The 112199-nt window shown below is 69.0% G+C and carries 108 protein-coding genes and 3 tRNA genes (2 of these 111 only partly in view); 59 read left to right on the top strand and 52 right to left on the bottom strand.

Features of this window, described 5'->3' with window-relative positions; translation table 11 throughout:
• From recF to BLW00_RS05560, 7 genes are all read left to right on the top strand, one after another.
• Nucleotides 1-180, top strand: partial view of a DNA replication/repair protein RecF gene (gene recF, locus BLW00_RS05590; protein ID WP_092550317.1) — the final stretch only. It extends 990 nt beyond the left edge of the window; only the last 180 of its 1170 coding nucleotides appear in the window; its start codon lies beyond the left edge, outside the window; it ends in the stop codon at nucleotides 178-180.
• On the top strand, nucleotides 173-667 hold the full coding sequence (locus BLW00_RS05585; protein ID WP_092550315.1) for a DUF721 domain-containing protein: 495 nt from the start codon (nucleotides 173-175) through the stop codon (nucleotides 665-667). The genes recF and BLW00_RS05585 overlap by 8 nt, the downstream gene beginning before the upstream one ends.
• A gap of 135 nt (nucleotides 668-802) precedes the next feature.
• Nucleotides 803-2776, top strand: a complete 1974-nt coding sequence (gene gyrB / locus BLW00_RS05580; RefSeq protein ID WP_092550312.1) for a DNA topoisomerase (ATP-hydrolyzing) subunit B — start codon at nucleotides 803-805, stop codon at nucleotides 2774-2776.
• Nucleotides 2777-2839: 63 nt separating this feature from the next.
• Nucleotides 2840-5419: a DNA gyrase subunit A gene (gene gyrA / locus BLW00_RS05575; RefSeq protein ID WP_092550309.1), complete on the top strand. Its 2580-nt coding sequence runs from the start codon at nucleotides 2840-2842 to the stop codon at nucleotides 5417-5419.
• Nucleotides 5412-5819, top strand: coding sequence for a DUF3566 domain-containing protein (locus BLW00_RS05570; RefSeq protein ID WP_092550306.1), 408 nt, complete (start codon nucleotides 5412-5414; stop codon nucleotides 5817-5819). The genes gyrA and BLW00_RS05570 overlap by 8 nt, the downstream gene beginning before the upstream one ends.
• Before the next feature lie 56 nt (nucleotides 5820-5875).
• Nucleotides 5876-5949 (top strand) — tRNA-Ile (locus tag BLW00_RS05565).
• A gap of 59 nt (nucleotides 5950-6008) precedes the next feature.
• Nucleotides 6009-6081: transfer RNA gene (locus tag BLW00_RS05560), tRNA-Ala, on the top strand.
• Nucleotides 6082-6143: 62 nt separating this feature from the next.
• Here the strand turns inward: BLW00_RS05560 and BLW00_RS05555 are convergent.
• On the bottom strand, nucleotides 6144-6698 hold the full coding sequence (locus BLW00_RS05555; RefSeq protein ID WP_092550303.1) for a hypothetical protein: 555 nt from the start codon (nucleotides 6696-6698) through the stop codon (nucleotides 6144-6146).
• Between the two features lie 143 nt (nucleotides 6699-6841).
• On the opposite strand from BLW00_RS05555, the gene BLW00_RS05550 reads away from it, so the two are divergent.
• Both BLW00_RS05550 and BLW00_RS05545 read left to right on the top strand, forming a co-directional pair.
• Nucleotides 6842-7381, top strand: coding sequence for a peptidylprolyl isomerase (locus BLW00_RS05550; RefSeq protein WP_092550300.1), 540 nt, complete (start codon nucleotides 6842-6844; stop codon nucleotides 7379-7381).
• Between the two features lie 24 nt (nucleotides 7382-7405).
• The gene (locus BLW00_RS05545; RefSeq protein ID WP_092550297.1) at nucleotides 7406-8254 is read left to right on the top strand and encodes a rhomboid family intramembrane serine protease; all 849 of its coding nucleotides are present in this window, start codon (nucleotides 7406-7408) and stop codon (nucleotides 8252-8254) included.
• A 155-nt stretch (nucleotides 8255-8409) separates the two neighbouring features.
• On the opposite strand, the gene BLW00_RS05540 is transcribed toward BLW00_RS05545, so the two are convergent.
• Nucleotides 8410-8679 carry a cell division protein CrgA gene (locus BLW00_RS05540; protein WP_092550294.1) on the bottom strand — a complete coding sequence of 90 codons (270 nt, stop codon included), beginning with the start codon at nucleotides 8677-8679 and terminating at the stop codon, nucleotides 8410-8412.
• 103 nt (nucleotides 8680-8782) lie between these two features.
• On the opposite strand from BLW00_RS05540, the gene BLW00_RS05535 reads away from it, so the two are divergent.
• From BLW00_RS05535 to BLW00_RS05530, 3 genes are read left to right on the top strand one after another with little or no spacing between them, the layout of a single operon-like run.
• Complete coding sequence (locus BLW00_RS05535; RefSeq protein WP_092550291.1) at nucleotides 8783-9595, top strand: class E sortase; 813 nt, start codon at nucleotides 8783-8785, stop codon at nucleotides 9593-9595.
• A 3-nt stretch (nucleotides 9596-9598) separates the two neighbouring features.
• The gene (locus tag BLW00_RS22850; RefSeq protein WP_022896811.1) at nucleotides 9599-9760 is read left to right on the top strand and encodes a hypothetical protein; all 162 of its coding nucleotides are present in this window, start codon (nucleotides 9599-9601) and stop codon (nucleotides 9758-9760) included.
• Nucleotides 9757-10395 (top strand): anthranilate synthase component II, encoded by a 639-nt coding sequence (locus BLW00_RS05530; RefSeq protein WP_092550288.1) that lies wholly within the window; start codon nucleotides 9757-9759, stop codon nucleotides 10393-10395. Before BLW00_RS22850 ends, BLW00_RS05530 begins: the two co-directional genes overlap by 4 nt.
• A gap of 9 nt (nucleotides 10396-10404) precedes the next feature.
• Here BLW00_RS05530 and pknB read toward each other — a convergent pair whose 3' ends face one another.
• The 7 genes from pknB to BLW00_RS05495 all read right to left on the bottom strand — a co-directional run bounded on the left by pknB (nucleotide 10405) and on the right by BLW00_RS05495 (nucleotide 19599).
• Nucleotides 10405-12105 (bottom strand): Stk1 family PASTA domain-containing Ser/Thr kinase, encoded by a 1701-nt coding sequence (gene pknB / locus BLW00_RS05525; RefSeq protein WP_281242381.1) that lies wholly within the window; start codon nucleotides 12103-12105, stop codon nucleotides 10405-10407.
• A gap of 76 nt (nucleotides 12106-12181) precedes the next feature.
• Nucleotides 12182-13966, bottom strand: a complete 1785-nt coding sequence (locus BLW00_RS05520; protein ID WP_092550286.1) for a protein kinase domain-containing protein — start codon at nucleotides 13964-13966, stop codon at nucleotides 12182-12184.
• On the bottom strand, nucleotides 13963-15414 hold the full coding sequence (locus BLW00_RS05515) for a peptidoglycan D,D-transpeptidase FtsI family protein (RefSeq protein ID WP_092550283.1): 1452 nt from the start codon (nucleotides 15412-15414) through the stop codon (nucleotides 13963-13965). Before BLW00_RS05515 ends, BLW00_RS05520 begins: the two co-directional genes overlap by 4 nt.
• A gap of 4 nt (nucleotides 15415-15418) precedes the next feature.
• On the bottom strand, nucleotides 15419-16831 hold the full coding sequence (locus BLW00_RS05510) for an FtsW/RodA/SpoVE family cell cycle protein (protein ID WP_092550280.1): 1413 nt from the start codon (nucleotides 16829-16831) through the stop codon (nucleotides 15419-15421).
• Nucleotides 16828-18174, bottom strand: a complete 1347-nt coding sequence (locus BLW00_RS05505; RefSeq protein WP_092550277.1) for a PP2C family protein-serine/threonine phosphatase — start codon at nucleotides 18172-18174, stop codon at nucleotides 16828-16830. Before BLW00_RS05505 ends, BLW00_RS05510 begins: the two co-directional genes overlap by 4 nt.
• Before the next feature lie 3 nt (nucleotides 18175-18177).
• On the bottom strand, nucleotides 18178-18795 hold the full coding sequence (locus BLW00_RS05500; protein ID WP_092550274.1) for an FHA domain-containing protein FhaB/FipA: 618 nt from the start codon (nucleotides 18793-18795) through the stop codon (nucleotides 18178-18180).
• A 9-nt stretch (nucleotides 18796-18804) separates the two neighbouring features.
• The gene (locus BLW00_RS05495) at nucleotides 18805-19599 is read right to left on the bottom strand and encodes an FhaA domain-containing protein (protein ID WP_092550271.1); all 795 of its coding nucleotides are present in this window, start codon (nucleotides 19597-19599) and stop codon (nucleotides 18805-18807) included.
• A 236-nt stretch (nucleotides 19600-19835) separates the two neighbouring features.
• On the opposite strand from BLW00_RS05495, the gene BLW00_RS05490 reads away from it, so the two are divergent.
• Together BLW00_RS05490 and BLW00_RS05485 are read left to right on the top strand one after the other, a co-directional pair.
• Nucleotides 19836-19919 (top strand) — tRNA-Leu (locus BLW00_RS05490).
• Between the two features lie 154 nt (nucleotides 19920-20073).
• Nucleotides 20074-21198, top strand: a complete 1125-nt coding sequence (locus BLW00_RS05485) for a hypothetical protein (RefSeq protein ID WP_139256635.1) — start codon at nucleotides 20074-20076, stop codon at nucleotides 21196-21198.
• On the opposite strand, the gene BLW00_RS05480 is transcribed toward BLW00_RS05485, so the two are convergent.
• Together BLW00_RS05480 and BLW00_RS05475 are read right to left on the bottom strand one after the other, a co-directional pair.
• Nucleotides 21188-21841 carry a hypothetical protein gene (locus BLW00_RS05480; protein WP_092550265.1) on the bottom strand — a complete coding sequence of 218 codons (654 nt, stop codon included), beginning with the start codon at nucleotides 21839-21841 and terminating at the stop codon, nucleotides 21188-21190. The genes BLW00_RS05485 and BLW00_RS05480 overlap by 11 nt on opposite strands.
• 23 nt (nucleotides 21842-21864) lie before the next feature.
• The gene (locus BLW00_RS05475) at nucleotides 21865-22410 is read right to left on the bottom strand and encodes a MerR family transcriptional regulator (RefSeq protein WP_092550262.1); all 546 of its coding nucleotides are present in this window, start codon (nucleotides 22408-22410) and stop codon (nucleotides 21865-21867) included.
• Nucleotides 22411-22523: 113 nt separating this feature from the next.
• Here BLW00_RS05475 and BLW00_RS24405 point away from each other — a divergent pair, with 113 nt between their 5' ends.
• Nucleotides 22524-22778: a DUF1653 domain-containing protein gene (locus BLW00_RS24405; protein ID WP_092550257.1), complete on the top strand. Its 255-nt coding sequence runs from the start codon at nucleotides 22524-22526 to the stop codon at nucleotides 22776-22778.
• A 12-nt stretch (nucleotides 22779-22790) separates the two neighbouring features.
• Here BLW00_RS24405 and dcd read toward each other — a convergent pair whose 3' ends face one another.
• On the bottom strand, nucleotides 22791-23828 hold the full coding sequence (gene dcd, locus BLW00_RS05465; RefSeq protein WP_175494148.1) for a dCTP deaminase: 1038 nt from the start codon (nucleotides 23826-23828) through the stop codon (nucleotides 22791-22793).
• A gap of 386 nt (nucleotides 23829-24214) precedes the next feature.
• Nucleotides 24215-25507 carry a hypothetical protein gene (locus tag BLW00_RS05455; RefSeq protein ID WP_092550248.1) on the bottom strand — a complete coding sequence of 431 codons (1293 nt, stop codon included), beginning with the start codon at nucleotides 25505-25507 and terminating at the stop codon, nucleotides 24215-24217.
• A gap of 203 nt (nucleotides 25508-25710) precedes the next feature.
• On the opposite strand from BLW00_RS05455, the gene BLW00_RS05450 reads away from it, so the two are divergent.
• The gene (locus tag BLW00_RS05450) at nucleotides 25711-26784 is read left to right on the top strand and encodes a hypothetical protein (RefSeq protein WP_092550245.1); all 1074 of its coding nucleotides are present in this window, start codon (nucleotides 25711-25713) and stop codon (nucleotides 26782-26784) included.
• A gap of 14 nt (nucleotides 26785-26798) precedes the next feature.
• Here the strand turns inward: BLW00_RS05450 and BLW00_RS05445 are convergent, their stop codons facing one another.
• Entirely contained in the window at nucleotides 26799-27470 is a 672-nt protein-coding gene (locus tag BLW00_RS05445) for an HAD hydrolase-like protein (RefSeq protein WP_245741291.1), read from the bottom strand.
• A 59-nt stretch (nucleotides 27471-27529) separates the two neighbouring features.
• On the opposite strand from BLW00_RS05445, the gene BLW00_RS05440 reads away from it, so the two are divergent.
• The gene (locus tag BLW00_RS05440) at nucleotides 27530-28702 is read left to right on the top strand and encodes an SLC13 family permease (RefSeq protein WP_245741290.1); all 1173 of its coding nucleotides are present in this window, start codon (nucleotides 27530-27532) and stop codon (nucleotides 28700-28702) included.
• Nucleotides 28703-28723: 21 nt separating this feature from the next.
• On the opposite strand, the gene BLW00_RS05435 is transcribed toward BLW00_RS05440, so the two are convergent.
• The 3 genes from BLW00_RS05435 to BLW00_RS05425 are packed head-to-tail and all read right to left on the bottom strand — an operon-like array spanning nucleotide 28724 to nucleotide 31307.
• The gene (locus BLW00_RS05435; protein ID WP_092550240.1) at nucleotides 28724-29125 is read right to left on the bottom strand and encodes an SseB family protein; all 402 of its coding nucleotides are present in this window, start codon (nucleotides 29123-29125) and stop codon (nucleotides 28724-28726) included.
• A 9-nt stretch (nucleotides 29126-29134) separates the two neighbouring features.
• The gene (gene nucS, locus BLW00_RS05430; RefSeq protein WP_092550237.1) at nucleotides 29135-29830 is read right to left on the bottom strand and encodes an endonuclease NucS; all 696 of its coding nucleotides are present in this window, start codon (nucleotides 29828-29830) and stop codon (nucleotides 29135-29137) included.
• 40 nt (nucleotides 29831-29870) lie between these two features.
• Nucleotides 29871-31307, bottom strand: coding sequence for an MFS transporter (locus tag BLW00_RS05425; RefSeq protein WP_281242380.1), 1437 nt, complete (start codon nucleotides 31305-31307; stop codon nucleotides 29871-29873).
• Between BLW00_RS05425 and BLW00_RS05420 the strand changes: the two genes are divergently transcribed.
• The 3 genes from BLW00_RS05420 to BLW00_RS05410 all read left to right on the top strand — a co-directional run bounded on the left by BLW00_RS05420 (nucleotide 31237) and on the right by BLW00_RS05410 (nucleotide 34858).
• A complete protein-coding gene (locus BLW00_RS05420) occupies nucleotides 31237-32325 on the top strand; it encodes a LacI family DNA-binding transcriptional regulator (protein WP_092550231.1) in 1089 nt (362 codons plus the stop codon). The two genes, BLW00_RS05425 and BLW00_RS05420, sit on opposite strands and share 71 nt — an antisense overlap.
• Nucleotides 32326-32434: 109 nt before the next feature.
• Nucleotides 32435-34063, top strand: a complete 1629-nt coding sequence (locus tag BLW00_RS05415) for an MFS transporter (protein ID WP_092550228.1) — start codon at nucleotides 32435-32437, stop codon at nucleotides 34061-34063.
• A gap of 21 nt (nucleotides 34064-34084) precedes the next feature.
• The gene (locus BLW00_RS05410) at nucleotides 34085-34858 is read left to right on the top strand and encodes an MBL fold metallo-hydrolase (protein ID WP_092550225.1); all 774 of its coding nucleotides are present in this window, start codon (nucleotides 34085-34087) and stop codon (nucleotides 34856-34858) included.
• Nucleotides 34859-34945: 87 nt separating this feature from the next.
• Here BLW00_RS05410 and BLW00_RS05405 read toward each other — a convergent pair whose 3' ends face one another.
• On the bottom strand, nucleotides 34946-36265 hold the full coding sequence (locus tag BLW00_RS05405) for an MATE family efflux transporter (RefSeq protein ID WP_245741289.1): 1320 nt from the start codon (nucleotides 36263-36265) through the stop codon (nucleotides 34946-34948).
• A 181-nt stretch (nucleotides 36266-36446) separates the two neighbouring features.
• On the opposite strand from BLW00_RS05405, the gene BLW00_RS05400 reads away from it, so the two are divergent.
• The 5 genes from BLW00_RS05400 to BLW00_RS05380 all read left to right on the top strand — a co-directional run bounded on the left by BLW00_RS05400 (nucleotide 36447) and on the right by BLW00_RS05380 (nucleotide 41742).
• A complete protein-coding gene (locus BLW00_RS05400; RefSeq protein WP_092550222.1) occupies nucleotides 36447-36875 on the top strand; it encodes a DUF6325 family protein in 429 nt (142 codons plus the stop codon).
• Between the two features lie 72 nt (nucleotides 36876-36947).
• Nucleotides 36948-37292 carry an SHOCT domain-containing protein gene (locus BLW00_RS05395; protein WP_322788329.1) on the top strand — a complete coding sequence of 115 codons (345 nt, stop codon included), beginning with the start codon at nucleotides 36948-36950 and terminating at the stop codon, nucleotides 37290-37292.
• Between the two features lie 150 nt (nucleotides 37293-37442).
• Nucleotides 37443-38537 carry an ABC transporter ATP-binding protein gene (locus tag BLW00_RS05390; RefSeq protein WP_092550216.1) on the top strand — a complete coding sequence of 365 codons (1095 nt, stop codon included), beginning with the start codon at nucleotides 37443-37445 and terminating at the stop codon, nucleotides 38535-38537.
• A gap of 102 nt (nucleotides 38538-38639) precedes the next feature.
• Nucleotides 38640-40652: a M13 family metallopeptidase gene (locus tag BLW00_RS05385; protein ID WP_092550213.1), complete on the top strand. Its 2013-nt coding sequence runs from the start codon at nucleotides 38640-38642 to the stop codon at nucleotides 40650-40652.
• Nucleotides 40653-40728: 76 nt separating this feature from the next.
• Nucleotides 40729-41742 carry a serine hydrolase gene (locus BLW00_RS05380; RefSeq protein WP_245741283.1) on the top strand — a complete coding sequence of 338 codons (1014 nt, stop codon included), beginning with the start codon at nucleotides 40729-40731 and terminating at the stop codon, nucleotides 41740-41742.
• Nucleotides 41743-41767: 25 nt separating this feature from the next.
• Here the strand turns inward: BLW00_RS05380 and BLW00_RS05375 are convergent, their stop codons facing one another.
• Nucleotides 41768-42733: a LysR family transcriptional regulator gene (locus BLW00_RS05375; protein WP_092550210.1), complete on the bottom strand. Its 966-nt coding sequence runs from the start codon at nucleotides 42731-42733 to the stop codon at nucleotides 41768-41770.
• 81 nt (nucleotides 42734-42814) lie between these two features.
• Here BLW00_RS05375 and BLW00_RS05370 point away from each other — a divergent pair, with 81 nt between their 5' ends.
• Together BLW00_RS05370 and BLW00_RS05365 are read left to right on the top strand one after the other, a co-directional pair.
• Nucleotides 42815-43903 (top strand): aminotransferase class V-fold PLP-dependent enzyme, encoded by a 1089-nt coding sequence (locus BLW00_RS05370; RefSeq protein WP_092550207.1) that lies wholly within the window; start codon nucleotides 42815-42817, stop codon nucleotides 43901-43903.
• 44 nt (nucleotides 43904-43947) lie between these two features.
• Entirely contained in the window at nucleotides 43948-45561 is a 1614-nt protein-coding gene (locus BLW00_RS05365) for a Na+/H+ antiporter (RefSeq protein WP_092550204.1), read from the top strand.
• 148 nt (nucleotides 45562-45709) lie between these two features.
• Here BLW00_RS05365 and BLW00_RS05360 read toward each other — a convergent pair whose 3' ends face one another.
• Both BLW00_RS05360 and BLW00_RS05355 read right to left on the bottom strand, forming a co-directional pair.
• Nucleotides 45710-46159 (bottom strand): NUDIX hydrolase, encoded by a 450-nt coding sequence (locus BLW00_RS05360; protein WP_092550201.1) that lies wholly within the window; start codon nucleotides 46157-46159, stop codon nucleotides 45710-45712.
• Between the two features lie 313 nt (nucleotides 46160-46472).
• The gene (locus BLW00_RS05355) at nucleotides 46473-47816 is read right to left on the bottom strand and encodes a glutamyl-tRNA reductase (RefSeq protein WP_092550198.1); all 1344 of its coding nucleotides are present in this window, start codon (nucleotides 47814-47816) and stop codon (nucleotides 46473-46475) included.
• 75 nt (nucleotides 47817-47891) lie between these two features.
• On the opposite strand from BLW00_RS05355, the gene hemE reads away from it, so the two are divergent.
• The 9 genes from hemE to BLW00_RS05310 all read left to right on the top strand — a co-directional run bounded on the left by hemE (nucleotide 47892) and on the right by BLW00_RS05310 (nucleotide 55717).
• Nucleotides 47892-48962: a uroporphyrinogen decarboxylase gene (gene hemE, locus BLW00_RS05350; protein WP_092550195.1), complete on the top strand. Its 1071-nt coding sequence runs from the start codon at nucleotides 47892-47894 to the stop codon at nucleotides 48960-48962.
• 3 nt (nucleotides 48963-48965) lie between these two features.
• A complete protein-coding gene (locus BLW00_RS23350) occupies nucleotides 48966-50738 on the top strand; it encodes a protoporphyrinogen/coproporphyrinogen oxidase (protein ID WP_175494147.1) in 1773 nt (590 codons plus the stop codon).
• A 103-nt stretch (nucleotides 50739-50841) separates the two neighbouring features.
• Entirely contained in the window at nucleotides 50842-51261 is a 420-nt protein-coding gene (locus BLW00_RS05340) for a hypothetical protein (protein ID WP_092550192.1), read from the top strand.
• 19 nt (nucleotides 51262-51280) lie between these two features.
• The gene (locus tag BLW00_RS05335) at nucleotides 51281-51688 is read left to right on the top strand and encodes a phage holin family protein (protein ID WP_092550189.1); all 408 of its coding nucleotides are present in this window, start codon (nucleotides 51281-51283) and stop codon (nucleotides 51686-51688) included.
• Nucleotides 51685-51966, top strand: coding sequence for a DUF3618 domain-containing protein (locus tag BLW00_RS05330; RefSeq protein WP_092550186.1), 282 nt, complete (start codon nucleotides 51685-51687; stop codon nucleotides 51964-51966). Before BLW00_RS05335 ends, BLW00_RS05330 begins: the two co-directional genes overlap by 4 nt.
• Before the next feature lie 64 nt (nucleotides 51967-52030).
• A complete protein-coding gene (gene hemQ / locus BLW00_RS05325) occupies nucleotides 52031-52777 on the top strand; it encodes a hydrogen peroxide-dependent heme synthase (RefSeq protein ID WP_092550183.1) in 747 nt (248 codons plus the stop codon).
• Nucleotides 52774-53949, top strand: coding sequence for a ferrochelatase (locus BLW00_RS05320; protein ID WP_245741281.1), 1176 nt, complete (start codon nucleotides 52774-52776; stop codon nucleotides 53947-53949). Before hemQ ends, BLW00_RS05320 begins: the two co-directional genes overlap by 4 nt.
• On the top strand, nucleotides 53946-54926 hold the full coding sequence (hemC, locus tag BLW00_RS05315; RefSeq protein ID WP_092550179.1) for a hydroxymethylbilane synthase: 981 nt from the start codon (nucleotides 53946-53948) through the stop codon (nucleotides 54924-54926). The genes BLW00_RS05320 and hemC overlap by 4 nt, the downstream gene beginning before the upstream one ends.
• Entirely contained in the window at nucleotides 54923-55717 is a 795-nt protein-coding gene (locus BLW00_RS05310; RefSeq protein ID WP_092550177.1) for a uroporphyrinogen-III synthase, read from the top strand. The genes hemC and BLW00_RS05310 overlap by 4 nt, the downstream gene beginning before the upstream one ends.
• A 44-nt stretch (nucleotides 55718-55761) precedes the next feature.
• Here the strand turns inward: BLW00_RS05310 and BLW00_RS05305 are convergent, their stop codons facing one another.
• Genes BLW00_RS05305 through BLW00_RS05295 form a run of 3 tightly spaced genes read right to left on the bottom strand, consistent with a single transcriptional unit; the run spans nucleotide 55762 to nucleotide 57251 of the window.
• Nucleotides 55762-56394 carry an alpha-ketoglutarate-dependent dioxygenase AlkB gene (locus tag BLW00_RS05305; RefSeq protein WP_092550174.1) on the bottom strand — a complete coding sequence of 211 codons (633 nt, stop codon included), beginning with the start codon at nucleotides 56392-56394 and terminating at the stop codon, nucleotides 55762-55764.
• Nucleotides 56395-56427: 33 nt separating this feature from the next.
• Nucleotides 56428-56658, bottom strand: coding sequence for a hypothetical protein (locus tag BLW00_RS05300; protein ID WP_092550171.1), 231 nt, complete (start codon nucleotides 56656-56658; stop codon nucleotides 56428-56430).
• 44 nt (nucleotides 56659-56702) lie between these two features.
• Nucleotides 56703-57251: a TetR/AcrR family transcriptional regulator gene (locus BLW00_RS05295; protein WP_092550168.1), complete on the bottom strand. Its 549-nt coding sequence runs from the start codon at nucleotides 57249-57251 to the stop codon at nucleotides 56703-56705.
• A 96-nt stretch (nucleotides 57252-57347) separates the two neighbouring features.
• Between BLW00_RS05295 and BLW00_RS05290 the strand changes: the two genes are divergently transcribed.
• The 4 genes from BLW00_RS05290 to BLW00_RS05275 all read left to right on the top strand — a co-directional run bounded on the left by BLW00_RS05290 (nucleotide 57348) and on the right by BLW00_RS05275 (nucleotide 61607).
• Nucleotides 57348-58598: an MFS transporter gene (locus tag BLW00_RS05290; RefSeq protein WP_092550165.1), complete on the top strand. Its 1251-nt coding sequence runs from the start codon at nucleotides 57348-57350 to the stop codon at nucleotides 58596-58598.
• Nucleotides 58599-58693: 95 nt separating this feature from the next.
• Nucleotides 58694-59689: a porphobilinogen synthase gene (gene hemB / locus BLW00_RS05285; RefSeq protein ID WP_092550162.1), complete on the top strand. Its 996-nt coding sequence runs from the start codon at nucleotides 58694-58696 to the stop codon at nucleotides 59687-59689.
• A complete protein-coding gene (gene hemL, locus BLW00_RS05280) occupies nucleotides 59689-61140 on the top strand; it encodes a glutamate-1-semialdehyde 2,1-aminomutase (RefSeq protein ID WP_092550159.1) in 1452 nt (483 codons plus the stop codon). Before hemB ends, hemL begins: the two co-directional genes overlap by 1 nt.
• A gap of 92 nt (nucleotides 61141-61232) precedes the next feature.
• The gene (locus BLW00_RS05275) at nucleotides 61233-61607 is read left to right on the top strand and encodes a hypothetical protein (RefSeq protein ID WP_092550156.1); all 375 of its coding nucleotides are present in this window, start codon (nucleotides 61233-61235) and stop codon (nucleotides 61605-61607) included.
• Nucleotides 61608-61637: 30 nt separating this feature from the next.
• Here BLW00_RS05275 and BLW00_RS05270 read toward each other — a convergent pair whose 3' ends face one another.
• From BLW00_RS05270 to BLW00_RS05260, 3 genes are read right to left on the bottom strand one after another with little or no spacing between them, the layout of a single operon-like run.
• Nucleotides 61638-62633 (bottom strand): MDR family oxidoreductase, encoded by a 996-nt coding sequence (locus BLW00_RS05270; RefSeq protein ID WP_092550153.1) that lies wholly within the window; start codon nucleotides 62631-62633, stop codon nucleotides 61638-61640.
• Between the two features lie 45 nt (nucleotides 62634-62678).
• Nucleotides 62679-63482: an ABC transporter permease gene (locus BLW00_RS05265; RefSeq protein ID WP_092550150.1), complete on the bottom strand. Its 804-nt coding sequence runs from the start codon at nucleotides 63480-63482 to the stop codon at nucleotides 62679-62681.
• Nucleotides 63479-64381 carry an ATP-binding cassette domain-containing protein gene (locus tag BLW00_RS05260; RefSeq protein WP_092550147.1) on the bottom strand — a complete coding sequence of 301 codons (903 nt, stop codon included), beginning with the start codon at nucleotides 64379-64381 and terminating at the stop codon, nucleotides 63479-63481. The genes BLW00_RS05265 and BLW00_RS05260 overlap by 4 nt, the downstream gene beginning before the upstream one ends.
• Nucleotides 64382-64514: 133 nt before the next feature.
• Here BLW00_RS05260 and BLW00_RS05255 point away from each other — a divergent pair, with 133 nt between their 5' ends.
• Complete coding sequence (locus tag BLW00_RS05255; RefSeq protein WP_092550144.1) at nucleotides 64515-66044, top strand: LssY C-terminal domain-containing protein; 1530 nt, start codon at nucleotides 64515-64517, stop codon at nucleotides 66042-66044.
• Between the two features lie 27 nt (nucleotides 66045-66071).
• On the opposite strand, the gene BLW00_RS05250 is transcribed toward BLW00_RS05255, so the two are convergent.
• On the bottom strand, nucleotides 66072-66884 hold the full coding sequence (locus tag BLW00_RS05250) for an isocitrate lyase/PEP mutase family protein (protein WP_092550141.1): 813 nt from the start codon (nucleotides 66882-66884) through the stop codon (nucleotides 66072-66074).
• 49 nt (nucleotides 66885-66933) lie between these two features.
• A complete protein-coding gene (gene trhO / locus BLW00_RS05245; protein ID WP_092550138.1) occupies nucleotides 66934-67863 on the bottom strand; it encodes an oxygen-dependent tRNA uridine(34) hydroxylase TrhO in 930 nt (309 codons plus the stop codon).
• Nucleotides 67864-67975: 112 nt separating this feature from the next.
• Between trhO and BLW00_RS05240 the strand changes: the two genes are divergently transcribed.
• Entirely contained in the window at nucleotides 67976-68524 is a 549-nt protein-coding gene (locus tag BLW00_RS05240; protein WP_175494146.1) for an acyl-CoA thioesterase, read from the top strand.
• A 34-nt stretch (nucleotides 68525-68558) separates the two neighbouring features.
• Here BLW00_RS05240 and BLW00_RS05235 read toward each other — a convergent pair whose 3' ends face one another.
• The 4 genes from BLW00_RS05235 to BLW00_RS05220 all read right to left on the bottom strand — a co-directional run bounded on the left by BLW00_RS05235 (nucleotide 68559) and on the right by BLW00_RS05220 (nucleotide 73208).
• Nucleotides 68559-69398, bottom strand: coding sequence for a siderophore-interacting protein (locus BLW00_RS05235; RefSeq protein ID WP_092550135.1), 840 nt, complete (start codon nucleotides 69396-69398; stop codon nucleotides 68559-68561).
• Nucleotides 69399-69594: 196 nt separating this feature from the next.
• Nucleotides 69595-70731, bottom strand: coding sequence for a Gfo/Idh/MocA family protein (locus BLW00_RS05230; RefSeq protein WP_092550132.1), 1137 nt, complete (start codon nucleotides 70729-70731; stop codon nucleotides 69595-69597).
• Nucleotides 70728-71531: a ThuA domain-containing protein gene (locus BLW00_RS05225; protein WP_092550129.1), complete on the bottom strand. Its 804-nt coding sequence runs from the start codon at nucleotides 71529-71531 to the stop codon at nucleotides 70728-70730. The genes BLW00_RS05230 and BLW00_RS05225 overlap by 4 nt, the downstream gene beginning before the upstream one ends.
• A 75-nt stretch (nucleotides 71532-71606) precedes the next feature.
• Complete coding sequence (locus tag BLW00_RS05220) at nucleotides 71607-73208, bottom strand: phytoene desaturase family protein (RefSeq protein ID WP_092550126.1); 1602 nt, start codon at nucleotides 73206-73208, stop codon at nucleotides 71607-71609.
• 43 nt (nucleotides 73209-73251) lie between these two features.
• Between BLW00_RS05220 and BLW00_RS05215 the strand changes: the two genes are divergently transcribed.
• Nucleotides 73252-76770: a bifunctional proline dehydrogenase/L-glutamate gamma-semialdehyde dehydrogenase gene (locus BLW00_RS05215; protein ID WP_092550123.1), complete on the top strand. Its 3519-nt coding sequence runs from the start codon at nucleotides 73252-73254 to the stop codon at nucleotides 76768-76770.
• Nucleotides 76771-76792: 22 nt separating this feature from the next.
• On the opposite strand, the gene BLW00_RS05210 is transcribed toward BLW00_RS05215, so the two are convergent.
• Nucleotides 76793-77185 (bottom strand): GntR family transcriptional regulator, encoded by a 393-nt coding sequence (locus BLW00_RS05210; RefSeq protein WP_245741278.1) that lies wholly within the window; start codon nucleotides 77183-77185, stop codon nucleotides 76793-76795.
• A 4-nt stretch (nucleotides 77186-77189) separates the two neighbouring features.
• Nucleotides 77190-77618, bottom strand: coding sequence for an Lrp/AsnC family transcriptional regulator (locus BLW00_RS05205; RefSeq protein ID WP_092550120.1), 429 nt, complete (start codon nucleotides 77616-77618; stop codon nucleotides 77190-77192).
• Nucleotides 77619-77819: 201 nt separating this feature from the next.
• Between BLW00_RS05205 and ddaH the strand changes: the two genes are divergently transcribed.
• The 3 genes from ddaH to BLW00_RS24200 all read left to right on the top strand — a co-directional run bounded on the left by ddaH (nucleotide 77820) and on the right by BLW00_RS24200 (nucleotide 82310).
• Complete coding sequence (ddaH, locus tag BLW00_RS05200; protein ID WP_175494145.1) at nucleotides 77820-78710, top strand: dimethylargininase; 891 nt, start codon at nucleotides 77820-77822, stop codon at nucleotides 78708-78710.
• Nucleotides 78707-79999, top strand: coding sequence for an ornithine--oxo-acid transaminase (gene rocD / locus BLW00_RS05195; protein WP_092550118.1), 1293 nt, complete (start codon nucleotides 78707-78709; stop codon nucleotides 79997-79999). The genes ddaH and rocD overlap by 4 nt, the downstream gene beginning before the upstream one ends.
• Nucleotides 80000-80204: 205 nt before the next feature.
• The gene (locus BLW00_RS24200) at nucleotides 80205-82310 is read left to right on the top strand and encodes a sigma-70 family RNA polymerase sigma factor (RefSeq protein WP_217634296.1); all 2106 of its coding nucleotides are present in this window, start codon (nucleotides 80205-80207) and stop codon (nucleotides 82308-82310) included.
• Nucleotides 82311-82326: 16 nt separating this feature from the next.
• Here the strand turns inward: BLW00_RS24200 and BLW00_RS05185 are convergent, their stop codons facing one another.
• Nucleotides 82327-83088 (bottom strand): hypothetical protein, encoded by a 762-nt coding sequence (locus BLW00_RS05185; RefSeq protein ID WP_139256633.1) that lies wholly within the window; start codon nucleotides 83086-83088, stop codon nucleotides 82327-82329.
• Between the two features lie 48 nt (nucleotides 83089-83136).
• Nucleotides 83137-83727 carry an ATP-dependent Clp protease proteolytic subunit gene (locus tag BLW00_RS05180; protein ID WP_092550109.1) on the bottom strand — a complete coding sequence of 197 codons (591 nt, stop codon included), beginning with the start codon at nucleotides 83725-83727 and terminating at the stop codon, nucleotides 83137-83139.
• Between the two features lie 207 nt (nucleotides 83728-83934).
• Between BLW00_RS05180 and BLW00_RS05175 the strand changes: the two genes are divergently transcribed.
• Nucleotides 83935-84309, top strand: a complete 375-nt coding sequence (locus BLW00_RS05175; RefSeq protein WP_092550107.1) for a helix-turn-helix domain-containing protein — start codon at nucleotides 83935-83937, stop codon at nucleotides 84307-84309.
• 127 nt (nucleotides 84310-84436) lie between these two features.
• Nucleotides 84437-85114, top strand: a complete 678-nt coding sequence (locus BLW00_RS05170; RefSeq protein WP_092550104.1) for a GntR family transcriptional regulator — start codon at nucleotides 84437-84439, stop codon at nucleotides 85112-85114.
• 22 nt (nucleotides 85115-85136) lie between these two features.
• Here the strand turns inward: BLW00_RS05170 and BLW00_RS05165 are convergent, their stop codons facing one another.
• Nucleotides 85137-86000, bottom strand: coding sequence for a DUF3097 domain-containing protein (locus tag BLW00_RS05165; RefSeq protein WP_092550101.1), 864 nt, complete (start codon nucleotides 85998-86000; stop codon nucleotides 85137-85139).
• Nucleotides 86001-86073: 73 nt separating this feature from the next.
• The gene (locus BLW00_RS24400) at nucleotides 86074-86415 is read right to left on the bottom strand and encodes a DivIVA domain-containing protein (RefSeq protein WP_092550098.1); all 342 of its coding nucleotides are present in this window, start codon (nucleotides 86413-86415) and stop codon (nucleotides 86074-86076) included.
• Nucleotides 86416-86532: 117 nt separating this feature from the next.
• On the opposite strand from BLW00_RS24400, the gene BLW00_RS05155 reads away from it, so the two are divergent.
• Nucleotides 86533-87474, top strand: a complete 942-nt coding sequence (locus BLW00_RS05155) for a carbohydrate kinase family protein (RefSeq protein WP_092550095.1) — start codon at nucleotides 86533-86535, stop codon at nucleotides 87472-87474.
• A 451-nt stretch (nucleotides 87475-87925) separates the two neighbouring features.
• On the opposite strand, the gene BLW00_RS05150 is transcribed toward BLW00_RS05155, so the two are convergent.
• Together BLW00_RS05150 and BLW00_RS05145 are read right to left on the bottom strand one after the other, a co-directional pair.
• A complete protein-coding gene (locus BLW00_RS05150) occupies nucleotides 87926-89350 on the bottom strand; it encodes an alpha-hydroxy acid oxidase (RefSeq protein ID WP_092550092.1) in 1425 nt (474 codons plus the stop codon).
• 49 nt (nucleotides 89351-89399) lie between these two features.
• Entirely contained in the window at nucleotides 89400-90143 is a 744-nt protein-coding gene (locus BLW00_RS05145) for a FadR/GntR family transcriptional regulator (RefSeq protein ID WP_245741273.1), read from the bottom strand.
• Between the two features lie 141 nt (nucleotides 90144-90284).
• Here BLW00_RS05145 and BLW00_RS05140 point away from each other — a divergent pair, with 141 nt between their 5' ends.
• Nucleotides 90285-90788 carry a DUF1707 SHOCT-like domain-containing protein gene (locus BLW00_RS05140; RefSeq protein ID WP_092550089.1) on the top strand — a complete coding sequence of 168 codons (504 nt, stop codon included), beginning with the start codon at nucleotides 90285-90287 and terminating at the stop codon, nucleotides 90786-90788.
• Here BLW00_RS05140 and BLW00_RS05135 read toward each other — a convergent pair whose 3' ends face one another.
• The 6 genes from BLW00_RS05135 to BLW00_RS05110 all read right to left on the bottom strand — a co-directional run bounded on the left by BLW00_RS05135 (nucleotide 90789) and on the right by BLW00_RS05110 (nucleotide 97863).
• Nucleotides 90789-91472, bottom strand: coding sequence for an endonuclease/exonuclease/phosphatase family protein (locus BLW00_RS05135; RefSeq protein WP_092550086.1), 684 nt, complete (start codon nucleotides 91470-91472; stop codon nucleotides 90789-90791).
• A 100-nt stretch (nucleotides 91473-91572) separates the two neighbouring features.
• Entirely contained in the window at nucleotides 91573-92631 is a 1059-nt protein-coding gene (locus tag BLW00_RS05130; RefSeq protein WP_139256632.1) for a helix-turn-helix domain-containing protein, read from the bottom strand.
• 125 nt (nucleotides 92632-92756) lie between these two features.
• Nucleotides 92757-94184 (bottom strand): rhamnulokinase, encoded by a 1428-nt coding sequence (locus tag BLW00_RS05125; RefSeq protein WP_092550080.1) that lies wholly within the window; start codon nucleotides 94182-94184, stop codon nucleotides 92757-92759.
• Between the two features lie 9 nt (nucleotides 94185-94193).
• Nucleotides 94194-96230, bottom strand: a complete 2037-nt coding sequence (locus BLW00_RS05120) for a bifunctional aldolase/short-chain dehydrogenase (RefSeq protein WP_092550077.1) — start codon at nucleotides 96228-96230, stop codon at nucleotides 94194-94196.
• A 179-nt stretch (nucleotides 96231-96409) separates the two neighbouring features.
• Nucleotides 96410-97153, bottom strand: coding sequence for a DeoR/GlpR family DNA-binding transcription regulator (locus BLW00_RS05115; RefSeq protein ID WP_092550074.1), 744 nt, complete (start codon nucleotides 97151-97153; stop codon nucleotides 96410-96412).
• Nucleotides 97150-97863, bottom strand: a complete 714-nt coding sequence (locus tag BLW00_RS05110) for a GntR family transcriptional regulator (RefSeq protein WP_092550070.1) — start codon at nucleotides 97861-97863, stop codon at nucleotides 97150-97152. The genes BLW00_RS05115 and BLW00_RS05110 overlap by 4 nt, the downstream gene beginning before the upstream one ends.
• 99 nt (nucleotides 97864-97962) lie before the next feature.
• On the opposite strand from BLW00_RS05110, the gene BLW00_RS05105 reads away from it, so the two are divergent.
• From BLW00_RS05105 to BLW00_RS05095, 3 genes are all read left to right on the top strand, one after another.
• Nucleotides 97963-99072, top strand: a complete 1110-nt coding sequence (locus BLW00_RS05105) for a DUF1989 domain-containing protein (RefSeq protein WP_092550067.1) — start codon at nucleotides 97963-97965, stop codon at nucleotides 99070-99072.
• Nucleotides 99065-99688, top strand: coding sequence for a flavin reductase family protein (locus tag BLW00_RS05100; RefSeq protein ID WP_217634295.1), 624 nt, complete (start codon nucleotides 99065-99067; stop codon nucleotides 99686-99688). Before BLW00_RS05105 ends, BLW00_RS05100 begins: the two co-directional genes overlap by 8 nt.
• A 94-nt stretch (nucleotides 99689-99782) precedes the next feature.
• Nucleotides 99783-100967, top strand: a complete 1185-nt coding sequence (locus tag BLW00_RS05095) for a nitrate ABC transporter substrate-binding protein (protein ID WP_092550064.1) — start codon at nucleotides 99783-99785, stop codon at nucleotides 100965-100967.
• Here the strand turns inward: BLW00_RS05095 and BLW00_RS05090 are convergent, their stop codons facing one another.
• The 3 genes from BLW00_RS05090 to BLW00_RS05080 all read right to left on the bottom strand — a co-directional run bounded on the left by BLW00_RS05090 (nucleotide 100968) and on the right by BLW00_RS05080 (nucleotide 103666).
• The gene (locus BLW00_RS05090; protein WP_245741404.1) at nucleotides 100968-101912 is read right to left on the bottom strand and encodes an EamA family transporter; all 945 of its coding nucleotides are present in this window, start codon (nucleotides 101910-101912) and stop codon (nucleotides 100968-100970) included.
• Nucleotides 101913-102112: 200 nt separating this feature from the next.
• Nucleotides 102113-103279, bottom strand: coding sequence for an L-rhamnose isomerase (rhaI, locus tag BLW00_RS05085; protein WP_092550058.1), 1167 nt, complete (start codon nucleotides 103277-103279; stop codon nucleotides 102113-102115).
• Nucleotides 103280-103318: 39 nt separating this feature from the next.
• The gene (locus tag BLW00_RS05080; protein WP_092550055.1) at nucleotides 103319-103666 is read right to left on the bottom strand and encodes an L-rhamnose mutarotase; all 348 of its coding nucleotides are present in this window, start codon (nucleotides 103664-103666) and stop codon (nucleotides 103319-103321) included.
• 170 nt (nucleotides 103667-103836) lie between these two features.
• Between BLW00_RS05080 and BLW00_RS05075 the strand changes: the two genes are divergently transcribed.
• From BLW00_RS05075 to BLW00_RS05060, 4 genes are read left to right on the top strand one after another with little or no spacing between them, the layout of a single operon-like run.
• A complete protein-coding gene (locus BLW00_RS05075; protein ID WP_092550052.1) occupies nucleotides 103837-104847 on the top strand; it encodes a LacI family DNA-binding transcriptional regulator in 1011 nt (336 codons plus the stop codon).
• A gap of 59 nt (nucleotides 104848-104906) precedes the next feature.
• Nucleotides 104907-106589, top strand: a complete 1683-nt coding sequence (locus BLW00_RS05070; RefSeq protein WP_092550049.1) for a circularly permuted type 2 ATP-grasp protein — start codon at nucleotides 104907-104909, stop codon at nucleotides 106587-106589.
• A gap of 5 nt (nucleotides 106590-106594) precedes the next feature.
• Nucleotides 106595-107527, top strand: a complete 933-nt coding sequence (locus tag BLW00_RS05065; RefSeq protein ID WP_092552001.1) for an alpha-E domain-containing protein — start codon at nucleotides 106595-106597, stop codon at nucleotides 107525-107527.
• Nucleotides 107524-108369 (top strand): transglutaminase family protein, encoded by an 846-nt coding sequence (locus BLW00_RS05060; protein ID WP_092550046.1) that lies wholly within the window; start codon nucleotides 107524-107526, stop codon nucleotides 108367-108369. Before BLW00_RS05065 ends, BLW00_RS05060 begins: the two co-directional genes overlap by 4 nt.
• 64 nt (nucleotides 108370-108433) lie before the next feature.
• Here BLW00_RS05060 and BLW00_RS05055 read toward each other — a convergent pair whose 3' ends face one another.
• Nucleotides 108434-109495: a cell wall-binding repeat-containing protein gene (locus tag BLW00_RS05055; RefSeq protein WP_092550043.1), complete on the bottom strand. Its 1062-nt coding sequence runs from the start codon at nucleotides 109493-109495 to the stop codon at nucleotides 108434-108436.
• Nucleotides 109496-109661: 166 nt separating this feature from the next.
• Here BLW00_RS05055 and BLW00_RS05050 point away from each other — a divergent pair, with 166 nt between their 5' ends.
• Both BLW00_RS05050 and BLW00_RS05045 read left to right on the top strand, forming a co-directional pair.
• Nucleotides 109662-110555, top strand: coding sequence for an alpha/beta hydrolase (locus BLW00_RS05050; protein ID WP_092550040.1), 894 nt, complete (start codon nucleotides 109662-109664; stop codon nucleotides 110553-110555).
• Nucleotides 110556-111875: an alpha/beta hydrolase-fold protein gene (locus BLW00_RS05045; RefSeq protein ID WP_092550037.1), complete on the top strand. Its 1320-nt coding sequence runs from the start codon at nucleotides 110556-110558 to the stop codon at nucleotides 111873-111875.
• A gap of 72 nt (nucleotides 111876-111947) precedes the next feature.
• Here BLW00_RS05045 and BLW00_RS05040 read toward each other — a convergent pair whose 3' ends face one another.
• A protein-coding gene (locus BLW00_RS05040) for a glycoside hydrolase family 65 protein (RefSeq protein ID WP_092550034.1) crosses the window boundary here: on the bottom strand, nucleotides 111948-112199 show its final stretch. 2280 nt of this gene lie beyond the right edge of the window; 252 of the gene's 2532 nt are visible here — the last part of the coding sequence; its start codon lies beyond the right edge, outside the window; the stop codon is at nucleotides 111948-111950.

Raw genomic sequence — 112199 nt, 5'->3', positions numbered from 1 at the left:
ATCCTCGACGACGTGTTCGCCGAACTCGACCAGCGCCGCCGCGGCAGGCTGGCGGATGCGGTCAAGGGCTACGAGCAGGTGCTCATCACGGCAGCCGTCTTTGAGGATGTGCCGGAAGAGCTCACCGCCCATACCGTGCGGATCTCGGCCGGGACTATCGTGGACGCATCCGATGACTGAATCACAGAACGTCTACCTCCGCCTGAAGGCCGCGTTCGGGGATCCGAGTTCCCGAGCGGCCACCTGGCGTGCCAAGAAGACGCGCGCGCGGGATCGCGACGGCGACGGCACGAGCATCCCGTACGGCCGAGGCCGGGATCCGCACGGCCTCGGCGACGTGATGTCGACGCTGTCGAGCGAACTCGGCTGGACGTCGTCGCTGGCCAAATCGGACCTGCTGCTGGCCTGGACCGAGATCGCCGGGCCCGAGACGGCCGAGCACAGCCGGCCGATCGGCATCACCGACTCGGTGCTCACCGTGCAGTGCGACTCGACGGCGTGGGCCACGCAGCTGCGGCACATGCGTGTGCTCATCATGACCACGATCGCCCAGCGCTACCCTGACGCGGGCATCGAGTCGATCCGCTTCGAAGCGCCCCACGCGCCTTCCTGGAAACGCGGCTCCAGATCGATTCCAGGGCGCGGTCCTCGCGATACCTACGGCTGACAGGGCAAATGTGGTCATCCGGGGAGAAATGATCGCTCAGAGCGGCATATAGCGGACGTTTCACACCCTTCGTTTGATAGAATTAAGGGTCGCCTGCCCGGCCGTTGGGCGCGGCACTGAGGAGCCCATTTCTATATGTCTGAATCGGACAAGGTCCACCCTGACAACGAGTACGGCGCGGACCAAATCCAGGTTCTTGAAGGTCTCGAGGCGGTGCGGAAGCGCCCCGGCATGTACATCGGTTCGACAGGCCCCCGAGGTCTGCACCACCTTGTGTACGAGATCGTCGACAACTCCGTCGACGAGGCTCTCGCCGGGTATGCGACGCACATCGAGGTCGTCATGCGCAAAGACGGCGGAATCCGCGTCGACGACAACGGTCGCGGCATCCCCGTCGACATCCACCCGGTGGAGAAGAAGTCGACCGTCGAGGTCGTGCTGACGATCCTGCATGCCGGTGGCAAGTTCGGCGGCGGCGGATACGCTGTCTCGGGTGGTCTGCACGGCGTCGGCAGCTCGGTCGTCAACGCTCTCTCCAGCGAGCTCGACGTCGAGGTGCGCCGTCAGGGCAACGTCTACCGGCAGAGCTACAAGATCGGTGTTCCGCAGGCTCCGCTCGAGATGGGTGAATCGACCACCGAGACCGGCACGCGCATCACCTTCTGGCCGAGCAAGGAGATCTTCGAGACCGTCGAGTTCGACTACGAGACCCTCCGCGCCCGGTTCCAGCAGATGGCCTTCCTCAACAAGGGCCTCGCCATCACCTTGACCGACGAACGTGGTGGAGACGACGGGACCGACGAGGACGTCGTGGTCACCTATCTCTACGAGAACGGTCTGAAGGACTACGTCGAGTACCTCAACCGCTCGAAGAAGGCCGACCTCGTGAACGAGGAGATCATCTCCTTCGAGCAGGAGGACACCGAGCGCAAGATCGCCCTCGAGGTGGCGATGCAGTGGACCACCGGATACACCGAGAGCGTCCACACCTACGCCAACACGATCAACACGCACGAGGGCGGCACCCACGAAGAGGGGTTCCGCGCTGCGCTCACCACGCTCGTCAACAAGTACGCCCGTGAGAAGGGCATCATCAAGGAGAAGGACGACAACCTCTCCGGCGACGACGTGCGTGAGGGTCTCACCGCGGTGATCTCGATCAAGCTCGCCGAGCCGCAATTCGAGGGCCAGACGAAGACGAAGCTCGGCAACACCGAGGCGAAGGCGTTCGTGCAGCGGGTCGTCGGCACCGAGCTGACCGACTGGTTCGACCGCAACCCGGTGCAGGCACGCGACATCATCCGCAAGGCGATCCAGGCCTCGCAGGCTCGACTGGCTGCCCGCAAGGCGCGCGAGCAGACCCGCCGCAAGGGCCTGCTCGAGGGCGGCGGGATGCCCGGCAAGCTGAAGGACTGCTCGAGCCGAGACCCTGCCAAGAGCGAGATCTTCATCGTGGAGGGCGACTCGGCCGGTGGCTCCGCCATCCAGGGTCGCAACCCCGAGACGCAGGCGATCCTGCCGCTGCGTGGCAAGATCCTCAACGTCGAGAAGGCGCGGCTCGACCGCGCGCTCGGCAACAACGAGGTGCAGGCGATGATCACCGCGTTCGGCGCGGGGATCGGCGAGGACTTCAACCCCGACAAGGCTCGGTATCACAAGATCGTCTTGATGGCCGATGCGGATGTCGACGGCCAGCACATCACGACGCTGCTGCTCACTCTGGTGTTCCGTTACATGCGCCCCCTGATCGAGCTCGGATACGTCTACCTCGCGATGCCGCCGCTCTACCGCCTCAAGTGGACGAACGCGCCCCATGAATACGTCTACTCCGATGCCGAGCGCGACGCGCTGCTGATCGACGGCCAGGCCGCCGGCAAGCGCATCCCGAAGGAGAACGGCATCCAGCGCTACAAGGGTCTGGGTGAGATGGACTACCGCGAGCTGTGGGACACCACGATGGATCCCGACACCCGCACCCTCCGCCAGATCACACTCGATGACGCCGCGGCCGCCGACGAGATCTTCTCCACCCTGATGGGCGAAGACGTGGAATCACGGCGCAACTTCATCCAGAAGAACGCCAAAGACGTCCGCTTCCTCGACATCTGATCCGCTGGAACGGATGCCGACGGCATCCGCCCCACCGAGCGACCACGCGAAATTGAGACCTAAATGACAGACGAATCCACTCCTGGCTCGGCCGACCAGAACGGGGCCGGGCAGGCCCCCGACGCGTTCGGCGCCACTACCGACCGCATCGAGCAGGTCGATCTCCAGCTGGAGATGCAGCGCTCCTACCTCGACTACGCCATGAGCGTGATCGTGGGCCGGGCGCTGCCCGACGTGCGCGACGGCCTGAAGCCCGTGCACCGCCGCGTGATCTACGCGATGTACGACGGGGGTTACCGGCCCGACCGCGCATTCTCGAAGTCAGCCCGCGTGGTCGGCGAGGTCATGGGTCAGTTCCACCCGCACGGTGACGCGTCGATCTACGACACGCTCGTGCGTCTCATCCAGCCGTGGAGCCTCCGCTATCCGCTGGCGCTCGGTCAGGGCAACTTCGGCTCCCCGGGCAACGACGGCGCCGCCGCCCCGCGGTACACCGAGACGAAGATGGCTCCGCTGGCGCTCGAGATGGTGCGCGACATCCAGGAAGAGACCGTCGACTTCCAGGACAACTACGACGGCCGCACCCTCGAGCCGGTCGTGCTGCCGTCGCGATTCCCCAACCTCTTGGTGAACGGCTCCGTGGGCATCGCGGTCGGCATGGCCACCAACATCCCGCCGCACAACCTGCGGGAGGTCGCCGCCGGTGCCATCTGGTATCTCGAGAACCCCGAGGCCGACCGCGAAGAGCTGCTCGAGGCCCTGATGCAGCGGATCAAGGGCCCCGACTTCCCGACCGGCGCCCAGATCCTGGGCGTCAAGGGCATCCACGACGCCTACCGCACCGGCCGCGGATCCATCACGATGCGCGCCGTGGTCAGCGTCGAGGAGCTGCAGGGTCGCACCTGCCTCGTCGTCACCGAGTTGCCCTACCAGGTGAACCCCGACAACCTCGCCATCAAGATCGCCGAACTGGTGAAAGACGGCAAGCTCGCCGGCATCGCCGACATCCGCGACGAGACCTCGGGCCGCACCGGCCAGCGTCTCGTCATCGTGCTGAAGCGCGACGCGGTGGCCAAGGTGGTGCTCAACAACCTCTACAAGCACACCCCGCTGCAGGACAACTTCGGCGCCAACATGCTGGCGATCGTCGACGGCATCCCGCGCACACTCCCGCTCGACGGCTTCATCACCGAGTGGGTCGCCCACCAGATCACCGTCATCGTGCGGCGCACCCAGTTCCGGCTGCGCGAGGCCGAGGCCCGCATGCACATCCTGCGCGGCTACCTCAAGGCGCTCGAGGCTCTCGACGAGGTGATCGCGCTGATCCGTCGCTCGCCGACGGTGGAGCAGGCCCGCGACGGGCTGATGGAGCTCCTCACGATCGACGAGCTGCAGGCCCGCGCGATCCTCGAGCTCCAGCTGCGCCGTCTGGCCGCGCTCGAGCGGCAGAAGATCCAGGACGAGGCCGACGAACTCCAGGTGAAGATCGACGAGTACAACGTCATCCTCGCCAGCCCGGCTCGCCAGCGCGAGATCATCATCGCGGAGCTCACCGAGATCGTCGACAAGTTCGGCGACGACCGGCGCACCGAGATCATGTTCGGCTTCGACGGCGACATGAATGTCGAAGACCTCATCCCCGAAGAGGAGATGGTGGTCACCGTCACCCGTGGTGGTTATGTCAAGCGCACCCGCAGCGACAACTACCGCAGCCAGCACCGCGGTGGCAAGGGCGTGAAGGGGGCGCAGCTGCGGGCTGACGACGTGGTGGAGCACTTCTTCGTCACCACCACGCACCACTGGCTGCTGTTCTTCACCAACACCGGTCGTGTCTACCGCGCGAAGGCCTACGAGCTGCAGGAGGCGGGGCGGGATGCGAAGGGCCAGCACGTCGCGAACCTCCTCGCCCTCGCACCCGACGAGCAGATCACGCAGATCCTCGACATCCGCGACTACCAGGCCGCCCAGTTCTTGGTGCTCGCCACCAAGGGCGGTCTGCTGAAGAAGACCTCACTCACGGAGTACGACACCAACCGCTCGGGCGGCATCATCGCGATCAACCTGCGCGAGGGCGACGAGCTCGTCTCCGCGCTGCTGGTCGACGAGGACTCCGACCTGTTGCTGGTGTCGAAGAAGGGCATGTCGATCCGCTTCACGGCCTCGGACGAGGCGCTCCGGCCCATGGGTCGCGCCACCTCCGGTGTGATCGGCATGAAGTTCCGCGGCGGCGACGAGCTGCAGGGCGCATCCGTGGTCTCCGACGAAGGATTCGTGTTCATCGTGACCGAGGGCGGCTACGCCAAGCGGACCTCGGTCGACGAATACCGGGTGCAGGGCCGTGGTGGCCTGGGCATCAAGGTGGCGAAACTCGCCGAGGCGCGAGGCGACCTGATCGGGTCGCTCATCGTCGGCGAGGACGACGAGGTCCTTGTGGTTCTTGCCAGCGGCAAGGTGGTACGCTCTGCCGTGGCCGAAGTTCCGGCTAAGGGACGCGACACGATGGGCGTTGTCTTCGCCCGCTTCGCGGACGACGATCGCATCATCGCAGTGGCCAAGAACACGGAACGCAACCTGGTAGCCGAGCTCGACGAGAGCGGCGAGGCCGAGGCTGCGCCTGGAGAGGATGTAACGACGGATGAGTAATCTTGGCGACAAATTCGCGAAGAAAACGGCAAGAGTCGCCACGACGAAGCAGGTTCGGCTGAAGCTGGTCTACATCGACTTCTGGTCGGTGCTGAAGATCTCCTTCCTCCTCGCGATCATCCTCGGGATCATCATCATCGTGGCGTCGTTCCTGGTCTGGTCGGTGCTCAACCAGACCGGTGTGTTCGACTCGATCAACACACTGCTGAAAGACATCGCAGGGGCCAGCAACTTCGACCTGTTCGACTTCGCCTCGCTGCCGCAGGTGATGGGTTTCTCGGTGGTCGTCGCGATCTTGAATGTGATCGTCATCACCGCTCTCGGTGCGATCGGAGCGGCGCTGTACAACCTCGCCGTGCGGATCACCGGTGGTGTGATGCTCGGCTTCACCAACAAGTAGGCCGGATTCGTCCGACCGGGCCTTTGTAGGGTAATCTCTACTCTGGTCAAAAAAACGGGGCTATAGCTCAGGCGGTTAGAGCGCTTCGCTGATAACGAAGAGGTCCGAGGTTCAAGTCCTCGTAGCCCCACGAGAGATCCACAAGAAATCTCCCGGTGATCCGGCGCAGTTCACTGCAGGATCTCTTGGGGGGCCTTAGCTCAGTTGGTAGAGCGCCTGCTTTGCAAGCAGGATGTCGGGAGTTCGATTCTCCCAGGCTCCACGCGACTGCAACAAAAAACCCCGCACCGTGAGGTGCGGGGTTTTTGTGTTCCTGTCGAGTCGTCAGCTCTCGGGGTTCGACTCGGGGGCCGGGTCTTCGTCGGCGATCCAGAGTTCGTCGTCGGCCCGGAAGGTCTGCCAGAGCGCGTAGCCGAGACCCGCCACCGTGACGGCACCGAGGGTGACGAGGAGCACGACACCGACCTTCGAGCCACCGGACTGCTTGGGCGCGGCCTTCTGGATGTTCTTGGCGGCTTTCGCGGCTTTCTTGCCGGCCTTCTGCACGAACTCGGGGTTGCGTGCCAGCTGCAGCACGGCGGCGGCCGAACCGACGGTGCCCGCGAGAGCCGGGATGACATCCGAGGCGAAGCGGTCTTTGGCGGTCTGACCCGCGACCTTGGCAGCGGCGACGTTCCGACTGATGGCCGGGGCCACGGTGCCGACGGCGGCGCTCACCCGCGGGCGCACCTCCTCATCGGCGAGGAAGCTCGCCTGCTTGCCGGCCTCCCGCAGGATGGCGTTGGCGCGGTCGAGAACGGCCTGCTGGTCGACCCACAGGTCTTCTGCCGTTCCCTTCAGGCGCGTGAGCGCTTTGCGGCGCTTGCGGGAAAGACTCATAAGAAACCTCCATCGGCGAGAGCACGGTCATTGTCATCTTGCCACGCAATGCTGTGCCGCAGTAGTTCGAGGCACTGATCATCCACTTCGCATACCCTGGACCTTCACTGGAAGGACGCTGCCGTGGGCTTAGAATTGAGCCCATGCCCGCACACACGCACGTCGCTACCCTCAACACCAATCACGGCCCGATCGTGGTCAACCTGTACGGCCACCACGCTCCGAAGACCGTCAAGAACTTCGTCGGCCTCGCCTCGGGCGAGATCGAATGGACCGACCCGAAGACCGGCCAGCCCACCAACGCACCGCTCTACAACGGCATCGTCTTCCACCGCATCATCCCCGGCTTCATGATCCAGGGCGGCGACCCGCTCGGCAACGGCACCGGCGGCCCCGGCTTCAAGTTCGACGACGAGATCAGCCCCGAGCTCGACTTCACCCAGCCCTACATCCTCGCGATGGCCAACGCCGGCATCCAGGGCGGCAAGGGCACGAACGGCTCGCAGTTCTTCATCACCGTCGGCCCGACCACGTGGCTCCAGGGCAAGCACACCATCTTCGGCGAAGTGGCCGACGACGCCTCCAAGCGCATCGTCGACAAGCTCGCCGGCGTGGCGACCGACGCCTACGACCGCCCGCTCGACGAGGTCGTGCTCGAGAGCGTGACCGTCGAGGCGGTCTAGCTCCACCCCGCTCGGCCTCGCGCGATGACGACCGCTCCGGACACGCCGGACAACTACTGTTACCGGCATCCGGGACGGCAGAGCTTCGTGCTCTGTCAGCGCTGCGGGCGCACCATCTGTCCGGAGTGTCAGGTGCAGGCGGCCGTCGGCGTGCACTGCGTCGAGTGCGCCGCTCAGGATCGTCGTGAGGCTCCGCGCGTGCGGCGCGGTCGCCCGGCGTTCCTCCGCAACCTGACCGGCTCGGGTGCCCCGGTGGTCACCTACGTGCTGATCGCCGTGTGCTTGGTGGTGTTCGGCCTGCAGCAGATTCCCGGACTCGGCGTCATGCGGGCCCTGCAATTCGCGCCGGCCTACGTTCTTCCCATCCCGGGCGCGCCCTTCGAGCCGTGGCGGATGCTCACCTCGGTGTTCACGCACGGCTCGATCCTGCACGTGTTGTTGAACATGTACACCCTGTTCATCTTCGGCAGCGTGCTCGAGCGGATGCTCGGGAAGTGGCGGTATCTCGCTCTCTTCCTGATCTCCGGTCTCGGTGGTTCGGTCGGGGTCGTGCTGCTCGCCGATCCGCTCACGGCGGTGGTGGGCGCATCCGGAGCCATCTTCGGTTTGATGGGCGCGTTCTTCATCATCAACCGGCACCTGGGCGGCAACAGTGTGCAGCTCCTGGTGCTGGTGGCGATCAACCTCGCCTACGGCTTCTTCGTGCCGGGCATCTCCTGGCAGGCCCACGTCGGTGGACTGGTGGCGGGCGCGCTTGCCGCGCTGATCTTCGTGCGCACGCGGCCGATCCGGATGCGGAACGTGCAGATCCTGCTGCTCGCTGCACTCGCGGTGGCGCTGGTGGGCATCACGGTCGCCAAAGCTCTGGTCTGACGGTTCGTCGACGCTCAGGCCGGACGGATCCGTGCGGCCGACGGCACGTCATCCCCCGAATCCACAGAGTTATCCACAGCTGTGGACTTATCCACAGCTGTTTCCACATTGGGGATAATTACATCAATGTAATTAGCGTGTTCGAGGTGTGTTTTCTAGCGCCACCGTGTGGTCATGATGAAGCCGATGAAGGCGATGCCGAAGCCGACGAGGATGTTCCAGCTGCCGAGCGCGGGAACCGGGAAGACGCCCTGGCTGACGTAGAACACGATGATCCAGAGCAGACCCACGATCATGAACCCGAACATCACCGGCTTGAACCACACCGGATTCGGGGTCTTCGCGGAGGACTCGTCGCCGGAGGAGCGCTGAACGTCTCTCGAGCGGCGGGTGACGTCCTTCGTGGGTGCTTTGTCTCGGGCCATGCCGACGATTCTAACGGGCTTTCATCGGGCGTTCTCCACCGGTTTTCCACAGGTCGACGCACTCGGGGTCGCAGCACAGCTTCCGCCTCTTAGGATTGTCGCTATGAGTGAGCTCCCCGACTCGGCGCCCGACGGTGACGAACCGCCCCTCCGGCGCCCCCGGAAGCAGAAGCGCAGCGTCTTCTCCCGGGTGGTCGGAATCGCCGGAGAACTGCTCATCACGGCCGGTGTCCTCGTGCTCCTCTTTCTCGGCTGGCAGTTCTCGATCAACGGCATCATGCTCAACAACCAGCAGGCCTCCGACGCGAACAACCTCTCGCAGACCTGGGCGGGCGACGGGTCGAACTCCGCGACCCCTTCCCCGACCACGAGCCCCGCGGCCGACGCCGCGACCTTCCGGTACGGCGAGCCCCCGGTTCTCGCCGCGCCCGCGACGACCGAGCAGTTCGCGGTGATGTACGTGCCGCGCTTCGGCGCCGATTTCAAGAAGACCATCGCCGAAGGCGTCGATCCGCGTTCCGTGCTCAACAACGGCGGCGCCGGGCACTATCCGGGCACGCAGATGCCCGGAGCCGTGGGCAACTTCGCGGTGGCCGCGCACCGCGACGGCTGGGGCAGCCCGTTCCTGAAGATCAACGAGCTCCAGGTGGGCGACCCGATCTACGTCGAGACGCAAGACGGCTGGTACACCTACACCTTCCGCAGCCTCGAATACGTGACACCCTACGGCGTCGGAGTGATCGACCCCGTGCCGCAGGTCGAGGGCGCGACACCGACCGATCGACTGATCACGCTGACCAGCTGCAACCCGCTCTACATCGCATCGGAGCGCATCATCGCCTATGGCGTGCTGACCGACTGGCAGCCGCGCTCGGCGGGAGCGCCCGCCGAGATCGCCGGAATCGTGGGGGCCTAGACCATGTACGCAGCTCTCTGGCGCATCCTGCCCGGCCCGGTGTGGGTGCGCATCCTCATCCTCGTGGTGCTGGCCGCCATCGTGCTCGCGGTGCTGGCATTCTGGGTCTTCCCGTGGATCGACGATTTGACCGCGCCGGTTCAGGATGTGACGGTAGACCAATGACGCGCGTTCTGGTGATCGACAACTACGACAGCTTCGTCTACACGCTGAACGGCTACCTCCAGCAGCTGGGCGCGGAGACCACGGTGGTGCGCAACGACGCCTTCGAGGCGTCCGACGCGGCAGCCACGATCGCGGAGTACGACGCGGTGCTTCTCTCCCCCGGCCCCGGCAAGCCCGCGGATGCCGGCGTCTCGATCCCGGTCGTGTTCGCGGCGCTCGAGTCGAACACCCCGCTGCTCGGTGTGTGTCTCGGCCACCAGGCGATCGCCGAGGCCCTCGGCGCCACCGTCACGAACGCCGAAGAGCTGATGCATGGCAAGACCTCGGTCATCCACCACGACGACAGCGCCTTCTACGACGGTGTGCCCGACGGCTTCACCGCCACGCGGTACCACTCGCTCGCCGTGGTCGACGGCACCGTGCCCGAGAGTCTCGTGGTGACCTCGCGCACCGAGGGCGGCGTCATCATGGGAGTACGCCACGTGACGGCGCCGATCTATGGGGTGCAGTTCCACCCGGAGTCCGTGCTGACCGAGGGCGGCTACAAGATGCTCGGCAACTGGCTGGCCACCGCCGGCCTGGAGGATGCACCGGCGAAGGCGGCCGAGCTGAACCCGCTGCTGAGGGCTGTGTAGCCTCTCCCGCTACGCGCCGGTGCAGTAGCGGATGGTGATCTCCGACTTCTGCAGCGCGTCGCCCGGAGCGATGGACTGGGTGGACACGGGATTCGACGGGGCGCTCTTGCACCCCGGATCCTGCTCCACCTTCACGTCGAGGAGCAGCTGAGTGAGGGAGCTGCTCGCGACGTCGATCGGCTGGCCGGCGACATCCGGAACCGTCACCATCCCGGTCGAGACGAAGATGTTGATCGTATCGCCGGCGTGCGCCTGGGTTCCGGAGGCAGGATCGCTGCGGATCACGACGTCGGCCGGCACGTCGGCGGAATTCTCCTTGTTGGTCTGGCCCACCACGAACTTCGCCGCGGTGATGGCGTTCGCAGCATCCGTCGCGCTCATGTTCTGCAGGTTCGGCACGGCGATCGCCTCCTTGCCCTGCGAGACGTTGACGCTGACCACGGTTCCCGGGCTCACGATGGTGCCCGTTCCGGGATCGGTGTCGACCACCTGGCCGGCCGGAATCGTGTCGCTGTAGACGTCGAACCGTGCCGTGACCAGGTCGAGCTGCTGCAGCGTGGCATCCGCCGCCTCATAGGTCTGGCCGGTGACGGTCGGGATCTCGCGCGACGCGGAGGGCAGCTCATCGGTGGGCTGCAGGGTGAGCACCCAGAACACGATGGCCACCAGGATGACGGCCACCGAGGCGATGCCCGCCCAGATCCACACCACAGGAGGCCTCGACTGCGTGCGCACCGCGTACTCGTCGTCGCCGGCGAGCTGCGTGAGCGCAGCTTCGGTGCCCTGGGCGAGGCTCGGTGGAGCGCCGAACAGCGAGGACTGGAAGTCGTCGGCCGGGAGGCGCTTCGAGGGGATTCGGCCGGCACCGGCGATCTCGAGGTCGGTGCGGAACTCCACGGCGCTCTGGAATCGGGCGAAGCGGTCTTTGGCGAGTGCGTGCAGCACCACCTGGTCGATCGCGGGCGACACCATCGGGTTGATGCTCGACGGCGCGACCGGCATCTCGCTCACGTGCTGATAGGCCACGGCCACCGGGGTCTCGCCTTTGAACGGCGGCTCCCCGGTGAGCATCTCGAACAGCACCACACCGGTGGAATACAGGTCGGTGCGGGCGTCGACCGATTCGCCGCGTGCCTGCTCGGGGGAGAAGTACTGCGCGGTGCCGAGGATCGCGGTGGTCTGTGCGACGGTGGCCGACGAGTCGGAGATCGCCCGCGCGATGCCGAAGTCCATCACCTTCACCTGGCCGCCGTGGGTGATCATCACGTTGCCGGGTTTGATGTCGCGGTGCACGACGCCCGCGCGGTGCGAGTACTCCAGGGCGGTGAGGATGCCCTCGGTGATGCGGATGGCCTCGGCCGAGTCGACCGGGCCCTCGCGGATCACGTCTTTGAGGAGCTTGCCTTCGACGAACTCCATGACGATGAACGGCACGACGCCTTCGAAGCCGCCCGGCTCCGCCACACGCTCTTCGCCGGCGTCGAACACCCGCACGATGGTGGGGTGCGCCATCCGTGACGCCGCCTGCGCCTCCTGACGGAAACGGGTGCGGAACACCGGATCGCCGGCGAGCGATGACTTGAGCAGCTTGATCGCGACCTGGCGGCCGAGCCGCTCGTCGCGGCCCGAGTACACGTTCGACATCCCGCCGCGGCCGATCAGTTCGCCCAGGCGATACCGCCCGGCGAGAAGACGGTTGTCGTCGGTCACTGTTGTTGCTCCTGGATCGATGTCGGGAAAGGTCTCTGGTCGCTCGGGTGCGGGTGGAGGGGAGGAGGAAGGTGGATCAGTTGCCGTTGCCGGGGCCGCTGTTGCCGCCCTCGGCGCCATTGGTGGGCGGCGTGACGATGTTCAGCTGCGTGGTCATGCCCGAGGAGAAGCCCGATGCCGTGCCCGAACAGGTGACGCTGTACTTCACGTCGACCTTGTCGCCTGCGGCGCCGGTGACCGTGAGGGTCGCCGTGGTTCCCGTGATGCCGGTGGGCACCGTCGCGTTGGTGGCCTCGAGGGTGTAGCCGTCGAGCGTGGTGCCGGAGGGGCAGCTGTACGACGACCATTGCACGTCGAAGGTGCCGCCGGCCGGAACCGCGTTGTCTTCGCTCACCGTGGGCTTGGTCGTTCCGGTGAACTGCACCGGGGTCGTCGGCGCAGTGGGCGTGATGACGGCAGTGTAGACCGTGAGGTCGATCGTCGTGCCCTTCGGTACGTTGCCGACCGGCGTGGCCTGGTAGACCACGTCGACCTTATCGGCCGCGGGTGCGGCGTTTCCCGGCACCCTATTCGCGCTGAGACCCTTGTCGGAGAGGATCTGGGCCGCTTCGTCGAAGGTCTTGCCCTTGAGGTCGGCCTCGCTGATCGCGACGGTCGTCGGAGTGGGCGTCGGGGTGGGGGTCGTCGGCGGTGGCGTGGTCTGCGTCGGTGTCGGTGCGCTGCTGCTCGGGGTCGCCGGCGCACTGTTGCCGTTGGCCTGCACGACGAGCGCGACGATGGTGCCGATCAGCACGAGACCCAGGATGATGATCAGCACGATGAGCGGCCACGTCCAGGGGCTGCGCTTCTTCGGCTCCTCCGCGGCATCCGTCGACGGCGGAGTGGCCGGGGGAACCAGACCGTTGCCGTTCGCGCCGTTCGGGGTGGAGAGAACAGTGGTGGCCTGCGTGGCGCCGGGAGCCGGCATCAAGCGCGTTGCCATGGTGGGGGGCAACGGTTCGCTGCCGAGTACGGCCGGAACCGCGGCCGCGGCGGAGGCGATGTCGCCCCGGCGCAGCGCCATTGCGGCGCGCGCGAGATTGCCCGTGGAGGACGGGCGGTCTTCGGGCTTCTTGGCGATGCACGAGAGCACGAGGTTGCGCACCGGTTCGGCCACCGTGACCGGCAGGTCGGGCGGCGTGTCGTTGATCTGTGCCATCGCGATGGCGACCTGCGATTCGCCCGAGAACGGCCGCTTGCCGGCGAGGCACTCGTAGGCCACGATGCCGAGCGAGTAGATGTCGGTGGTGGGCGACGCGGGCTGGCCGCTCGCCTGCTCGGGCGAGAGGTACTGCACCGTGCCCATCACCTGACCGGTTGCGGTGAGCGGAACCTGGTCGGCGATGCGGGCGATGCCGAAATCGGTGATCTTGACCCGGCCGTCGGGGGTGATCAGCAGGTTTCCCGGCTTGATGTCGCGGTGCACGAGACCGGCGGCGTGTGCTGCCTGCAGGGCCAGCGCGGTCTGGGCGATGATGTCGAGAACGCGGTCGGTCGAGAGCACGTGCTCGCGCTCGAGGATGGTGGAGAGAGCTTCACCGGGCACGAGCTCCATCACGAGGTAGGCGCTGCCCTCCTCCTCGCCGTAGTCGAAGACGTTGGCGATGCCCTCGTGGTTGACGAGGGCGGCGTGCCGGGCCTCGGCGCGGAAACGCTCGAGGAACCCGGGGTCGCCCAGGTATTCGTCTTTCAAGATCTTGATCGCCACGGTGCGGCCGATCACGAGGTCGGTGGCCTGCCAGACCTCGCCCATGCCGCCGATCGCGATGCGACTGGACAGCTCGTACCGGCCACCGAAGGTCACCCCTGCTGTGGGTCTCATTTACTCAGCACCGCCTCTAGTACTCGTTTTGCGATCGGTGCGGCCAACTCGTTTCCGGAACCGGACTGGCCCAACCCACCGCCATCTTCCACGACCACTGCGACGGCAACCCGAGGGTTGTCTGCGGGCGCAAAACCGGTGAACCACAGGGTGTAGGGATCGCCCTCCCCGTTCTCCGCGGTTCCGGTCTTACCGGCCACACTGACCCCGTCTATTCTTGCATTAGTCGCTGCGCCGTTATCGACTGCCTGCACCATCAGATCCGAAAGTTGCGAAGCCGTTGTAGAAGTCAAAGGCGTCGACAGTTCCTTCGCCTCGAAGCTCTCGAGCAGGCTGAGATCGGGCGCCTGGATGGCATCCACCAGATTGGGTGTCATCAGTTTTCCTCCGTTCGCGACCGCGGCCGAGAGCATCGCGATCTGCAGGGGCGTGGCCACGTCGCTGCCCTGCCCGAAGGCCGAGAGCGCGAGCTGCGCATCGTCGAGCCCCCGGGGGTAGACGCTGGTGGAGACATCCATCGGCACCGTCAATTCGGTGCCGAAACCGAAGGCCTTCGCCATGTCGGCCAGCGGCTGCTCGCCCATCTCCACGCCGAGCTCGGCCATCGGGATGTTGCAGGAGAGGATGAACGCGGTCGCGATCGTGACCGAGTCGCCGCCACCGCAGGTGCCGCCGCCGGCGTTGCTGACGGTGCGGTCGCTGCCGGGCAGGGGGAACCGGGCGAGGTTCGGTTCGGTGTGGTCGACCGGCAGGTTCGCGTTCTGCAGCGCCGCCGAGGTGGTGACGATCTTGAAGGTCGACCCGGGCGGATTCAGGTCGTTGATGGTCTTGTTGATGAGCGGATCGCCGGGCGCCGCGAGCAGGGCGTCATAGGTGTCGAGCACGGCTTGCGTGTCGTGCACGGCCAGGGTGTTCGGGTCGAAATCGGGCTTGGAGACCATGGCCAGGATACGGCCGGTGGAGGGCTCGATGGCGACCACCGCACCCTGGTAGCTGCCGAGCGCGTCGTAGGCGGCCTGCTGCACCACCGGATCGATCGTCAGCTCGACGGAGGCGCCCTGCGGGTTCTGTCCGGTGACCAGGCGGTTCAGGTAGTCGAGGAACTGGGAGTCGCTGGTGCCGGAGAGGTAGTCGTTCAGGGTCTGCTCGATCTGACTCGAGCCCTGGCCGAGCGTGTAGTAGCCCGTGACCGCGCTGTAGAGCGGACCCTGCGGATAGACCCGCTGATATTTGTACTCGTCGTCGGTGGGCACCGACTCGGCCACGGGCTGGCCGCCGACCAGGATGGCGCCGCGCTCGGTGTCGTAGCTGGCGTAGATCGTGCGGGCGTTCCGGGCGTCGCCGGCGAGGTTGTCGGCCTGGAAGAACTGGATCGTGGTGGTCGACGCGAACAGGGCCAGGAACATCAGGAACACCACGATGCTCACGCGCTTGAGTTCTCGGGTCACGGCTCTAGATCACCAGCCTTGGCTGATTGCGAACTGTGTCCGAGAGCCGCAGTAACAGGCCCACGATGATCCAGTTGGCCACCAGCGACGAGCCGCCGGCAGCCATGAACGGTGTGGTGAGACCGGTGAGCGGGATGACCCGGGTGACGCCGCCGATCACGATGAAGCACTGCAGCGCGACGGTGAACGAGAGGCCGACACCGAGCAGGCGGCCGAAGTCGTCTTGCCCCGCGAAGCTGATCCGGAGGCCGCGCGAGATGAAGAGCAGGTAGAGCGCGAAGATGGCGAACAGACCGGCCAGCCCGAGCTCCTCGCCGACCGAGGCGACGATGTAGTCGCTCTGCGCCAGAGGCGTGATGTCGGGACGGCCCTGACCGAGACCGGTGCCGATGAGTCCGCCGTTCGCCAGACCGAACAGGCCCTGCACCAGCTGGTAGCTGCCACCGACCTCGTCGTAGATGGCCGGATTGAACGCATCCAGCCAGTTGGTGAAACGGTCGTTGACGTAGGTGAGCACCTGACCGGCGATGACACCGCCCGCGAGGAAGAGCCCGACGCCGAGCACCACCCAGCTGGCGCGGCCCGTGGCCACGTAGATCATCACCACGAACAGGCCGAAGTAGAGCAGCGCGGTGCCGAGGTCGCGCTGGAAGATGATGACCGACATCGACAGCGCCCACAGCACCAGGATGGGCCCGAGGTCGCGGGCACGGGGGAAGCGCAGCCCTAAGAACTTGGTGCCGACCATCGACAGGCTGTCGCGACGCGAGACCAGGTAGCCGGCGAAGAAGACGGCGAGGGCGATCTTCGCCACCTCACCGGGCTGGAACGAGAAGGCGCCGACGTGGATCCAGACGCGGGCCCCGTTGATCTCCTGGCCGATCACCGGCAGCATCGGCAGCAGCAGGAGGACCGCGGCCACGAACATGGCGATGTAGGTGTAGCGCTGCAGCACCCGGTGGTTGCGGATGACGAGGATGACACCGATCGCCAGCGCGATGGCGACGCCGCTCCAGACCACCTGCCGCACGGCCGTGCTCTCCCAGCCGGTGAGATTCTCGGCGATGTCGATGCGGTAGATCACCGCGATGCCGATGCCGTTCAAGAGCGCGGCGATCGGCAGGATGAACGGATCGGCGTTGGTGGCCACGAAGCGCAGCGCGACGTGCATGCCGAAGACGAGCACGGCGAGCCCGGCGCCGAGGGTGAAGACGGTCATGTCGGCGTAGCCGAGAGCGCCGAACTGCACCAGCACGACCGCGAAGGCGTTGACGGCGCACACGAACAGCAGCAGGAAGAGCTCGAGGTTGCGGAGTTTCTGAGGCACCCGGATGCGGCGGAAGCCCCGGCCGGGGGTGGCGGCCGCGGGGCCGGGCACGGCGTTCGGGGCCGTCAACGGACCGGTGGCGTTCGTCATGGCGCCGTTCCGTTCGGAGTGGTCGTCGGACCGGGCGTCGGTGGCGGTGTGCCGGTGCTCGTGCCGTCACCGTCGGTGCTGTCCGCCACCCCCGACGCAGCCGCGTCGCTCAGTCGTTTCACGATCTCCAGAGCAGCGGTGACCGAGTCGGCGCTGATGGTGTTCTCGACCTGCCGCTGGTTGAAGGGAGGGAGCGCATCCGTCGGGATGTCGGTCTCCTGGAACACGTGCGAGAGGGCCATCGGGCCGACGGTCTGCTGCACTCCTTGGAAGATCGCCACCGTGCCGTTGGACTCGCCCACGTAGTAGCGGGTCTGGGTCCAGCGATAGCCGGCGTAGAGACCGCCTGCGATCAGCGCCAGCACGACGAGCACCCCCACCAGCCAGGTGACCTTGCGCCGTCGGCTGCGCCGTCTGTCCTCCTCGATCAGCTCGTCGAGGTAGTCGTCGGATTCGGGCTCGAAGTGGCTCGGTTCGGTGGAGGCGGGGCCGCGCGGGTGCAAGCGGAGGCCGGGGATGCCCGTCATGCGCGTCGGACGCCGGCCCGCGGGCTTCTCGAAGGCGATGGGCTGGGCCGCCGAGCCCACCATCACCGGGGTGGCCTCGGGTGACTCGAACGACTGATGCACGTCGACCACGACGACGGTCACGTTGTCGGGAGCGCCGTGGTCGAGGCTCTCCTTGATCAGCGCGTTCGCGGCATCCTTCGGTGCGATGTTGTTCTTGAGGATCTTCTCGATGTCGTCGCGCTCGACCACACCGCTCAGGCCGTCGGAGCAGAGCATCCAGCGGTCGCCGGGCCGCGTGTCCATCACCTGGAGGTCGACCTCGGGCGCGGCGTCGACATCGCCGAGCACGCGCATCAGCACGCTCCGGCGCGGGTGGGTCTTCGCCTCTTCGGGGGTGATGCGTCCCGAGTCGACGAGGCGCTGCACGAAGGTGTGGTCGATGGTGATCTGGGTGAGCACGTCGTCGCGCAGGCGGTAGACGCGGGAGTCTCCGATGTGGGCGAGGGCCACGCTGTGCCCGACGCGCACCAGGGCGCTGAGCGTGGTGCCCATGCCGGTGAGTTCCGGATGCTCGTAGACGGTCTCGGTGAGCACCGCGTTCGCGGCGACGATCGCCTCCTGCAGGGCGAATTCGGCGTCGACGGCGGAGTTGTAGTGCCCGTCGATCTCGGCCAGGCGCTTGAGCGCCAGCGCGGAGGCGACGTCTCCCCCGGCGTGGCCGCCCATGCCGTCGGCCACGGCGAAGAGCGTTTCGCCCGCGAAGCCCGAGTCCTGGTTGTTGGAGCGGATCTTTCCAACGTGGGACACGGCCGCGCTCACGGTCACAATCGCCACTGGCTACCGCCGGAGCTCGAAGCTCGTGGCGCCGATCCGGATGGGCGTGTTCAGAGGGATGTGCACCGGCGCGGTGACCCTCTGGCCGTCGAGGAATGTTCCGTTGGTCGAGTCGAGGTCCTGGATGACCCACTCGTCGCCCCAGATCATGAGGCGGGCGTGGTGGGTGGATGTGTAGTCGTCGCGGATGACGACGCTGGAATCGGAGGAGCGGCCGATGGTGAGCGGCTCGGTGCCGAGCGGGATCTCGCTGCCCGACTTCGCACCCGAGGTGATGACGAGGCGCCCGGCGTTGCTCGTGGTGGCGTGGGGCGGCCCGCTCAGTTCGGTGCCGGGGGCGGGAACGAAGGTGGGGACCTTCGGGGCGGGTGCCGCTGGAGCGGAGCCGGCTGCCCCGCCGGCCGCGACGCCGGCGGGAATGCCTGCTCCCGGTGTCGCTGGGCCTCCGGATGCGCCGGGGCCCGCTCCGGCACCGGCCGCCGCGCCCGCCGGTGCCTCTTTGAGTCGACGGACCCGCTGGCCGAACAGATCGGACCGCATCGCGTAGACCACGATGAAGATGAACACCCAGAGCAGCGCCAGGAAGGCGAGCTGCAGGATGAGGAGGGTGAGTTCGCTCATGTCGCCGCCCTACCGCCAGAATCCGCCGGGATCGAGGGGCGGGCGGTTGGGGTCGTGTGCCGGATGTTGGTTGTGGGCCGCGTTCTGTGGCCGCGCGGCGCTCGCGGTCGCAGCGGGGGCTGCGTTGCGTGACCCGCTCGACGACTGGGGGACGATGCGGAAGACGATGTTCGTGCGGCCGATCTGGATGACCGAGTCGGGCTCGAGATTGGCGCGCTGGAAGGCCTGGCCGTTCAGCTGGGATCCGTTGGTGGAACCGAGGTCGCGGGCCTGTGCGTGCGTGCCGTCCCACAGGATCTCCACGTGCTTACGCGAGGTTCCGGTGTCGTCGACCGTGATGTCGGCGTCGCTGCCCCGGCCGATGATGGTGCGCGATTTCGTGATCGGATGCCGTCGGCCCGCGATGTCGAGCACGGGCGTCCAGGTGACGTTCCCCTGAACATTGGCCGAATCGATCTGGATGACGCCGGTGGTCAGCTTCGGGTCGTTCACGAGATCGATGGTGACACCGCCGGCGAACTGGAAGCCCTGTTGCGCGGCGTGCTGCTGCACGATCTGGTTCAGGTCGTCGACGAGTGTCGGGCCGATGCCCGTCATGCGCTGGTAGTCGCCGGGAGCGAGCAGCACGCGGAAGCTGTTCGGAACGAGGATGCGATCGCGCGACACGACCGCCGCCTTCGTGTCGAGCTCGCGCTTCAGCGCCGAAGAGATCTCGACCGGCTGGAGCCCCGAGCGGAAGGTCTTCGCGAACGCGCCGTTGACGGCGCGTTCGAGACCCTTCTCGAAGTTGTCCAGTATTCCCACGTCTCTCCCGATCTCCTTGCTCGAACCCGCCTGTGCGCGGTTCCCTCGTGGGGCGCCGTGCTCTGTCGTCGTCTCCGGTTCCGTGGTGTCGATTGTCGCTTCGCGCAGGCGGCGCGTGCTGATAAAGGCGTGAATGCTACGTCGATGTTACTTGTCTTGGGTGTTAATGCACTCTCAGGCGGCTCGGCCCCCGTGGTTCGCGAGCGGCCCTCGCTCGTGCTAATCTCTCCTAGTTCGCGCGAGTGGCGGAATTGGCAGACGCGCTGGCTTCAGGTGCCAGTGCCCGCAAGGGCGTGGGGGTTCAAGTCCCCCCTCGCGCACGAACGACCGGATCGGATCCGTGACCGATCCGATCGAGGGTCACCCGTGGAGGACATCTCCGGGTGGCGAGTGATCGGGGGGTCTTTCGTGTCGGTCGATCCACCTGTTCCTCCGGTTCCACCGGTTGAAGGCTCGTTCCCGCAGGCTGCATCCGTGCAGCCTCCCAGCGTGCAGCAGCCGTGCGTTCCGCCGCTGCCCTCGCAGTCGCAGCCCGCATCTCCTCCCCCGCCTCGGCGCGGCAGACCGCTCCTCTTCGTGTGGATCGGCGTGGGTCTCGTCGTCCTCCTCGCGCTCGTGGCGGGTGGCCTGACCTGGATCGCCGTCTCCACTGCAGCCGCTCGGAACGCTCCGGAGAAGATCGTCGACGCGTACCTCGCCGCGGTCGTGGACGGCCGGATCGAAGACGCCGTGGCGTTGGGCGGCGGCGTGCCCGACAACATGCTCCCGGATCTGCTCACCGACGCGGCCTACGCGGCCGCCGGCGCACATGTCACCGGATACACGATCGACTCCACGGGCATCGACAGCAGCGGAGCCACGGTCGTCGCCAGCATCCAGCAGGGCGCCGACGAGTTCAGCCAGTCGTTCCGGCTCACACGCACCGGCCGGGAAGCGATCTTCGTCGACACCTGGGCCCTCGATCCGATCGACTACAACTCCATCCGGGTCACGTTCGACGGCCCGACGGGATCCGGGGTGACCGTCAACGGCATCGCGATCGATGAGCCCGTCGAGTCCATCATCGCGCGCCCGCTCGCGGCTCTGCCCGGCAGCTATGTCGTCGGCGCTCCGTCGGCCGACGGCAAGGTGCAGATCGAGGACGACACCGTCACCGTCGACTCCTTCACGGCGGATGTCGATGGCGTCGACGCGACCCTGACGGCTTCACTCACTCCGGAGGGCGAAGCAGCCGGGCAGGCCGCAGCCGCGGGCTATCTCGACGCCTGTATCGCTCAGCCCGTGCTGGCGCCCGAAGGCTGCGACTTCTACGCCGAGACAGGCGACGGTGAAGTCGTGACCAACCTCGTCTGGTCGGTCGATCCGCGGCCGACGTTCACGATCGGCGCCTGGACGCCGAACGGCTGGGAAGTGCTGCCCGATGCACCCGGCACGATCATCGGCAATGGCGACTACTCCCTCCCCTCGGGCGAGTTCGGCACGGTGCGCTACACCCTCTCCAACTACACCTACGGCGGGTATCTCACCCTCGTCGATGGAGTCATGATCTTCACCTTCTCGGGATCGAACGCGAGCGGAGGCGGCGGAGTCACCTCATAGGCGACTCCCCTGCGGGTGCTTCGGTCTTCGTCGGGCGCGGCGAGTACCGCGTCGCCGTGCGCGCATCCGACACCGCCGCCACTTTGGTGTCGATGAACCCGAGCGAACGCATCCGCTGACGGATCGCGGTGTCGCCGAAATCGGTGCCCGGGCCCTTGCGGTGCACGAGCCAGATCGGCAGACCCGTCGGCAGCTCTGCCACCGCGTTCTCAAGCCCTTCGGCGTCGTCGATCTCCGCGATCGCGAGATCCGGCGGTGTTCCGGGCTCGCCACCGGTCGTCGCGCCGAGCAGGGCCTCGACGAGTCGAGCATCCGTCACACGGCCGATGACGACGGCGGGCCGCTCGGGGGCGATGCCGAGTTTGGCCGCGAGCGTGGGCGGCGGGGTGAGGATCTTCTTGGCCCAGCGAGCTGCGACCGACGGGCCCAGGATCAGCTCGTACCGCTCGTTCCCGTGCCCGAATCGGAGGCGGTCGCCCTCGGCAGCCACGTCGCGGAGCTGGTCGACCCGAAGAACCCGCCGGAGCGGGCCGCGCAGGATGAACTCACGACTCTCCAGCAGTGCCTTCACGTCGTGAGCGTGCGCGAGCGTCGCGCCGCTTTCGTCTCTGATCGTGACCGATCCGATTGCCTCTGATCCCATAGAAGGGAGTATGGCGCTCGGTCTCAGGCAGTTCTAGTCGTCCGTCGTGCGGGGACAAGCGAGCGGGTGGCGGTGCGACCGCGACTGGCTCTCTCGCGCGATCTGACATCGTCCAGGTCGATCGGCTTGAGCAGTGCATCTGCTTCATCGAGCCACCGGCGAATGGGGAACGTCATCATCTGCATCGCTTCCACGAAGATGCCCTGCCCAGTCTCTCTCACGACGCTTAGTACGGCCTGTCTGTCGAAGTCGATCAGCACCACGTCGTTTCCGTCGTAGAACAAGACACTCGAAGCGATCTCCGTGTCCCACTCGGTCAGAAGCAGCGCCTTGACCCGGGACACGATCTGAAGCGGGCAGCCGGCCTCTCTCAGAGCCTTGATGGCGCGAACGGTCACGAGGTCTCGGGCGCTCCAATATCGAGGAGACCGCTGACCTCGGCCGGGCATCACGCTCGGCTCGCAGAGGCCCTTACTCACCCAGTAGTTCAATGTCGAAGCGGGCACTCCAGAGCAGGCGAGAACAGCCGCGGTCTCGAGCGCGGCGGTGGCATCCTGCGAGGAGATCATGGCTTAACCCTATGAATCAATTACTAAGTTAGCCATTGTTTTATGTTAAAATTGACGTGTTCGTGGCCCTGCGCGTAACGTGCCATTCTTCGAACACGAGTTGAGGAGTCGAGATGCCGGGAACGGTTTTGGCGGTTGATCAGACCGACACGGAGACTCTGGCGGTGGTCCCAGGACGATACCGGCACTTCAAAGGCGGCTATTACGATGTTCTCGGCACTGCCGAAGACTCGGAGACATCCGCGATGTTAGTGATCTATCGGCGATCCGGTGAAACGGCGATGTGGGCCCGCCCCGTTGGGATGTTCCTCGAGACCGTTGTGCTGAACGGGTCACGCGTACCTCGCTTTCGCCCTGTCGATGCCTGACGCACGCCCATGTTAGAAATCGCCGGGATATTGGCGTCGTAGACGCAGGAGTTCGTTGGAGTCCAGGAATTCCGGCTTTCGCGACGTGACGATCAGAACGGTAAGTGAGATAAGGATCACGCTCGCCACAGCCGCTGCGGCGTGCCAGCCAGACCACGGAATTACGAGAAAGCTCAAGAGCGCTCCGATCGCGAGAGCCGCGGCAGTGGGAACTCCCCTTCTGAAGATGGTGGAGAGCATGGACCTTCGCCCCTCGACTCGAGCGAAGTCATCGATCGAGTCGTTCCAGTTCGCAAGGTCGTTCGACTTGCGGGAGTTGAAGAATCGGTACATCCGCACGAGTTGATCGGGAGTGAGCGACGACGTCGCGAAGAGCGCTTGGAGCTTCTTCTGAATCGCCGGGGGGAGCGAGATCTCCCCATGAGTGGAGGCAAGGTCTTCGACCATCTTGTCGCGCCACCAGTAGGACGGCCCACCGTCGTCGTCTCGATATTTGTTCTGTGCGCCGTAGGGATGTTCAGCCTTGGACGTGAGCTGAATGAAGATGACTTGAGCGATCGGTGTCAGTGGGGTGAAACGAATCGTGCGCTTGGAGAGGTTCACGAGCTGAAGCGGCATGCGGCCCTTCCAACCGGGATTGATATGGTCCGCACCGCAATGAATCGCCAGGCCCAACCGAGCGTATGAACTCCGCGCAGCCATCCTCCCAGCGAGATCGGGAGGCATACTGAAGGCCTCGTATGTTCTCGCCAGCAGCATCTCGCCCGGGCGTAGCGTGAGAACTTCGTCTGGTCCGGCGTTGAAGGCCTCCCAGTCGTGCCGCGGATAGGACTCGTGAAGCGACCGATGCCGAAGGTCCACGATCTGTCGTCTGAACGGCCAAGTCAGGCCGCTTCGAAATCTCTTCGGCCGCCAGAACCGGGTCCCGAGACGCAAATCGACAGAACTCGCTTGCACCTGCTCGACAGGCCTGAACGGGTGCGCGTCGATGTCGCATTCGAACCCGATCTCTCCCAGGCGGGGAACGATCTCGCGATCCGAGAGATACATCAGGGTGTATCCGTGTTCTCTCGCCATTCGTGAAGGTCGACGAGAGCGAAGGTTCGCTTCTCGCCCCGCTCTACGTCGACGGCATCCAGAAGCCACTGCGGCTCGGGATGCCACTCCGTCGACCCAAACCAGATGGCCTCGGGTTCGATGACGCGCCAGTCCGTGACCCCTCGATAATTCGTGTAGTGGATTCGGACGGATTTCGTGCTCACTGGCGCTCCTCGCGTTAGCTCTTGGACCTGTTCGAAAATTCTATGGGCGTCACGATTTCGTGGGTGTAGGTCGCACACCGCTCGAGCCGATAACGACACTGCGGCTCTAGCCTGGCGTACACCGACCCTCCATGCGGATCGCGCCCGAATCTGTGGAGAGATCTCCACGACGGCTCAGCTGTGGAAAGAGCCTCCGGCGTCATAGCGGGCGAGGGCATCGGCGTCCGTCGCCAGGGTCGCGGCCCGCCGAGCACCGTCGAGGGCGGCGACCGGGTCGGCTTCGAGCCGGGCGAGACCCAGCTCACGCTCGGCCCCGGCCAGCCGGGTGCGGGCATCCGTGCCGACCGACCCGCGGCGTGCGGCGATGAAGTCGCTCGCGGTGCGGATGTGGCTCTCCGCGATGTGCACGGCGCCGACCAAGGCGGAACGCGCGGAGTCGAGCCGCTGCTGAGCGGTGCGGGCCACCGCCAGGGTCTCGTCGAGCCGCGCGGTCGCGGCGGCGAGGGCGTCGAGGTCGGCGGCAGGATGCGGGGGCGTGCGTGTGGCGGCAGTGTGCGCGACCTCGTCCACGGCGGCCGAAGCGGCGACGATCCGGGCCACCGCGTCGGCGTCCTCGATCGTGTCGCGCAGGCGTGCTGCCTCGGCGACCAGGGCGCGGGCGGCGGTGACGGCTTCGTCCCGGGAGCCGGCGGCCTCACGCAGCGAGTCGCGCATCCGCTCGATCGAATCGAGGAGGGTCGCTCCGCGTCGGACCGCGGCTTCTGCGGCCTGCACCTGGCCGGCGACGGGCGTCAGCGGCGCGGCGGCGAGGCCGGAGTCGGCGGCTCCGACGAGTCGCTCGGCTTCGTCGAATGCGTGCTCGGCGGCCTCTGTTCTGCCCGCCATCGGAGCGACGGCTTCGGGGGCGTACTCGGCCCCGAGGGTCTCGAGCAGGGAACTCGCGGCAGGCAGCCGGTCGCGTCCGGTCGCGATGTCGTCTCGCACGCGCTGGAGGGAATCGGGAGCGGTCGTCTCCTGACGCCGGCGACGCTCGAAGGCCCGGGATTGGGCGGTGACCAGGGCGTGGGCCGAATCGCTGAGCGTGAGGATGCGCTTGCTCCAGTCGCGCTGCCGCTGCTCGCTGTCGGGCACCGAGTCGTCGAGACGCTGCTTGAGGGCGAAGGCTTCGGAGGCTCGGGTCTTGGCGGTGGCGATGGCGTCGGCGAACTCGTGCGTGGCTTCGGGGCCGAACTCGGCGATCGCGAATTGCAGCTCTTCGTCGGCGTCGCGGATGGCGTCGTCCATCTGCACGAGCTGGATGTTGGCGGAGCGGATGAGGTCGGAGACCTCGACACGAGCCGGCGCCCGCCCGATCTCGGGAGCGATGCGGCGGCGAGCGCGGCGGCGCAAGAGCGACAGGCCGACGATGAGCGCGACCACGACCACCGCGAAGACGATGAGGCTCGGAATGAGGGAGAAATCGCCCATGGGGAAATAGTAGGGAACGCGGATGTGAGAGTCGGGGCCATTGACTGAGTAGGAATTGCTCATAACGGAGTCGGGCCGGCGGCTGGAATGGTGATGGCTCTGCCTGTGCATCGACGAAGCGAGTTGCCATGAATGTGTCCACTGATGTCCGAAGCTCTCGAGCTGCCCGACTTGCTCGTCGCGCCGCCCTGGCGGCCGTGGCCATGATCGGGGGGATCCTCGTGTCGGCCTCGGGCCTGGCGCCGGCGACCGCCGCGCCGGCCGGAGCCCTGCGTGGCCCTGCCGATTTCGTGTCGGTGGCGATCACGGGAGGAACGCCCGACTTCGGATATGTGAAGCAGGGAACCAGCATCACCCACACGATCTCCCTGCTGAACGACGGGCTCGACGGTTGGTCGATGGACCCTGCGCCGCTCGCAGCCCTGGCGGCGCCGTTCACTCTGGTGTCGACGACGCTGATGGCGGGCCAGGAGGTCCAACCCGGGCAGGTGCGCACGATCACCGTCACGTACACGGCCCCGGCGGCGGGGACGGTGTCGAACCAGATGATCGGATTGAAGGCCGTCGATTTCGACAACCCGGGAGACCTTGCCGTGGGCATCGCGTTCACGGGCGAGTCGCTCGACACCGATCGCTCGTACTTCGAACTGACCACCGCCGCCGGAGCGGGAACCGTGGATTTCGGAACGGTGAAGATCGGCGAGACCGCGAAGGTGAACATGAAGATCGTCGTGCGCGGTATCGATCCGATGAAGTTCACGGAGGGGCAGATCTCGGTTCTGAACGGCTCGGGTATGCCGATCCCCGGAGTCACCATCTCGCAGTCGAGTTTCGGCACCGCAGGGGCGACCTACCGCCCAGGCCAGACGGCGACCTTCGAGCTGAGTTTCACGCCGACGACCGCGGGCACGGAGACGGGCACGCTGACCGTCACGGGCAAGGAGATGAGCGGCGATCCCGAGGCCAAGGACTTCGTGGCCACGCTGAACCTTCGGGCGATCGCGGTCACGCCGTCGACGCCGACGCCGACGCCAACGCCCACGCCGACGCCGACGCCCACGACCACGCCCGGCGGTGGCTCCGGTGGTGGAACTGCGGGAACGTCCGGTGGCTCATCGGGCACCGGGACCGGATCGGGCGCCACGGCAGGGCGCTCCGGCTCGCTGGCGAGCACCGGTGCCGAGCAGGTGACCGGTCTCGGTCTGGGAGCGCTCGCGGTGTTCGGTTGCGGGATCGCGATGCTCTTCGTCCGCCGGTTCACCCGCTCGCGCGGCTGAGGCCGCCGGGGCGATCAGAGGAGGAGGTCGCGGAGCTGGTCGACGGAATGGACGACCGCGATCGCGCCCAGTGCCTCGGCCGGGGAGCCGTAGCCCCACTCCACCATGATGGCGGGGACCCCGTGCTCGGCGGCGCCGATGATGTCGTGTTCGCGGTCGCCGACGAGCACGATGTTCGACAGGTCGATCCCCTGATCGCGCAGGCGACGCAGGGCCTCCTCCACGACATCCGCTTTCGCGCTGCGTGTCTCGTCTTCGGAGGAGCCGCAGATCACCGCGAAGCAGTCGGCGATGTCGAGGTGGTCGAGGATGCGGTTCGCCTGCACCTCTGATTTCGAGGTCGCGAGAGCGAGCGGGATGCCGGCGGCGTGCAGCGTACGCACCAGACCGAGCATGCCGGGGTAGACCGCCGCGTCGTCTTGCGGTCCTTCGCTGGCGGCGAGCCCGCGATAGACCACGAGCGCTTCTTTGGCTTCGTCCTCGTTCATCGACGCGACGTCGCGGAAACCATCGAGGATCGGCGGACCGACGAACGCCACGAGCTCGGCCGGCAGAGGCACCGGCCGCCCCATCGCCTGCAGTGTCCGCGACAGGCGCCCGATGATCCCGGGTGCGGAGTCCGTGATGGTTCCGTCGAGATCGAAGAGAATGCACGACCACGGCTTGGAGGGGTTTTTGCGGATCACCCGAGTCATCCTATTGTCGGCGCGCTCGCGGCCCACAACCGGGCATATACTCGGCCGACGTGCAGCAGACCGCCGCGAATCGGATCGGCCCGATCCTCACCGCCCTCCTCCTCATCGCGGCCGCGGTCGCCGTGGTCAGCGGCGCGCTGCCCTGGCCCGACTTCGAAGCGCTCGTCGAACGGGTCGTTCCCGTGCTCGCGTTCGTGGTGGGGATCACGGTCGTCGCCGAACTGGCCAGCGCTGCCGGTGTGTTCACAGCGCTCGCGGAACGGCTCGCCGGCTGGGGCCGTGGGCGCATCTGGCTGCTCTGGCTCTTCGTGCTCGCCCTCGCCGTGGTCTGCACCGCCTTCCTCTCGCTCGACACCACCGCCGTGCTGGTCACCCCGGTCGTCGTGGTGCTGGCGCTGCACATCGGGGTCTCGCCGATCCCGTTCGCGCTCGCCGCGGTCTGGCTGGCCAACACCGCATCCCTCTTCCTCCCCGTGTCGAATCTCACGAACCTGCTGGCCGCCGAGTCGTTCGGCGGAAGCGCCGCCGGGTTCATCGCCGCCGCGTGGGCACCGGCCGTGGTCGGTGTCGTGCTGAGCGCCGGCATCCTCTCGCTGGTGTTCCGGAGATCACTGCGGGGTCGCTTCGTCGCTCCCGAGCGCACAGAGATCTCCGATCGTCCACTCCTCGTCTACTGCGCGATCGTGGTCGTGGCCCTGCTCCCGATGCTGGTCTCCGGGCTTCCGGTCGCGATCGTCGCCGGGGCGGCCGCCGTGCTATTGCTCGGCGCCTTCCTCGTGCGCGACCGGAGCGCAATCCGCCCGTCCCTCATCCCGTGGCAAGCGCTGGGCATCGCGGTGGGGCTGTTCGTGCTGGTCGAGACGGCGCACGCGCACGGTCTGGAGTCGCTGCTGGCCGCGGTCTCCGGATCGGGCGACGACCCGCTCAGTCTCCTGCACCTGGCCGCCGTCGGAGCACTCGGGGCCAATGCCATCAACAACCTCCCGGCGTACCTGGTGCTCGAACCCCTGGCGGGCGACCCGTTGCGGCTGGTCGCGCTGCTGATCGGCGTGAATCTCGGCCCCCTGGTCACGCCGTGGGCCTCACTCGCCACCCTGCTCTGGCACCAGCGGCTGACGACGCTCGGGGTCACCATCTCGTGGCCCCGGTTCATGGGGCTGGGGCTCGTCGCGGTGCTGATCATCGTGCCGGCCGCGACGCTGGCCCTGGCGCTGGTCGGCTGATCCGAGCGACGGCAGCAGAGGTCAGCCGAGCACGTACTCCCGCTTCACCACCTGCGCGAGGCTCGCGACGTCGAATTGCACCGCGACGAAGTCGGCCGTGGAGACGAGCGCCAACGCCTCCTTCGCCGGGAGGATCATCGCCTGCGCGGTCGGGCGCAGCTCGACCGGAACCGCGAGCCGCAGCTCGGACACCGAGGTGAACAGCGGGAGCACCAGCTCGCCGGCGGTGGACAGGATGGTGCGGAGTTGCGGATCCGTCGCATCCGTCGACCCGGTGATGTCGACCACGAGGCCTCCGGTGCGCATCGCGGCGAGGAGGGCGTCGAGTGTGGTGCGGTTGGGGAGGGCCGCGAAGGTCTCGAGCGCCTTGCGGAGAGGGCGGTTCGAGTACGACTTGGGGAAAGCGGGTGCACGGCGGGCCACCCCACCAGCCTAGAAGAGGCGGGAGTCGGCGTCGTCGAGTCCGCGCATCGCGTCGTAGTCGAGTACGACGCAGCGGATGCCGCGGTCCTGGGCCAGGGTGCGCGCCTGCGGCTTGATCTCCTGGGCTGCGAACACGCCCTGCACTGGCGCGAGATGCGGATCGCGGTTCATCAGCTCGAGGTAACGGGTGAGCTGCTCGACCCCGTCGATGTCGCCACGTCGCTTGATCTCCACCGCAACCGCCGCGCCGCCGGAGTCGCGGGCGAGGATGTCGACCGGTCCGATGGCCGTCATGTACTCCCGGCGAACGAGCGTGTGGCCCTCGCCCAGCACGTCGATCTGCTCGGCCAGCAGCTTCTGCAGGTGGGCCTCGACGCCGTCTTTCACGAGACCGGGATCGATGCCCAACTCGTGCGCCGAGTCGTGCTCGATGTCGTAGAGCGAGACGATGAGAACGTCGTCGGTCTTCTTCTGGGTGACTTTCCAGACGGCGGTGATGCCCGCATCCGCCTGTGCCTCGTCGGGTTCGAGTTCGGTGACGGTGCAGGGCGGGCTCATCCAGTTGAGCGGTTTGTAGGAACCGCCGTCGGAGTGCACCAGGATGCTGCCGTCGCTCTTCAGCATCAAGAGGCGCTTCGCCAGGGGCAGATGAGCGCTGAGGCGGCCGGCGTAGTCGACGGAACAGGTGGCAATGACGAGACGCACCAGTAGAGCGTATCCGCTCCGGTCGGCCGCTATCCCCTCGTCAGTGCGAAGGGAGTGAAGAAGGCGTGGCGCCACCGCGGGCGCGCTCCCGGGCGGCGGGGGAGAAGACGCCGGCCAGGGCGACGAGCACGAGCACGAGCAGCAGGGCGGGCAGGATGCCGAACTGGTGGCCGAGCAGACCGATGACGGGAGGCCCGACGAGGAAGGCGACGTAGCCGATGATCGCCACGGCGCTCACCCGGGCAGCCGACTGCTTGGGGTCGTCGGTGTCGGCGGCTGCCGACATGCCCACGGGGAAACCGAGCGAACAGCCGAGTGCCCAGAAGGCCGCACCGACATATGCCAGCCACGGCATGGGCGCCCCGAAGATGAAGATCAGGATGCCCAGCACGCCGAGCAGGGCGCTCACGCGGAGCACGGGAACCCGGCCGAAGCGGTCGAGCACCGGTCCGCCCGCGACACGGCCGAGTGTCATCGAGACCGTGAAGACGCCGAAGACGACGGCAGCCGTGGTGTTGGACTGCTGGTAGCCGTCGGCGACCGCGATGGTGAGCCAGTCGTTGGCCGACCCCTCCGCGAAGGCCATGCCGAGCATGATGACGCCGATGGCGAGCAGGCGGAGATCTTTCCAGACCGCGAGGCTCGCGAGCAGGCGTTCCTTGAACGGCACCCGTGGTGCGAGGAGCTCGGGGTCGTCGGCCTCCACACCGCGGGGCACGAATCGGATGGCCACGAGAACGCTCACCACGATGATCGCGGCGATCACCGAGAGGTGCACGGCGACGTCGATCGAGAGAGCGGATGCGAGCGCGCCGAGACCCGCGCCGGCGACGGTTCCGAAGCTGAAGAAGGCATGCATCAGCGGCATGAGCGTCTTGCCGATGGCGCGTTCGGCTGCCGCTCCCTCGACGTTCATCATCACGTCGACCGAGCCGTTGCCGAAACCGAAGACCGCGAGGCCGGCGCCCACAACGACGGCCGAGCTGAGCACGGAGGTGCCGAGGCCGATCACGACGGTTCCGGTCGCGACCAGGCAGAGCGAGAGCACCATGCCCCCGCGGGCGCCGATCCGTAGCATGACGGGTGGCGCGGCGATCAGACCGAGCACCGATCCGGCCGACATGGCGAAGATGAGCACGCCGATCTGGGCGGTGTCGAGGCTCAGCTGGTCGCGCACGGCAGGAAGGCGGGCGACCCAACTCGCGATCGAGATGCCGCTCAAGGCGAACACGACGAAGATCGCATTGCGCCATGCGTGCAGCTGCCGGCGGGTGAGGATGTCGGTCATGGGGTGGTTCGCGTCCGTTCGCGGTCGGCGGTGGTGATTCGGTGGCGGGGTGCGGTGAGGGTGCTCGACAAGCCTATCGAATCGATTCGATCGAATCGATTCGAGTACACTGACCAGCGTGTCCGCCTCCGAGCAGCAGCGTTCGACGCTGGCCGACGTCGCCCGTCGTGCGGGCGTCTCGGCGTCCACGGCGTCGCTCGCGTTCAGTGGAGCCGGTCCGGTTTCGGCGGCCACCCGCGAGAAAGTCATGGCGGCGGCGCTCGACCTCGGCTATTCCGGCCCCGATCCACGGGCGCGTTCGCTGCGGCAGGGCCGATCCGGCGTGGTGGGCATCGTCTTCGACGAGCGTTTGCTGTTCGCCTTCCGCGACCCCGTCAACATCGCCACGCTCGACGGCATCGCCACGGGACTCGGCGTCGACAGCACCGGCCTCCTCCTCCTCACGGAGACGGGGGCGGTGGGCCCCGGCATCCAATCGGCCGCGATCGACGCGGCGGTACTCATGGGCTGCAGCCCCGTTCTCGACCGGGTCGCGCTGTCGCTGCGGCAACGCGGCGTGCCGCTGGTCTCGATCGAGGGAGGAGCGCTCGACGGTGTGGTCGACGTGGCGCTCGACAACGTCGACTCGGCCGAACGGATCGCCCGGCATCTGCACGACCTCGGGCACCGGAGGGTGGGCGCGATCACGCTCGCCACCGACGTCGCGCGCGAGACGGCACCGATCACGTCCGAGCGCGAGGCGGCGATCACCACCGCCGTCACACGAGACCGACTGGCCGGAAGCCGCCGTGTCTTCCCTTCTTTGCGGGCGTACTCGGCGGGCTACAACCTGGTCGAAGACGGTGCGCGAGCGGCCCGTGCGCTGCTGGAGGTGGCACCGGATGCGCGACCCACCGCCATCATGGCCCAGAGCGACCTGCTCGCGGTCGGCGCCCTGCAGGCAGCGGACGAACTCGGGTTGGCCGTGCCGGAGGAACTGAGCGTCACCGGATTCGACGGGGTGCGGATCGAGGGACTCACCTCGCACGATCTCACCACCATGGTGCAGCCGGCGGCCGAGAAGGGCCGTGCCGCGGGCGTCGCCGTGACGGAGTTGCTGGCCGGGGCCGAGGTCGCCTCCGTGCGTTTCGAATGCGAATTCCACGTCGGCGACACGACCGGGCCCGTGCCGCCTCCTGACGACCGGGACTTCTCCATCACATCCTGACCCCGGGCCGCGGTTCTCCACGTCTTCGGCGGCGACAGGGGTGCGCGCATCCGGTGCACTACTGTCGTGCTCAGGCGCTCGGGCGAGGCGTCAGATCGGGGGACGAGGTATGAGCGAGAAGACCGGAGCGGCGCAGGCCACGACCCGCAACCAGGGCACCGGGCCGGCGCGCGGCGGAATCGTGCTGATCGCCCTGATCCTGGCGTCGGGCGTCGCGAATCTGAACCTCTCGATCGCCAACGTCGCGCTTCCCTCCATCGGTGAGGCCTTCGACGCCTCCCAGACGGCGCTGAATCTCGTGGCGGTGGGATTCTCCTTGGGTCTCGCGGGCTCCGTGCTCTACCTCGGTGCCATCGGCGACCGATACGGCCGCAAGCTGATGCTCGTCATCGGTCTCTCGCTGAGCATCCCCGCCGCTCTGATGGCGGCCTTCGCCCCGTCGGTCGAACTGCTCTTCCTCGCCCGGGTGGTGGGAGGTGTCGCCGCCGGCATGGCCTACCCGACCACGCTCGCCCTGATCGCGGCGCTCTGGACCGGCCCGAAGCGGGTCGCGGCCATCGCGCTGTGGTCGGGGCTCGGCGGAGCCATCGCGGCGCTCGGGCCGCTCGCGTCGGGCTTCTTGCTGAGCATCGCCGACTGGGGTTCGGTGTTCCTCATGACACCTCCGCTGGCGGCGATCACGCTGGTGCTGGTGATCCTGGTGGTGCCGGCGAAGGTCAACGAAGGCACGGAGCCGGTCGACAACCTCGGTGGTGTGCTCTCGATCGTTCTCGTGGTCTCGCTGGTGCTCGGCATCAACTTCGCCGCCGTGCCGGGAGCGCAGCTCTTCTCGGCCGTGCTGGGCGGCGTCGCGGTGCTGGCCGGAGTGGGATTCGTGTTCCGCCAGAGGCGGGCGAGGAATCCGCTCTACGATCTGCATGTCGCGGGCCGGCGCACCTTCTGGGTGGCGGCCGTGGCCGGAACCGTGGTGTTCGGGTCTCTCATGGGCGCGATGTACGTCGGCCAGCTCTTCCTGCAGAACGTGCTCGGCTACACGGCGCTCGAGGCCGGGGCATCGATCCTGCCCGCCGCCGTTCTCATGACCGCATCTGCGCCCCTGTCGAGTCGGCTCGTCATCCGGTTCGGGGCACGCCCGGTGTTCCTGCTCGGGTTCTCGAGCTGCCTGCTGGCCTTCCTCACCATGTACCTCTTCTGGGATGTGGGGGCGAGCTATCTGCCGGTGGGGGTCGGGTACGCGCTGATCGGGCTCGGGGTCGGGCTCGCCGGCCCTCCGGCGTCGCGTTCGCTCACCGACTCCGTGCCCGTCCGCCGTGCCGGAATGGCCTCCGGCACCTCCGACCTGCAGCGCGATCTCGGCGGGTCGGTCATGCAGTCGCTGCTCGGCGCGATCCTCACCGCGGGGTATGCCTCGGCCATCGCCAAGTCGGTGGCCTCGGCGCCGGCCAGCGTGCAGAGCGAGGTCACGACCAGCATTCAGGCGCAACTGCAGAAGTCGTTCGACGGCGCGATCTCGATTGCGAAGCAATATCCGGAGTACGCCGACGGCATCGTGAAAGCCGCACGCGACTCCTTCCTGCACGGCGCCGACTGGGCGTATGCGAGCGGTATGGCGTTCATGATCGTGGGAGCGATCGTGGCTCTGGTGTTCTATCCGCGGCGCGAGCGGGAGCACGAGCTGCTCCGGCAGTATGCGGCGACGGATGAGCCCGAGGCGGTGCGGGTGGTCGAGCCGGGGTGAGCTGAGCCGGACAATGGGAGGATGCGTCTCACCGTGCTCGGAACGTCCACGCCGTATCCGCGCCCCGGCAATGCGTGCTCGGGGTATCTGCTGCAATCCGACCGTGAGCCGGGTGCGCACCCCACCAGCGTGTGGATCGACGCCGGCACGGGCACCCTCGCCGAGCTGCAGCGGCACATCCATCCGGCCGACCTCGACGCCATCTGGATCTCGCACCGTCACGCCGATCACACCGCCGACCTGCTCGTGGCCTACTACGCGTTGCGGTTCGCGGAACGGAGCCCCGAGCATCCGATTCCGCTGATCGGGCCCGAGGGGCTGCTCGAGCGGATGTCGGCCTTCCTCGGGCCGAGTTCCGTCGACGAGCTGCCCCGCGTGTTCGAGATGCAGGAGATGAGCGGATGGGGCGAGCGCGCGATCGGGTCGCTGCAGCTGGAATGGGGACCGGTGCAGCACGGCGTGCCCGCATTCGGGCTCGCGGTCGGCGACGGCTCGACGCGCTTCGCCTATTCCGGCGACTCCGCGCCGTGCGTCTCGCTCGAAGAGCTGGCCGAAGGAGCTGGGACTCTTCTGGTCGAGGCGGGCTACGACGCGGGCCGGGCGGCCGACGACGACGCTCCGGCGCACCACACTCCCGAGGACGCCGGGCGCACCGCGACCGCGGCCGGGGTGCCGCGCCTCGTGCTCACGCACATCGCCGGTACGGTCACCCCCGCCGATGCCGTGGCCCGCGCCTCCGCCCACTTCTCCGGCGAGACCGTCGCGGCCACCCCAGGAGACGTGCTCACGCTCTGAGCAGGTCCGTGGATTTCTTGCCCCGTCCGGCCCCATATTCCGCCGGATAGGGCGGGACGGGGCAAGAAATCGATCAGAGCGAGGGGATCAGGCGGGGGCGCCCGTCACGATCCAGCGGGAACCGCGGGCCCGGAGCCCGAGAGTCACCGCGCGGGCACCGATGTAGCCGATGCCGAACGCCGCCCAGAGCCAGCCCAGGCCGGCCGCACCCGCGGGGTGCGCCACCGCCACCCACACCAGGAGCGGCGCGTACACGGCGAGGTTCACCACCCCGGTGAGCGCGAGGTAGCGGGCATCCCCGGCGCCGATGAGCACACCGTCGAGCACGAAGACATAGCCGCCGATCGGGATGCCCGCGGCCATCACCCACAGGCTCACCGTCAGTGCCTGCTGCACCTCGGGGCTCGGGCTGAACGCCGGTCCGACGAGCGGCGCGACCGCGGCCACCGCCGCACCCAGCACCAAGCCCGAGAGCACCCCCCAGCGGATCAGCCGCCTGGTCACGGCATGCACCCGGTGCACCTCGGACGCGCCGAGCCCGTGCCCGATCATCGCCTGTCCGGCGATCGCGAGGGCGTCGAGGATCAACGCGAGCGTCGTGAACACGGTCATCGCGATCTGGAAGGCCGCGAGCTGCGTCACGCCGAGCGACGCCGCCACGACGACGGATGCGACGAGTGCGGCCCGCAGGCTGGCCGTGCGCACGAAGAGCCACCCGCCGGCCGATGCCGACGCCGTCACTCCGTCGAGCCCCGGTCGCAGCGACACCCGCGATCGGCGCGCGGCCCGAACGGCTATCACGACGTACACGGCCGCCATCGCCCATTGCGCGATGACCGTGCCGGCTGCCGAGCCCGCGATGCCCCAGCCGGCGCCGTAGATCAGCAGCGCGTTCAGTCCCGCGTTCGCGGCGAATCCGGCGACCGCCACGACCAGCGGGGTTCGGGTGTCCTGCAGACCGCGCAGCAGGCCCGTGGCGGCGATCACCACGAGCATCCCGGGCAGTCCGATGAGCGACACCGTGAGGTAGGTGGTCGCCTCGGCCGACACGGCGGCGGTGGTGCCGAACGAGCGCACCAGCGCGCCGGCGAGCGGCCAGCCGATCAGGGCGAGCAGCACGCCGACGCCGAGAGCGAGCCACATGCCGTCGATGCCCGCCTTGATGGCGCCTGGCTGGTCCCCGGCTCCCAGCCGCCGGGCGACCGCGGGAGTGGTGGCGTAGGCGAGGAAGATCAACAGGCCCACGACGGTCTGCAGGATCGCGCTCGCGACACCCAACGCCGCGAGCGAATCCTCGCCCAGATGACCGACGAGTGCCGTGTCGGTGAGCAGGAACAACGGCTCCGCCACCAGCGCGCCGAGGGCCGGCACCGCGAGCCGGAGGATGTCGCGGTCGATCGTCTGCACCCGCTCAGCCTACGGTCGGCCCGAAGCCCGAGCACCAGACATCCTTGCGCACGGACCCGACGTCGATCAGCTCCCGACAGACCTCTAGCACCCGTCGGTGGGGACTGGTAACGTGCCGAACGTCAGCCCAGAGCGCGCACCGGCGCGAGCCTGCGAGCTGCACTTACGACGAGAGGTCCCGATGCCCGATTTCACCTATGGTCCGGTCGAACTGCTGCTCGTCGGCTTCGAAGGAGAACGCCCCGGCCCCGAGATCGTCGACGCCTTCCGCGACGTGGTCGATGCGGGCACCGTTCGCCTGCTCGACCTGCTCTTCGTCACCCGCTCGCTCGACGGCGACGTGACGCTGCTCGAACTCGAAGACGCGGGCGACGCCATCGGACTCGAGGAGTTCGCGCTCGAGGCCACAGGCCTCGCCTCGGCCGAAGACATCGAGGAGCTGGCCGTGCAGATCCCGCCGGGCTCGTCGGCGGCCCTCCTCGTGATCGAGCTGACCTGGGCCAAGAAGCTGGCCGGCAAGCTCGCGGGTGGTGGGGGCGTCGTGATCAGCAGCGAGCGCATCCCGGCCCCCGTGGTCAACGAGGTGCTCGCGGCCATCGCCGCCGAGTAGCAACAGCCCCGCTCCATCCACGACTCCGTAGACCCGACGAATCCGACAGACAGGACACAGACCATGCCGATGATGAGAAGAATGGGCCGCCCCGGCCTCCTGGGCCTCGCCGCCCGCACCGCCGTCGTCGCCGGAACCGCCACCGCGGTCAGCGGCGGGATGCAACGTCACGCTCAGGCCAAGGCGCAGGACCAGCAGCAACAGCAGGAATACGCCGCCCAGCAACAGCAGGAGCAGATCAACGCCGCCGCCGCTGCCGCCGTGGCCGCCCAGCAACCCGCCGCCCCGGCCCCCGCGCCTGCTCCGGCCGGCGGCACCGACATCATCGCGGAGCTGCAGAAGCTCGCCGCCCTCAAGGATCAGGGCATCCTGACCGATGAGGAGTTCTCGGCGGCGAAGGCCAAACTGCTCTCCTAGACGCGACCGAGATCGCGGCCGCGCCGTTCGCTCGAAGCTGCCAATCAGCCCCCCGTTTTGGGGAATGCCCCCTTCTCGACGTATGTTGCACTGCACGTAACTCACAACGGATCGTCCGGCACGTACCTGCCGGGGAGAAGAAGGACAACGATGGCTTCTGTAACGTTCGACAAGGCGACACGCCTGTACCCGGGATCGACGGTCCCCGCCGTCGACGCCTTCGACCTCAGTGTCGATGACGGTGAATTCCTCGTGTTGGTGGGCCCTTCGGGCTCGGGCAAGTCGACCGCGCTGCGTATGCTCGCAGGGCTCGAAGAGGTGAACGACGGCCGCATCCTGATCGGCGACCGCGACGTCACCGACATCCCGCCGAAGGATCGCGACATCGCGATGGTCTTCCAGAACTACGCGCTCTACCCGCACATGACTGTGGCCGAGAACATGGGCTTCGCCCTGAAGATCGCCGGCGTGCACAAGGAAGAGCGTGCCGCTCGTGTGCTCGAGGCCGCGAAGCTCCTCGACCTCGAGCCCTACCTCGCCCGGAAGCCCAAGGCCCTCTCCGGTGGCCAGCGTCAGCGCGTCGCGATGGGCCGCGCGATCGTGCGGAGCCCCCAGGTGTTCCTCATGGACGAGCCGCTGTCGAACCTCGACGCCAAGCTGCGGGTGCAGACCCGTACGCAGATCGCGTCGCTGCAGCGTCGTCTCGGTGTCACCACGGTCTACGTCACGCACGACCAGACCGAGGCTCTGACCATGGGCGACCGGATCGCGGTGCTGAAGGACGGCCTGCTCCAGCAGGTCGGAACCCCGCGCGAGCTCTACGCGAACCCGAACAACGTGTTCGTGGCCGGCTTCATCGGCTCGCCCGCGATGAACCTCTTCCCGGCCGACGTGGTCGACGGCGGCATCAAGTTCGGCACCGCGACGGTTCCGGTCGAGCGTTCCATCCTCGCGGATGCGGGCAAGGCCGTCACCGTGGGCGTGCGCCCCGAAGACGTCGTGGTCTCCGCCGACGCCGGCCAGGGCCTGACGGTCACGGTCGACCTGGTCGAGGAGCTCGGCGCCGACGGCTACCTCTACGGCCACTCCGAGGTCGAGGGCAAGCGCACCGACCTCGTCGTGCGCGTCGATGGCCGCGTGCACCCGAACCTCGGCGACACGCTCTACGTCACCCCGAAGCTCGGCCACGTGCACGTCTTCGACCAGACCTCGGGGCTCCGCCTCGGTGGCGCCGTCGTCGACTAGACCGGCCGACCAGATCCACGAAGAGGGCTCCCCGGCTGCGGCCGAGGAGCCCTTTTCGCTGCCAGTGGCGCACAGGGCAGAGCGCGTGCGTAGAGTTGTCGGGTGACTGAATCCGGCATCGACACCACCGAACTCGACCCCGACATCCGCGCGCAAGACGATCTCTTCCGGCACGTCAACGGAAAGTGGATCGCCCGCACCGAGATCCCCGAAGACAAGGCGCGCTGGGGCTCCTTCTACGTTCTCGCCGAAGCGGCGGAGAAGGCCGTGCGCGACATCATCGAAGAGTCACAGGATGCACCGGAGGGCACCGAGGCCCGCAAATTCGGCGATCTCTTCGCGAGTTTCATGGACGAGGAGCGTATCGAGAAGCTCGGCGCCGCCCCGGTTGCCCCGCAGCTCGCGCTGGTCGACACCATCGACGACGTGTCGGATCTCGCCCGCACCCTCGGCCGCCTGGAACGCGAGGGCGTGCCCGGGCTCCTGCGCCTCTTCGTCGACAACGACCCGGGCAACCCCGAGCGTTATCTCGTGTTCGTGGAGCAGGGCGGCATCTCGCTGCCGGATGAGAGCTACTTCCGCGACGAGAAGTTCGCGTCGGTGCGCGAGGCCTACCTCGGTCACATCCAGCGGATGTTCGAACTCGCCGGCCTCGAGAACGCTGCCGAGCGCGCGCAGCGCGTCTTCGACCTCGAGACCCTGATCGCGAAGTCGCACTGGGACAACGTGCGCACCCGCGACGCCCAGGCCACCTACAACCTGGTCTCGTGGGACGAGTTCCTCGCTCTGCCGGGCGACCTCGCGAACGTGCCCGACGCATCCGGAGACGACGTCGACGATGACGACGACGCCGACACCTCGCTCTTCGACCTCTGGCGCGACGCTCTCGGCGCGCCCGACGGCGTGTTCGACGAACTCGTCGTGCGCGAGCCGAGCTTCGTCACCGGGCTCGCCGGAGCCCTCACTGGTGCACCGCTTACGAGCTGGAAGGACTGGCTCTCCTGGCAGGTCATCCACGGCTGGGCGCCCTACCTCTCGAACGACTTCGTGGAGGAGAACTTCGACTTCTACGCCCGCACCCTCACCGGCACTCCGGTCATGCGCGCCCGGTGGAAGCGCGGAGTCTCGCTGGTGGAGGGCTCGATGGGCGAGGCCGTCGGCCGCATCTACGTCGAGAAGCACTTCCCACCCACCGCCAAGGCGGCGATGGACGTGCTGGTCGCCCACCTCATCGAGGCCTACCGGCAGTCGATCGAGACGCTCGAATGGATGAGCCCGGCCACGCGCGGACGGGCGCTGGAGAAGCTGGCCACGTTCACGCCGAAGATCGGCTTCCCGGTGAAGTGGCGCGACTACTCGAGCCTCGACATCGACCCGACCGACCTCATCGCGAACGTTCGCGCCACCAGCGAGTTCGAGTTCCAGCGCGAACTCGGCAAGATCGGCAAGCCGCTCGACCGCGACGAGTGGTTCATGACTCCGCAGACCATCAACGCGTACTACAACCCCGGGTTCAACGAGATCGTCTTCCCCGCCGCCATCCTGCAGTACCCGTTCTTCGACGAGTCGCGGGATGCGGCGGCGAACTACGGCGCGATCGGCGCGGTGATCGGTCACGAGATCGGGCACGGCTTCGACGACCAGGGGTCGCGCTTCGACGGCGACGGCCGGCTCACCGATTGGTGGACGGAAGCCGACCGGAAGGCGTTCGAGAAGCTGACCTCCTCGCTCATCGCGCAGTACGACGCGCTCGCGCCGGTGCAGGTGCCCGACCACCACGTCAACGGGGCGCTCACGATCGGCGAGAACATCGGTGACCTCGGCGGTCTGGGCATCGCGTGGAAGGCCTACCTGCTCTCGCTCGACGGCGCCGAGCCGCCGGTGATCGACGACCTCACCGGCGCCCAGCGCTTCTTCCTCTCCTGGGCCCAGGCGTGGCAGCAGAAGTCGCGCGACGAGGAGGTCATCCGCCTGCTCTCGATCGACCCCCACTCGCCGAACGAGTTCCGTTGCAACCAGATCGTGCGCAACATCGACGAGTTCTACACGGCGTTCAACGTCGATTCAAACGACAATCTCTGGTTGGACCCAGCTGAACGTGTGACCATCTGGTAACACGCATCCACGCGGTGCGGGTCTGGAGGGGAACGGGGCATCCCGGGCCCGGCCAGTCGAAGGAGGACACCTGAGCATGCCGGAATCGATCCGACGACGCGCGCGATCCGAGCGGGAGGAGATCGCGCCCCGCGGGCGGCGGACGGATGCGGTCGACGGCGACGGAGTGATCTTCCGCAAGGGGTTCGCCTCGCTGACCGAGTTGGCGCTCTCAGGCGTGCAGGTCACGGCCTGCGCGGTCGACGCCGGTTCGGGAAAGGTGCTGTTCTCGGTCGACGACCATCTCTCCGTTCCCACGGCGTCGATCGGCAAGGTGCTGCTGCTCATCGAGGTGGCGGCACGGATCTCGGCGCGCGACGGTTCGGGCTCGGCCGGGGGTGCGGTGCCTCCCACACCACCGCTGCCCGGATCGGCACCCTCCGGCGGGGGCCCGCGCACGGTTCGCCCGGCACCCGGAGCCGAGGCTCTGAGCATCCTGAACCGCACAGCGCAGGACTCGGTGGGCGACTCGGGATTGTGGCAGCACCTGCAGGTTCCGGCGCTTCCCGTCTCCGATCTCGCCGCCCTCATCGGCGCGACCAGCGACAACCTGGCCACGAACGTGCTGCTACGGCGCATCGGACTCGACGCGGTGCGCGCCCGCGCGGAGTCGCTCGGCCTCCGCCGCACGTTGCTGCTCGACATCGTGCGCGACGTGCGCGGGCCGGATGACGCGCCGCAGCTCTCGGTGGGTTCTGCGCGCGAGCTCGCCACGCTCTTCCGCGGGCTCGAGCGGGGCGAGGTCGTCGACGAGACCACCTCGCGGCTCGTGACCGGCTGGCTGAGCCTCGGAAGCGACCTCTCCATGGTGGGCGGGGCGTTCGGCCTCGATCCCTTGGCGCACACCGGGCCCGATCACGGCATCCGGTTGTTCAACAAGACCGGAACGGATGCGGGCATCCGTTCCGAGGCGGGCGTGGTCGTCGGCCCTCGTGCCGGCGTGGCCTACGCGGTGACGATGCGATTCAACGACGTCGACCTGCCTGCTCGGCTCGGTGTGCTCGAGGCCATGCGCACCCTCGGCACCGACTTCCTCGAGTACGTGTACTGAGGCAGGCCCCTTCAGGCCACCACGGTCAGGCCACCACGGCGCGGAGGAGGCGGAGGGTCTCGCCGACCGCGGGGATCTGGTCGGCGCCGGGGCGGGTGACGGCCACGATCATCCGGTGGTCGTTGCCGGTGCTCGGCAGGGCGACGACGCCGGGCGGCAGGGGTGAGGCGGCGCGCGCGAGCGAGGGCAGCAGGGCCACGCCGAGACCGGCGGCCACCATGCTCATCACGGCCACGAAGTTGTCGGTCTCGAACGCGATGCTCGGAGCGAAGCCGGCGCGTGCACACGAGTCGAGCAGGTGCGAACGGCAGCGGGGGCAGCCGGCGATCCAGTTCTCGGAGCGCAGCTCGGCGAGGTCGATGCGGGCGGTCGCCGTGCTGTCACGTGGTCCGGATGCGCCACTCAGCACCGCGTGCCGTTCCGGCACCAAGACGAGCAGGTCGTCACGGGCCAGCTCGTGCACCACGAGGCCCTCCGCGCTCTCCTGGAACGGATCGTTCCGGTCGGCCGGGTAGTGGAAGGCGATCGCGATGTCGCTCACGCCGTCGCGCACCGACGCCACCGCCGCCGGCGGCTCCGCCTCGAGATAGGTGAACCGCACCCCGGCGTGCTCGGCCCCCATCGACTGGATGAGGTGCGGAACGATCGTCGACGACGCGGACGGGAAGGCCGAGAGACGCACCTGGCCCGACCGCAGGCCCGACAGATCGGAGAGTTCGCCGGCGGCCTCGTCGAGTGCCGCGAGCACCACTCCGGCGTGGCGCGCGAGCACCTCGCCGGCATCCGTCAGCCGGATGCCGCGGCCCGAGCGCGTGACCAGCGGCATGCCGATCCGCGACTCCACCCGCTTCAGATGCTGGCTGACGGCGGGCTGGCTGAACCCGAGCACGGCGGCGGCGCGGGTGATCGAGCCGTACTCGGCGATGGCCGCGATGACGCGCAGCGTCTGCGAATCCAGGTCGAAGGCGCTCGCGAGGGGCGAGAGAGTCATGCCTGAACGATAACGCAGCCTTATGCGAATCATCCGACACTGGCGGTTGTCGAATGAATTTCGAGCCGCGAGGCTGGGGGCATGACGACGGAGAGTCCGGTCGCGGCATCGGCCCCCGCTGCGCTCGGTCGAGAGGCGCTGGCCGCGCATTTCGACGTGCGGCCGGGATATCTCTCGGCCTGCGTGATCGGGGTGCCGCCTCGGGAAGCCGTCGCCGCTCTCTCGCGGGATCTGGCCGCCTGGGCGGAGGGGCACCGCGATCCCGGCGCCTACGGGGTCGCCGTCGAGGTGGCGCGCGACGCCTTCGCACGGCTGGTGTCGGTGCCCACCGATCGGGTGGCCATCGGCTCGCAGGTGTCGGTGTCGGCCTCGATGGTGGCCGCCTCGCTCCCCGCCGGCTCGGAAGTGCTGGTGGTCGAGGGCGACTTCAGTTCGATGGTGTTCCCGTTTCTCGTGCAGGAGGAGCTGGGCCGGCTGACGGTGCGCTGCGTTCCGCTCGAGGAGCTCGCGGCCGGCATCCGCCCGTCGACCACTCTCGTCTCGTTCTCGCTGGTGCAGTCGGCCACCGGGGCACTCGCCGATGCCGACGCGATCATCGCCGCCGCGGCCCGCCACGGTGCCGCGACCCTGTGCGACACAACGCAGGCGGCGGGCTGGATGCCGGTGGATGCGAGCCGTTTCGACGCCACGATCTGCCACGCCTACAAGTGGCTGTGCTCACCGCGCGGAGCCTCGTTCATGACCCTTTCGCCGGAGTTCGCCGACCGGCTGGTGCCCGTCGACGCGGGCTGGTATGCGGGCGACGACGTGTGGGGATCCTGTTACGGACCGCGGATGCACCTGGCGACGTCGGCCCGCCGCTTCGACGTCTCGCCCGCCTGGCCTGCCTGGATCGGCGCCGCCCCCACCATCGACCTCTTCGCGTCGGCCGACCTCGCGGCGGTGCGGTCGCACTGCGTCGGTCTCGCCGACGAACTCTGCCGCAGGCTCGGCGTTCCATCGACGGGCACCGCCATCGTCACCTGGCCGGATGCCGACGGCAGCGGCTTCGCGGCACTCTCGGCCGCCGGTGTCGCGGCGTCGGCGCGGGCGGGCCGGGCGCGCGTCGCGTTCCACGTCTGGAACGAAATCGCCGACGTCGATCGTGTGGTGGCGGCACTCCAAGCCTGAGTCCGCCCTTCCCGTCACGCCCGTTCGTGCTGAAGAATTGGCCGATGGAGGGCCTCCAGCTCATCGTGGTCATCGGCGCCGCCATCATCGGCGGCGGCTGGCTCGCGCGCCGGCTCCGGCTGCCGCCCGCCCTGGTGCTCCTGCTGTTCGGCGTCGCGATCGGCTTCATCCCCGTGGCCGGCGCTGTCGCGCTGCCGCCCGACCTGGTGCTGCTGCTCTTCCTGCCGGCGCTGCTCTACTGGGAGTCGGTCACGACCTCGCTGCGGGAGATCCGCAGCAATCTGCGCGTGATCCTGCTCGCGGCCATCGGTCTCGTACTCGTCACCGCGGTGGGTGTCGGCGCGGCGGCGAGTGCTCTCGGGCTGCCGTGGCCGATCGCCCTCGCCCTCGGTGCCATCCTCGCGCCGACGGATGCGACCGCCGTCGCCTCGGTGGCGCGTGGGCTGCCCCGGCGCATCCTCACCACCGTGCGCACCGAGAGCCTGATCAACGACGGCACGGCTCTCGTGCTCTACTCGGTGGCGATCGGGGCGGCCGTGAGCGGAACCGGCATCGAGATCGGGCCGGTCGCGCTGGAATTCCTCTGGTCGTACCTCGTGGCCATCGCGATCGGGCTGGCCATCGGCTTCGTGATCGGGTGGCTGCGGCGCTTCGTGCGGGAGCCGTCGCTCGTCAACACCCTCGTCGTGCTGACGCCGTTCGTCGCCTTCCTGCCCGCCGAGCTGCTCCACGCATCCGGCGTTGTGGCCGTTGTGGTGTGCGGACTGGTGTCGAGTCACCTTCCGGATTTCGACGCGTCGGCGGTGGCGCGGAGACAGGGCTTCGGGTTCTGGGAGGTGACCACCTACATCCTTAACGGCTCGCTGTTCGTCTTGATCGGCATCCAGTTCCACCTGATCGTGACGAGCATCGAGGCGGTCGACTGGCCGCTCACGCTGCTGTTGTCGGGAGTGGCGATCGTGCTGGTGCTGGGCATCCGGCTGGCCTGGTTCAACACGATCCCCTACGTCTTGCGAGCCGTCGATCGACGGCCGGCCCAACGGGCACGGCGGGTGCACGCTCGGCAGCGGTTCCCCGGCGCCTGGGCCGGCTTCCGGGGGGCGGTGTCGCTCGCGGCCGCGCTGGCGCTGCCCCTCGAGACCGCAGACGGCTCGCCGCTGCCCTACCGCGAGACGTTGATCGCGGTGACCTTCGCCGTGATCCTGTTCACTCTCGTGGTGCAGGGGCTCACGATGCCGGCCGTGGTGCGCTGGGCGCGGCTGCCGCCCGACCCGACGGAGGAATGGGAGAACCTGCTGGCCGAACGCACGGCGCTGGAAGCCGTGATCGAGCAGCTCCCGCGCGTGGCCGAGGAGGCCGGCGCCACTCCCGCCGTGCGCGATGCCCTGCTGGAGGAATACACCGCGCGGCTCGACACCGTGTCGCGGCGGATGCGCGACGACGACAAGACGGTGCTGCCGCTCGACGACGAGCTGACGGGTGACGACGGCGAGAGCGCCCTTCGGCTCGCGGTGCTGCCGGTGAAGCGGCGCGCGATCGCGCAACTCCGCAACACGCGGCAGATCGACGACGTGGTGTTGCGTCGCATCCAGGCACGGCTCGACGCCGAGGAGCTCCGGCTCGAGGCGCGAGCGGGAGACCTCGACGAGGAGGTCTGAGGGGCGCACGGGTGTCGTGGGTCGCTCGAGGTGCCGCAGTCGCGCGCTTTGCGGTGTCCCGCGAGGACGGCGCAGAATCGGCGGTGGGCGGATGCAGGCGAGAGCTCCGGATGCGCGAGCCCGCGCGTGGAAGGTCGCGGCCGACGCCTCAGTCGATGAGGCCCAGAGCGTGCAGGCGGCGGAGGGTCTCCGCGCCGGCGGGCGGGCAGCGGTGCAGGTCGGCGGAGCTGACCCAGTGCACCGCGTCGACCTCGCTCGACGGGCGCGGCGCATCCGGAGTCGTGCCCTCGAACACCTGCATCTCGACCAGCCGGCCCTCGGGCTCGCCGTGCGCCTGCACGGTGACGGTGAAGAGCGGATGCACGCTCGCCGCGTCGAGCCGCACGCTCACCTCTTCGAAGGCCTCGCGCGCGGCGGCCTCGGCGGCGGTCTCTCCGGGGTCGATCTTGCCGCCCGGCATGTAGTAGACGTCGCGGGCGCGAGCGGTGACCATGAGCACCCGGCGCTCGCGGAGGAGCGCGAGCGCAGCGACGCGGATGGTCGGCAACGAGCCCGAGTCGCCGCCTGACTCGGGCGCGGTGGTGGGCGCCTCGGTCATCGCGCCTGCACCGGGCGGGGGCCGCGCGCGGGTGCGGCGTTTCGGGAGGAGTGGCGTGACACGAAGATCTCGGGGAGGGGTCGTGCGACGCGACTCCTCACGAAACGGGCGACGTGCTGGGTCGCGGGCGTCTCCGCGCGGCCCGTGTCGGCGCGGGAGACGAGTCGAACGAGCGCAAACCCGACTGAGTGGTTCGCTTCGGGCGAATCTGCGCGCAGTTGAGCCCCTATGAGGGGCCGTTGCGACGCACGTTCGCCCGAAATGCACAGACCACCCACCCCGAGCGGAAGGCCACGCGACCGGGGCGCTAGGATCAGCCCTCGGCGCGGCGGTAGTCGTCGAGCGCGACGGCTTCTGCGGCCGGCTCGGCGTCGGCGCGCGCCGTGTCAGCGTTGGTGGCAGCGACCCCTCCGAGACCGAACAACGTCTCGACGGCCGCGAACACCTCGTCAGCACGGCCCTCGCGGGCGAGTTCGCGGGCCCGCACCGACGGCGAGTGCAGGATGACCCCCACCAGGTGCCGGAGCGCGCGCTCGATCCGCTCGGTCTCCGTCGTGTCGCCGTGTGAGCGGGCGCGGTCGATCTCGGCGTCGAGCAGGTCGAAGAGGTGCGACCGCAGAGCGACCACGGCGGGCGTGACTTCCGCTTCGGCCTTGCCGGCCCGGTATTCGGCGGCAGCTTCGCCCACCAGTGCCCGCGCATCCGATTCGGCGTTCAGCTCATCGAGCGGGGCGTGCAGGCTGATCGTCTCGAGGTCGAGCAGTTCGGTGCCGCCGATGCCCGCGACGGCGGGGTCGACGTTGCGGGGCAGGCCGAGGTCGATGATGAGGCGGCGCTCGAAGGCGCCGGGGAGGGCGACGGCTGCGGTGAGGTCGTCGGCGGAGAGCACCACGGTCTCGGCCGTGCTGCAGGTGATGACGACGTCGGCGGTGGCGATCGCATCCCGGTAGCCCGCCGCGGGCACGGCCTCGAGTCCTTGCTTCGCGGCGAAGGCGACCGCACGACCGGAGGGCGAGAAGACGCGGATGTCGGTGACGCCGCGATCACGCAGGTTGGCGAGTGTGACCCGGGCGTACTGCCCGGTGCCCACCAGAAGCACGCGGGTGCGCGCCCAGTCGGTGACGCGGCTCTCGGCCAGATCGAGGGCGAGGCGGGCGAGGGAGCGGCCCGCGCCGCCGAGGCCGGTCTTCGTCTTGACGCCGCGCGAGGTGTGGGAGGCACGCTGGAACAACCGCTCCAGATCGGAGGAGGTGGTGCCCTCGACCCGCGCGGTGGTGAGCGCGCGCTTGACCTGACCGGCGATCTCGTCTTCGCCGACCACGACCGATTCCAGCCCCGATGACACCGCGAACAGGTGGTCGGCCACTCCGTCGCCGCAGAGCACGGTGAGCGAGTCGCGCAGTTCGCCGACATCGGTTCCGGAAGCCGCGCTGAAGGACTCGGCCGCCTGCTCCACCGCCAGGGAGACGCCGGCGGTGAGTGGTTCGTCGATGTCGAGGTAGGCCTCGAAGCGGTTGCAGGTGGCCAGAACCACGGCCCCCTGCACGAAGTCGCTCTCGGCCACGAGGCTCTTGGCGACATCGGAGGTGCCCACCGACAGCTTCTCGAGGAGATCGAAGCTCGCGTTGCGGTGATTCGCTGTCAGGCAGATGAGCACCGATTAAGTGTACGCCTGCCCGACGGCGGGTGCCTGCGCACGGGCGAGCCGCCGCTCAGGCGGTCGCCGTAGGATATGGCGGTGACTCTGCCCGCGACCCATCCGCTCTCCGACGGCCGCACCTCCGGCTCCCCCCTCGTCACCACCTACCGTGGTGTGCGCGGCGCCGTGACCCCCGTCTGGTTCATGCGCCAGGCCGGCCGATCGCTGCCGGAATACCGCGAGCTGCGCGTCGGAACGCGGATGCTCGATGCATGCCTCGACCCCGAACTCGCGAGTGAGATCACCCTGCAGCCGGTGCGCCGGCACGGTGTCGACGCGGCCATCTTCTTCAGCGACATCGTGATCCCGCTGCGCCTGGCCGGCGTCGACGTGGAGATCGAGCCCGGGCGCGGGCCGGTTCTCGCCGCCCCCATTCGCACCGCGGCGGATGTCGCGGCTCTGCCCGCTCCGTCGGGAGCCGATTTCTCGGCGATCTCGGCGGGCGTCGCGCGCACGGTCGCGCAACTGGGCACCACCCCTCTGATCGGATTCGCGGGCGCCCCCTTCACCCTGGCGGCCTACCTCGTCGAAGGCGGGCCCTCGAAAGACCACCTGCGCGCCCGCACCATGATGCACGCCGATCCCTCGGCCTGGGCGGCGTTGCTGGGATGGGCCGCCGACGTCACCGGCCGTTTCCTCCGCGCGCAGATCCTCGCCGGCGCCAGTGCGGGGCAGCTCTTCGACTCCTGGGTGGGCTCGCTCTCCGTGGCTGACTACGTGGAGCGGGTCGCGCCGCACTCTGCGGCTGCCCTCGCCTCGATCGCCGACCTCGACGTGCCCACTGTGCATTTCGGAGTGGGCAGCGGCGAGGTGCTGAAGCCGATGCACGACATCGGGGTCGACGTCGTGGGAGTCGACTGGCGCATCCCGCTCGATGTCGCGTCGTCGCGCCTCGGCGGGGGAGTCGTGCTGCAGGGCAACGTCGATCCGGCGCTGCTCGCGGCGCCCTGGCCGGTGCTCGAGGCGCATGTGCTCGACGTGCTCAGGCGGGGGCGGTCCGCTCCCGCGCACGTGCTGAACCTCGGGCACGGGGTTCCGCCCGAGACCGATCCCGCGGTGCTGACGCGGATCGTCGAGCTGGTGCACGCGCAGGGCGAGGGCTGAGCGATGACTGATGGGGCATCCGTTTCCGCTTCCGGCTCCGCGTCGCCCTCCGGGCAGCCGCAGTTCGGCATCCGTTCCGACGCCGAATCCGGCGTCGTCGACGTGGTGGTGATCGGTGGCGGCGTGGCCGGACTCGTCGCTGCGCGGCAACTGGCGCACCTCGGCAACACGGTCACGGTGATCGAGGCCCGGGATGCGGTGGGCGGCTACGTCGCGACCCGTGAGTTGGCCGGGGTGCAGCTCGATTCCGGCGCCGAGAGCTTCGCCACGCGCAAGGGCACCGTCGCGGCGCTGGTGACCGAACTCGGCCTCGGCGGCGACATCGTGGCGCCGAATCCGGCCGGCGCCTGGGTGGCCTGGGACGGCGGGAGCGCACCGCTGCCCGCCGCCGGCGTGCTCGGCATTCCGGGGGTTCCGCTCGCCGACGACGTGCGCCGGGTCATCGGGTGGAGCGGATCGCTGCGCGCCTACCTCGACCGCCTGATGCCGCTGCTGCGGGTGCGCACCGAGACCGACCTGGGTGACATCGTGCGCCGCCGGATGGGACGCCGGGTGCTCGATCGCCTCGTGACGCCGGTGGTCGCGGGCGTGCACTCGGCCGATCCCTCGATGGTCGACGTGCACACCGTGGCTCCGGGTCTCACCCAGGCGATGACCACCCAGGGCTCGCTCTCGGGTGCGGTGATGGCGCTGCGCGAGCAGGCGCCGGCCGGCTCGCAGGTGCAGGGGATCGCGGGTGGTGTGCACCGCCTGATCGACGCGCTCGAGGCCGACTGCCGTTACTACGGCGTGACGTTCCGCACTCGCACGCGAGTGGCGTCGGTGACGCGGGGTGACGATGCGGCGGACGCGGCGGTCGGCCGGCCTTGGACCGTCGTGCTCGCGCCGGCGGATGGTGCGGATGCGGCGGACGGTGCGGACGCGGCGGACGCCGTCCCCGCCGGGAATGCCGACGATGTCGTTCTGCTGTGCCGGGCGATCGTGGTGGCCACCGGGTTCCGCTGCGGACTCGCGCTGCTCGATGAAGCGGGTGTAGGGCATGACGACGATGCCGCGGCCTCCTCGCTCCCGAGTTCGCCCCGCGGCTCCGTCGCGCGACCGAGCGTGGCAGCCAGAGACACTCCCCGAGTTCCTTCGTTGGGCGAGTGGCCCGAGCCGGCATCCATCGCCATCGCGACGCTCGTGATCGACGACGCGCGCCTCGACGCGCAGCCACGGGGCACCGGTGTGCTCGTCGCGCCCGGAACCCCGGGCGTCACAGCCAAGGCGCTCACGCACTCGAGCGCCAAGTGGGCGTGGCTCGCCGATGCGCTCCCGGTGCACCGGCACGTGCTGCGGCTGTCGTACGGCCGACGGGGTCCGGATGCGCAGACCGGCGATGCAGGCAGCCGGCCTTCCGCGCCTCCCGAAGCCGAAGCATCCGGGGCACCGGCACGGGCGCCCGAATCCGGCGAGCCGACCGCATCGACCGAATCCGGCGTCGACCTCGCCACCGTTCTGGCCGACGCCTCCACGTTGCTCGGCGTTCCGCTCTCCGAGACCGACGTGGCGGGCTTCGACACCACGATCTGGTCGGAGTCGCTCGCATTCGCGACCGTGGGGCACAAGGCGCGCGTGCGTCAGACGCTCGCCGCGGTGGAGGAGGTCGCCGGCATCGACGTCGTGGGCGCGTGGGTGTCGGGCACCGGACTCGCCGCGACCGTCGAGCACGCCCGCGCGACCGCATCCGGTCTGGCTGCCGAACTGCGCGGCGACCGCCGACTCGACCTCGACTGAGCGGATACCGACGGCCGGCCGGCCGCATCCGGCGGCCATGCGTGCTTCAGACGAGGGGACTACGCTGGGAACAACCCTGCACTCACGATCGATCGGAGTTCACATGCGCGGAAAGATCATCTTCGTCGTCGGGCTGGCAACGGGGTACGTACTCGGAACACGCGCCGGGCGAGAGCGGTACGAGCAGATCAAAGCGGGTGCCCAGAAGGTGTGGAACACGCCGACGGTTCAGTCGGGCGTGCACAAGGTGCAGGAATTCGCGGGAGCGCGCGTCGACACCGTCAAGGCCGACCTCTCGCACAAGGCGCGCACTGCGCTGGGCGCGCTGATCGGGCGCGACCCGCTGACCGGGCCGCAGCAGAGCAACGCCGCGAGCACGGCAGGATCGACGAGGCCGAAGCCCGCGACCGCGAAGCCCGCGACCACCGCGAAGCCCGCGGCACGCAAGCCCACGACCGCGAAGTCCGCCTCGCCCTCGAAGGCCGCGGCGCCGGGCGCCGACGCCGCAGAATCCGACGAGTAAGAACAGGAGAGGGTTTTCCGTGACTGAAGAGCGCGATCGACGGGCCCGTCGCTCCCTCGTCTCCCTGCTCGGCGAGCTGCCCACGCTCATCATCGCCCTGCTGAAGGACGAGATCGAGAACCTCAAGCGCGAACTCACCGCGCGGCTCGCCAAACTCGGCATCGGTGTGGGCCTGTTCGTGGTGGCCGCCCTGCTGGCGTTCTTCGCGCTCGCCACCCTGGTCGCGGCCGCCGTGCTCGGTCTGGCGACCGTTCTGCCTGCCTGGGCCGCCGCCTTGATCGTGGCCGGCGCGCTGCTGCTGCTGGCCGTCATCCTCGTGCTGATCGGAGTCTCCTCCATCAAGAAGGGCATGCCGATCGTTCCCGAAGACGCGATCACCAGCATCAAGAAGGACATCAACACGGTGAAGGGATTGGGTCAGTCATGAGCGACGCAGGAGCCGCGCCCGAGGTCCCACAGCGCTCGAAGGAGCAGCTGCACGCCGATATCGAGAAGACCCGTGCCGATCTGAAGGCCACCCTCGATGCCATCGAGTTCAAGCTCAACCTGCCCAAGCAGGCGCGTCACGCGGGGCACCGGGTGAAGAGCCGCATCGCGAGCTTCCGCGACCAGAACCCCATCGGGTTCGCCGTCGGCGTCGCGGGTGCGGTCGCGGCCGTGGCGGCCGCCGCCGTTCTCGGTTTCCGTTTCGCGAGCAAGAAGTAGATGATCGTCACCATCACACCCGCACGCTGCGCACCAACCACCGCACCAACCACGAAGAAGGATCATGACTGACCCGACAGTCGACCAGGACGCCCAGGCCTACCTCGCCCGCGACGTCGAAGACTCCGAGACGGTCCCGGCCGTCGGCTACACCCTGTGGGCGGTGTTCCGCCGCAATCCCGACGCACCGCTGGGTATCGACGGCACCGACGTGCCCGACGCGATCGGCCAGCTCGACGACACCATCGTGTCGATCGAGGAGGAAGACGTGTTCGTGCGCGGCTTCTACGACGTCTCCGGCTTCCGTGCCGACGCCGACGTCATGGTCTGGCTGCACGGCAGCGCGCCGGAGACCCTGCAGTGGGCGCTGCGTCAGCTCCGGCGCACCCGCATCTTCGCGCCCCTCCTGCCCACCTGGAACGCGATGGGCGTGCACCGCGACGCCGAGTTCTCGGCCAATCACCTTCCTGCCTTCATGCGTGGCAAGGAGCCGGCCGGCTGGCTCACCGTCTACCCGTTCGTGCGCTCCTACGAGTGGTATCTGCTACCGGAGGCGGAGCGCCGCCAGATGCTCGCCGACCACGGCCGCAAAGGGTCGGAGTACCGTTCGGTGCTCACCAACACGGTCGCCTCCTTCGCCCTCGGCGACTACGAGTGGATCCTGGCCCTCGAAGACGACGAACTCACCAACCTGGTCGACCTGATGCGCCACCTGCGTGCGACGGATGCTCGCTTGCACGTTCGTGAGGAGGTTCCCTTCTACACAGGCCGGCGCATCGACACCGCCGAGATCGTCGAGGTGCTGCAGTGACGCTCGAGTCGCTCGTGCCGGCTGCCAGTGCCGCAGCGGCCTCCGGGCCGGAGCACGTGACCGTGCCGGTCGCCTACGACGGCATCCTGCTGGCCTCCTTCGGTGGACCGGAGGGGCAGGACGATGTCATCCCCTTTCTCCGTAACGTGACTCGCGGTCGCGGTATCCCCGACGAACGGCTCGAAGAGGTCGCCCATCACTATCGTGCCTTCGGCGGTGTCAGCCCGATCAACGCCCAGAACCGGATGCTTAAAGCGGCATTGGAGGCCGAGCTCGCCTCGCGAGACATTGACCTTCCCGTGCTCTGGGGCAATCGCAACTGGGATCCGTATCTGCGCGACACCCTCCGCGGTGCCCACGAGCAGGGCCATCGCTCCCTGATCGCGATCGCCACCAGCGCTTACAGCTCGTACTCGAGCTGCCGCCAATACCGCGAGGACTTCGCCGCCGCCCTCGAGGAGACGGGCCTCGCCGGATCGCTCACGATCGACAAGGTGCGCCAGTTCTTCGACCATCCCGGATTCGTGCAGCCCTTCATCGACGGCGTGTTCTCGGCCCTCGAGGAGCTGCGCCAGCAGCTGCCGGGTCTCGACGTCACGCGCGACGTCGAGGTGCTCTTCACCACGCATTCGATTCCGAGCGCCGACGCCGAGCGTTCCGGCCCGGCGTCCCGCGGGTTCGGACCGGAGGGCGCATACGCCGCACAGCACAAGGCCGTGGCCGAGGTCGTGATGGCCGCGGCAACCGCCGGCGCCGACATCCCGTGGCAGCTCGTCTACCAGTCCCGCTCCGGGCCGCCGTCACAGCCGTGGCTCGAGCCCGACATCAACGACGCGATCGCCGAGCTGCCCGCCCGCGGCGTGAAGGCCGTGGTGATCGTTCCTCTCGGATTCGTGAGCGACCACATGGAGGTGCTCTGGGATCTCGACAACGAGGCCCTCGCCTCCTGCGCCGAGCACGGCCTGATCGGTGTGCGGGTGCCGACGCCGGGAGTCGATCCGGCCTATGTGTCGGGCCTCGTCGACCTCGTGCTCGAGCGCGTGCAGGGCACTGCGGTCGACGACCGACCGGCCCTCACCGCACTCGGCCCGTGGTACGACGTGTGCCGACCGGGTTGCTGCGAGAACGTGCGTCTCGGGTTCAAACCCGCGGTGGCGGGGATCGCCCCGTGAGCGCCCCACTGCGCATCGCGACCCGCGGAAGCGCCCTCGCGCGCGCGCAGACCGGCATCGTGGCGGCGACCCTCGTGGAGGCCACCGGCGTCGAGGTCGAGACCGTGATCATCACCTCCGAGGGCGATCGGTCGCGCGAATCCCTGGCGAGCCTCGGCGGAACGGGCGTCTTCGCGAGCGCGCTCCGCGAGGCATTGCTCGCCGGTGAGTGCGACATGATCGTGCACTCGCTGAAAGACCTGCCGACCGCGCCGTATGAGGGACTCGTGATCGGAGCCATCCCCGAGCGGGAAGATCCGCGCGACGCCCTCTGCACCCGCGATGGGCTCACGCTCGACGAGCTGCCGGAGGGCGCCCGCGTGGGCACCGGCTCGCCGCGGCGCATCGCCCAGTTGCTCAGCCTGCGCCCCGACCTCACGATCGTCGACATCCGCGGCAACGTGGACACGCGTCTCGGCCGTCTCGTCGAAGGCGACCTCGACGCCGTGGTGCTCGCGTCAGCAGGGCTCGGAAGGCTGGGTAGGCTAGACGCAGCATCCGAACTCTTCGCACTCGACATCTGGCCCACGGCGCCAGGCCAGGGTGCGCTCGCGATCGAAACCCGAGAGGGAGACAGCATTCCCGAGTTGCTGAGCATCGAACACATCCCGACGCGCACGGCCGTTCTCGCCGAGCGCTCGGTGCTGGCCGCGTTGGAGGCCGGATGCGCGGCCCCCGTCGGCGCGACGGCCACGGTCGTCGACGACGAATTGCGCCTCTCGGCCACCGTGTACCAGCCCGACGGCGCGGCCGAACTCGGCTGCGAACGCTCGGCCGCCCTCCTCGGAGACGACCATCTCGTGGCGGAGCTGCTCGGGCAGGCCGTGGCGGCGCAGCTGCTCGAAGACGGCGCGGCCGAACTCGCGCCCCTCGGTGGGTCGGCGCCCGGGGCACCTGGCACCGACGGCGACCAGTACTGGCCGGGCGGCACCGAATGACCGCCTGGTCGCAGCGCCCGCTCGGTGGCTGGCGCATCCTGGTTCCCCGCGGTGGACCGTGGGGTCACGGTGTCGCGGCCGATCTGCGCGCCGTCGGCGCGAAACCGATCGTCGCACCGATGATCAACTTCGCCCCCACCGAAGACGCCGAGACCCTCGAGCGAGCGCTGAAGGCCCTGGCCGCCGGCTCGTTCGACTGGCTCACCATGACCAGCGCCACCACCGTCGACGTGCTGACGGCGCATCAGGCCACCGTGCCCTCCTCGACCCACATCGCCGCGGTCGGCGAGACCACCGCGGCCGCCTTGATGGCGGCCGGGTACAAGGTCGATCTTGTTCCGCCCGAAGACAACTCGGCGAAGGGCCTGCTGCGTGAACTGAAGCGCTTCGAGCAATTCGGCCCGGAGCTGCGGGTGCTGACGCTGCGCAGCGACATCGCGAAGCCCGTGCTCACCGAGGGCCTGATCGCGCGCGGCCACACCGTCGAATCCGTCGTTGCCTACCGCACCATCGGAGTCGAGGTCGATCCGCAGATCCGCGCCGACATCGCCGACGGCGCGATCGACGCCGTGTTCGTGACCTCCGGATCGGTGGCCGAACAGGTTCAACTGCAGCTCGGGCCCATCCCCGAGTCGACTCTCGTAGCGGCGATCGGACCGCGCACGGCAGAAGACGCGCGCGCCTACGGTCTGCGCGTCGACGTGATCGCGAAAGGTCGCTCGGCGGAGTCCCTGATCAACTCGGTGATCGAAGTGGCCAACGCCCGCCGCGCCGCGGAGGCGGGCGACTAGGCTCGCTATCCGCCCGACGCGGTAAGGCCCGCGGGGGTGACGGCTCATCTCGGCCACACCGGGCGGAACTGCACGCTGATACGCGGGCCGACCGCCTGCTTCGTCTTGAGGATCGCGTGCTCATGGGTGCGCTGGCAGCTGCCGCCCATCACCACGAGGTCGCCGTGGCCGACGGGAAATCGCAGGGTCTCTCCACCGCCCTTCGGCCGGAGCGAGAGCGTGCGGGCCGCCCCGACGGAGACGATCGCCACCATGGTGTCGCGGTCGATCGTGCGACCGACCCGGTCGCCGTGCCAGGCGACGCTGTCGTCGCCCGTGCGGTAGAAGCACAGACCGGCGGTGGCGAACACCTGGCCCGGTGGGCGGCCGTAGTAGTCGTTGAGAGCCCGCTGCGCGCGACTGAGCACCGGATCGGGGTAGAGCGAACCCTCGCCGAAGTGTGACACCAGGCGTGGCACGGCCACGATCTTGTCGTACATCTCGCGCTGGTCGGCGTGCCACGGCACGTCGACCGCGAGGCGCTCGAACAAGGCGTCGGAGTTGCGGATCCAGCCCGGCCGCAGGTCGACCCAGGCGCCCTCGGCGAGCTGGGTGCGCTCCACCGTGCCGAACAGTTCGTCGAGTTCGGGGTCGGCATCGATGTCGTCGAAGAGCGAGGTCTGGAAGTCGAGGTTCATGTCGACCAGGCTAGCGACATTCGAACATATGTTCTAGTCTTCTGCCGAGGTGATGAAGCCCTGAGACAACTCGGCTCGGCTCACGTTGCCGCGTTCTCGTGTCGAAGATCGACCGAACCATTTCCATAGGGGGCGAGCCGTGACAAGGATGAGCACTGCGAACAGGCTCTGACTGATGACCCTGAACAACGAGAGTCCGCCGACCATGACGAAGACGGTCCAGTTCACTGCGATGTCGGCGATGATCGCCGCGATGCCGAGCACGATGCCGGAGCGCCCGCCGTGCGTTTGGTGCCCGGTGATCGTGCTCAGGATGCGAAGAGCTCTGTCACGAGACGGTTTGCGGTGTCGTCGTCCAGGGTCCAGGGCAAGAAGATCGCGCGGTAGACGATGGGCGCCACCAGGTGGTCGATCACCCGGTCAGCCGACAACTCCGACTCCGGGTGGCGTTCGACGAACATCGTCGCCTCCGCCCTCCGGTTGCGCAGGCAGTCCGACTCCCGGTCGCCGGCGACGGCGGCTCCGCCGCGCAAGAGGGCCGCGTTGACCGGATTGCGGTAGTGCGCCACGATCTCCTGCGCCCATCCGGCGAGGTCGCCGCGCAGGGTGCCGCTCTCGGGCAATGGGCGCGCCGGGTCGAGCCGGTAGGTCGCGATGTCGTTGATGAGCGAGGGCAGATCGCCCCAGCGCCGATAGATGCTGGTGGGATTCACGCTGGCGCGTTCCGCGATCATCGGCACGGTGAGCCGTTCCTGGCCCTTCTCTTCGATGAGCTCTTCTGTTGCCCGCTTCACCGCGCCCAAGACCAGTGCGCTACGGCCACCTGTGCGCTTGGCAGGCGCTGTTTTGGTCTCCATGGAAGCATTCTAACGCAATTGGAGTTGCATTAAGCGCTCATCGCGATTATGGTGCATAAAGCAAAAAGAATTGCGTTAAGAATCAGGAGTCACGAGATGTCCGTTCTCGAGGAATCGACCGCCGCCGTAGCCGTGGTCACGCCGGGCCGGCGCCGCGCATCCTTCCACCTGTCACCCACGACGGCCTTCATCGGCACGGCGATCGGTTTCGCCGCCCTCTACCTCGCGGCGGGAGCCCCGACTCCGCTGTTCCTCCTGCTCGAGGAGCAATGGGCCTTCCCGGCGTGGGAGCTCACGATCGCCTTCGCGATCTACGCGATCGCCCTCCTCGCCGCGCTCCTGGTGGGCGGGTCGCTCTCCGACCACATCGGCCGGCGTCCGGTGCTGATCGGTGCGCTCGCCCTGGAGACTGCGGCCATGGTGCTCTTCGTGTTCGCTCCCGACGTGGGCTGGGTCATCCTCGCCAGAGCCGTGCAGGGGCTCGCCACGGGCATCGCGACGAGCGCCTTCACGGCCGCGGTGGTCGAACTCGCACCCGAACGCTTCCGCCGGTTCGGAGCGATAGTCGGCAGCGTCGCACCGGCCGGCGGGCTCGCACTGGGGGCGTTGATCACAGGTTTCGCGGTGCAGTTCACCCTCGCTCCCGCGGCCATCGTGTTCGGGGCGCTCGCCGTGATCATGGTGCTCGCGCTCCTCGTGGTCGTGTTCTCGCAGGAGACCAACCCGGGGCGTCCGGGTGCCGTGCGTTCGCTCATCCCGCGCATCTCCATCCCCCGGGCCGCGCGCGTCGAATTCGCCGCGAGTGTGCCCGTGCAACTGGCGTCCTGGATGCTCGCGGGCCTGTTCATGGGGCTCGTCCCGTCGATCATCCGCGACGTCTTCCACATCGACAGCGGCGCACTGAACGGCGTCACCACCTTCGTCGAACCGGCCGCCGCCGCGGTCGCGGCCCTCCTGCTCGGCCGCTTCGCGGCGCGGCGGGCGGTCGTCTCCGGAATGGCCGCCGTGCTGCTCGGAACCGGGGTGATCGTGCTCGGGGTCGTAGCCGGTGTGCTGCCGTTGCTCATCGTGGGCGGCGTCATCGGCGGCGTCGGGTTCGGTGCCTCGTTCTCCGGCACCCTCCGGGCGCTCGCACCCCTGGCTTCGCCCGAATCGCGCGCCGAGCTCTTCGCCGGCGTCTTCCTCGTGGCATACCTCGCCTTCGGTGTGCCGACGATCATCGCCGGTCAGTTGATCGCCCCGCTCGGATTGCTCGGCGCGGTGCTGCTCTACGGCGTCGCGATCCTCGTGGCCGCGATCGTGGGACTGGTGGCGCAGCTGCGTCTGGCCCATCGCAACCGGCGGTAGTCGCAACCGTCGGTAGTCGTAACGCGCGGTGGTCTCAACCGGCGGTCGTCGAGCCGTCCGGCCGACGCACATGCACGGCGATCTAAGCTGAAACCATGAACTCTGGCTCCTTCCCCGAGGTTCGACCCCGCCGGCTGCGGGCGACTCCGGCCCTCCGCCGGCTCGTCGCCGAGACCCGCATCGACCCGGCGCAGCTCGTGCTGCCGCTCTTCGTGCGCGACGACATCGTGGAGCCCGTGCCGCTGCAGTCGATGCCCGGCGTGCTGCAGCACACCTTCGACAGCCTGCGGGTGGCCGTCACCGAGGCGGCCGAAGCCGGACTCGGCGGCGTGATGCTGTTCGGCGTTCCGGCCGACTCGGCGAAAGACGCCGTCGGCAGCGGGGCGACCGATCCCGACGGCGTGCTGAACGCCGCGACCCGCGTCGCGATGGCGGAGGCGGGCGACGCCCTCGTGGTGCAGACCGACTTGTGCCTCGACGAGTTCACCGACCACGGCCACTGCGGAGTACTCGCGCCCGACGGTTCCATCGACAACGACGCCACCCTCGAGCGCTACCGCGACATGGCCGTCGAACAGGCACGGGCGGGCTCGCAACTGCTCGGTCTCTCCGGCATGATGGACGGCCAGGTCGCCGCCGTGCGCGCCGCTCTCGACGCCGAGGGCTTCGAGCAGGTGGCGGTGCTCGCCTACGCCGCGAAATACGCCTCCGCCTTCTACGGGCCGTTCCGCGAGGCGGTCGGATCGACGCTGCGCGGCGACCGCAAGACCTACCAACTCGACCCCGCGAACCGGCGCGAGGGCCTCCGCGAGGCGCTGCTCGACGTGGCCGAGGGCGCCGACATCGTGATGGTGAAGCCTGCGATGAGCTACCTCGACCTGCTGGCCGACGTGTCGGCGGCCGTTCCGGTGCCGGTCTGGGCCTACCAGGTGTCGGGCGAGTACGCGATGATCGAGGCGGCCGCGGCGAACGGCTGGATCGACCGGGAGCGCGCCATCCTCGAGACGCTGACGAGCATCCGCCGTGCCGGAGCCGACGTCGTGCTCACCTACTGGGCGGTCGAGGTCGCCCGCTCGCTGAAGGGACTGTGATGAGCGCCGAGAGCGACGTCAGGGCGGCGCTGTCGTCCGAGCGCGACGAGACCGAGCCCACCACCGCGGTCGCGAGCCGTGCCGGCAACGCCGAGCAGTTCGCGCGCGCCCAGCGCTCGATCCCGGGCGGCGTCAACTCGCCGGTGCGGGCCTTCCGCTCGGTCGGCGGAACCCCGCGGTTCCTCGTCTCGGCCCAGGGGCCGTACGTCACCGATTCCGAGGGCACCGAGTACGTCGACCTGGTGAGCTCGTGGGGTCCGGCCATTCTCGGGCACGCGCATCCGGAGGTCGTCGCGGCGGTTCAGGATGCCGCCTCCCGCGGCCTCTCCTTCGGCGCCACCACCCCGGCCGAGACCGACCTCGCCGAGCTCGTGCGCGCTCGCGTCGTGGCCGGTGGCGTGCATCCGGTCGAGAAGGTGCGGCTGGTCTCCACCGGCACCGAGGCGACCATGACCGCCATCCGGCTCGCTCGCGGATTCACCGGCCGCGACCTGCTGATCAAGTTCGCCGGCCACTACCACGGCCACTCCGACTCGCTGCTCGCCGAGGCCGGATCGGGTCTCGCGACCCTGGCCCTCCCCGCCTCCGCCGGCGTTCCCGCCGCCACCGCCGCACTCACGATCGTGCTGCCCTACAACGATCTGGGAGCGGTGCGGAAGGTCTTCGCCGAGCGCGGGAACGACATCGCCGCGATCATCGTGGAGGCAGCGCCCGCGAACATGGGCGTGGTGCCGCCCGGTGCCGGCTTCAACGCCGCGCTCGCCGACATCGCCCACGCCCACGGATCGTTGCTCGTCGTCGACGAGGTGCTCACCGGCTTCCGCGTGGGCCCGGCCGGCTGGTGGGGGCTCGAGAACTCCGGCAGCCCCGTCGCCGAGCTGCACCTGGATGCGCCCGGCCCGGTCGACGTGCCCGCCTACCTGCCCGACCTGGTCACCTTCGGCAAGGTCGTGGGCGGTGGGATGCCCCTGGCCGCGCTCGGCGGGCGAGCCGACGTGATGGACACGCTGGCTCCCCTCGGCCCGGTGTACCAGGCGGGCACGCTCTCGGGCAATCCGATCGCCGTCGCCGCCGGGCTGACGACCCTGCGACTCGCGGATGCCGGCGTCTACGCCGCGCTCGACGCCACGGCGGCCACGATCTCCTCCGCCGTCTCCGACGCGCTCGGCGGAGCAGGTGTCGCACACAGCGTGCAACGTGCCGGAAACCTCTTCAGCTTCACCTTCGGGTCGTCGCGCGCGCCGCGGAACTACGCCGAGGTGCAAGCGCAGGAGGCGTTCCGCTACGGTCCGTTCTTCCACGCGATGCTCGACGCCGGTGTCTCGTTGCCGCCCTCGGTCTACGAGGCCTGGTTCGTCTCCGCGGCGCACGACGACGAGGCGATCGGCCGCATCCTGGCCGCTCTGCCCCGCGCCGCCGAGGCGGCTGCCACGGCGCGCCGCCCGGCCTGAGGCGCGGGGATCCGCACGGATTCCCGAATCGTTATATATCGGGCAGGCGGAAATGGTGCTGTTCTTCAGGCTAGCCACGGCAGGATAGAACCATGGCCGTTCTCTTCGTCCACACCGATCGCCTCGAGATCCGATTGACGCGCGCCGAGAAGCTGCTCTCGTTCCGCCGAACGGACATCGTGGTGCCGCTGGAGAACATCCGCTCGGCCGCTCTCACCGACGACCCCTGGGTGTGGGTGCGCGGCATCCGGGCACCCGGCGCGGCCATCCCGCTCACGCTGGCCGTCGGCACGTGGAAGTTCCACGACGGCAAAGACTTCCTGCTCGTGAAGGGCACCCGCACCTCGGTCGTGATCGACCTCGAGGAGCAGGAGTTCTCACGCATCATCGTCACCACCGCGCACTCGATCGAACTCCTCCGCGCGCTGCGGCTGCCGCCCACCGAGGGCACCGAGATCATCGACTGATCCTCAGCCCAGGTCGCGAGCAGCGAGGCGTCAGAGACTGAGGTCGACCGCCGTTCGGCCACGTACCTGACCGGCCAGGATGCGCTCGGCCGCGTCGAGCACCTCGTGCAGACCGATGGTGGTCGTCATGCTGTCGAGCACGGCGAGGTCGAGTTCGGCCGCGAGATCGGCCCACGCGCGTTGGCGCAGAGCCAGTGGAGCCTCGACCGAGTTCGCGCCGGTCAGCGTGACGGACCGCAGGATGAACGGCATGACGGTGGCGGGCAGGTCGCCGCCCTGGGCGAGTCCGCAGGCGACCACGGTTCCGCCGTAGCTCGTCTGCGCGAGGACGTTCGCGAGCGTGTGGCTCCCGACGGAGTCGATCGCGCCGGCCCAGGCCTGGCTCTGCAGCGGGCGACCGGGTTCGCCGAGGGCGCCGCGGTCGACGACGCGCGCGGCGCCGAGTCCGCGGAGGTAGTCGCCCTGTTCCTCGACGCGGCCGGTGGACGCGACCACGGAATAGCCGCGGCCGGCGAGCAGGGCGATCGCGACCGATCCGACCCCGCCCGCCGCGCCCGTGACGAGCACCTCGCCGGATTCCGGCGTCACTCCGTTGTCTTGCAGCGCCAACACCGCGAGCATCGCCGTGAAGCCCGCCGTGCCGATGGCGGCCGCCTGTGCGGGGGAGACCCCGCCCGGCAGGTGCAGCAATGCATCCGGCCGCACGCGGGCCTTGGTGGCGAAGCCGCCGTTCCGGTGCTCGCCGATGCCGTCGCCGTTCAGCACCACGAGGTCGCCGGCTTCGAAACGGGGCGACGCGGATGCCGTCACCCGGCCCACGATGTCGATGCCCGGCACGAGCGGCCACTCGCGAATCACGCCGGGCCGGCCGAGCAGGGCCAGTCCGTCTTTGAAGTTGAGACTCGAGTAGAGCACGTCGAGGTCGACCGGATGCTCGCCGCCGGTGTTCTCGAAGAACTCCTCCTCGTCGATGTCCAGCAGGCGCCCCGACGCCCCCTTCTCGGTCACGACGATCGCCTTGGCCATGGCACCTCCCGGTTGCGGTCTTGCCTGTTCGGATGCTCCCCGGCGTCAGGAGACGTCGCGGCGCCAGCTCGTGAAGAACCCGATCACAGTCGCGATGACCGCGATCGCCGCGAGCACGAGCCCACCCTGCCACCAGTCGAGCGCGACGCTGCTCGGTGAGATCGAGGTGTAGATGCTGGCGCCGACCAGGGCGTCGCTTGCTGAGCCCGGCAGGAACTGCCCCACTTGAGCCGACCAGTCGGTGATGCTCGCTCCGACCCGCAGGAGCGGCTCGACGAATTGCGTGAACGCGAGCACGATCACGATCGCGGCGATCTGGCTCGGCACGAGCGCGCCGAGACCCACCCCGATCGCGGCCCAGAGAGCCATGGCGAGCACGGAACGCCCGATGAACGCCCAGGTGTCGGGCTCGCCGAGCAGCGGGTCGATACCGAAGGCCCCGAGCACGGCGGCGCCGGCCCCGATCGACGCGATCAGCGCGATCACGCCGTAAGCGGCTCCGGCGAGGAAGAGCGTCAGCAGCTTGCCGCCGAGCACCACGGTGCGTCGCGGTTGCGCGAGGAAGGTGGGGGTGAGTGACTGGAAGCGGAACTCGCTCGTCACCGCGAGTGCTCCGAGGAGCACGGGGAAGACGTAGCCCACCGAGGTCGCGAAGCTGAAGATCAACAGGGGGAGCTGCGCTTCGGGGATGGCGGGGCCGCGCCCCGTCGTGCCGAAGCCCCCGAAGATCGCGGCCAGACCGCCGGCGCAGAGCGCGACGTACCCCACCATGATGAGTGCGAGCACCCACCACAGACGGGTGCTGAGGAGCTTCGTGATCTCGGAGTGCACGGCGGCGAAGAATCTCACAGCGATCCCTCCTCGCCCACGAGGGTGAGGAACGATTCCTCGAGGCCGGTGCGTTTCTGCGAGAGAGCGGTGACCGCGATGCCCGCATCGAACGCCAGTCGCCCGATCTCTGCCGCCTCGGCGTTGTCGACCAGGATGCCCGACCGCAGGTTCGAAACCGTGTAACCGGCGGCGTGGATGACCTCGGCGAGCCGTTCGCGATCATCCGCGTTCACCTGCACCTGCTTCGAGTCGGAGACGTCGAGGCTCGAGAGCTCGCCGCGGTGCACGAGCTTGCCGTGCGAGATGATGATCACGTCGTCGACCGTCTGCTGCACCTCGCTCAAGAGGTGCGAGCTGATCAGCACGGTGCGGCCCTCGGCCGCCATCGCCCGCAGCAGGAGGCGGATCCACTTGATGCCTTCGGGGTCGAGACCATTGATCGGCTCGTCGAGCACGAGCACCGCCGGATCGCCGAGCAGGGCGAAGGCGAGGCCGAGGCGCTGCCGCATGCCGAGGGAGTAGCCGCCGACCCGGCGCGATCCGTAGTCGGCGAGACCCACCTTCTCGAGAGCCGCCGCCGGAGCCGTCTTGGGCAGGCCCGCCGCCTGGGCGTAGACCGCGAGGTGGTTGTGAGCGGATCGGCCCGGATGGAAGCTGGCCGCCTCGAGCGATGCACCGACCGTGGCCAGCGGGGAGGCGAGTCGCGCGTAGGGCGTGCCGCCGAAGGTCGCGGTGCCGGATGAGGGCTGCACGAGGCCGAGCAGCATCCGGAGCGTGGTGGTCTTTCCGGCGCCGTTCGGGCCGAGGAAGCCGGTGACCTGGCCGGGTTCGACGGTGAGGGTGAGGTCGGAGACGGCGTCGACGTTCCCGAACGACTTCGTCAAGCGGGCGAATTCGATGGGTACGCCGGTGGGCATCGATGTTGTCCTGTCGGTGTCCGGAGAGGGAATTTGCGGTCGTTCCCGCCATTCCAGCCTAGGGTGGCGGTCGGCGGTTGTCACAGAATTCAGCGAATGCTGAGAGAATCCGTCTGAGGAAAGGACGGTCTGGATGGCAGAAGACGCCACCGGCGCACCTGCCGAATCTCCGGAGATCCTGCCGAGCCCGGCCGAGTTCAACGCCCGGGAGACCTCGGAGCTGTCGATCGACGAGCTCGAGGAAGCGAGTCTGGTCGAACACATCCGGCGGCGCACCTTCCGGGGATCGGTCGGACTCGTGGTCGACAGCGCGTTCTTCTTGTTCGGCACGGCCGCCGCGGCGTGGCTGGCGTTCCTCGTGGCCACCGAGTCGTTCGCGAAGGGCTGGCAGCAGCTCTGGTTCCTGCTCGTCTTCTGGCTGGTGGTGGCGTATCTGCTGCTGCCGCGGGTGCACAGCATCCTCACCCTCTTCTACGTGCCCGACTACTTCATCGGCCGGGCGAAGACCCGTGAGGGCCTGCTCGGCGACCCCATCAACATCGCGCTGCGGGGCTCGGAGGAGCAGATCCACGAGGCGATGACCAGGGCCGGCTGGCACCTCGCCGACGACATGGGGCTCACCTCGGCCCTGCGCACGGTGCGTGGCACCCTGCTCCGGCGGAGCTACCCGGGCGCCCCGGTCTCGCGCCTGTATCTCTTCGGCAACGTGCAGAACTTCACCTATCAGCAGGAGGTCTCGGGCAATCCGTCGAAGCGGCACCACGTGCGGTTCTGGCGCTGCCCGCGCGGCTGGCTGCTCCCGGGCGGCCATCAGGCCGACTGGCTCGCGGCGGGAACCTACGACCGCAGCATCGGCATCTCCTTCTTCACCCTCCAGGTCACGCACCGAATCGACAAGGAGACCGACAAGGAGCGCGACCACATCGTGACCACGCTGGTGGAGGGGAACGACCGGGCGAAGGTCAAGCTGATCCGCAACTTCTCGACGGGCTATCACCATGTCAACGGTGGAGGGGATGCGATCGTCACCGACGGCGACCTGCCCGTGATCGACCTGCGCCGGGTCAGCACCTGGGACGCGGGCGACGAACGGGCGGCACGCGTGGAGCGACCCGTGCCACCGACCCCGTCCGCGGTGTTCACCGAGTCGCCGATCGCCGGTCGCGGCCGGCCGGCGGCGATCTATCTGGGAGTGCTGCTCATGGTGCTGCGGGTGCTCTCGGCGCTCGGCGCCGGCGCCGTGGTGGCCTTCTCGATCGGCGACGGCGAGCTCGACTTCCGCACGATCACCGGGGCACTCACCCCGGCCGACGCGCGTTTTCTCGAGTCGTTGGTGGTCGCGCTCTTCGTCGCCGTCGCCCTCCTGATCAGCACGGTCTACTCGGTGCTCGCCTTCCTCATCTACCACGGCCACAACTGGGCCCGGTTCACCGGGATGAGCATCAGCGCGGCGGCCGTGATCGTGACCGCGCTCGACTTCGCGAACGGCGGACCCGAGATCACGCTGCAGACCAACCTCGTGGGGCTCTCGTTCGACGTGCTGGTGCTGCTGGCGCTCTCCGGAACCGACGCCCGCCGCTTCTCGCACCGGCGCGCCGTCGAGCGTCGAGAAGCCCGCCGCGAGCGTCGCGCTCGCCGTGTGACGCCGGCCATCGCGCAGTAGCTGGCGCGGGGGCGCGGGCGACGCCGCTCAGGTGAGCGTCTGGGTGCCCTCGGGGAGGAAACCACCGGCGTAGAGCGTCAGCGCCGACTCCTGCAGAGCGGTGAGCGCCACTCGTTGCGGCCACGGCCCGTAGGAGATGCGTGCGATGCCGATCCGCTCGTAGTCGCCCGGCGCGAGCGACCCGGGCACTCCGATGACGCTCACCTTGCGCATGCCGATCCCCTCCACGAGCCGTTCGGCCGTCGGCCGGTCGATGAGGCCGGGCACGAACACGCACGCGGCCCCGGCGTCGAGGTAGGCCCGCCCCCGTTCGATCGCATCCTCGATCGCTTCGTCGAGCGGTCGGTCGCCGCGCCGGATCAGCGCATCCGTTCGGGCGTTGAGCACGAAGCGCACGCCCTCCGCCTCCGCTGCCTTCATCACCTCGGCCACGTTCTCGACCGACTCGATGTGCGGCCGCATCTGGTCTTCGATGTTGGCACCCACGACTCCCACCCCGATGGCGCGCCGCACGGTCTCGCCGGCGTCTCCGTAGCCGCCCTCGAGGTCGGCGCTCACGGGCAGCGACGTCGACAGCGCGATGCGCCCGACCGCTTCGATCATCAGCTCGAGCGGGATGCGCTCCCCGTCTTCGTAACCGTAGGCCGCCGCGATGCCGTGGCTGGCCGTGGCCAGCGCCTTCGTCTCGGGCAGATCGGCGATGACGGAGGCGCTCGCGACATCCCACACGTTCACCACGGTGAGGATCTCGGGCGCTTTGTGCAGGGCGAGCAGGGCGTCGGCCCGGTCGTGGATGAGCTCGTGCGTGGTGTGGGTCTGCTGGCTGTCGTGGCTGGTCATGGGCCGAGCCTACGACGAGCCGGCGACGCGGGGACCGCCTGTGGACGAACTAGGCAGCCGCGTGCCCAGAACAGAGGATCGTGGAGGAGAGGTCGCCGCACGAATCGCAGACCACCAATTGCGCACGGCAGGCCGGGTCGGCGCAGTTCTGCATGCGCGAGGTCGGTGACGCGCAGGACACGCACGAGCCGATCACCGCCGGGTCGGGGCTGAAGTCGATCGAGCCGCGGCCGTCGAACACGTAGAGCGATCCCTCCCAGAGTCCGGTGTCGCCGAAGGTCTCGCCGTAGCGCACGATGCCGCCGTCGAGCTGGTACACCTCCGAGAATCCGCGGGCGCTCATGAGCGACGAGAGCACCTCGCAGCGGATGCCGCCCGTGCAGTAGGTGACCACGGGAGAGGACTTCAGGTGGTCGTACTTGCCGCTGTCGAGTTCGGCGACGAAGTCGCGGGTGGTGGCGACATCCGGAACCACCGCCCCGCGGAATCGCCCGATCTCGGCCTCGAACGCGTTGCGTCCGTCGAAGAACACGACGTCGTCGCCCCGCGAGGCCACCAGGTCATGGAGCTCGGCCGGCTGCAGCTTGACCCCGCCGCCCACCACGCCCGCGGCATCGACCTGCAGCTCTCCCGGCGCTCCGAAGCTCACGATCTCGTCGCGCACCTTCACGCTGAGCCGCGGAAAGTCGGTGCTGGCGCGATACGGCGTGTGTTTCGACGCCGGCGACTCCTCGAGCGCGGTGCCCTCGCTCCATTTCACGTCGAGGCCGGCGAAGGGCCCGAACTCCCTCGTCTTGCGCACGTACCGCTTCACCGCGTCGAGCTCGCCGCCGAGCGTGCCGTTGATGCCGTCGGCCGAGATCAGGATGCGCCCGCGCAGCCCCAGCGACTCGGCGAGATCGCGCTGCCAGAGCCGAACGGCCTCGGGGTCGGCCACCGGCGCGAAGACGTAGTAGAGGATGATCTTCGGTATGGGCACCCGGCGATTTTAGTCGGCGCGGATGCGTGCGAACCCGTCGTCGCGCATCCGCCGTTGTAGACAATCACAGGCGAGGTACCGGATCGATTTGCGCATCTCTACGATCGTGTGCGTGCACTTCTTCTTCCGGACCCTGTTGCAGACGCTCCGCTCGCGCTTCCGCTCGCCGCTCGGGATCTGGGACGTCGGATCGACCCCGTTCCGTGTGCTCCCGACCGATCTCGACGTGCTCCGGCACATGAACAACGGCGTCTACCTCTCCATCCTCGATCTCGGGCGGCTGGATCTGATGCAGCGCACGGGCATGTGGGCGACGTTGACCGCCCGGGGCTGGTATCCGGTGGTGGTGGCCGAGACGATCAGCTTCCGGCGATCGCTCGAGCTGTGGCAGCGCTTCGAGGTGGAGACGCGGGTGCTGGGCTACGACGAGAAGGCCCTCTTCGTGGAGCAGCGCTTCGTGGTGAAGGGCGAGATCTACGCGCGTGCGTACATCCGGGCCCGATTCCTGAAGCGTTCCGGTGGGATCGTCGGGGTGGACGAATTGCGGGCGCTGGCGGGTGACGCTCCGCACGACGGCCGGATGCCCGAGTGGCTGCGTGCCTGGGGCGTCGACGCGCAACTTCCGCCGAGCAAGGCGCCGGCGCCGAGCGTCTGGGGCTGACAGAGCAGGTGGCCGGTGGCCGCCCGCCCGCCGATCAGTCCGGATCCGACGGATCGAGCGGAGCGTGGTGGTCGAGGTTCGCCTCGCCGCGCTTCCAATAGCCGCTCAGTGAGACCTGGTCGGCGGGCAGGCCGAGCTCGCGCCGGAGGTATCGCCGAACGGGAATGAGCGTGGCTGCCTCGCCGGCGCCGAACACGAAGGTCTCGTCGTCGATCGGGCCGAGACCACGGAGAGCGGCCAAGAGCTGGTGGGGACCGTTCGACCGGTAGAGCCACACGATGTCGGCGCGCAGTCGCAACTCGTCGCTCAGGTAGGCCGGAACGGATGCGTCCGCGACGTCGAGCAGGGCCGTGATCTCGACCTCGGGCGCGAGGAGTTCGAGCCAGCGGGAGAAGGCCGGCAGCGCCGTCTCGTCGGCCATCAGCACGGCGCGGGCGATGCCGCTCGGCACCCGTCGCGATCCTCTCGGGCCGGCGATCACGAGCGGCGCGCCCGGGGCGGCGTTCGCCGCCCACGTCGAGGCGGGGCCGTCGGTGCCGTTCGCGCCGTGCAGCACGAAGTCGATGTCGAGTTCGTCGGGTGAGTCGGCCGTGGCCGCCCGGAAAGCCCGCGGCGTGTAGTCGCGCGACACGATCGTGCCCGACTCGGGGCGGCGGATGCCCTCGGGCCCCCGTTCGGGAAGGGTCAGGATGCCGGTGGCCGGGTCGGCGAAGAAGACCTTCACGTGGTCGGTCGGACCGTCGCTGGCGAACCCGGCGAGCTGGTCGCCGACCAGGGTGACGCGCCTGAGCGCCGGCGTCAGCGGGGTCACGCGGTCGACCACGAGGTGCCGCACGGCCATCGGATGACGGACGGCTTCGCGAGTGAACGACACAGATGCTCCGATCGATGGGCGGGTGGAGCGCTGCCGGGCAACCCGGCACTCCTCTCCGACACTAACCGGCGGTCGGGCGCATTTCTTCCAGTGCGGCCTTGATGGTCCGCGCTCGCCGGCCGAGCGTCTGCAGCTCGGGTGCCGCGTCACAGCGCGCCCTTCCGCCAGCAGCGAGCGGGCGTGCGGCAGGCTGCCGTCAGGTGCTCGTGAGCGGGGCCGGGCCGCCGGCCGACAGGGCGTCGCGCACCGAGGTCCAGGAGCGGAGCACCGCCGCCGCACCGGCATCCTTCTCGGCGGCGATGGCCTCGCGGTGCGCCGCGGTGAGGATCTCGTCGATCTCCACCTGCGCGCCCCGCTCCGACGCGATCACCGCCGCCTCCACCATCACCAGGCTCATGATGTTCTCGTGCACCTCGCCGAACGGCGCCGTGCCGGTACGCAGGGCCAGCACGAAGTCGGCGAGCGATCCGGCGATCGAGTCGCCAGGCGGCACCGGAGCGACGGAGGAACCCGAGGTCACCGACGACACCGGCTCATCGTCGCCGTTCCACAGCACGGTCCCCGCTTCACCGCTCACCCGCCACTCCCCGTTCCACGAGGTCTGCAACCCGGGGCTGGCCCAGCTCGCGTTGTAGAGGAACCGCGATCCGTCGCTCATCCGGAAGTCGACCGCGGCCGCCGCATCGCCTGCGAACGGGCTCCACACCGGGTTGAACTCGTCGCAGGTGACCGACACGGGCTCGACACCGAGCAGGAACCGCGCGCCGTCGAAGGGATGGATGGCCATGTCCAGCAGCAGCGGATGCGCCATCTCCTCGCGGAAGCCGCCGAAGCGCGGGTCGCGGTAGAAGCCCACGTCGACGAGGCCGACCCGCCCGATCGACCCCACCAGGTGCCGCAATGAGAAGAGGCCGGCGTTGTAACGCCGCGACTGGCTCACCACGAACAGCTCGCCCGTCGCCTCGGCCGCCGCCGCGAGCGACAGCGCCTCGGCCACCGTCGCCGCGGCCGGCTTCTCGCCGAGCACAGGCAGGCCCGCGTTCAGCGCCTTCATCGTCACCGCGTGGTGCGCTGCGGGGATCGTCACGTCGATGAGCGCATCGGCGCCCAGCGCGAGCGCGAGGTCGACGCCATCCGTCCCCGTCGCCACCCCGGCCAGACCCACCTCGGCGAGCGAGGACCGGGCCGCGTCTTCGGAGAGATCGGCCACGCCGACGAGCTCCACATCGGGGTTCTCGTGAGCCGTGCGCATCCACTCCCGCCCCATCGCCCCGGCGCCGACGATGACGACCGTGAGAGACCCGTGGTGCGAGACGGTCCGGAACGCGGTCATTCCGGGGTCCTTCCCGAGCCTCGGGCTTTCACCGACTGCTCCGACTCGGTCTCGAACCACCCCGAGTCGAAGCGGGCGAGAGACGGATGCTCCCGCTCGCGATCACCGGGAGACGCCCAGGCGACCGCGTTGGCCAACACCCGCCGCACATCTTCGTGGAAGTACACCGGGTAGTCCTGGTCGCCGGGGCTGAAGTAGAAGATGCGGCCGAGGCCGCGGGTGAAGGTCACGCCGCTGCGGAACACCTCGCCACCCGAGAACGAGCTGATGAACACGACCTCGTCGGGCACCGGGATGTCGAAGAACTCGCCGTACATCTCCTGCTCGGGGATGACGATCGGGCTCGGCACGCCCTGAGCGATCGGATGCGACGGGGCGACCGTCCACACCAGCTCGCGGTCAGCCTCGTTGCGCCACTTCAGGGTGCATGAGGTGCCCATGAGGGTGCGGAAGATCTTCGACCAGTGCCCGGAGTGCAGCACCAGCAGCCCGAGACCGCTGAGCACGTGCGACTGCACTCGCGCCACCACCTCGTCGGACACCTCGCCGTGCGCCTTGTGCCCCCACCAGAGCAGCACGTCGGTGGCGGCGAGCACCTCCTCGCTCAGCCCGTGGTCGGGCCCGTCGTCGAGCAGCGCGATGCGCACCTCGAGCGGCCCTTCGAACTGCTCGCGCAGACCGGCGGCGATGGCGCCGGCCATGCCGTCGGGATACAGCCGCTGCACCTTCTCGTCGATCTGTTCGTGGCGGCCTTCCATCCAGACCACCACTCGGGTCGGTCGGGCAGCGGTGTCGGTCATTCTGTGTCCAGCTTCTTCCGGTTGACGGGAAATGGGTGAGACGGGGACCTCGCCGAGAAGACCTCACCGACGGTCCTAACGATCGAGGTCGTCTTCGAGCACGGCCATCGCGGCGCTGTGGCCGCCGAGGCCCGAGACGGCGCCACCGCGCCGCGAACCCGATCCGCAGAGCAGGATACGCGGATGCCGGGTCGCGACACCCCAGCGCTCGGCGGCGGTGGTCAGTGGCGCGTCGTCGTCGACGAACGGCCAGCTCAGTGGGCCGTGGAAGATGTTGCCGCCCGGCATGCCGAGGGTGCGCTCGAGATCGGCCGTCGTCTTGGTCTCGATGCACGGGCGGCCGTGCGCGTCCGTCAGCAGCAGGGGTTCGATCGGCTCGGCGAGCACGCTGTTCAACGAGTCGAGCACGGCTCGCTGGAGGGTGTCGGCAGTGGCACCGAGGCGGTGCGGGGTGTGCAGGCCGAAGACGGTGAGGGTCTGCGCACCCCGCTCCTGGAGCTCGGGCGACAGGATGCTCGGATCGGTCAGCGAATGGCAGTAGATCTCGGCCGGCAGCGGGCTCGGGAGCTCGCCGTTCTCCGCCGATCGCACGCCGCCCTCGAGCTGGCTGAACAGTTCGTTGATGTGGAAGGTGCCGCCGAAGGCCGCCTCGGCAGCGACGTCGGGATCGCGGAGGCGCGGGAGGCGTGAAAGCAGGAGGTTGACTTTCACCTGGGCGCCCTCAGGAGCGGATGTCGCGCTCGCCGCGTTCGTGTCCGGATCGTTTCCGCCCGCTGCAAGCAGACTCTCCAGCACCGCCGGTGCCACGTTCGCCAGCACCCGGCTGCCGGTGACGCGCCTCGGCCCTTCGTCTTCGCGGGGGCCGGCTCCGCGCATCCGATAGTCCACCGAGCCTTCCGGGGTGAGTGACACGACCTCGGCACCCGTTCGGAACTCCACACCCGCCTCCCGCGCGGCCCGCACGAGTTCGCCGGTGACGGCTCCCATGCCCCCGACCGGCACGTCCCAGTCGCCGGTGCCGCCGCCGATCACGTGGTAGACGAAGCAGATGTTCTGCGCCAGTCCGGGGTCGTGAACGGAGGCGAACGTGCCGATCAGCGCATCCGTCGCCACCACTCCGCGCACCACGTCGCTCCGGAACCGCTGCTCGATCAGCTCGCCGATGGGCCGCTCGATCAGCGCCTCCCAGAGCGCATCGTCGCCGAGCAGACGACGGGCCTCGCTGCGGGTGAGGAGCGGTTCGGTCATCGTGGGCCAGAGCGCGCCGGCCAGCCGGCCGAGGTCGACGGCGAGCCCCTCGTACGCGTCGGCGTCGGCACCCGCGCCGATCGCGTCGAAGGACGCGCGGGTCGCCTCCTCGTCGTCGGTGTCGATGAGGAGACCCTGATCGCTGCCCGGGACCGGGGTATAGGAGGAATAGCGGCGTCGCCGCAGCCGGATGTCGAGTCCGAGCTCGTCGATCACGGAGCGGGGGAAGAGACTGACCAGGTACGAGTATCGCGACAGCCGCGCATCCATGCCGTCGAAGGCATATGACGAGACGGCGGCGCCGCCGAGCTCATCGAGCCGCTCCAGGACGCAGACCCGTCGCCCGGAGAGGGCGAGGTAGCACGCGGCCACCAGACCGTTGTGTCCTCCACCGACGACCACGACGTCGAACTCATCCACAGCCTGCACGCCTTGAGCGTAACCTGCAGGTCGACGTCCTATCCTCTAAGACATGGCTGAGCAGAACGACACAGAGCCCAAGCCCGCTTCGCTCGACCTGGCTCACGAGGCCGTCGAGCTGGCGCGGCGCTGGCTCGACGAGAGCAAGGGTTCTCTCGTCGATCCCTCGGCCGCGCGCCTGGCGGGGGTGCTGAAAGATCCGAACGGGCTGGCTTTCACGGTCGGTTTCGTCGACGGAGTGGCCCGGCCCGAAGACCTCTTCGTGGCCGGCAAGAACCTGCAGAAGCTGGCCAAACGCGTGCCGCGCTTCCTGCCCTGGTTCCTCCGGGCTGCCATCGCCGCCGGCGGTGTGCTCGGCGAGGTGCTGCCCGGGGTCGTGGTGCCGATCGCACGTCGTGTGCTGCGCCGCATGGTGGGGCACCTGATCGTCGACGCCCGGCCGTCGAAGTTCGGGCCGGCGGTGCAGGCACTGCGTTCCGACACCGTTCGGCTGAACATCAACCTCCTCGGTGAGGCCGTGCTGGGAGACCGCGAGGCGGCCAACCGACTGGAGGGCACGAAGGCGCTGTTGCAGCGGCCCGATGTCGACTACGTGTCGGTGAAGGTCTCGTCGGTGGCGAGCGAGCTCTCGATGTGGGCCTTCGACCAGACGGTCGAGCGGGTGGCCGAGGGTCTCATCCCGCTCTACCGTATCGCCGCGCGCAAGGGCCTGCTCGGGCCTGAGACGGTGGCCGCGGGAGCCGCCGACGCCGCGGGCGCCGCCCGGCGCAAGTTCGTGAACCTCGACATGGAGGAGTACCGCGACCTCGACCTCACGATCGCGGTCTTCCAGCGCGTGCTCGACGAGCCGGAGTTCCTCGACTTCGAGGCCGGGATCGTGCTGCAGGCCTACCTGCCCGACGCGCTCTCCGCCTTCCAGCGCCTGCACACGTGGGCGGCCGAACGCCGTGCGCGCGGTGGTGCGCCGATCAAGGTGCGGGTGGTGAAGGGCGCCAACCTCGCCATGGAGCACGTCGATTCGGCCCTGCACGGGTGGCCGCTCGCCACCTACGGCACGAAGCAGGACACCGACACGAACTACAAGCGGGTGCTCGAGTGGGCGCTCCGCCCCGAGAACGTCGATGCCGTGCGGATCGGCGTCGCGGGCCACAACCTGTTCGACGTGGCGTGGGCCTGGCTGCTGGCGAATCGGCGCGGCGTCGCCGACGCGGTCGACGTCGAGATGCTGCTCGGCATGGCGACCGCGCAGGCGGATGCGGTGCGCAAGACCGTGGGCCACCTCCTGCTCTACACACCCGTGGTCGCGCCGGCGGAGTTCGACGTGGCGATCGGCTACCTCGTGCGGCGGCTCGAGGAGAACTCGAGCGACGCCAACTTCATGTCGTCGGTGTTCGATCTGGCGACCGACCCTGCGGCCTTCGCGAAGGAACGCGATCGCTTCCTCGCCTCCCTCGCCGCACTCGAGGCCGTGCCGGCCGAGGTTCCGCTGCCGAACCGCACCCAAGACCGCCTGCACGGCGAGCTCGAACCAGCCGGCGGCCTGTTCCGCAACGCGCCCGACACCGATCCGTCGCTCCTGGCGAACCGGGTCTGGGGCGCACGCATCCTGGCGCGGGTCGAGGGCTCGACGCTCGGTGCCGACACCATCGCGGGGGCGCTCGTGACGGATGCGATCGAGCTCGACACCCTGATCGCGGCCACAGCGTCAGCGGGTGCTGCGTGGGGCGCCCGGAGCGCCGCGGAGCGAGCCGGGTCGATCCGTCGGGCGGGGTATGCGCTCGAGGCCAATCGCGACCGGCTCATCGAGGTCATGGCGTCCGAGACCGGCAAGACGATCGACCAGGCCGATCCCGAGGTCAGCGAAGCGGTCGACTTCGCGCACTACTACGCCACCACGGCCGTCGAACTCGACGCGGTCGACGGTGCGGTCTTCGTGCCGTCGGCGCTCACCGTCGTGGCGCCGCCGTGGAACTTCCCCGTCGCCATCCCGGCCGGCTCGGTGCTCGCGGCGCTCGCCGCGGGCAGCGCGGTGATCATCAAGCCCGCGCCGCAGGCCAAGCGCTCCGCCGCGGTCATGGTCGAGGCGCTCTGGGAGGCGGGCATACCGCGCGACGTACTGCGCCTCGTCGACGTCGATGAGGGCGAACTGGGTCGTCGGCTGATGTCAGACGCCCGGGTCGACCGGCTGATCCTCACCGGCGCCTACGACACGGCCGCTCTCTTCCGGTCGTGGCGGCCCGACCTCCCGCTGCTCGCGGAGACGAGCGGCAAGAACGCGATCGTCGTCACACCCAGCGCCGATCTCGACCTCGCCGTCGCCGACATCGTGAAGAGCGCGTTCGGGCACGCCGGGCAGAAGTGTTCGGCCGCGAGTCTCGTGATCCTGGTGGGGTCGGTCGCGCAGTCGAAGCGGTTCTCGCGGCAGTTGGTCGACGCGGTGCGCTCGCTGCGGGTCGGCTATCCGAGCGATCCGACCGCGCAGATGGGGCCGCTGATCGAGCCGGCGGCGGGAAAGCTCGCCGACGCCCTCACCACTCTCGGCGTCGGAGAGCGGTGGCTCATCGAGCCACGGCAGCTCGACGAGACCGGCCGGCTCTGGTCTCCCGGTGTGCGCGAGGGTGTCTTGCCGGGAACCCCGTTCCATCTCACCGAGTACTTCGGGCCCGTGCTGGGCATCATGAAGGCCCCCAACCTCGAGAAGGCGATCGAGTTGCAGAACGCGGTGCCCTACGGGCTCACGGCGGGGATCCACTCGCTCGACGCGGCCGAGATCCAGCAATGGCTCGCGGAGGTCGAGGCAGGAAACGTCTACGTCAACCGCGGCATCACCGGCGCGATCGTGCGGAGGCAGCCCTTCGGCGGCTGGAAGAAGTCGTCTGTGGGCGCCGGCGCCAAGGCCGGCGGCCCCAACTACCTCGTGCATCTCGGCAGCTGGCGCAACGAGCCGGGAGCGCCGAGCGAGGGGCTGAGTCTGGCCGGGCTGGATGACCGGGTCGCGCAGCTGCTCGACACGGCGACCGCGGGGCTCGAGTGGGAGGACTTCGACATCGCGCGCCGCGGTGCAAAGAGCGATCAGGCGGCCTGGGAGAGCATCTTCGCGCCGAGCGACGAGTCGGGCCTCGGGGTCGAACTGAACGTGCTGCGCTACGTTCCGGTGCCGGTGGTCATCCGGCTGTCGGAGGGCGAGGCGCTGCACCAGCTGGTGCGCCTCCTCGCGGCTGCGACGCTGGCGCGCTCGAGTGTCATCGTGAGCTCGGCCGCCAAGTTGCCGAGGCCACTGCGCGCGTTGCTCAAAGAGCGCGGCGTGCGCGTCGTCATCGAGAACGACGCGACCTGGCTGGCCCGGGCGCCGGAGTACATCGGGGTGGTGCCGCGCATCCGCCTGATCGGTGGCGATGCACGGGCGCTCGCCTTCGCGCTGGGCGGCAGCCCCGATGTGGCGGTGTATGCCGACGAGGTCACGCGGGCGGGCCGGATCGAGTTGCTGCCGTTCCTCAAGGAGCAGGCGATCAGCGTCACGAACCACCGCTTCGGCAACCCCAGCGTGCTCACCGACGACCTCTTCGGGTAACGCCTTCGCGGCGTGCTCGGAGCTACCGGGGCGTCTCCGGTCCAAAGCCCAGGGCCGCGCGGGCGAGGTCGAGTGCCTCCGCGGGATCGACGCCCAGTGCCGTCGCGCGATCGGCGTAGGCGCGGGCGGCGGCTTGCAGTTCGCGATGCGCGGGGGAGCCGGTGGCGGCCACGAAGGAGCCGAGGCGTCCCCGCGTCTCGATGAGCGCATCCGTCTCGAGTTCGCGGTAGGAGCGGGCCACGGTGTTGACGGCGAGTCCGAGCTCGGCGGCGAGGGCGCGCACGGTCGGCAGCCGAACCCCGGCTGTCAGCTCTCCGGAGGCGACGGCGTCGCGGATGCGCGTGCGCACCTGCTCGAACGGCGGAACGCCCGACTCGGGGTCGATCCGCAGCTCGATTCCGAGAGTGCCGGCCACGGCGCTACCGCCGGATCAGGTTCGAGAGCACGATCGCACTGCGGGTGTGATCGACGTTCGGAGCGATCCGCACGCGTTCGAGCGCATCCTCGAGGCTCGGGATGTCGCGCGAGCGGATGTGCACGATGGCGTCGGCGCTGCCCGTGACCGTCCCGGCGTCGACCACTTCTGGCACCCCGGAGAGGATCCGCTTCAGTTCGGCAGGCGCGACCGTTCCGCGGCAGAACAGCTCGACGTAGGCTTCGGTCACGGTGCCGTCGAGGGCGGGGTTCAACTGGATCGTGAACCCCGTGATGATGTCGTCGGCCACGAGGCGATCGATCCGCCGCTTCACCGCCGAAGCCGACAGCCCGATGACCTGCCCGATGTCCCCGTATCCGCTCCTCGAGTTGATCTTGAGAAGGTCGATGATGCGGTGGTCCAAAGCGTCCATGTCGCGATGGTACGCCAGTAACTTGCGTGAGAGCGGAATCTCCGCAAATTTCGCGTGCCGAGCAGCGCGAAACGGCGGATTGCGCGTGCAAGACTGAAACAGGCGTGCCCCGGTCGGGGCCCCAGGACAGCACGCTGGTCCGCCATCCGTACTTCGAACAATCCGCTCGTCACGAGCAGTTCGCTTGTTCAAGGAGACCGTATGTCGACGCCGACCCTCAATTCCGCCACCGCCGATCGTTCCGCCGGCACCGAGGCGGGCGTGAATCCGCCCCGCATCGCGATGCCGCGCCACTACCTGATGTGCCGCCCCGAGCACTTCACGGTGGCGTACCGCATCAACCCGTGGATGGACCCGGCGGTGCCCACCGACACCTCGCTCGCCGTGCGCCAGTGGCAGACCCTCTACGACACCTACCGCGAGCTGGGCCACGAGGTGCAGCTGATCGATCAGATCGACGGCCTGCCCGACATGGTCTACACCGCCAACGGCGGCTTCGTGATCGGCAACGTCGCGTACGGTGCGAAGTTCACCCACCCCCAGCGGCAGCCAGAAGGGCCGGCGTTCATGGACTGGTTCCGGGCGAACGGCTACGACGTCGTCGAACCGCAGAACGTCAATGAGGGCGAGGGCGACTTCCTGCTCGTGGGGTCGCGCATCCTGGCCGGCACCGGCTTCCGCAGCGCCACCGACAGTCACCGCGAGATCGGCGAGTTGTTCGACCGCGAGGTCGTGAGCCTCACCCTGGTGAACCCGAACTTCTACCACCTCGACACCGCGATCTCGGTGCTCGATCCGCTCACCGACGACGCCGGAGCGAACATCGCCTACCTGCCGAGCGCGTTCGACGCCGACAGCCGCGCCACTCTCGAGCGCCTGTACCCGGAGGCCATCATCGTGAGCGAGCAAGACGGCTCGGTGCTCGGCCTCAACTCCATCTCCGACGGCTACAACGTCGTGATCGCCGCTCGCGCGAAGGGCTTCGAGCAGCAGCTCCGCGACCGCGGCTACAACCCCATCGGCGTCGATCTCTCCGAGCTCCTCCTCGGCGGCGGCGGCGTCAAGTGCTGCACGCTGGAGCTCCGCCGATGAGCGGGGTGGCGTCGGCTTCGGCGGCCTCGTTCGAGCCCTCCGCCCGGATACGCCCGCCATCCGGCTCCGCCGCCGCGACCCGCGCGCTGAATCAAGAAGACGAGCACGCCGCCCACAACTACCATCCGCTTCCCGTCGTCGCCGCGACCGGTGAAGGCGCCTGGATCACCGCGGTGGACGGCCGGCGCTACCTCGACTGCCTCGCCGCCTACTCCGCGGTGAACTTCGGGCACTCGCATCCGCGACTGGTCGAGGCGGCCAAGGCCCAGCTCGACCGCATCACCCTCACCAGCCGCGCCTTCCACTCCGATCGACTCGGTCCCTTCGTCGAAGAACTCGCGGCGCTGGCCGGCAAAGACATGGTGCTGCCGATGAACACGGGTGCGGAGGCCGTCGAATCCGGCATCAAGCTCGCACGTGCCTGGGGCTATCGGGTGAAGGGCGTCGAGCACGACCGCGCCACGATCATCGTGGCCGACGGCAACTTCCACGGCCGCACCATCACCATCATCAGCTTCAGCGACGACCCCGTGGCGCGCGACGACTTCGGCCCTTACACGCCGGGCTTCGTGCGCGTTCCCTACGGCGACGCGGATGCATTAGCTCGGGCGATCGCCGAGAACCCGAACACGGTCGCGGTGCTGCTCGAGCCGATCCAGGGCGAGGCCGGCATCATCGTTCCTCCCGCCGACTACCTCCCGCGGGTGCGCGAGATCTGCACCGCCGAGAACGTGCTCTTCATCGCCGACGAGATCCAGTCGGGGCTGGGCCGCACGGGCGCCACCTTCGCCTGCGACCTCGTGGGTGTGGTTCCGGACGTCTACCTGCTCGGCAAGGCCCTCGGCGGCGGCATCGTGCCGGTGTCGGCGGTCGTCGCGAACCGCGACGTGCTCGGGGTGTTCCGGCCCGGCGAGCACGGATCGACCTTCGGCGGCAACCCGCTCGCCGCCGCCGTCGGGCTCGAAGTGGTGCGGATGCTCGCAACCGGCGAATTCCAGGAGCGAGCGGCTCGCCTCGGCGGCCGGCTGCAATCGCGGTTGCGTGACCTGATCGGGCACGGCGTCGTCACCGTACGCGGCGCCGGACTCTGGGCGGGCATCGACGTCGACCCCGATCTCGCAACCGGTCGTGAAGTCTGCGAACTGCTGATGGAACGGGGCGTGCTGGCCAAAGACACGCACGGGTCGACCATCCGGCTGGCTCCGCCGATCGTGGTCGAGCCCGACGATCTCGACTGGGCCGTCGATCAGCTGGCCGAGGTGCTCTACTCGCTGGGCGCGTCACGCTGAAAGCCGAAGCCGCCGCCCGCGGCTGAAGCCGAAGCCGAAGTCGCGTCATGATCGGCGCATCCATGCGTCTCTCTCTGTGAACGCCGGGTGAACGGCAGGAGCAGTGAGGTGAACGGATGCGCGAGGCCGGCGACGAGAGCACGCGACCCTCGTGATGTCGGGAGAGCATGCCTACAATGTCTCGGGGGCGGGGGAAGGGACCGAGATGAAGGATGTCTCGACGGTGTCCGATCGCGCCCTCATCGAGCAGTCGCGCGCGGGCGATCGCGGGGCCTTCGCCGAGCTCTGGCGACGGCACTCCGGCGCGGCGCTGACGGTCGCGCGGTCGTTCACCTCCCTCGATGCCGACGACGTGGTGGCCGAGGCCTTCGCGAAGGTGTTCGCGGCGCTCCGCGGGGGTGGTGGGCCGCTCGGGGCGTTCCGTCCCTACCTGTTCACCACCGTGCGCAACGTCGCGTCGTCATGGGGGCGGGCGCCGCAGCCGGTGCAGATCGACGACCCCGACACCTTCGAAGACCCGAGCACCAGTGAAGACGAGGTGCTCGCCTCGCTCGACCGCTCGACCACGGCGCGGGCCTTCCGGTCGTTGCCGACGCGGTGGCAGGAGGTGCTCTGGTACACCGAGGTCGAGTCGATGAGTCCGCGACACATCTCGGCCCTGCTGGGCATGAAGCCGAACGCCGTCGCCGCGCTCGCCGTGCGGGCGCGGGAGGGATTGCGGCAGGCCTGGATCTCGGCGCATCTGTCGTCGTCGACCACCTCGCCGGAGTGCCGCGCGACCATCGAACGGCTCGCGGCCTACACGCGGGGCTCGCTCGGTGCGCGGGCCTCGGCGCAGGTCGCGGATCATCTCGCAGGCTGCGCGCAGTGCCAGATCGTGGCGGAGGAGGCGAGCAACATCGGTTCGCGCATCGCCCTCGTGCTGCTGCCGCTCGCCGCCGGGCTCACCGGGGCGGGGGCGTACCTCGCGTCGCTGCAGCACGGGGCGGCGGCCGCCACGGCGGCGGGCGTGGGGTTCGGTGCGGGCGGTGGGGGCGTCTTGGGCGGCCATGTGGCGTCTGTCGGGGGTGTGAGCGGCGCGGCGGCCGGTGGCGGCGAGCTCGGAGTGCATGCGGCGTCCACTGCGTTGGGCGGCTTGGGCGGCTCGGGCGGTGGCGGCGCAGGAGGCGCGACGGGCGGTGCCGGCGGCGCGGGCGGCACCGCTGGATCTGCCACGGGCGCGGGCGTTGCCACGGGTGGCGTCGCCAGTGGTGCCGGGCTGGCGACCGCCACCGTGGTCGGCATCGCGGCGGCCGGCGCTCTCGTTCTCGCCGGTGCGGGGATCGCGATGGCGGTCGTCCTCGGACCCACCTGGTCGGGCGGCGGCGACACCGCGCTCGCCGACCCCGCCGCGTCGTCGCAGACGGATGATTCGACCGATTCGAGTCCTGACGCTCCCTCGAACCCCGTGAAGTCGCCTCCTGCGACTCCCCCCTCCGTTCCGCCGGTCGTTCCTCCGGAGAACCCGCCGTCGCCGCCCTCCGCACTCCCGGATGCGCCCGCTCCGGAGGAAAAGCCCGCGCCCGATCTGTCGCCAGGCACCGGCCCGGGATCAATCCCGGACCCAGACACGGGAACCACTCCCGGCACCGATCCGGGTACGGGCCCCGGGACCGGCCCCGGCCCCGGTACCGATCCGGGCCCGGGCACTGGTCCTGGTACGGGCCCCGGTACGGATCCTGGTACGGGCCCGGGTACCGACCCCGGTACGGGCCCTGGTACCGATCCGGGCACGGGCCCGGGCACCGACCCCGGCAGCACCCCGCCCGACGCGCCCGCTGCCGCAGCGGTAGCGACCCCGTCGTCGATCTACCCCGAGGTGAGCGGAACCGCCCGCGCCGGAGCGACCGTCACGGTGGCTCTCGCCGATCCGGCCGGAGGCACCGGCACCTCGACCGAGTGGTCGATCGTCGCCGACGCGAACGGCGACTGGAACATCGCGCTGTCCGGCATCGGGCCCGGAACGACCTCGGTCGTCGTCACCCAGACGATCACCGCCGGCGACACAGCGCTGACCTCCCCGGCGTCGGCGCCCTTCGACGTGACCACACCGACCCCACGGCTCGACGCGACCCCCGACGGGTACGTCGTCACCGGGGTGCCGAACGCGACCTTCCGGCTGAGTTCTCCGGACGTGATCGGTGCTCTGCTCTACGGCTTCGTCGGCGAACAGCAGCTCGATGCCGGCGGCCACTGGTCGCCGAGCGCGACCGAAGCCGCGCTCATCGCGGCCTTCCCACCCACGATGGAATACACCGGCACGGGCGCCTGACACCCGCCGAACGGATTCACGGTCGTGGCGACACGATCCAGTTCTCCACCGCGGCGATCCGTGCCCAGCTCCGAGGGTCGGCGAGGTCGAGCACCTCGGCGAGGTAGCAGATCGTGCGGTCGCCGAGGTCTTCGTAGCAGAAGTCCGTCTCGCCCTCGCCGACCAGGACACCGGCCTGCGGCAGACCGTCGAGCGTCGGCGGCGTCGCCGGCGTCGATACCGAGGGTACCGGGGGCACCGACCCGGGAGGATCGGCCCGCGGCCGGGGCGTCGGTGATGCCGCCATGACGTACAGCGTCTCGACCACTGTGGTGCTGCCGGCCGGAGGGACCTCGGTGCGCGCGTGGATGCCGACCTCCCATTCGCCGGGATGCGACGAGGGAGTCATCCGCAGAAGGGTGACCGGCTTGGTGCCGAGCCGGAAGAGCAGGCCCGGAGTGCCCGGATCCGCCACGTCGTGCTCGAGCCGGTAGCCGTTGTCGCGGGCGAACTGGTCGAGCCGGTAACGCATCCGCTGCCCCCTGGAGGTCGCCCGCCGCACGAGCACCGCGCTGAGCGCGAAGAGCACGGCGATCCCGATCGCGAACCAGGGAGCCAGGTCGACGTTCCAGTCGGTGACGTAGAGCGACAGGAAGACGATCAGAGCACAGGTTCCGAGAAGGCCCAGCACCCGGGGCCACAATCGTCGCCCCGGCGGGCGCGTGCGCCTCCGGTACTCCCCGTATCGCCGTCGGTCGATCGGATCGGTCAGCGCCCTGGTCTGTGCCGCGGTCAGCATCGCACCCCCTTCTGAGAAGCTGAGACTATCTCAGAGGATGCCGGCGATTCAAGCGAGTGACATCGCCTGCCCTCGCAGCCCTTGGGCCGACGTCACGATGTGGTCGACGAAGCCGTACTCGCGCGACTCCTCCGCCGTGAACCAGCGATCGCGGTCGGCGTCCGCCGTGATCTGATCGACCGTGCGGCCGGTCTGGGCGCTGGTGAGCTCGGCCATCCGGTGCTTGAACGCGAGGATCTGCTTCGCCTGCGTCTGGATGTCGGCCGCCGATCCGCCGAACCCGCCGTGCGGCTGGTGCATCACCACACTCGCGTTCGGCAGCGCGTACCGCTTGCCCGGCGTGCCCGACGACAGCAGGAACTGCCCCATCGACGCCGCGAACCCGAGCGCCACGGTGGCGACATCCGCTTGCACGAAGTTCATCGTGTCGTAGATGGCGAACCCCGACGTCACCGATCCGCCGGGGGAGTTGATGTAGAGGTAGATGTCCTTCTCCGGCGCGACGGCGTTCAGCAGCAGGAGCTTCGCACAGATCTCGTTGGCCACGACGTCGGTAACTTCGCTGCCGAGGAAGACGATCCGCTCGTCGAGCAGGCGCTGGTAGAGCTGGGGGTCGCCGGTGGTGGGGGCGTCGGTCATGATGGTCCTTCCGAGTGGGGGCGTGCGGTGGGTGCGGGTTCAGGATGCGCCGGGTCGCGCATCCGTGTCGCCCGGTTCTGCGCTCGGCAGATCTGCCCAGGGCAGATCGCTCTGGGCGGCCGGGCGCGGATTCTGCTGACAGCAGACACCGCCGCCACGCGGGCGAGAACGGATGCGCGGGGAGACCGGGCGACGTACCCTGGCTTCATGCTCCTCCGCCACGCGATCGGCCACGTTCTGCGGCGCATCCGCCTCGAACGCCGGCTCACCCTGCGCGACCTCGCGCGGGATTCGCGGGTGTCGGTGCCCTACCTCTCGGAGATCGAGCGGGGTCGCAAGGAGGTCTCGTCGGAGATCCTCGCGACGGTGTGCCGCGTGCTCGACCTCTCCCTCGCCGACCTGCTCGACGCCGTGAGCCGCGAGCTCGGCGGAGCCGCCACTGCCGAAGCCGACGCCACGCGCGCCGGGATCGGGCTGGCGCCGGTGATCTCGATCGAGTCGCGCACCGAGCTCGGCGCCTCCGGTGGTTCCGATGCGCGCGCGTCCGCCTCCGCGCCCACCGGTGTCCTCCTCGCCGCCTGACGGCCTCGCTCGGCGAATCGCCAGAATCGGTCGGAATACCGACCGTCGTAGCGGCGTGTCTTGGCGATTCGATGCAGGGGGCAGGCATCCGGCAACGCGCACTAGAATCGGATGCTGAGGGCAGGTGATGATGGCCGTTTCCGAGGCGGGGTCCCGCGTCGACGACGCGTACGAGTGGTTGCTCGCGGAGATCACGGGTTTCCGGCTGAGGTCGGGTTCGCCGTTGTCGGAGAACCGACTCGCGAGCCAGCTCGGCATCAGTCGCACCCCCGTGCGCGAAGCGCTGCAGCGCCTCGAGAAGGAGGGGCTGGTCAAGCGCACCGACAACGCGCGCTTCACCGTCTCGCAGCTCACCGCCACCGAGGTGAACGACGCCTGCGACCTGCTCGAGGTGCTCGACACCTACATCTGCCGCAAGGCCGCATCCACCCTCACCGACGACGAGGCGAAGAAGCTCAAGGGCTACGTCGACGACATGTACAAGGCGGCCGCGAACGACGACCGCCAGGGCTGGGCGCTCGCCGACCAGCTCTTCCACCGCTACGCCAACACCCTCTCGGGCAACGTGCTGGTGGCCGAAACCGTGCGCGAGACGCGCCGGCGCATCCAGCGCTTCTGGCTGCGCGCGGCGTCGATGCAGTCACGCCTGCTGTCCTGCGCCGAGGAGTACGACGAGCTCTACCAGGCGATGGTGGCCCGCGACTACGCGGGCATCGAGCCGGCCGTGAAGAAGCACATCGGCCACATGCGCGAGCGGATGCTCGAGATGATCGCGGCCGCCGCCATCCTGCTCGGCGACGACTGACGCCACCGCGCCCTCACGCGGTCTAGACCGGCTCGGTCACGAAGTCGATCAGCTGCTCCACGCGACCGAGCAGCACCGGCTCGAGATCGGTGTACGTGGTGACCCGGCCCAGGATGCGCTTCCAGGCCCGCGCGATGTCGGCCTGATCGCCGTGCGGCCAGCCGAACGCCTCGCAGATGCCGTGCTTCCACTCGATCGACCGCGGAACCGTCGGCCACGCCTGGATGCCCATCGCCGGCGGCGTCACCGCCTGCCAGATGTCGACGAACGGATGCCCCACCACGGCCACGTGCGCGCCATACGGCCCGCGCGCCACGGCCTCCGCGATCCGGCTCTCCTTCGACCCGGGCACGAGATGGTCGACGAGCACGCCGATGCGGCGTTCGCGGGTGGGCGCGAAGTCGCGCACCACGGCGTCGAGATCATCGACTCCTTCGAGGTACTCCACCACCACGCCCTCGCCGCGGAGGTCGTCGCCCCAGACCTTCTCGACGAGCTCGGCGTCGTGCCGGCCTTCGACGTAGATACGGCTCGGGCGGGCCACGCGGGCGCGCTCGAGCGGAGCCGCGATCGACCCTGAGGCGGTGCGCCGAGGCCCGGCTTCCGCCGCACGCGTGGCCGCCGTCTTGGGGTGCACGAGCTCGACCGCGCGACCCTCGAGCAGGAATCCGGCTCCGAGGGGGAAGACGCGCCGTTTGCCGTGCCGGTCTTCGAGTTCGACGGTTCGGCCCTCGACCCGGGTCACACTGCCGCAGAAGTCGCTCGCGACCTCCTCCACGACCAGATCGAACTCGGCCTCCACCTTCGGCAGGGCGACCGGTGCAGCCCGCCGGTTGTAGGTGGCGAGGACGTCGGAACCGTAGCGGTCGAAGGAGTCAGCGGGCACCGCACAAGGCTACGTGGGGGCACGGCCGCGGGTGCGCATCCGCTGCCGGAGCGTCGCGAGGCGGGTCGTGTCGTTACTCGGTCGTGCCGGCCGGAGGCGACTCGTACGAGCGGAGCGTGACGGCGACGTCGTCCAGCAGGTCGTCGACCTCGCCCTGATCCCACCCAGGGCGGAACTTCGTCTGCGAGAAGCGCTCGTTCACGACCTCGACCGCGGTGAGCAGCTCTGTGCCGGTCAGGTCGCCCCGCTCGTAGGCGCCGATCGTCGCCACCGCACGGTTGAGGAACTCGGACACCTGCTCGCGGTCGTACCCCTCGCGCACCGTGGTCACGGTGAATGCGCGCGAATCGACGTCGGCTGACGTGATCATCACGCCGGTTCGCCCGCCCCCGAAGATCCGGTCGAAGAATCCCATGCGCGTCGCTCCCCTCCGGTGCCGGCGTTCGATGCCGATCGCCGATCACGCGATTTTCGCACACCGGCCCGCCCTACACTGAAACCATCCCGTCCCCGCAGCAGAGAGGCCACCTCCATGCCCGCGACCGTGCTCGCCATCGGAGAATCACTCGTCGACGTGGTCGACGCGCCGGATTCCCAGGGCTCGCCGATCCTCGTCGAGCACCCAGGCGGCTCGCCCATGAACATCGCCTACGGTGCCGCCCGCCTCGGGTTGGCGGTGACGCTCCTCACCGCGGTCGGCCGTGACGCCCGGGGAAGCTCCATCGTGGAGCATCTCGAATCGGCCGGAGTCGTGATCGCGCCGGCATCCATCCGCGACGGCGAGACGTCGTCGGCAACGGCGCACGTGCAGCCCGACGGCTCGGCCCTCTACGACTTCGACCTCCGCTGGTCGCTTCCCGAGGACCTCGAGCTGCCGGCCACCGACATCGTGCACGTGGGCTCGATCGCGGCCTTCCTCGAGCCGGGCGGATCGTCGGTTCTTGCCATCGTGCGCCGGTTGGCGGCGTCGGAGAACGCGCCGGTGATCACCTTCGACCCCAACATGCGCCCGACGATCGTGAGCGATCACGCCTCCGCGCTCGAGCGGTTCGAGGAGCTCGCGCGCGCCACCACTGTGCTGAAGCTGAGCGACGAGGACGCTGTGTGGCTCTATCCGGAGGCGACCGTCGACGAGGCGATCGACCGCATCCTCGCTCTCGGTCCAAAGCTCGTGGCCGTGACGCGCGGTGGCGAGGGTGCGGTGCTGGCGACCCGAGGTGAGCGGCGCTTTGTCACGGGACCGCGGGTCGACGTGGCTGACACGATCGGCGCGGGCGACTCGTTCATGAGCGCCCTGATCTTCCAGCTCGCCGGGATGCTCGGGGAGGGTGTTCCGGTCGCCGCGCTCCGCGACGGATCGGCCTTCGATGCGCAGCGTCTCGCCGCGATCGGGGACTTCGCGGTGCGCTGCGCGGCCATCACGGTCTCGCGGGCCGGCGCGAACCCGCCCCTCCTCGCCGAGGTCACACCCTAGTCCCTCCATTTCGGGAGGAGGAGACGCCCGCCGGGACGGAAAACGGGGTAGGTTCGGCTCTCCTCCTCCCGAAACTGTGCTGCCATCCCGTCTCGTGACGGTATCGGATGATCGCCGATCCGTAGCTGCTCGAGTGGCTTCCGCGATCGGCGTCTTGTTTCGGGAGGAGGAGACGCGGACCGGGGCCGAATAGGGCGTCGGTTCGGCTCAGCTCCTCCCGAAACGTGGCTTCCGCGAGGGCGGTGGTCGCTGTTCGCGGGTAGTCGCCGGCGCGGGGCCGTGGTTCGGGAGGAGGAGACGCGAACGACGCCCGTATTCGGGGTTCGGTGCACGCACGTCCTCCCGAAGGTCCCGGTCGCGGGTCGGGTGTCGATTCGGGCGAACGTGGGAGGCATTGTGCCCATGTACGAGGTCGTTCACGCCCCCGTTCGCCCGAAACGACGGGAGCGCGCTACGCGTCGGCGCCGGTGGCGGCTTCGGTCTTGGTGACGGGCTTGCGTGCGCGGCTCTTCGTCGCCGACGCGGCGGATGTCGCGGACGGCGCCTTTGCGGTCGTCGTGGAAACGGCGGACCGGGGCGCGCGCGCCCGAGCCGCAGCTGCCGCCGCCGGCGCGGCCTCCGCCGCCGCGACGACGACCGGCGCCACCGCCCGCGGGATGAGTCGCTCGAGCTGCGTCACGTGCGACGGGTTGAGCTCCTCGAGCGAGTTCACGCCGAGCAGGCGCATGGTGCGGGCGACCTGGGTGCCGAGGATGTCGATCATCCGGTCGACGCCCTGCCGCCCGCCGGCCATCAGGCCGTAGAGGTAGGCGCGCCCCACCATCGTGAAGCGGGCGCCGAGCGCGACAGAGGCCACGATGTCGGCTCCCGACATGATGCCCGTGTCGAGGTGGATCTCCATGTCCTTGCCGAATTCGCGCGCGACATCCGGCAGCAGGTGGAAGGGGATGGGGGCGCGGTCGAGCTGGCGGCCGCCGTGGTTGGAGAGTGTGATGCCGTCGACGCCCATCTCGGTGAGGCGGCGGGCGTCGGCGATGTTCTGCACGCCCTTCACGACGACCTTGCCCGGCCACTGCGCCTTGATCCACTCGAGGTCGTCGAAGGTGACGGTGGGGTCGAACATCGAGTCGAGCAGTTCGCCCACGGTTCCCGACCAGCGGTCGAGCGAGGCGAAGGCGAGGGGCTCGGTGGTGAGGAAGTTGATCCACCACTCGGGCCGCGGGATGGCGTTCACCACGGTGCCGGCAGTGAGCTGCGGCGGGATGGAGAACCCGTTGCGCTTGTCGCGCAGGCGCGCGCCGGCGACGGGCACGTCGACGGTCACGAGCAGGGTGTCGAAGCCGGCGGCGGCGGCGCGCTCGACCAGCGCCATCGAGCGCGGACGGTCTTTCCACATGTAGAGCTGGAACCAGTTGCGGCCACTCGGGTTCGCCGCCTTCACGTCTTCGATGGCCGTGGTTCCCATGGTCGACAGGGCGAAGGGGATTCCGGCTGCCCCGGCCGCGCCGGCTCCGGCGACCTCGCCCTCGGTCTGCATCATGCGGGTGAACCCGGTGGGCGCGATGCCGAACGGGAGCGACACCGGAGCGCCGAGCACGTCCCATCCGGTGTTCACCGTCGACACGTCGCGCAGGATCGAGGGGTTGAACTGGATGTCTTCGAACGCCTGGCGGGCGCGCTGCAGGCTGATCTCGCCCTCGGCCGCGCCCTCGGTGTAGTCGAAGGCGGCCTTCGGGGTGCGCCGCTTGGCGATGGTGCGCAGGTCGGCGATGGTGAGCGCCGCGTCGAGGCGCCGCTTCTTCGCGTTGAGCTCGGGCGCCTTGAACTGCATGAGCGGAGCGAGGTCTTTGATCTTGGGGATGCGGCGCTGAACCATGGTGTTCCTCTTCGTTCGGTCGGTCGATGGTGACGGTGGCGTGTCGTCGTCAGTCGGGGTGGATGCTCGAGACCTTCGTCTCGGCGTGGTAGGTCTCGATGTGCTGGCGGATGCGCGTGCGCGCGAGATCGGCGTCGTGCGCCTCGATCGCGGCCACGATGCCGCGATGCTCGGCCTTCAGGCGCTCTTCGGTGTCGGGCCAAGAGGGCAGGTTGCCCGCACCGACACGCACATAGCTCTCGATCGAGTCGCGCAGCCCCGCCATCATCGAGGCGATCACCTCGTTGCCGGAGGCGACGGCCAGGGCGAGGTGGAAGGCCTGGTCGAGCGTGAGGTATTCGTCGCGCGTGAGCGGCTCATCCTGTTCCATCGCGTCGAGCAGTTCGAGCGCCGCACCGAGGTCGGGGTGTCGCGCCTCGGCCAGCTCCGCGACCACGGCCGACTCGAGCACGAGGCGCGTCTTCACCACGTCGCGCACGGCGAATCCGTGCGCCGCGACCTGCAGTCGCACGAGCGCCGACATGCCCCCGGTGGGCCGAGCGACGATGATGGCCCCCGACTGCGGGCCCGACCCCGACGCGGTGCGGATCAGCCCGAGCACTTCGAGCACGCGGATCGCCTCCCGCACGCTCGATCGCCCGACGCCGAGCTCGGCGGCGAGGGCACGCTCGGGTGGCAGATGATCGCCGGGCTTGAGGGCGCCGGAGAGCAGATCGCCCTCGATGTGCTGCAGCACGACCTCCCAGGCGCGCGCCGGTTCGATCGGCGCGATGGAAGCGGACTTCGTGCTCACGCGCGCCTCCTGCTCTCGACGGTGTGGTCGGCCAGTGTGGTCGGCCAATGTCGTCGGCCGGTGTGGTCAGACCATGTGGTCAGACCACACTCTAGCAGAGGCGTCTTCCGCGCGAAGGGCTGGATGCGGCATGGTTGACCCATGAGCGACTACACCGACCCCACGACGGCCAGCCAGCGCCTGAGCAACGCCGACCGCGACACGGCCGTGTCGGCTCTCGCCCGCGCGCTCGCCGACGGCCGCATCACCGCCGACGAGTTCACCGAGCGCTCCGCCTCCGCGAAGACCGCCGTCACGCGCGGAGACCTCGCCCCGCTGTTCGCCGACCTGCCCGATCCGGCGATCCAGAGCATCCCGGCCGCCGCCACCGCGCCCGACCCCGATCTCCAGCCGCCGACCGCGTTCCGCGAGCAGCTCTACGACCCGAACGGCGTGCGCCGGGGTGGTTCGAGCCGTCAGCCGCTCGGTGGAACGCTCGGCCGGGTCATCGTGTCGCTCTCGCCATTCGTGGCGCTCGCGCTGTTCTTCCTCTGCGGCTACCTGATCCCCGACGGCTTCCGCTGGTCATGGATCTTCTTCGTGCTCATCCCGGTCGCCGGCATCATCGTCTACGGCGCCGGCTCCCGCCGAGACGACAGCCGCTAGCTAGTCCTCGACGCCGGCCACCACCAGGATCGGCAGATGGTCGCTCTCGCCCTGCGGGAGGGTGTCGATCGAGTCGATGCGGGTGTGGGCGCTCGTCACGAAGTCGAAGTGGCCCTTGAAGTACTTGTAGCGCGCGTAGGTCGGCTTGTCGCTGAAGGAGAGCAGGTAGCCCGACTCCTCCATACGCTCCGAGAGGTTCGCGCGGAACCACGGGTAGTTGTAGTCGCCCACCATGACGGTCGGCAGCCCGGGACCCATCACGCGGAGCGCGCTGTGCGCCGCCGCGATCTGCTTGCGCCGCAGGGAGTTGGATGCGGTGAGCGGTGCCGCGTGGAAGGAGCCCACCAGGATCTCCTTGCCGATCTCCTTGTCGAAGAGCTTCGCAGCGAGCAGCCGCTCGTGGGCCGGCGCCATGACGCGGTCGTGCATCGACTTGCGCAGGGCGAAGACGCGTGTGGCGTGCAGTTCGAAGCGGTCTTCGCGGTAGTAGACGGCGAGACCGAGTCGGTTGGTCTTCGTGGAGTCGGCGAGCACGAGGTGGTCGATCCGTTCCGGGATGTCTTCGGTGTCGCATTCCTGCAGGCACATGACGTCGACGTCGTACAGTCGCGACAGATCCCGGAGTTCCCCGCTCGCGTGATGTTTCCGCAGGTTGTAACTGACGATGTTCAGTTCGCGTCCCATCTTCGTTCTTGCTGCACCTTCTCTAGCGTCCATGCCGTGTGGTCAGTGTTGCCGTTACTCAGGTGCACCCGGATACCCCCGTGGTGCTCGGTGCGTTTACTCAGGACACGCCCTCGCTCCGCAATTCTGGCACGTTCCGCCCGGATTCGACCTGTGTCCGTCGTGAGTACTCGCCGGGAGCCATCCCGACGGCTCGCGCGAAGTCGCGGCTGAAGTGCGCCTGGTCGGCGTAGCCCAGTTCGGCGGCCAGGCCGGCGAGACCCGCACCGTCGTGAGCGCCGCCGCTCTCGCGCAGGCGCGCGGCCGCATCCTGGAGTCGCTGGCGCTGCAACAGCCACTTCGGATTCATGCCCACGAACTCGGCCGTGAGCCGCTGCAGGCTGCGAACACCGAGACCGAACCGGGTGGCCAGTTCGTCGACGGTGCGGAGCTCGGGCTCGGTCTCCACGGCGTGCACGATCTCGTTGATCACCGCGCCCCGCGCTGCATCGAGCCGAAGCCCCCGCAGCCACTGCTCGAAGGCGGCGATCATGCCGGTGTCGTCGTCGTGGAGCGAACGGATGCGCGCCGCGAGTGCGGCACCGCTTGTCACCAGGCCGTCGAGCGGCGCCGGCGCTTCGGACAGGCTCGCCACGGTGCGTTCGGTCCCGAGCGGGCCGACCGAGGTGGTGTCCTCGTGCCCGCCCGCCGTCGCTCCGGCCCGGGCCCGGCCCCCGGCTTCGCGGCGCGCGTCCAGCAGCGCGCGTGCCGTTCCCGGCTGGAGCATCACGCCGAACGCCCACCCCGTGCCCTCCAGCGTGCGCGACCCGACGCCCCGGGCCAGGCCGAAGAGGGCCGCGTAGCCGTCGCTCACCACGAGGTTGCAGGTGGCATACTGCAGCAGCAGCTCCTCGTGCGTCTGGCCGGGCGGAAGGCTCCAGCGCGGAATCCAGTAGTGCCGCACGAACGCCGCGAGGTCGGCGCTCGGCCGATATCGGTCGAGCCGCACCACGGGTGCTGATTCTGCCGGGAACAGTATGCCCCGGCTCACGACCGGCGCGTCGTGCCCGTCGCTCGTGCTGCCGGCCGCGCGGGCCCGCGCATCCGCTCCGTCGTCGGCTGTGACCGGCGTGCCGGCCCGCGCATCCGCTCCGCCGTCGGCGCCCACCTCAGCATTCACGCCGCCACCCTACCCGTGCCGCTCGCGCGTTTCGGGAGGAGGAGAGCGCAACCGGCGCCCATAACGCCCTCGGTTGCGCTCTCCTCCTCCCGAAATCACGCAGGAGTCGGGCAGGGGCGTTCGGGTCAGCGCACCGCCGGCTCGTAGCGCACGGGGGAGAAGGTCTTCGCCACGATCGCGCGCAAGCCCTCGAGTGACGTGTCGCCCGCGATCAGGCCCTGTGCGCGCGCCTGCACCAGCACGTTGCCCACTGCGGTCGCCTCGACCGGCCCGGCGAGCACCGGCAGACCGGTGCGATCGGCGGTGAGCTGACACAGCAGCGCGTTCTGCGAGCCGCCGCCCACCACGTGGATCACCGAGACCTGCTTGCCCGAGAGGGCCGCAGCGGTCTCGATCGACCTGGCATAGGCATCCGCAAGGCTCTCGAGGATGCTGCGCACGAACTCGGCTCGACTCTGCGGGGCGACCAGGCCGTGTTCGGTGCACCACGCTGCGATGCGGGCGGGCATGTCGCCGGGCGCGACGAAACGCGCGTCGGCCGCGTCGAACACCGGCACCGGCGCGTCGACGGTTGCGGCCGCGTGGAGGAGTGTCGGCAGATCGATCTGCTCGCCGCCCCGCTCCCAGCTGCGCACCGATTCCGAGAGCAGCCAGAGCCCCGAGACGTTCTGCAGGTAGCGGATGCGCCCGTCGACGCCGCCCTCGTTCGTGAAGTTGGCGGCGCGGCTGTCCTCGGAGACCACAGGATGCTCGAGCTCCACTCCCACGAGCGACCAGGTGCCGCTCGAGATGTAGGCGAAGTCGGGGCCGGTGGCCGGAACCGCGACGACGGCCGATGCCGTGTCGTGCGAGCCCACGGCACTCACCGGGAGCGCGCGCGAAGCCCCGAGCTCGGCGGCGACCGCGGGCACCAGGGTGCCGACCGTCGATCCGGGGGCGACGATCTCGGGGAAGATGCCGCGCGGCAGTCCGAGGCGCCGGATCAACTCCTCGTCCCACCCGCCCGTGTGCACGTTCAGGAGGCCCGTCGTGGAGGCGTTGGTCTGCTCGGCGCGCTGCGCGCCGGTGAGCCAGTAGCCGATCAGGTCGGGGATGAGCAACATCGACTGCGCCGCCCCGAGCGATCCGGCCAGCTGCTCGGCGGCGAGCTGATAGAGCGTGTTGAACGGCAGGAACTGCAGACCGTTCGCGGCGTAGAGGTCGGCGGGCCCGACGATGGTGTGGGTCGCGTCGACCCCCGCCGCCGTGCGGTCGTCGCGGTAGTGATAGGGGTTGCCGAGCATCCGTCCGTCGCGGATCAGGGCGTAGTCGACCGCCCAGGAGTCGATGCCGATGCTGCGCACATCCGGTTCCTCGCGGAGTGCCGAGCCGAGGCCCACGACGACGTTGCGGTAGAGCTCGAGGATGTTCCAGTGCAGGCCGTCGAGCACGCGCACGGGGTTGTTCGGGAACCGCGCGACCGGAACGAGCCGCAGCTCGTCGTGCCCCACGTACCCGAGCATGACCCGCCCACTCGTGGCGCCGAGATCGACCGCGGCGACTGCTGCTGTCATGCCCGGAGCCTAGCGGAGGAAGGCGGCGGCGACGCCGGCGTCGACCGGGATGTGGAGGCCCGTCGTGTGAGTGAGATCGGAGCCGGTGAGCACGGCCACGGCGTTCGCCACGTTCTCGGGCAGCACCTCGCGCTTGAGCAGGGTGCGCTGGGCGTAGTAGGCGCCGAGCTCCTCCTCGGGCACGCCGTAGACCGCGGCGCGCTTGGCGCCCCAGCCGCCGGCGAAGATGCCGGAGCCGCGCACGACGCCGTCGGGGTTGATGCCGTTCACCTTCACGCCGTACTCGCCGAGCTCGGCGGCCAGGAGTCGCACCTGGTGGGCCTGGTCGGCCTTCGTCGCCGAGTAGGCGATGTTGTTCGGGCCGGCGAAGACCGAGTTCTTCGACGAGATGTAGATGATGTCGCCACCCATCTCCTGCTCGATCAAGACGCGGGCGGCGGCCTTCGAGACGAGGAAGGAGCCCTTGGCCATCACGTCGTGCTGCAGGTCCCAGTCGGCTTCGGTGGTCTCGAGCAAGGGCTTCGAGATCGAGAGGCCCGCGTTGTTGACCACGAGGTCGAGCCCGCCGAACTGCAGCAGGGCGGCGCGGATGCCGGCCTCGATCTCGGCCTCGCTGGTCACGTTCGCCTGCACGCCGATCGCGACATCCGTTCCGCCGAGCTCGGCTGCGGCCGCCTGGGCCTTCGACAGGTCGAGGTCGGCGATGACGACGCAGGCGCCCTCGGCGGCCAGACGCGTGGCGATGGCCTTGCCGATTCCGGATGCCGCGCCGGTGACGAGGGCGACGCGGGTGGCGTGCGACTTCGGCTTCGGCAGGCGCTGGAGCTTGGCCTCCTCGAGGGCCCAGTACTCGATGCGGAACTTCTCGGCCTCGTCGATCGGCGCGTAGGTGCTGAGCGACTCGGCGCCTCGCATCACGTTGATGGCGTTGATGTAGAACTCGCCGGCCACGCGTGCGGTCTGCTTGTTGGCGCCGTAGGAGAACATCCCGACGCCGGGGATCAGCACGATCGCCGGGTCGGCGCCACGCATCGCGGGGGAGTCGGGCGAGGCGTTGCGCTCGTAGTAGGCGGCGTAGTCGGCGCGGTACTCGGCGTGCAGCTCCTTGAGGCGCGCGATCGAGTCCTCGACGCTGGCGTCGGCCGGCAGGTCGAGCACGAGGGGCTTCACCTTGGTGCGCAGGAAGTGATCGGGGCAGCTGGTGCCGAGGGCGGCGAGGCGCGGGTGCTCGGCGCTGGCGAGGAAGTCGAGCACGACGGATGCGTCGGTGAAGGAGCCGACCTGCGCCTTGTCGGTGGAGGCGAGCCCGCGGATGGTGGGCGCAAGGGCGGCCGCCTTGGCGCGGCGTTCGGCCTCGTCGAGCGCACCGTAGCCCTCGAGCGCGGGACCGAAGGGCTCGGGCGCCCCGTTCTCGGCGATGTAGGCCTCGGCCGTGCGGATGATCCAGAGCGAGTTGGCCTCGGCCTCGTCGCTGGTGTCGCCCCACGCGGTGATGCCGTGACCGCCCAGGATCGTGCCGATCGCATCCGGGTTCTGCTTCTTGATCTCGGCGATGTCGAGGCCGAGCTGGAAGCCGGGACGGCGCCACGGCACCCAGACGACCTTGTCGCCGAAAATCTTCGCGGTCAGCTCTCCACCGTCGGCCGCGGTGGCGACGGCGATGCCGGAGTCGGGGTGCAGGTGGTCGACGTGGGCGGCATCCACGAGGCCGTGCATCGCGGTGTCGATGCTGGGCGCCGCGCCGCCCTTGCCGAAGAGCGTGTAGTCGAAGGCGGCCACCATCTCGTCTTCGCGGTCGACCCCGGGGTAGACGTTCACGAGTGAACGAAGGCGGTCGACGCGGAGCACGGCGAGGCCTTCCTCCTTGAGGGTGCCGAGGTCGCCACCCGACCCCTTCACCCACATCAGCTCGACCTCCTCGCCCGTCACCGGGTCGACCTCGAGGCCCTTGGCGGAGGTGTTGCCGCCGGCGTAGTTGGTGTTCTTCGGGTCGGAACCGAGGCGGTTCGAGCGCGCGATGAGCGCGGCGGCAGCGGGGGACGTCATTGAGGGCTCCGTCGAGTGTCAGATTGTGTGAACTTCACAAAACATAACAGGAGCTCCTCCGGTCGTCAATGACGGCCAGGTGAACGCGGAAAGGCGGATTGCCCGTTCGAAACGGCAAACCTGCTCGCAACCGCGCCCGGTACAGGCTCGCTTTGCCCCAGGATTGCTGAACTGAACGGTCAGCGGAGCTCGACGAGCGGGCGGAGGGCGTCGAGGCGGGAGTCGGCGGGGTCGAGCTCGGTGACGACGATCGAGATCTGCGCCCAGGCGATGGCGACGGCGGTCGCGCGTCGTTCGAGCTTGGCCGAGTTGATCAGCAGCACGGTCTCGCGGGAGGCTCGTACGAGTTCGCGCTTCACCTGCGCCTCGTCGATGATGGTCTCGCTCGTGCCGTGCTCGACGTCGGCTGCGGAGGCCGAGGTGAAGAAGCGGTCGTAGTTGAGCATCGCGGCGGCGGCGCAAGCGATGGGCCCCACGAAACTGTCGGTGCGCGGCTCCAGCTCGCCGCCGAGGAGGATGGCGCGGGCACCGCGCACGGCCCGGGCACGCTCGTGGTTGTGGGCCGAGTTGGTGGCGATCACGAGGTCGTCGACGGTGCGCAGCTGGCTCAAGAGATGACCGGATGTCGAGGAGGCATCGACCGCGATCGTGCCGCTGGTGGGCACCAGGTCGAGCGCCTTGCGGGCGATCTCGGTCTTGGCTGCGTCGTCGACGCCTTGCCGCTCGTCGAAGGAGCGCGCCTTCACGGTCGCCACTGCGCCCCCGCGCACGCGCACGACGACTCCCTCGCGCTCGAGGGCTTCGAGGTCGCGCCGCACGGTCATGGTCGACACCCCGAGCTCGGCCGCAGACTCCTCGAGCCGGATGACGCCGTGCTGCTCCAGCCGCCCGAGCAGCCGCTCGCGTCGTTCCGCGCCGATCACCGCGCCGCCCGGCCGCCGGTGTAACGGCCGAGGATGTCGGCCAGCCCCGCTGGCTCGTCGACCTCGGTGTCGTGCAGGGCGCGGTCCTCGACCGAAGCGATATGGGCATCCACGATCCGCTCGGCGGCCACCCCGTCTCCTGCGCGAAAGGCGTCCAGCAATTGACGATGCTCGGCGAGACTGTCGTCCTGCGGGTGGGCCTGCCCGTAGACGGCGAGGATGAGGGTCGTGCGCCCGAGTACCTCGAACACATAGCGACGTAACAGCGAGTTGCCCGTCATCTCGGCGAGGCGCAGGTGGAACTCGGCGCCCAGTCGCACCGACAGCTTGTGATTGCGGGAGTCGGACGCCTGCCGCTCGGCCTCGATGTGCTCCGACAGCGTCGCATCCAGGTCGTCGTTCCAGCGCAGCGCGACCAACCGCACGACCTCGCGCTCGAGCGCCCGTCGAACCTCGAAGGCCTCGACGGCGTCTTCGGGACTCGGCTGCGCGACGGTGGCCGACTTCGTCTTGCCCACGTCGACCAGCCCTTCGGCGGCCAGCCGGGCGAGGGCCGCCCGAACCAAGGTGCGGCTCACGCCGAAGTGGTTGCCGAGGTCTTCTTCGGGCAGTTTCGTGCCGGGTTTCAGGGCGTTCTCCATGATCGCCTCCCGTAATGCGGCATAAGCCGTGGTGCTGCGACTCAGCGCGCTGGCTTCGGGGGTGGGCATGAGGAAAGTATACGGGCCAGCTCTCGCGCCATCGCCGGAAACGGATACGAAACATAAAGTTTACGTATACTGAAAAGCTCCGTACTGCATACTTAACTCATGTCCGACACTCTTCTCCGCACCTCCCTCGCACTCAACCGTCAGCAGCGCGAATTGCTCGAGCGCAGCATCACCCTGGGCGAAGCCGACGATCTCTCCGGCCTCCTGAGGCGCGCCGTCGCCGAGTCGGCTTCAGGCGCACTCTCCCGGTTCCCGGTGCCGGCGGTATCGGGAAGGCCGGACCGGTGGCGCGACCGAGTGGCGCAGAGCGCCAGAGCCGAACGCGAGCTGCTCGAGGAGTTCGTGCTCGAGCCCGGCACCGGCAAGGCCGTCGAGGTGCGGGCCGGCGAGGTGTTGCGCATCGAGCAGATCGAGGGCGCTCAGTGCGTCGACTTCAACTGCTTCAACCTGCACGACTACCGCGAGTTCTTCCACACCGGGCGCACGCGCACACTCCACGGCATCAACCCCGGTGCCGGCGACTTCCTCTGGTCGTCGCCGCCGCGCGAACGGGCGATGATGTTCATCCTCACCGACACCGTGCACTGCAACGACGTCGTCTTCCCGCGCTGCAGCGCCAACCTCTACGAGACCGCCTACGGGTTCGCTGCGCACACGAACTGCGCCGACATCCAGGCCGAGGCGCAGCGCGAATACGGGCTCACGCCCGACGACGTGCACGACTCGTTCAACTTCTTCATGGCGACATCCGTCGACGACGGGATGCCGGGCATCCACCATCAGTCGTCTCAGCCCGGCGACCACGTCGAGCTTCTCGCCGTGATGGACGTGCTGGCCGTGCCGAACATCTGCGGCGCCGACGTGATGAAGACCAGCAACTTCTCGATCAAGCCCGTGCTGGTGCAGCGGTTTCGGGCGTCGGAAGCCGATCTCGACGCTGTGCCGCCCCTCGTCGCCTACGACACGCAGCGAACGGTTGAGCAGTTCCGGCAACCCGCCATCCGGGTCGAGCGCGAACTCACCCGTGACCCCGACTACCGACCACACTTCGTGAACACGCCGATCGCCTACGAGGCGATCGAGGTGCAGCTCGACGCGACCACCGAGGCGGAGTTCGCCGGCCTGTGGCGGCGTGACCTCTACGCCGACCGCGAGGGGGCGCTGCGCGACGTGCTGTTGTCGTGGTGGGCGGCGACCCACCGTGCCTGACATCGACTTCGGCGCGATCGACGACTACGCGCGCTACAAGTTGATGGCCTCGTTGATCGTGCCCCGGCCCATCGCCTTCGTCACCACCCTCGACCGAAGCGGGGTGGTGAACGCGGCGCCGTTCAGCATGTTCTGCATGCTCGGCGAGGAGCCGCCTCTGCTGCTCATCAGCCTCAATCGATCAGCGGATGCCCGACGTGACACCGCCCGCAACATCGACGCGAGCGGGGAATTCGTCGTGCACATGGTCGACGAGGAGCTGGCCGAAGCGGCCGATCGGTGCAGCGACTCGCTGCCGCACGGCATCAGCGAACTGGATGCGGTGGGTCTGTCGACGCGCGCCTCGCTCGTCGTCGCGCCTCCGACCGTCGCGGCGGCGCCCGTGGCATTCGAGTGCGTGTTGCACGAGAAGATCGACACGACCAGTCGCGAGATCTTCATCGGCCGGATCGTCTCGCTCCACACCCGGGACGACCTCGTCGACACCGAGGCTTGGCGCGTGCGGTTGGCCGACTACGCTCCCGTCGCCCGCTTCGGCGCGAGTTTCTACACCACGACCCGTGACCGCTTCACGCTGCGCGGCGCGCCCGTCTCCACCGCCGTCGACGAGCTCTGACGGGGCCGCCTCGCCCCGATTCGTCCCACATCCCACATCCGCACGTCCCGCACCGTCCGTCCCGCACCATCCGCCCCTCACCGAAGGAGATGCCATGCCCCGCACCCGATCCACTCTCATCCGATCCACCCTCGCAGCCGGCGCGTTGTTCGCCACGGTCGCCTCGTTCAGCGGATGCGCCGCCGGGGCGGCGGGCTCCGGCTCGGCTTCCGGCTCCGCGTCCGACCTCACCATCGGCTCCGTCGACCTCTCCGGCGTGTGCCCGGCGACCGTGGTGATCCAGACCGATTGGAACCCCGAGGCCGAACAGGGCAACCTCTACCAACTGATCGGGCCCGACGCCACGATCGACGCCACGACGAAGGCGGTCTCAGGGCCGTTGTTCGCGAGCGGTGAGTACACCGGAGTGAACGTGGAAGTGCGCTCCGGCGGCCCCGCGATCGGCTTCCAGACCGTCACCAGCCAGCAGTACGCCGACCCCGACATCACGCTCGGCTACGCCAACACCGACGAGGCCGTGCAGCTCTCGGCCGACATGCCCACCACGGCCGTGTTCGCGCCGTTCGAGGTCGGTCCGCAGATCATCATGTGGGATCCGGCGACCTACCCCGACGTGAAGACCATCGCCGACCTCGGCAAGACGGATGCTTTCGTGCGCTACTTCGGCGGCTCGGCGTACATGGAGTACCTGATGGGCAGCGGCATCCTGCCGGCGTCGCACGTCGACGGCGGGTACGACGGAACGCCGGCAAGCTTCGTGGCCGCCGACGGCGCCGACGCCCAGCAGGGCTTCGCCACCGTGGAGCCCTATGTCTACGAGAACGAGTTGCCCGAATGGGGCAAGCCGGTGGCGTTCCAGCTGATCCACGATGCCGGGTACCCGATCTACGCCTCGGCGCTCTCGGTGCGCACCGGCGACCTCGATGACCTCTCGCCCTGTCTCACGAAGCTGGTGCCGGTCATCCAGCAGGCCACGGTGGAGTATTACTCCGACCCGACGGCCACCAACGACCTGATCCTCAAGGCCGTGGACGAGTTCGACAACGGTTGGGTGTACACCCCCGGTGTGGCTGCGTACTCGGTGAAGGCGCAGAAGGATCTGGGCCTCGTGGGTAATGGGCCAGATGACACCGTCGGCAACTTCGACCTCGAGCGGGTGCAGAAGATCATCGACATCACGACGCCGCTGTTCACCGATCTGGGCGCGCCGCCTGCCGATGGACTCACGCCGGACGACATCGTCACGAACGAGTTCATCGATCCGTCCATCGGCTTCTGATCAGGGGGTGATCTCGGCGACGTGCTCGAGGTCGGGCTTCGGGCCGCGGTCGCGTTGGGTGGCGATCGCGGTCCCGGCCGCCACGCAGACGATCGCGATGGCCACGACCTCGAGCACGGTGAACTGTTCGCTCAGGATGAGCCACCCGAAGACCGCCGCCACGACCGGGCCGAATGCCGTGATGATGGCGTAGAGGCGGGGGGTGATCCGTCGCAGGATGAAGGTGTCGAGACTGTAGGGCAGCGCCGACGACAGGATGCCCACGCCCACCAGCAGCGCGAGCACGCGCCCGTCGATCACCGTGACATCCACGGTGGCGACCGCGAGCGGCAGCAGGATGACGAGACTCACGATGCCCGCGACGGTCAGCCCTTCGAGACCGGGCAGCCGGGTCGCGACCCGGCGCGTGAGCACGATGTAGGCCGCCCAGGCGGCGGCGGCCGTGAGCGCGAGCGCGATTCCCCAGACGTCGACCGTGCCGTCGAACCCGGTGAGCAGGAACACGCCGCCGCCGGCGGCGACGGCGCAGATCACGTCGAGGAGGCGGCGGGAGGTGACGAGCGCCAGCGTGAGCGGGCCGAGGAACTCGATCGTCGCGGCGATGCCGAGGCCGAGCAGATGCACCGCCTGGTAGAACGAGAGGTTCATGACCGCCAGCGCGACGCCGAGGGCGATCGCCGGCCAGAGTCGCCGCCAGGTGAGCTCCGACCGCCTCGGGCGGTAGAACGGCAGGACTGCGGCGGCCATCACCAGCTGCCGGGCGGCCACCACGACGGGTGCTCCTACGATCGGGATCACGAGGCCGGCGAGGGCCGAGCCGAGGTTGATGCTCACTTCGGTGCCGAGCTGAGTCGCCGCGCCCGCGGTGCGCCGGCGGGCCGCCGTCGATCGAGCCGCGCTACCGGCGCTCGCCGCAGCGCCGCCCGCGCGCATCCGCTCCTCCATCACCCCTCGACCCTACGGCACCCCCACCCGCCGCCGATCGCCGTTCATCCGCACGCTTTGGCGCATCCCGTCGCCCGCATTCTGCGAAAACGTGCGGGTGAGCGCAGAGGGGCGGAGCGGCGCGGAGCGCGCAACGAATTGCGGCCCGGGACACCCACCACCAGGGGTCCCGGGCCGCAAACCTGCCGAGGGGAGCGCGGTTACGCGCCCCAGCTCGCCTGAGCGCCGCCGACGCGCTCGGCCACGATCTGCTCCTGGTAGCCGGATGCCTTGAACGCGGCGATCGGGTCGCCCGGCAGTCCGCGCGACTCGCGCCAGGAAGCCAGCGACGGCCGCACATCGGTGTAGAAGGCGTCCATCAGGATGCCGTTGGCGCCGAGCACGTCGTTCTCGTTCTGCGCCGCGAGGAGCGCCGCGCGGTCGACGAGCAACGCGCGCGCCGTCATCTCCTGCACGTTGAGCACCGAGCGCATCTGGCCCACGATCTTCTCCTCGACGTTGTGGCACTGGTCGAGCATGAACGCCACCGGCGAGTCGACCGCGTAGCCGCCGCCGCGCACCACTTCGAAGAGGATGCGGAACAGCTGGAACGGATCGGCCGCCCCCACGATGAGGTCGTCGTCGGCGTAGAAGCGCGAGTTGAAGTCGAAGGAGCCGAGCTTTCCGAGGCGCAGCAGTTGCGCCACGATGAACTCGATGTTGGTTCCGGGCGCGTGGTGCCCGGTGTCGAGGCACACGAAGGCGCGGTCGCCGAGCGCCGAGACGTGGGCGTAGGAGGTACCCCAGTCCGGGACATCCGTGTGGTAAAACGCCGGCTCGAAGAACTTGTACTCGAGCACGAGCCGCTGCGATTCCCCGAGAGCGTCGTAGATCGTCGAGAGCGACTCGGCCAGCCAGTCCTGACGCGAACGGATGTCGCCCTGACCGGGGTAGTTCGTGCCGTCGGCGAGCCAGATCTTGAGATCCTGCGAGCCGGTGAGGTGCATGATGTCGATGCACTCGAGGTGGTGGTCGATCGCCTTCTGGCGGGTCGCCTTGTCGCTCGAGGTGAGTGAGCCGAACTTGTAGGCCTCGTCTTGGAAGGTGTTCGAGTTCACGGTGCCGAGGTCGACACCGAGGTCGTTGGCGTAGGAGCGCAGCGCCGAGTAGTTCTCGACCTTGTCCCACGGGATGTGCAGGGCGACCTTCGGTGCGAGGCCGGTGTACTTGTTGACCTGGGCCGCATCTGCGATCTTCTCTTCGGGCGTGCGGGGCGTGCCCGGGGTGCCGAAGACCTTGAAGCGGGTGCCCGAGTTGCCGAACGCCCAGGAAGGCAGCTCGATCGCTTGACGCTCGAGCTCGGACGCGATGTCGCTGAACTGCACCATGGGAATTCTCTTTCGTGGTGGGGGTGGGTTGTCGGATGGTCAGGCGAGCTGGTCTTCGAGGTGGAACACCTCGGTCAGCTGGAGGAATCCGGTGTCGGGTGCTCCGTCGAGATCGACGAAGAACTCGCTCATCTCGGCCTGCCAGCGGGCGTTCACCTCTGTGGCGGCCATGCGAGCCTGCGCATCCTCGAGGGATGCGGTCTCGAAGTACCCGATCAACAGTCCGTCGTCGCGCAGGAAGAGGGAGTAGTTGTTCCAGCCCGACTCTTTCAAAGCGGTGGCCATCTCGGGCCAGATCGCGGCGTGGCGGGCCGTGTACTCGGCGATCCGCTCGCGTCTCACCTGGAGCTGGAAGCAGACTCGCTGCGTCGGACCGGTGATCGGCATTGATCTGACCTGCGTTTCCTGTCGTGTATTGAATCGTTTTACCGATGGCCCACTCAGACTAGGACACCAATGATCGGCCCGTCAATCCCGATTTCGCGCTATTGTCGTGAAACGTTCGAATCGGCTGGTGATCGCGGCGCTCCGCACTCAACGGCCACGGTGAGGTGAGTATGGCAACAGCCAACGTCCGCGACGTCGCAGCGCTCGCCGGGGTCTCCGTGGGCACCGTCTCCAACGTGCTCAACCAGTCCAAGCCCGTCGCGCCCGACACCGCGAAGCGTGTGCTCGACGCCATCGACAAACTCGGCTTCATCCGCAACGACGCCGCGCGCCAGCTGAGGGTCGGCCAGAGTCGCACCGTCGGCATCATGGTGCTGGATGTCAGCAACCCCTTCTTCACCGACATCGCTCGGGGCGTCGAGGACACGCTGACGACCTTCAACCGCTCGCTCATCCTCGGCAACAGTGGCGAGAGCGCCAGCCGCGAGTTGAGTTATCTCGACCTGTTCGAGGAGCAGCGCGTGGCGGGGCTCCTCATCACGCCGGTGGGCAATGTGCTCACCCGACTCGAGCGCTTGCGCGAGCGCGGCTCACCCGTCGTTCTGGTCGACCGCCACGAGAACGCCCGCAGCTTCAGCTCGGTCTCGGTCGACGACTACCGAGGCGGACAGATCGCCGCCGAGCACCTCCTCGAGGTCGGCCGCACCCGGATCGCCTTCGTCGGCGGCCCGCGCGCTGTGCTGCAGGTCGCGCAACGCTCCGGCGGGGCGCAGGATGCGATTCGCGAGCACGGAGCCGTGCCCCTGCGCATCCTCGAACTCGACTCGATGCGAGCCGATGCCGGCCGGGTGGGCGCCGAGCAGTTGCTCGCGCTGCCGCCGGCCGAGCGGCCTGATGCGGTGTTCGCTGCCAACGACCTGATCGCGCTCGGGGTGTTGCAAGCCCTCACGCACGCCGGCGCGCGGGTGCCTGACGACATCGCGATCATCGGCTATGACGACATCTATTTCGCCGCGAACGCCGCCATCCCGATCTCCTCGATCCGCCAGCCGGCTTGGGAGATGGGGCGCACGGCCACCGAGCTGCTGATGGCCGAGATCGATGCGCCCCGGAGCACCGACTTCCGGCACGTGGTGTTCCAGCCCGAGCTGATCGTGCGGGAGTCGACCTCGCGGCCATAGGGCATTCGCGCCATACTCCGGAAACACCGCCGCAACACCACCACAGTAGGCTCGCACGCATGGTTGACCTGTTCGACGGCTACGGCGCCACCCTCCTGCCGAGAACACGGCGCGGCGCCGCCTCTCCGTGGGACGAGATGTTCCCCGAACCGAAGTCGCACGACCCGGTGGATGCGCGAGCCGCCTACAAAGACATCTACAACGCGCTCGCCAAGATGACCCAGGAGGAGCTGCGAGGGCGCACGGATGCGCTCGCGAGCTCCTACCTCGCCCAGGGTGTCACCTTCGACTTCGCCGGCGAGGAGCGCCCCTTTCCGCTCGACGCCGTGCCGCGCGTGATCGCGCAGAGCGAGTGGGTCGACGTCGAGGCCGGCATCAAGCAGCGCGTGCGGGCACTCGAAGCCTTCCTCGCCGACATCTACGGGTCGCAGGCCGCCGTGCGTGACGGCGTCATCCCGGCCGGACTCATCAGCTCGTCGAACCACTTCCACCGCGAGGCGGCGGGCATCGTGTCGCCGAACAACGTGCGCATCCAGGTCTCCGGGATCGACCTCATCCGCGACGAGAAGGGCGCCTGGCGGGTGCTCGAAGACAACGTGCGTGTGCCGTCGGGCGTCTCGTACGTCATCTCGAACCGCCGCGTGATGGCGCAGACGCTGCCCGAGCTCTTCGTCTCGATGCGGGTGCGGCCGGTGGGTGACTACCCGAACAAGCTCCTGCAGGCGCTGCGCGCATCCGCTCCCTCCGGGGTCGACGACCCCACCGTGGTCGTGCTGACGCCCGGCGTCTACAACTCGGCCTACTTCGAGCACACCCTGCTGGCGCGCCTGATGGGCGTCGAACTCGTGGAGGGGCGCGACCTGTTCTGCTCGGGCGGGCGGGTGTGGATGCGCACCACGGCCGGTCCGACCCGCGTCGACGTGATCTATCGCCGGGTCGACGACGAGTTCATCGACCCCCTGCAGTTCCGGGCCGACTCGATGCTCGGCTCCCCCGGGCTGCTACTCGCCGCGCGTCTCGGCAACGTCACCATCGCGAACGCGGTGGGCAACGGGGTCGCCGACGACAAGCTCGTCTACACCTATCTGCCCGACCTCATCCGCTACTACCTGGGCGAGGACGCGATCATCCCGAACGTCGACACCTGGCGGCTCGAAGACCCGGGAGCGCTCGAAGAGGTGCTCGACCGGCTCGACGAACTCGTCGTGAAGCCAGTCGACGGCTCCGGCGGTAAGGGCCTCGTGGTGGGGCCGGATGCGTCGCCGAAGGAGCTCGAGACCCTGCGAGCCCGGCTGATCGACGACCCACGTGGCTGGATCGCGCAACCCGTGGTGCAGCTCTCCACCATTCCGACCCTCGTCGAAGACGGGATGCGCCCGCGGCACGCCGACCTGCGCCCCTTCGCCGTGAACGACGGCAGCGACATCTGGGTGCTTCCGGGCGGACTCACGCGAGTGGCGCTCCCCGAGGGCCAGCTCGTGGTGAACAGCTCGCAGGGCGGCGGGTCGAAGGACACCTGGGTGGTGGGGCAGGATCCGCTGTCGTCGTCGACCGACGGGCACAACATCCAAGGGCTCGTCGCCGAGCAGGCGGCGAACACGCAGTCGGTCGCGATCGTGGGGCACCAGCCCGACCACTCGCCGGAAGACCGGCCGCGCAATCAGGATCAGGCGCAGCAGCAGCAGCAGTCGCTGGCGCATCCCTCGACCGCATCCGGAGCAGATCACGGAGAGGGGGAGTGATGGCCATGCTCTCGCGCATCGCGGAATCGCTCTTCTGGATCGGCCGCTACATCGAGCGCTCCGACGGTACCGCCCGCATCCTCGACGTGCACCTGCAGCTGCTGCTCGAAGACCCGTGGATCGAGGAGAACCTGGCCTGCCGGTCGCTCCTCTCGGTGATGGGCAGCGACGTGCCCGATGACAGCCGCTCGCTCACCCGCGCCGACGTGCTGGCGACGCTGGCCGTCGACCGCACGCATCCCGCGTCGATCGCCTACTCGCTCGGGGCCGCCCGCGAGAACGCGCGGCGGGCGCGCGAGATCGTGTCGACCGAGCTCTGGGAGTGCCTCAACACGACCCGCGCCCGGATGCCGCGCCGGGTCGCTGCCGAGAAGACCCACGAGTTCTTCGGCTGGGTGCGCGACCGCTCGGCGCTCGCGGTGGGGATCATGGAATCCTCGGCCAGCCGCGACGAGGCTTGGCACTTCTTCACGCTCGGCCGCTCCATCGAGCGCGCCGACATGACCGCGCGCCTGCTCGCGACCCGCTCGCTCACCGAGGCGTCGGGCCCGTCGTGGACGACGATCCTCCGTTCCTGTGGTGCCTACGAGGCCTACCTGCGCACCTACCGCGGCGTGCCGTCGGCCCGTAATGCGGCGGAGTTCCTGCTGCTCGACCGCCTCTTCCCGCGCTCGATCCTCTACTCGGTCACCCGCGCGGAGCAGTGCCTGCGCGATCTCGCGCCCCGCAACGAGCGGGTGGGCACCTCCGACAGCGCGCAACGACTGCTGGGGCAGATCCGCTCGCAACTGGAGTACCGCCCGATCACCGACATCCTGCAAGAACTGCCCCGTCACATGGACGGCGTGCAGGAAGCGACCAGTGCGGCCTCGGAGGCCGTGCGGCAGCGCTACTTCCCCACGAACTCGGCTCCGAGCTGGATCGGAGAGAGCGCATGAACCGGTTGCGCATCAGGCACGTCACGGGGTATCGCTACGAAGGCGAGGTGCAGGCCTCCTACAACGAGGCGCGGATGCTCCCCGTCTCGTCGGAGGGCCAGTTCGTGCTGCACTCCTCGCTCGACATCGCGCCGGTCTCCTCCTCGCACAACTACGTCGACTACTGGGGCACCCGGGTGTCGTCGTTCGAGGTGCTGACGCCGCACAAGGAGCTCTCGCTCACGGCCACCTCCCTCGTGGAGGTGCGGAACCGCGCGCATACGCCGCACACGGTCGACTGGTCGCTGCTGGCGGATGCCGCGGCTACCTCGACGACCTACGTGGAGCAGAACAAGCAGACGAAGCTGACCGAGCCGTCTCCCGACCTCGCGGCGCTTGCCGCAGAGATCGCCGCCAAGCACTCGTCTCCCTGCGATGCCGCCCTCGAGATCTGCGCCGAGATCGGTCGCCAGGTCGAATATGTGCAGGGCGTCACGGGAGTGCAGTCGACCTCGCGCGAGGCCTGGCTCGACAAGCGCGGTGTCTGTCAGGACATCACGCACATCGCGATCGGCGCCCTGCGTTCGGTCGGAATCCCGGCGCGCTACGTGTCGGGCTACCTGCACCCGAAACCCGACGCCGAGATCGGCGAGACCATCGCCGGCGAGTCCCACGCCTGGGTGGAGTGGTTCTGCGGCGACTGGCGTGGCTTCGACCCCACGAACTCGATCGACATCGGGGAGCGCCACGTCATCGTCGGCCGCGGTCGCGACTACAACGACGTGGCGCCCCTCCGGGGTGTCTATGCCGGCCCGTTCGGTTCGCAGCTCTTCGTGACCGTGGAGATCACCCGCGAATCCTGAGCTCCGCCGGCGGCGGGGTCGGCCCGGCCGGCCGCACCGTTCCTCCGCGGCCGGCCCGGTCGCCTCACCGCAGGTAGGCCCTCAGCTTCTCCAGAGTGGCGTCGGAGACGGAGGCCGTTCCGCCGAGCACCACGATCCGGCGTGGCCGCAGGCGGTCGAGTTCGACGCCCACCGCGGTGGGGATGCTGTCGGTCGTGACGAGCAGCATCGGCCCGGCGTTCGCGATCGCGGCGGCTCCGCCGGAGAGCGCGTCGGCGAAGGCGGTGCCCGACGCCACGTAGACCGTGGGAACTCCCGGAGGGAAAGCGCCGGCGGAGACGGCCGCCGAGACCGCGTAGCGGTCGGCGCCGTCGATGCGAGTGGTGGTGCCCATCGTGCGGAGCTCCGAGATCACCGAATCGGCGACGGAGCTCAGTCCGCCCAGCACGACGATCTTCGCGGGAGCGAGTCGGCGGAGTTCGTCGGCGACGAGAACCGGGATGGCATCCGGGCGCACCAGCAGCACCGGGCCACCGAGCCGGCCGGCCGCTGCCGACGCGGACAGTGCATCCGGATACGCGGTGCCCGACGCCACGTAGGCGACGGGTCGATGCGAACCGAAGACGCTCGCCGACACCTTCGCCGAGACCGCGAAGCGGTCGGCGCCGCCGATTCGATCGACCCGGCCTGAGAAGGCCCGCAGTGCGGTCTCGACCTCGGGTGCGATCGTGGCCGTTCCGCCGAGGACGACGATGCGCTGCGGTTTGAGCCGCCGCAACTCCGTCGCCACCGGGGTCGGAATCGCATCCGGTTGCGTGAGCAGCACGACCCCGCCTTCGGCGCCCGCCGCGGCGGAGGCGGAGAGCGCGTCGGAGAAGACCTCCCCCGACGCGACGTAGGCCACCGGCACCCCCGGTTCGAAGCTGTGTGCCGAGACCGCGGCGGAAACGGCATAGCGGTCGGCGCCCCCGATGCGTTCCACGAACGGATCGGGCACCACGGCCGGGCCATGGTCGCGATGACCGGATGGAGGTGGAGGCGCCGCCTGGGCTGAGGCCGCCGTGCCGGCGACCAGGCCTCCGGCGGCGATCAGGGTGGCGACGAAGCCGGACAGGAGACGGTGGGAATATCTGAGTGAACTTTTCATGAGGTGAGGATAAATCGTGTTCCGGCGCCGAATGTCGGGTGCCCGGCATCTGTGGAGAGTGGGCCCGCAACCGCGGCCTGTGGACAACTCGTTCAGCGCATCCGGAACCTGTTCTGGGGGTGCTCGGCGCCCCTGATCCGTCGATGGCCGCGTGCAACAATGACGTATGTCGCAGGAGCCCACGGCCGCCCATTTCACCGCCCGGTTCACCGACGAGGTGGGTGTGGAGATCACCTATTACGGCTGGACCGTCCCGTCTCCGAAAGCCGTGGTGCAGATCTCCCACGGCGTCGGCGAGCACGCCCGTCGCTACGACGCACTCGCGCACGACCTCAACGCCGCGGGCTACAGCGTCTACGCCGCCGATCAGCGCGGCCACGGCGCCACCGGCCTGGCCCAGCACGGGAACGACCGCTCTCAGCTCGGTCACCTCGGCAAGGGCGGCCTGCGAGCCACGGTCGACGACATCCGTCAGCTCGGCATCCAGATCGCGCGCGAGCATCCCGACGTGCCGCTGATCCTGCTGGGCCACAGCTGGGGCAGCCTGATGGTGCAGAAGCTCGTGAACACGCCCGCGCTGAGTCACTACGCCGGCATCGTGCTCACGGGAACGGCGTACCGGATGCCCGGCCACATGGACGGCGGAGATCTCACCCGCAAACACCGCCCGGCGCGCGGCGGGGGCAACGGCTTCGAGTGGCTCAGCCGCGACGTCGCCGCGCAGGAACGCGCCGCCGGCGACGAGCTGATGTTCCCGGCCGAGGTGGCCAAGCTGTTCGGTGTCGTCGACGCGCTGCGCCTGTTCGGCCGCCCCGCCAAACGGCTGAGTGCCGACGTGCCGCTGCTCATCATGGTGGGCACCGACGACACCCTCGGCGGCGAACGCAGTGCGCAGAAACTCCGCGACGCCTACCGCACGCGCTCGAAGCTGAGAGACGTGCAGCTGATCGTGTACCAGGATGCGCGCCACGAGGTCTTCAACGAGACCAACCGCGACGAGGTGGTGGGCGATCTCGTGGAATGGCTCGACCGCCGTTTCAGCGCTCCGGAGGAGAAGTAGATGGACGCGATCCTCGGCATCGACATCATCAAGGGGCCCCTGATCTGGGTCATCTTCGCCCTGAGCGCGGCCGCGTTCGTCTACCTCCTCGTGCGCCCGCCGCGCATCCGCTGGGTGCTCACGGCGCTCATCGGCCTGCTCGGCGGCGCCCTCATCGCCTTCGCCACGATCGCCATCGTCGAAGCCCTCGACCTCTTCGGGGTTCCGCTCACCGTGCAGACGGATGCCTGGATCGTCGCCACCTTCGCCGCCATCGGTCTCGCCGTGGTGAACCTCTGGCGCTCGCGGTGGTGGCGCAAAGTCATCGCCGTCGTGGGGATCGTGCTGTTCGCGGCATCCGGAACCCTCGGAATCAACGCCTACTTCGGCCTGAACCCCACGATCGCGGCCCTTCTCGGCATCACCATCGAGAACCCGATCGACATCGACAACAAGCCGAACCCCACACCGACCGGCAGTCCCGACCCCGACACCGCGAGCAAGCCGCTCTACGAGACCTGGACCCCGCCCGCCGACATGCCGACCACGAGCAAGACCGGAACGCAGGCCATCCCGGCGACCGCATCCGGGTTCTCGAGCCGGCCGGCGGGCATCTACCTGCCGCCCGCCGCGCAGGTGCCGAACGCTCCCGAGCTGCCGCTCGTCATCCTCATGATGGGTCAGCCGGGCAACCCCGACGTGCAGTACATCGCCACCGTGCTCGACGAGTACGCAGCGAAGAACAAGGGGCTCGCGCCGATCGTCATCGTGGCCGACCAGCTCGGCGACCCCGACCTCGACCCGGTGTGCTCCGACACCGCGAAGCTCGGCAATGCCGAGACCTTCATCACGCAGGACGTTCCCGCGTGGGCGCGTGCGAACTTGCGGATCGACCAGGACCCGGCGCACTGGGTGATCGCGGGCTACTCCAACGGCGGCGGATGCGCGTTCAAGTACGGCGCGAAGTACCCCGAGCTCTGGGGCAACGTGCTCGACATCTCCGGTGAGGAGTACCCGGGGTCGGAAGAGCCCGACCAGGTGATCGCGAACCTGTTCGGCGGCGACGCCGCGGCCTTCGAGGCGCAGAAGCCCGAGGCCATTCTGAAGTCGGGCGAGCACAAGTACCCCGACACCACCGCCATCTTCACGGTGGGCGGCAACGACCCCACGTTCATTCCCGAGGCGCAGGGAGCCTCGGATGCCGCGAAGGCGGCCGGGTGGAACACCACCTACTATGTCATCCCGGGCGCCGGCCACGTGGTGGACGCCCTCGAGGGCGGCTTCGAGAAGGGCTTCGAGGTGCTCTACCCCCGCCTGGGTCTCTCGGCCCCGCCGGGGTGACTAGTTTTTGTGCAAATACGGAGGACCGACGCCCTATACGGGGTCGGTCCTCCGTATTTGCACAAAAACTTGCTAGTCCATGCCCACCAGAGCGTCGGGCTCGTCGTGCTCGGCCACGATCGTGGGCATCGAGGCCGTGATGACCGAACCGTCAGCGCGCACCGTGCCCTCGATGTCGGAGGTGGTGGGTGCTCCCTCGATGGTGGGGCGGTCGTCGGCCAGCGTGACCGTGACCGGTGCGCCGGGGCCGACCTCCACTCGCTCGCCGCGCACGTAGACCACCACCGGGCCGCCCTTCTCGATCGTGAAGGTCATGCGGTCCTG

It is taken from the genome of Herbiconiux ginsengi, assembly GCF_900107435.1.
Classification (GTDB): Bacteria; Actinomycetota; Actinomycetes; order Actinomycetales; family Microbacteriaceae; genus Herbiconiux; species Herbiconiux ginsengi.
This window is presented reverse-complemented; position numbering and strand designations above follow the sequence as displayed.

Bases quoted from the DNA above. Each gene is read 5' to 3' on its own strand.
- BLW00_RS05585 (WP_092550315.1), top strand. From the start codon at position 173: ATGACTGAATCACAGAACGTCTACCTCCGCCTGAAGGCCGCGTTCGGG.
- gyrB (WP_092550312.1), top strand. From the start codon at position 803: ATGTCTGAATCGGACAAGGTCCACCCTGACAACGAGTACGGCGCGGAC.
- gyrA (WP_092550309.1), top strand. From the start codon at position 2,840: ATGACAGACGAATCCACTCCTGGCTCGGCCGACCAGAACGGGGCCGGG.
- BLW00_RS05570 (WP_092550306.1), top strand. From the start codon at position 5,412: ATGAGTAATCTTGGCGACAAATTCGCGAAGAAAACGGCAAGAGTCGCC.
- BLW00_RS05555 (WP_092550303.1), bottom strand. From the start codon at position 6,698: ATGAGTCTTTCCCGCAAGCGCCGCAAAGCGCTCACGCGCCTGAAGGGA.
- BLW00_RS05550 (WP_092550300.1), top strand. From the start codon at position 6,842: ATGCCCGCACACACGCACGTCGCTACCCTCAACACCAATCACGGCCCG.
- BLW00_RS05545 (WP_092550297.1), top strand. From the start codon at position 7,406: ATGACGACCGCTCCGGACACGCCGGACAACTACTGTTACCGGCATCCG.
- BLW00_RS05540 (WP_092550294.1), bottom strand. From the start codon at position 8,679: ATGGCCCGAGACAAAGCACCCACGAAGGACGTCACCCGCCGCTCGAGA.
- BLW00_RS05535 (WP_092550291.1), top strand. From the start codon at position 8,783: ATGAGTGAGCTCCCCGACTCGGCGCCCGACGGTGACGAACCGCCCCTC.
- BLW00_RS22850 (WP_022896811.1), top strand. From the start codon at position 9,599: ATGTACGCAGCTCTCTGGCGCATCCTGCCCGGCCCGGTGTGGGTGCGC.
- BLW00_RS05530 (WP_092550288.1), top strand. From the start codon at position 9,757: ATGACGCGCGTTCTGGTGATCGACAACTACGACAGCTTCGTCTACACG.
- BLW00_RS05520 (WP_092550286.1), bottom strand. From the start codon at position 13,966: ATGAGACCCACAGCAGGGGTGACCTTCGGTGGCCGGTACGAGCTGTCC.
- BLW00_RS05510 (WP_092550280.1), bottom strand. From the start codon at position 16,831: ATGACGAACGCCACCGGTCCGTTGACGGCCCCGAACGCCGTGCCCGGC.
- BLW00_RS05500 (WP_092550274.1), bottom strand. From the start codon at position 18,795: ATGAGCGAACTCACCCTCCTCATCCTGCAGCTCGCCTTCCTGGCGCTG.
- BLW00_RS05480 (WP_092550265.1), bottom strand. From the start codon at position 21,841: ATGGGATCAGAGGCAATCGGATCGGTCACGATCAGAGACGAAAGCGGC.
- BLW00_RS05475 (WP_092550262.1), bottom strand. From the start codon at position 22,410: ATGATCTCCTCGCAGGATGCCACCGCCGCGCTCGAGACCGCGGCTGTT.
- BLW00_RS24405 (WP_092550257.1), top strand. From the start codon at position 22,524: ATGCCGGGAACGGTTTTGGCGGTTGATCAGACCGACACGGAGACTCTG.
- dcd (WP_175494148.1), bottom strand. From the start codon at position 23,828: ATGTATCTCTCGGATCGCGAGATCGTTCCCCGCCTGGGAGAGATCGGG.
- BLW00_RS05455 (WP_092550248.1), bottom strand. From the start codon at position 25,507: ATGGGCGATTTCTCCCTCATTCCGAGCCTCATCGTCTTCGCGGTGGTC.
- BLW00_RS05450 (WP_092550245.1), top strand. From the start codon at position 25,711: ATGATCGGGGGGATCCTCGTGTCGGCCTCGGGCCTGGCGCCGGCGACC.
- BLW00_RS05415 (WP_092550228.1), top strand. From the start codon at position 32,435: ATGAGCGAGAAGACCGGAGCGGCGCAGGCCACGACCCGCAACCAGGGC.
- BLW00_RS05410 (WP_092550225.1), top strand. From the start codon at position 34,085: ATGCGTCTCACCGTGCTCGGAACGTCCACGCCGTATCCGCGCCCCGGC.
- BLW00_RS05400 (WP_092550222.1), top strand. From the start codon at position 36,447: ATGCCCGATTTCACCTATGGTCCGGTCGAACTGCTGCTCGTCGGCTTC.
- BLW00_RS05395 (WP_322788329.1), top strand. From the start codon at position 36,948: ATGAGAAGAATGGGCCGCCCCGGCCTCCTGGGCCTCGCCGCCCGCACC.
- BLW00_RS05390 (WP_092550216.1), top strand. From the start codon at position 37,443: ATGGCTTCTGTAACGTTCGACAAGGCGACACGCCTGTACCCGGGATCG.
- BLW00_RS05380 (WP_245741283.1), top strand. From the start codon at position 40,729: ATGCCGGAATCGATCCGACGACGCGCGCGATCCGAGCGGGAGGAGATC.
- BLW00_RS05375 (WP_092550210.1), bottom strand. From the start codon at position 42,733: ATGACTCTCTCGCCCCTCGCGAGCGCCTTCGACCTGGATTCGCAGACG.
- BLW00_RS05370 (WP_092550207.1), top strand. From the start codon at position 42,815: ATGACGACGGAGAGTCCGGTCGCGGCATCGGCCCCCGCTGCGCTCGGT.
- BLW00_RS05365 (WP_092550204.1), top strand. From the start codon at position 43,948: ATGGAGGGCCTCCAGCTCATCGTGGTCATCGGCGCCGCCATCATCGGC.
- BLW00_RS05360 (WP_092550201.1), bottom strand. From the start codon at position 46,159: ATGACCGAGGCGCCCACCACCGCGCCCGAGTCAGGCGGCGACTCGGGC.
- hemE (WP_092550195.1), top strand. From the start codon at position 47,892: ATGGCGGTGACTCTGCCCGCGACCCATCCGCTCTCCGACGGCCGCACC.
- BLW00_RS23350 (WP_175494147.1), top strand. From the start codon at position 48,966: ATGACTGATGGGGCATCCGTTTCCGCTTCCGGCTCCGCGTCGCCCTCC.
- BLW00_RS05340 (WP_092550192.1), top strand. From the start codon at position 50,842: ATGCGCGGAAAGATCATCTTCGTCGTCGGGCTGGCAACGGGGTACGTA.
- BLW00_RS05330 (WP_092550186.1), top strand. From the start codon at position 51,685: ATGAGCGACGCAGGAGCCGCGCCCGAGGTCCCACAGCGCTCGAAGGAG.
- hemQ (WP_092550183.1), top strand. From the start codon at position 52,031: ATGACTGACCCGACAGTCGACCAGGACGCCCAGGCCTACCTCGCCCGC.
- BLW00_RS05310 (WP_092550177.1), top strand. From the start codon at position 54,923: ATGACCGCCTGGTCGCAGCGCCCGCTCGGTGGCTGGCGCATCCTGGTT.
- BLW00_RS05305 (WP_092550174.1), bottom strand. From the start codon at position 56,394: ATGAACCTCGACTTCCAGACCTCGCTCTTCGACGACATCGATGCCGAC.
- BLW00_RS05295 (WP_092550168.1), bottom strand. From the start codon at position 57,251: ATGGAGACCAAAACAGCGCCTGCCAAGCGCACAGGTGGCCGTAGCGCA.
- BLW00_RS05290 (WP_092550165.1), top strand. From the start codon at position 57,348: ATGTCCGTTCTCGAGGAATCGACCGCCGCCGTAGCCGTGGTCACGCCG.
- hemB (WP_092550162.1), top strand. From the start codon at position 58,694: ATGAACTCTGGCTCCTTCCCCGAGGTTCGACCCCGCCGGCTGCGGGCG.
- hemL (WP_092550159.1), top strand. From the start codon at position 59,689: ATGAGCGCCGAGAGCGACGTCAGGGCGGCGCTGTCGTCCGAGCGCGAC.
- BLW00_RS05275 (WP_092550156.1), top strand. From the start codon at position 61,233: ATGGCCGTTCTCTTCGTCCACACCGATCGCCTCGAGATCCGATTGACG.
- BLW00_RS05270 (WP_092550153.1), bottom strand. From the start codon at position 62,633: ATGGCCAAGGCGATCGTCGTGACCGAGAAGGGGGCGTCGGGGCGCCTG.
- BLW00_RS05260 (WP_092550147.1), bottom strand. From the start codon at position 64,381: ATGCCCACCGGCGTACCCATCGAATTCGCCCGCTTGACGAAGTCGTTC.
- BLW00_RS05255 (WP_092550144.1), top strand. From the start codon at position 64,515: ATGGCAGAAGACGCCACCGGCGCACCTGCCGAATCTCCGGAGATCCTG.
- BLW00_RS05250 (WP_092550141.1), bottom strand. From the start codon at position 66,884: ATGACCAGCCACGACAGCCAGCAGACCCACACCACGCACGAGCTCATC.
- BLW00_RS05230 (WP_092550132.1), bottom strand. From the start codon at position 70,731: ATGACCGCGTTCCGGACCGTCTCGCACCACGGGTCTCTCACGGTCGTC.
- BLW00_RS05225 (WP_092550129.1), bottom strand. From the start codon at position 71,531: ATGACCGACACCGCTGCCCGACCGACCCGAGTGGTGGTCTGGATGGAA.
- BLW00_RS05215 (WP_092550123.1), top strand. From the start codon at position 73,252: ATGGCTGAGCAGAACGACACAGAGCCCAAGCCCGCTTCGCTCGACCTG.
- BLW00_RS05205 (WP_092550120.1), bottom strand. From the start codon at position 77,618: ATGGACGCTTTGGACCACCGCATCATCGACCTTCTCAAGATCAACTCG.
- ddaH (WP_175494145.1), top strand. From the start codon at position 77,820: ATGTCGACGCCGACCCTCAATTCCGCCACCGCCGATCGTTCCGCCGGC.
- rocD (WP_092550118.1), top strand. From the start codon at position 78,707: ATGAGCGGGGTGGCGTCGGCTTCGGCGGCCTCGTTCGAGCCCTCCGCC.
- BLW00_RS24200 (WP_217634296.1), top strand. From the start codon at position 80,205: ATGAAGGATGTCTCGACGGTGTCCGATCGCGCCCTCATCGAGCAGTCG.
- BLW00_RS05185 (WP_139256633.1), bottom strand. From the start codon at position 83,088: ATGCTGACCGCGGCACAGACCAGGGCGCTGACCGATCCGATCGACCGA.
- BLW00_RS05180 (WP_092550109.1), bottom strand. From the start codon at position 83,727: ATGACCGACGCCCCCACCACCGGCGACCCCCAGCTCTACCAGCGCCTG.
- BLW00_RS05175 (WP_092550107.1), top strand. From the start codon at position 83,935: ATGCTCCTCCGCCACGCGATCGGCCACGTTCTGCGGCGCATCCGCCTC.
- BLW00_RS05170 (WP_092550104.1), top strand. From the start codon at position 84,437: ATGATGGCCGTTTCCGAGGCGGGGTCCCGCGTCGACGACGCGTACGAG.
- BLW00_RS24400 (WP_092550098.1), bottom strand. From the start codon at position 86,415: ATGGGATTCTTCGACCGGATCTTCGGGGGCGGGCGAACCGGCGTGATG.
- BLW00_RS05155 (WP_092550095.1), top strand. From the start codon at position 86,533: ATGCCCGCGACCGTGCTCGCCATCGGAGAATCACTCGTCGACGTGGTC.
- BLW00_RS05150 (WP_092550092.1), bottom strand. From the start codon at position 89,350: ATGGTTCAGCGCCGCATCCCCAAGATCAAAGACCTCGCTCCGCTCATG.
- BLW00_RS05140 (WP_092550089.1), top strand. From the start codon at position 90,285: ATGAGCGACTACACCGACCCCACGACGGCCAGCCAGCGCCTGAGCAAC.
- BLW00_RS05135 (WP_092550086.1), bottom strand. From the start codon at position 91,472: ATGGGACGCGAACTGAACATCGTCAGTTACAACCTGCGGAAACATCAC.
- BLW00_RS05125 (WP_092550080.1), bottom strand. From the start codon at position 94,184: ATGACAGCAGCAGTCGCCGCGGTCGATCTCGGCGCCACGAGTGGGCGG.
- BLW00_RS05120 (WP_092550077.1), bottom strand. From the start codon at position 96,230: ATGACGTCCCCCGCTGCCGCCGCGCTCATCGCGCGCTCGAACCGCCTC.
- BLW00_RS05110 (WP_092550070.1), bottom strand. From the start codon at position 97,863: ATGCCCACCCCCGAAGCCAGCGCGCTGAGTCGCAGCACCACGGCTTAT.
- BLW00_RS05105 (WP_092550067.1), top strand. From the start codon at position 97,963: ATGTCCGACACTCTTCTCCGCACCTCCCTCGCACTCAACCGTCAGCAG.
- BLW00_RS05095 (WP_092550064.1), top strand. From the start codon at position 99,783: ATGCCCCGCACCCGATCCACTCTCATCCGATCCACCCTCGCAGCCGGC.
- BLW00_RS05090 (WP_245741404.1), bottom strand. From the start codon at position 101,912: ATGGAGGAGCGGATGCGCGCGGGCGGCGCTGCGGCGAGCGCCGGTAGC.
- rhaI (WP_092550058.1), bottom strand. From the start codon at position 103,279: ATGGTGCAGTTCAGCGACATCGCGTCCGAGCTCGAGCGTCAAGCGATC.
- BLW00_RS05080 (WP_092550055.1), bottom strand. From the start codon at position 103,666: ATGCCGATCACCGGTCCGACGCAGCGAGTCTGCTTCCAGCTCCAGGTG.
- BLW00_RS05075 (WP_092550052.1), top strand. From the start codon at position 103,837: ATGGCAACAGCCAACGTCCGCGACGTCGCAGCGCTCGCCGGGGTCTCC.
- BLW00_RS05070 (WP_092550049.1), top strand. From the start codon at position 104,907: ATGGTTGACCTGTTCGACGGCTACGGCGCCACCCTCCTGCCGAGAACA.
- BLW00_RS05065 (WP_092552001.1), top strand. From the start codon at position 106,595: ATGCTCTCGCGCATCGCGGAATCGCTCTTCTGGATCGGCCGCTACATC.
- BLW00_RS05060 (WP_092550046.1), top strand. From the start codon at position 107,524: ATGAACCGGTTGCGCATCAGGCACGTCACGGGGTATCGCTACGAAGGC.
- BLW00_RS05055 (WP_092550043.1), bottom strand. From the start codon at position 109,495: ATGAAAAGTTCACTCAGATATTCCCACCGTCTCCTGTCCGGCTTCGTC.
- BLW00_RS05050 (WP_092550040.1), top strand. From the start codon at position 109,662: ATGTCGCAGGAGCCCACGGCCGCCCATTTCACCGCCCGGTTCACCGAC.
- BLW00_RS05045 (WP_092550037.1), top strand. From the start codon at position 110,556: ATGGACGCGATCCTCGGCATCGACATCATCAAGGGGCCCCTGATCTGG.